The following is a 103,857-nucleotide window of genomic DNA, read 5'->3' as shown; positions in this document are numbered from 1 at the left end:
GCCGACGCGCCGAGCGCGGGCCCCGGCACCGGCGCTCCCTCCGCGAACGCCCGGGCCGCCACCCCCCTCGCGGCGAACGCCTCAGCGCCCGCCGGCACCGCCATGCCCGACGCGCAGCCGTCGGCGGGAACCGCACAGCCGGGCACCGCAGCGCCGGGCGCCGGGACGATGCCGAGCGCGAGCGGCTCGCCGGGAACGGCCATGCCGAATCCGAACGCGAGCGGTGCTCCGGGCAGCGCGGCTCCGGCCCACCGTAGGAAGGCGAGTCCGACCCCGAGCTCCTGCCCGACCCCGACGGGCGGCGCCGGCGGGGGCGGTGGGAAGGCGGCCGACCCCAACGCGAACTGCACGCTCATCGTCCCCGCCAACCCGCTCAGCGCGCGCGGCCTGGCCACGCCCTACCAGCTGACCGCCACGAACGCGGCGATGGGCGCCTGTAACGAGGCGAACGTCAACCAGTCGGCGTTCGTCCAGGCGACGATCGTCGACCCCGCGACCGGCAAGCTGTCGGTCTACAACCCGCTCGTGATCGACCAGGGAACGCAGCCGGCCGCCGCGCCGGTGACGCCGACCCTCCCGGCGGGCGCGGTCGTCGGCGTCTGGCTCGGGTACAACGGCGCCAACCTGACCCTGCGCGGCGCCGGTCTCCAACAGGGCAAGTGCGTGAACGGCCTGAACGGCTCGGTCTTCGGGCAGTTCGCGTACTGCAACGCCCCGGCGTTCTTCCAGGCCGCCAACGCCGCGATCAAGGGCGGGATGCTGACCGTGCCGGCGCTCGGAACGGCGAAGGACGGCATGCCGTGCATGTCGACGCGCGACTTCGCGCTCATCGACCAGGACCAGAGCGACAACGTCACGGCGACGTACCTGACGACCGGGAACGGGCGGATCGCGCAGAACACCGCGGCGAACAAGGGCCGCCTGGCCGGCGCCCAGACGCTCTCGAACCCCAGCGACAACGCCCTGCTCGACGTCTTCGTCGACCCGGCCCTCGGCTGCACGCCGTGGACGGCGCCCGACCTCGCCAATCCGGGGACGGTGACGACGTCCCTGGCCATGGACGAGCTTCAGGCGGCCGCCCACCAGGCGGCGCCGAGCGCGCTCGTCCCGATGAACGACCCGATGACCATGGTGAACAACCAGATGAGCGCGGCGAAGACCAATCTGTACCGGGCCGGGGCCGACCAGCCCGCCGTGCCCGCGGGACAGACGCCGGCGACGTACTGCCGGATGATGGACACCGTCCAGGCGGCCCGGCTGCAGAAGGACATGCAGATGCTGGCGGCCCAGGCCAGCCCGATGCCCGCGGCGGCGAACAGCCTCTTCACCTTCCTGGGGATGCGGCTGCAGCAGTCGTTCGGCAACCTCAACTGCCAGAACTTCGGCCTGACCAACCCGGTCGCGAAGCTCACCATGAACGGCAACGTCGTCACGGCCGTTACCTTCGCCGGAAACCAGCCCGGCAACGGCGGCAATAACGGAGGTACGCAGGGCGGTAACGGCGGCAAGCAAGGCGGTAACGGCGGAAAGGGCCGGCCGCAGCACCACGGGCCGCCACCGCAGAACTGACCACCCATCCGGGCGCCGAGGATCCGTCATCGACGGTGAACCTCCGCCCACCCGTCCCGGCCGGAATCCGTCCCCCCGGCCGGGACGGCCGCGTCTTCGCCGGGAAATAGGCTGGCCGGAGAGGCGAAAGGGGCACGCGATGGCAGCCGTTCCCAGCGATCCCGAGTCGGTGTTCACCTATGGCGCTCCGCACCTGAAGTTCGGCCCCGGCGCGTCCGGCGAGATCGGTTTCGACCTGGCCCAGTACGGCGTACGGCGGGCGCTGATCGTCACCGACCCGGGCGTCGCCGTGACCGGTGCCCCGGAGCGGATCGCCGACCGGATGAAGACGTACGGCATCGAGACCGAGGTGTTCGACGAGGTCCACGTCGAACCCACCGACGCGAGCCTCCGCCATGCCGTCGACCGGGCGCGCGAGTCCGGCCCCTGGGACGCGTACGTCGCGGTCGGCGGCGGGTCGAGCATCGACACGGCCAAGGCGATCAACCTCCTCACCACGAACGACGGCGAGCTGACCGACTACCTCAACCCGCCGATCGGCGCCGGGAGGGCGCCCGCGAGGCCGCTCCTGCCCCTGGTCGCCGTACCCACGACGACCGGCACCGGCGCCGAGAGCACGACCGTCTGCGTCCTCGACGTCCTCGACCTGAAGGTCAAGACCGGTATCAGCCATCCACGGCTCCGGCCCGCCCTCGCCGTCGTCGACCCCGACCTGACGGTCACCCAGCCGGCGGGGGTGACGGCGTCGGCGGGCATGGACATCGTCTGTCACGCGCTGGAGAGCTACACGGCCCGGCCGTACACCGCCTATGAGCGCAAGACGCCGGAGCAGCGGGTCCCGTACTGCGGCGCCAACCCGGTCGCCGACATGTGGTCGGAACGCGCGCTGGCCCTGATCGCCGGGTCGTTCCGCGCCGCCGTACGGGACGGAGGCGACGTCCGCGCCCGGGCCGACATGGCGCTCGCCGCCACCTTCGCGGGCCTCGGCTTCGGCAACGCCGGCGTGCACATTCCGCACGCCGGCGCGTACCCGATCGCGGGCCGGGTCAGGGAGTTCCGCCCGGACGGTTACCCGGGGGCGGAGCCGCTCGTCCCGCACGGCATGGCGGTGGCGCTGACCGCGCCGGAGGCGTTCCGGTTCACCTTCGAGGCCTGCCCGGAGCGGCACCTCCGGGCGGCCGCGTTGCTCGACCCAGGGCTGGAACGCCCCGACGACCCGGCCGAACATCTGCCGGCGGCGTTGCTGCGCCTGATGCGGGACATCGGCATGCCCGACGGGATCGGCGGTGTCGGCTACACCGACGGCGACGTGCCCGACCTCGTCGACGGGGCGATGAAACAGCGGCGGCTGCTGGAGACGGCGCCGCGGCCGGTGAGCGACGAGGACCTGGCCGGCGTCTTCCACCGTTCGATGACCCTGTGGTGAGGTTCGCGCGACCCCGCCGTCCGGTCTTGGTCTGGTGGTGACCGTCCCATGCGCTTTGCCCGGTAGGGCCGCTCGTGTTCCGCCACTAGGGTCGGGGTGAGGACGGTCGTACGTCCCTCCGCTCCCGCGCGGTCACGATTCGAAATTCGGGGGGATCCGTGAACGCGGTGGATCGCGCTCGGCCCTACGTGCTGTCGCTCTTCCGGATCGTCGTTGCCTTCCTGTTCGTCTGCCACGGCCTGGCGTCGCTGTTCGGCGTGCTGGGCGGGGTGTCCGGCCGCGGCGATGCGCTGCCGGCCGGGAACTGGCCCTACTGGTGGGCGGCCCTGATCGAGTTCGTCGCGGGTGTGCTGGTCCTCGTCGGCCTCGGCACCCGCGTGGCGGCGCTGGTCTGCTCGGGGGCGATGGCCTACGCCTACTTCTCGGTGCACCAGCCCCGCGCGCTCTTCCCGCTCCAGAGCGGAGGAGATCTCGCCGTACTGTTCTGCTGGGCCTTCCTCCTGGTGGCGATCTTCGGTCCCGGGCCCTGGTCGCTGGACCGGCTGGTCGCCCCGGCGATGCGCCGCCGCTTCTCCGGATCGCCCGCAGTCGTCAGCGGCCCCTCCAGCCGAGATAGACGATGACGGCGTCGTAGGCGAGGAGCTCCTCGCGCGCATGACGCGGTGGCTGAACGCCTGATCGCCGGGCGCGCTCCGCGACCCGGAGCGCGCCCGGCCTTCCTCACCAGGTGAGCGGCAGGTGGTACACCCCGTAGATGACCATGTCGTCGCGCAGCGGGACCTCTTCGGGCGGTACGGCCAGGCGCAGCCCCGGGAAGCGGCGGAAGAGGGCCGGGTAGGCGACCTTCATCTCCGCGCGGGCCAGCTGCTGGCCCAGGCACTGGTGGAAGCCGTGCCCGAAGGCGACGTGCTGCGACGGCGGCCGGGTGATGTCCAGCCGGTCGGGCTCGGGGTAGTGCCCGGGGTCGCGGTTCGCGGCGGAGAGCGAGGCCACGACCGTCTCGCCGGCGCGAACGCGCCGCCCGGCGATCTCGACGTCCTCCTTGGCGACGCGGACGAGCCCGAACTGCACGATGCTGAGGTACCGCAGCAGCTCCTCGACCGCGCCGTCGATCAGCTCCGGCCTCTCCCGCAGCGCCCGCAGCTGGTCCGGCCGCGTCAGCAGGGTGAAGGTGCCGAGGGCCAGCATGTTGGCGGTCGTCTCGTGCCCGGCGACGAGCAGCAGCAGCCCGACACCGGTCATTTCGTCGACGGTGAGCGAGCTCTCCGGGTCGTGGACGAGACTGCTGATCAGCGCGTCGTCCGGCTCCCGTCGTTTGCGCTCGACGAGGCCGCGGATGTAGGCCCACAGCTCGTCGCGGGCCGCGAAGACGTCCTCCTCGGGGCCGCCGATCCGCAGCAGCGTGCCGGTCCAGCCCTGGAAGGCGGCGCGGTCCCCGTACGGGACGCCGAGCAGTTCGCAGATGACGAGGGAGGGGATCGGCAGTGCGAACGCCGGGACCAGGTCGACCGGCGGCCCCGTCTGCTCCATCGCGTCGAGGTGCTCGGCGACGATCCGCTCGATCCGCGGGGTCAGTTCGCGCATCCGCCGGGTCGTGAACCAGCGGGTCAGGATCCGGCGGTAGCGCGTGTGCTCCGGGGCGTCCATGCCGATGAAGGAGCCGGCGCGGAAGACGGGCTCCCCGGGCCGGATGGGGAACGACCGGACCGGCGACGAGGCGCGCAGCCGGTTCGAGCTGAACCGCTGATCCGACAGGAGCGCCCGGACGTCCTCATGCCGGGTGAGCAGCCAGCCGACCTTCCCGTCCGGGAAGGTCAGTCTGCTGACTGGATCCTCCTCCCGCAGCAGCCGGTACCTTTCGGGCGGGTCGAACGGGAGTTCGCGGCGGGTCGGCAGTGACGGCGGCGTTGTCACGGACATGCGGTGCACCTCCTGCGCCTCAGGCCCGGCCCGCGGATGCGGCATCGGAGGTGCGCCGGTCGGTGCTGCCGGCCGGTGTCTCCGGCGCCGGCCGCCCGCGGCCTTGGGGCCCGGACGGCAGGCCGAGCAACCATCTCCCACCTTATGCGGATATGTGTGTTTTACATAGACCGTGTTCTGCCAGCGGATTTATGGTCATGCCAGGTATCCCGGATTCGGTCGGCGGCGTCGGCGGCCTGGCGCACGCCGGCCTCGTACGACGCCCGCGACGCCGCGCGGTCGTGCAGGTCGGGGCCGAAAGCGGCCACCGCCGCCGGGTCGGGGACGACCCGTACGACGCCGGGTGCGCCTTCCGCCGGGTTCGCGGGGAACAGGTGCGCCAGCGGCTCGACGAGGACCGTGACGCCGGCGCCGTCGGCGAGGTCGGCGTTGCTGCCCTCGGCCAGGGCTCCGTCCATGTACCGCCGGCCGTTCACGGTGATCGGGGGGTAGGCGCCCGGCATCGCGGTGCTGGCCGCCACGACGGTCGCCGGCGGGGCGCCGTCGGAGCGGTCCCAGACCCGGCGCTCACCGGTCTCGACGTCCACCGTGGTGATCAGCAGCTCGCGGTCCGGCCACGCCGACGCGCCGATCAGGGCCGCCATCCGCGACACGTGCGTCTCCTCGCCGACCGTCGTCGCGACGAGGGCGATCCGGCCGACCCGCCTCCGGGCCTCCGCCGGATCCAGACTCCGATCGCCGAGCACGGCGAAGACCTCGTTCATCCGCGCGGGATCCGTCGCCGGAGCGGACGCCGTGGAGCCGACCGGAAGCGCGCCGAGCCGTTCGAGGTCCTGGCCGGTCGCGAGCATCATGCCGACGATCGCCCCCGCCGACGTCCCGACGATCAGATCGGCGTCCGCCAGGTCCACGCCGGCGCGTCGCAGGCCGACCGCCAGGCCCGCCGTCCACGCCGTGCCGACGACGCCCCCAGGCCCCAGGACCAGGGCACGTTTCTCCGTCATGATCACGATCCTTTCACGTCGTTCGTTCGCCGGCGGGGCAGGAAGAGGGCGGGCACCAGAGCCAGCACCATCAGGACCACGGCCCAGACGTAGGTGTGCTGGAAGGCGTCGGCCAGTCGCGGCGCGATCGCCTGCCGCGCCGGCGCCGGGAGTCCGCGGACCGCCCCGATGCCGCCCGAGACCTCGGGCAGCCGGTCGGTCATCGCGGTGGCGAGCACGACGGAGATGAGGGCGGTGCCGAGCGAGGCGGAGACCTGCTGCGTGATGTTCAGCGCGGTGCTGGCACCGGGCACCTGTTCGCTCGCGAGGTTCCGGGTCGCCGCCGCCATCGCCGGCATGATCGTCGCCCCGACGCCGATGCCCGTCAGCATGAGCGGGACGATGAGGAGCCAGTACGGCGTGTCGGCGCGGACCTGCGTGGTGAAGACCAGGAACCCGGTGCTCGCCAGCCCGATCCCCACCGGCACCAGCCGCCCGGGCGGAACCCTGTCGATCAGGCGGCTGGCGACCTGCATGGAGATGCCGGTGGCGAGCGCCTGCGGGATGGCCAGCAGACCGGAGCCGGTCGCGCTCTGGCCGCGGACCACCTGGTAGTACAGCGGCAGCAACAGCATCGACCCGAAGTATGCGCCGGTGTAGAACACCAGCGTCACGGCTGCCGTCGAGAACGCACGCCGCCGGAACAACCGCAGATCGATCAGTGGGTGGCGGGCGGTCAGCCCGCGGATCACGAAGGCGACCACCAGTGCCGCGCCCAACGCCGTCGGGACGAACGCCCTGGCGGAGCCGAAGTCGCCGTGTTCGCCGCCGGTGGCCAGCCCATAGATCATCGCGGCCAGCCCGGGGGAGAGCATCAACAGGCCGGGGACGTCCAGCCGGTGCCCGGGCTGCGGGGTCTCCGTCCGGAAGATCCGGCCCGCCAGCAGGAGCACCAGCGCCCCGATCGGGACGTTGACGAAGAAGATCCAGCGCCAGGACACGCTGTCGACCAGCCAGCCGCCGAGGATCGGCCCGGCCAGCGGCCCGATGAGGACGGGGATGCCGAGCACGCTCATCATCCGGCCCATCCGTTCCGGGGAGGCGGCTCGGATGACGATTGTCATGGCCACCGGCGTGATCATCCCGCCGCCGAGCCCCTGCAGGGCCCGGAACCCGATCAGCGAACCGGTGTCCCAGGCGAGCCCCGCCAGCGCCGAGCCGAGGGTGAACACTCCGATCGACACCATGTACGTGCGTTTGGTGCCGAACCGGCCGACCGCCCAGCCCGTGGCGGGGATCACCGTGGCCAGGGCGAGGGTGTAGCCGGTGGCCACCCACTGGATCGTCGCCACCGGCGCGCGGAATTCCTGGGAGAGCCGGCCGAGCGCGACGTTGACGATGGTGATGTCGATGACCGTCATGATCGACCCGAGCACGATGACCATCGCGATCGCCATGGTCCCGGGGCCGTCGCCCGGCGGCCGGGTCTCAACGCGTTGGCCGGGAGGGGACGCTGTCGTCATGGTGGAGGAGTCCTGTCCGTCGCGAGGTGGGGAGGCGGTCATGGCGTCAGGCGGCGTACGGGCGGGCGGCCTTGGCGTCGCGCAGCGCGTGCGCCCACCACAGGAGTTGGTCGAGCAGCGCCTTCGCGGCCCCGTTGCACCCGGCCGGGTCGACCGGCGCGCCCTCGGCGTCGAACCGCTCCCACGCGCCGTGGAAGCTCACCGTCTCCCGGACGGTCACCGCGTGCAGCTCCGCGAAGACCACCCGGAGGTGCTCGACCGCCCGCAGGCCGCCGGACAGCCCGCCGTACGACACGAACCCGACGGGTTTGGCGTGCCACTCTGCGTTGTGCCAGTCGATGAGGTTCTTCAGCGCCGCCGGGAAGCTGTGGTTGTACTCCGGGGTCACGACGACGAAGGCGTCGGCTGCGGCGAGGCGGGACCCGACCGCGGCCAGCGCGCGGCCCGTCTCGGGCTCCGGGGTGGACCCGAACGCCGGGAACCTCAGCGGCAGTCCGGCCTCGGCCGGATCGATGACGTCGACCTCCACGTCGGCGCGCTCGGCCGCCCGACCTGCGAACCAGTCGGCCACGGTGGTGCCGAACCGGCCTTCGCGCACACTGCCGAGGATGACGGCGACCCTGAACGGCGCGGGGCCGTCGGTGTTCTCGGACATGAGGGAACCTCTGTTCGTTCGATCGTGATGTCACGGCCGGGGGCGGCCGTGAGAACAGCCTCGAACCTGAACAAAGGTTGAAGTCAAGCTAGGCTGATCACCATGCCCGAGCACGCCAAGATCACCAAAGAGCTCACCATCGGAGAGCTGTCCGAGCGCAGCGGCGTGTCCGCCTCCGCGCTGCGCTTCTACGAGCGGCAGGGCCTCATCGACAGCCGGCGCACCACCGGAAACCAGCGCCGCTACCACCGCACCACGCTGCGCCGGGTCGCCTTCATCCGCGCGGCACAGAGCGTCGGCATGCCGCTGGAGTGCGTCGGCTACGTCCTCGGCATGCTCCCGCCGGACGCCGAGCTCACCCGCGACTTCTGGGTCGGAGTCTCCGAGTACTGGAAACAGGAGGTCAACAACCGCATCGCCAAGATGGAGCGAATGCGCGATCGGTTCACCGAGTGCATCGGCTGCGGCTGCCTGTCCTTCGAGCAGTGCACACTCGTCAACCCGAACGACGTCCTCGCCGAACAGGGCCCCGGCCCGCGCCGCCTCCTCGCCCCCTGACCAACACGAAACCCACCTGCGTCGGGCGCGCCGCAACGCCTACGCTCGGCGCATGCGGGCACTCGATGACGAGGCTTTCCTCGACCACGTTACGGAGCGGCTCGTGGGCCTGCCCGGTGTACGGGCCGTCGCGCTGGGCGGCTCACGTGCCACTGGTACGAACGGGCCGGACAGCGACTGGGACTTCGCGATCTACTACCGAGGTGCGTTCTCGCCCGACGACCTGCGTGCCCTGGGCTGGCCCGGTGAGGTCTCCGAACTCGGCGCGTGGGGCGGCGGCGTGTTCAACGGCGGTGCCTGGCTGACCATCGACGACCGGCGCGTCGACGTCCACTACCGGGATCTCGACGACGTCGAGCGCCGCGTCGCCGAGGCACGCGAGGGCCGTTTCGATGTCGAGCGGCTGATGTTCCACCTGGCGGGCGTCCCGACCTACATCGTCGTCGCCGAGCTCGCCGTCAATCGGGTCCTGCACGGTACGCTGCCGCGCCCGGAATACCCCGAGGCGCTCAGGCGGGCGGCTCACAGCCGCTGGTGGGGCGACGCCCGACCCACCCTCGGCTACGCCCGCGCCGCCTACGCCGGGCGCGGACACGTCACCGGCTGCGCCGGGGCGATCGCCACCGCGGCCTGCCAGGCGGCGCACGCGGTGCTCGCCCGCCGAGGCGAGTGGGTGACCAACGAGAAGACCCTGCTCGACCGGGCCGGTCTACGCGGCGTCGACCGCATCCTCGCCGCCCTGACCTCGGACCCCGCCGCCCTGACCGCCGCGATCGACGAGACGACCGTCCTGCTGGAGACCGCGGTCACCACGGCCTGAGAAGAAGTCGGCGGCCGGTGTCGCCGGTCGTGAGCTGTGCCCTCAATCCGGCGACTTCCTGCCAGGCAACCGGCGTGACCTCGACACACGCCTCGTCGTGCTCCAGCGAAAGAAATATCGCGGGAATCGACACTAATAATGCGGAACGCGAGCGATTCGGTGGTACCCGTTTCCGGAGACTTCAGCGATGTAGAAGGTGATGCTGTTTCCGTAGAGACAAGGTGGTGGGTCGCGGTGCTCGGGTCGTCGAGTCTCAGTGAGGTCGTCTCAGCGGCCTCCGGTCTGCTGGCGCTCGGCGCGCTGGCCGTTCGCGTGTGGGGCCGCGTGGCGCTGGCCCGGCAGCAGCGCCGGGCGATGACGGCGGTCGCGAGCACGTTGGCGGCGACGGGCCGGGCGGCGCGGGCACGACGCCGGGCATGCGCGGAGGAATGGTCCATCGAGGTGGACGCCCGCCGGGATCCAGGCGGCGAAACGAAAGAGCCGGGCGGAAGGTGAACGGGGCAGGTGACGCAGCGGCGAGGCGACGAAGACGTCCCGGGGGAAGCCTCGGAAGCCGAACGCCAGAAGGCGACGCGGCGCTTCTACCTCGAACACCATCCCCGGCTGCGGAGGTTCGTGGCACGGCGGGTCGGCGGGCTGGAGGAAGCGGAGGACGTATGCCAGGAGATCTGGCAGAACGTCTTCGCCACGTACTTCGACCACTCTGGCGGTGCCGCCATGATGGAGGAACGGGCGGCCTTGGCGCTGATCCCCATTGCGCGTTGGCGCATCACGGATTTCTGGAGAAAGCGCGGACGAGTGCCGGAACACCCGGTCGAGGGAGAGGACCTAGTGCTGCTCGCCGACTCGTTGGCTTCAAAACTCCAATCGCATCAGGAAACAGACCGCCGGATCGACCTCCAGCGGGCGCTGGCGACCCTGCCGAACCGGCAGCGTGAGGCGCTCCATCTGCGCTATGTCGACGATCTGACGACCGCCCAGACCGCGACGGTGATGGGCGTGACGGACAATACGGTGAAGATGTTTCGGAAGAGGGCGCTGGAGACGCTCCGTAAGAGCGTTGGCCTGGACTCCTACCGGCCGGAGGGGGACTGCGAGTGAACCGCCATGGCGACCCGCACGAGCTCCCGGACCCCACCGAGCGGGATCTCCAGGACGGCTTCGAAGCGGTCATGGAGAGCATCGAGCGACTGACTCCGCAGGAGATCGACGGTCTGAAACGCCAGGCCGAATCCGCCGAGTTCGGTTATGCGACGTACGCGCTGGGCTTGAAGCTGCTGGAGCTGGGAGAACGAGACCAAGGCGAGCACTGGCTTGGCGTGGCGGCCCGGTACGGAGTGGAGGGTGCACAGCGGGCACTGGACGAACTGGCGACCCACGATGCGGTCACCCGCGAGGCCGACCAGGCCGAAGCGTCGCCGAGCACGACGTCCTCGGCCGGTGTCACGCGGTCCTACGCTGTTTCGGGCCAGGCCCGTGTCGGCGGCACCGACGTTCGTGACCGAGCCGCCGGCACCGCGACCGCGCCCAGGTCTGTGGGCGGTGTCGTGCTCCCCGCCTCACATGAGAGCCTCGCTCGCGGGGTGCGGCCATCGGCGCCGGGTACGATCTTCGCTCTCGCGTTGACCGGCGGGATCACGGTGGGTCCCGCGGACGGCCGCCAGATCCTCTTCGGGCGTAACCGGCCCGATGTTCATGTATGTCTCGGTGAGGACGATGTACGGGTCAGCCGTCACCAAGGCACATTGATCCACAGCGGCGGTCAGTGGCGGGTGAGCAACGCCGGCCGGACGCCGATCCGGATCGCCGACAGATACCTGTTCGAGGACGAGGAACCCGTGGTGCTCCAGACCGGCTACACGTCGATATTCGTCCGCGGCACACGCGAACATCTACTGGAGGTCTTCGTCTCCGGTCCCGGGTACGAGCAGCCTGTGGCCCGGCACGACGCTGCCACCGTCGATCCGACAACGTGGCGGCTCGAGCCTGACGAGAGACTCGTCCTCGTCGTGCTCGGCCAGCGGTACCTGCTGCATGAACCCCATCCGCAGCCCCTGTCCTGGCAGCAGACGGCCGACAGTCTCGCCGGCTTGCAGCCGGACGCAGGATGGACGAGGAAGCGAGTCGAGCACCTGGTCGGCGGCGTGCGCAACCGGCTGGTCCGTGCCGGAATTTCGGGGCTGACCCGCCAAGAAGTCGGCGAGCCGGTCGGCAACACGCTGAATCACAACCTGATCCAGGAAATGCTGATGTCGACCACGCTCGTGCCTCGAGATCTGGCGTTGATCGACGCGGCCTGAACTCGGCTCGACGGGTACGCCGTAGACCTGGCCGATGTTGTTCCAGACCCTGGGCCAGACCTCCGGTCCGGTCGAGGGTCTGTTCGAAGCGGATCTAGGCCTGTTGGTGGTGCGTGAGCAGTCGAGCGAGCAGGCGGGTCAAGGTCTGCCGGTCCTCGGCCGGAAGCGGTCCGAGTAGATCGTCCTGCACCTTGTCGAGCGCTCGGTCCATGCGCCGCAGTTGCCCATCACCCGCCGCGGTGAGGGTCACGATGTTGCGCCTTCGGTCATCCGGGTCCGGCGTCCGCTCGACGAAACCCTGCTCGGCCAGTTCGTTGATCGCCGCCACGACGTCGCTGCGGTCCATGTTGCACCGGCGACCGAGCTCGGCCTGACTGGCCACCCCGAACTCGTCCAGCGCGGCCAGGATCCGGTAGTGGTACCCGCGCGCACCCACCTCGCCGAAGCTGTCGGACGCCAACCGGTGGGCGTGCAATGCCAGCTGGGTGAGCAGCCAACTCGGCTTCACGGTCAGGCGTGCGGGTGTCTCGTCCACGACCGCCACCATACATCGTTGGCGCAGCCAACGAAAATCTGTATAGTTGGCGACGCCAATGTTAGTGGCGCCAACGAAAGAGGATGTCATGTCCACGGATACCCTGATCGCCGACCGTCTCGAGATCGCCGACCTGTTCGCCCGCCTCGCGCGCCTGCTCGACGAGAAGCGGTGGGAGGATGCGGACACCGTCTTCGCCGACGACATGGCGGTGTACTCGCCCCGCAACGGCGAACTCCACGGCATCGACAAGCTCGTCGCCTTTATGCGACAGGCTGAGGTCGCGGGGGAGCACACCCAGCACGTGACCACTGATCTGCTGGTGGACGTTGACGGCGACCAGGCAGCTGCCTCGGCGAACTCGCTCGTGTACTTCTACCGCGACGGCCAAGCACCCCACCGGACAAGCGGCCTGCGACTGGCCTGCACCGCGGTGCGGACGCCGGCGGGCTGGCGACTCCGCGAGTCGCGGACCACGCTCGCCTGGATGCACGAGAAGTGATCTCTCGCCGACAAACCCCCGCCGGCCCGCGTCGTTTGCGGTAATCATCCCTGACCAAGATCCACTTTCCAACAGACTCTAGACGTGGTCCGACGGAGTGGCGGCGACTCGGGCCCAGACCCATTTGCCAGGGGAGCGGCCGGTGCTCGGATCGATGGGGTCGGGACGGTAGCCCCACTCCAGTGCGAGCGCGTCGATTATGAGCAGGCCGCGATGGCCGTCCGTGTTGAGGCCGGCCTCGGCGAGATCCAGGTCGTCCAGGGTGAGGTCGACCGTGGCCGTTGGTGCGGGGCGGCCGAGGCTGGAATCCCATGCGGCGATGTAGACCACGCCGTCCTCCCAGCGGCACATGAAGCGGATGATCTCGCCGGGAGTCGCTCTCATCGCGTTCGTCACTATTTCGGTCGCTACAAGCATCGCGTCGTAAGAAATATCCGAATAGCCCCACTTTTTGAGGCTTCGCTCCATTAGCCTGCGGGTGAAGCCGGGAGCCGCCGCCGACGCAGGCATGCATATCCGGATATCTTCGGTCATGGTCGCCGCCGTTTCTCTGATCTTGACGTGATTCTAGATCCTTCTGCCGAGAAAATGCGTCTTTCTGGCTACAGTCGGGCTGGCTACAGTCGGGCGTGTCCGTAACGATCGGCGAGCTGCGGGCGGCGCGGCGAATGCGGGAAGGTCGCGCTCTGCCGCGAAGGTGGGGAACAAATGAGTGAACACGGCATGGTGACGGTTGCCAGCGACTGGCCCGTCGGTGAGACGATCGACCGCTTGCAAACCGCGGTCATCGGGGCCGGCCTGTTCGTATTCGCGAGAATCGACCATGCGGGCAATGCCGCTCAGATCGGAATGGACCTTCGCCCGACGGAGCTCCTGATCTTCGGCAATCCCCGTGGTGGCACTCCACTGATGCAGGATCGGCAGACCAGCGGCATCGACCTGCCGGTAAAAGCCATTGCCTGGCAGGACCAGGACGGCAAGGTGTGGCTGACCTACAACAGCGCTTCCTGGATCGCCGAACGACACGGGCTCGGCGCCGAGAGCGAGACCGCCGTCGAAGCCATCGAGACGGGTCTCGCGCGGCTCGTCCAGCAGGCGGCCGGCCCGGCGGCCATCGCATAGCCGAGACGAACAATGTCGTGCTCAGGGCCCACCGACGGTGGTCGGCGGGCCCTCAGAACGTGGCGAGGAGAGCGAGGAGACTAGGAAGCGGTTAAAGGCCGAGAAGGAAGTCCCCCCATGGCCTCGCTGATCAGCGACCGTAGCCACTCATCGGCCGGGAATCAACTCGTTAAGCCGGGTCCTACTTCGGCACGGCCATTTCCTCGGACCAGCCGTCTTGAGGCACCCTCATGTTCACGATTCGCTGTCTCAAGGATCAAAGCACGGGACGTCGACAGTTCGCGAAGATGGCTCGCCGGGCGCAAAGGTTACGTGAGGGCCCGCCGACTGCCGGCGGCGAGCCCTCAGGCCACCGGCGAGGAGAGCGAAGGGACTAGGGCAGTCCGAAGCTGAGAAGGAAGCCCCCTCATGGCCTCGCCGGTCAACGACCGTAACCGCTCCCCGGCCGGAGATCAATCGGACGGCGCTCGCGTGTATGTGACCAACGCCTGCTCGGGCAGTACATCGGTTATCAATGCCTCGACCCTCACAGTCACCAAGACCATCGCCACCAGCAGCGGCCGCGGCGTGGCGATCACGCTGAACGGCGCCCGCGCCTACGTGACGAACACGGCGTCGAGCAGCGTCTCAGTGATCGATACCGCCACCAACAAGGTCACCGCCACCATTCCGGTCGGAGGAGGCCCCGAGGGCGTGGCGATCACTCCGTACGGTGATCACGTGTACGTGACCGCGACGAAAGCCGGCGGCGTCGCGGTGATCGATACGTCGACCAACACGGTCACCAAGACCGTCGACAGGGTCGGTCTCGCTCCCGTCGGCGTCGCCATCGGCTGAGCCGTCTCCGGAGTAGCGGGCCGGTGCGGCGCGCTACTCCGGGATCAACTCGTTAAGCCGGTCTTGTGCGTACACATCGGAGCCGGCCGGCAGGCCATCCGGGCGTTCGAGCCCGATGAACGTCACCGGACCGTCGAGCTCCATGCCCGGCTCGTACGGCGTCACCGTCCCGGCCTTGGCGGTCAGTCGCTCGACCAGGTAGGACATGGGCAGGTAGCGGCGCTCCAGGACGCTGCGGGCCAGCGTCGTCGTCGACACGCGGTTGGTCTCGACGCGGTTCCCCCAGCTCGCGCCTCGCAGGTACAGGTGCATCCAGCGCGCCGACCAGCGGCGGTCGTCGCCCCGGGCGAACACCACCGGCAGCGCGACCCGCCCGGTGCCCCGCAGATCCGACTTCATCCGCACCGTGCGCGGCTCGAACGGCCGGCCCGCCTGGTCGGGGCTGCGGAGCATGAACCCGAAGAACGACTCGGCGACCTGCGTGAAGCCTTCCCCGGAGTAGACGTTCACCTGCGGCAGGACGTACCGGGCCGTGACGTGCTCCAGGTTGAGGTCGATGAACTCCGACGCGCCCGTCGGAGCGTCGACGATGTCACCGGAGTGCACCGCGCCGCCGCCTTCGAGCCGCGTCCACGAGACCTGCCCGGCCGGGGCGAACGCGTCGTCGAGGAGCAGCACCGACAGGTCGAAGTCGGTCGTCTGGTGAGCCTGCCGCCAGTACACGAAGAACCGCAGCGACTCCCCGTCGACCGGCATGACCGACCCGCGCGGCACCGCGCCGAAACCGTTCGGCGAGGTCTTGTTCGTCAGCGGCACGGTCAGGTCGAGCACCGCCGGGTCGACCACGATCCGGTCCCAGGCGGGCAGGCGCCGGGTCAGTTCCTCGTCCAGGATCGCGGTGAGTCGCCGTACGACGGGCTCCGGCAGCGGCGGCCGATCGTCCGAGCGTGCCCAGGCGCGGGCCTCGCGGTTGACGAAGATCCGCGCGGCGTCCGGTGCCGTCCGGTTGGCGACGTGCTCGCGTACGCCCAGGATCACGCGGCCCGACACGCGGCCGATCGTCTCGCGTACGGCGGTGAGCGCAGTCTCCAGCTCCGCGGGCGTCGCGGTGCGCAGCACCCGGTCCAGCGACCGGAACAGCATGCCCGGGGCGATGGTCAGCAGCGACACCGCCTCGCCGACCCGCTTGTCGGCGAACGCCAGCTCCACCCGGCCGGCGAGCGACCGTACGACCGTCTCGCCGCGGGCGACGGCGAACACCTTCAGCGCGTGCGGTAGGTCCTGGTATTCGTGAGGATGCAGGCGCTCGCCGAGCCGCTTCCACATCTCCCGGTGGCGGCCGACGTCGGCGACCTTGGCGGGGCCGTCCCGTACGACCCGGTCGAGGGCGGCGAGGAGCGCGCGGCGCCGCGCACGCGGGAACGACCGGAACCGGGTCGGCTCGGTCAGCGAGACGTCCCCGTCCGACATCGCGCACGCGAGCCGCAGCACGTCGGTGACCGTGTCCACGCGTACGGGCCTGCCCGCCGCCAGCCACACCCGGTTGACGACGGCGAGGCTCTCCCGGCTCGGGATCGTCTCCGGTTGCGCACCGTCGACGCAGGCTGCGGCGAGCGCGCCGAGCAGTTCGAGGTCCGCGTCGCCGAGCGGGATCGGGCTCCCGGCCAGGGCCAGGTAGAGCTCCTGCGCCTCCTCGGCGAGCGGCCGGCCCAGGTGCAGAACGGTGAGCCGGTCCTTCAGCGACGGGATCAGCTCGTCGTGCGCGGCGAGCATCTCCTCGTACGTGTGCTGGTACCGGCTGTACTTCGGGAGCCGCAGCAGGTCGACCCGGCCGGTGGCCACCATCGCCCGCAGTCCCTCGTCATCGGGCTGCTCGTCGGCTGGGCGGGTACGGACCACCGCGTCGCGCAGGCACTCCAGCCAGAACTCGACGGTGTCCGGCACGTTCGCCGGGAAGTCGCGGAAGTAGACGTTGTGCTGGACGTGGTCCCCGACGAGCGCGCGGACCGCCGCCAGGATCCGTACGCCCGTGTCCATGGCGACGCCGGGCTCCACGCGCGACAGGTGCTCCAGCAACTCTCCGGACGCCTTGAACCCGACGCTCAGCAACGCGGCGTCCAACTGGCGGGCGACCGTGCCGCCGTCGCCTTCGGGCCCCGCCGTCATCGGCACCCGCAGCGTCTTCTGGATGATCCCTGTCTCGAGCATGACTCTTCCGCGATCGGTGGTAAGGGGCGCCGCCCAGCATGGCACTCCGGACGGAGCACGGCCTAACCGTTATCGCGGTGAGCGTTCCCGGCCTACGAGACCGGTCGCGAGGGTCAGAGGGACATCATGCGGTCGCTCAGACGGCGGACGCAGGGGGCGACGTTGAGCAGCCGGGGGCGGGGTGTGGCCGTGGAGGCGACGAGGACGCGCCAGCCGGAGACGTCGATGAAGCGGAGCCCGGTGGTGTCGACCGACACCTGACCCCATCGCGCGGTGACCCGGGCCAGTGCGTCGGCGAGGGCCGCGCTGTTGGTGATGTCGATGTCGCCCGTGAGCAGCACGGTGTCCGGTGGGGTCACCTGGACGATGCTGAGCTGGTCGTCCTCGTAGAGCACGAGACTCGCCTCCGGCGGGACGGCTTCGGTTGCGCGGGCGTTACGTTCTGCCATGACGGCCACTGGCATCACGAGGGTGCACTCGCATGAGCGGCCTTGCCGACCACATGCTTCGAGGATGCATGTACGACAGAAGCACGTCAACTGATACCGGAAACCCGGTTCGTAGAATGCTCTAGAGAGCACCGCGATGACAGGCCCAGACGCAGATCGGATGAGCACCACGATGGCCACGTCCCAGGGCGGCGAACCAGCGAGACAGTGGACCTTCCTGACGAACCACCGTCATCCCGCGGAGGCGGACCACCGGATCGAGGGCCTGCTCTCCCTGTTCACTCACCGTGAGGAGAGCCGGGAGCAGGGGTAAGCCGATCCGCTCGTGGTCACACCACGCATTCGCCGCCCGGCGGACCCGCCGAGGTGTCCGCTTTACCGAAGCCGGGCCGACCTGGGCATTGACGGAACGGTTTTCTTCGCGCACCGTCGAAAGTGGAGTTTCGCCTTCACTCTCTGAGGTGATTCGACGCGATGCCTGGTCCGGTCCCGCCTTCCGGTGTGTCCGCGAGGCCGAGGGGGAGAGTGCACGGTGACGCCGTCACCGTGCTCGCCGGCCGTGTGTTCGCGCATACCCGTCCGTCCGACGCGTCCGACGTGGTCGCGTTGCTCGGCCCTGACGACGGCGGGCTCGTGCTGACGGGGGCCAACCCCGTCCGCGCGGCCCGGCGATGCCGGGAGGAGCGGGCGTTCGGCGGTCCCATCCTGTTCGACCTCGCGCCGGCCGAAGGGAAGATCGCCACCCGGGAGCGGCCCTTCGACGAGAGCGGCGACCGGCTGGTGGAGACCACGCTGGAGGAACACGTCCAAGGACAGATCGACGCGGGCGCCGACGCGGCGCTCACCCCGACTCTGTACCTGCGGGCGGGAGACTTCGGTGCCCTCGAGGCCGCCGCCGAAGGCGCGGCTGGGCTCGGCCGCGACGACGTCATCCTGTCGCTGCCGATGGACGCCAGATGGCTGGCACCCGGCCTGATCGACAAGGTCATCGGCCTCCTCGCGGAGGTGCCACTGGCCAAGGCGGTCATGCCGGGCGGCCAGTTCAACCCGCCGCAGCGGGTGATGGACGGCGTCCTGGGCCTGCGCCGCCTGGTCACCGAGGTGCCGAACGTCGCCCTCTTCCGCACGGACCTGGCCGGGCTGGACGCGGTGGCGCAGGGCGGCCTGGCCGCATCGATCGGGACCAGCAGCGCGCTACGGCACATCGTCCCGCCGGGGGAGGCCGCCGCGTACGGACAGCCGAACGGCGGGCCGGAGGACCGCTCGCCGGGCGTCCTTGTCCCGGACCTGATGGCGTACGTGCGCGGAAGTGTGCTCGCCGGGCGGTTCGGCGACCGGCCGGCGCCGCCGTGCCGCTGTGCCCGATGCGGCGGCCGGAGCATCGTCAGCTTCCTCCGCCAGGAAGACTGGAAGGACGCGCGCCTGCACGGCGTGGCAGTCTGGTCCGAATGGGCGCGCAACCTCCGCTACCCCGACTCACCCGCCGGCCGCCGCCGCTACTGGCGGCAGCTGTGCCGGGACGCGATCGCCGCGCACGCCCGCTACAACACGCTCGTACGCGCCCGCGAACCGGTGTTCGTGCCGCCGGAGTCCCTGTGGGTGTGGGCCGGCGAGGACACCACACCCGCACCCGCCACCGCCGCGCCAGTGCGATGAGAGGACGCCGCGCCTACGGCAGCCACGATTCTTCCGGTGCGGCGAGAGATTGCGCCCGCAACCATCGCAGTGTGGTGAGAGGGCGTCGCGCCCGCGGCTATCGCAGTGTGGTGAGAGGGCGTCCCGCCCGCGCCCGCCGCCGCTACTCCGACGCGGTGAGGACGCAGCACCCGCGGTAGCCGTAGCTATTCCGGTGCGGTGAGCGTCCGCAGGTGGAGCTCCTCGGTGAACGCCCATCCGGCCGGTGCGTGCGCCCGGTCGCGGAACGGCTCCGGCGGCACGACGACCCGGGCCCCGGCCACGAGACCGACACCCCAGTAGTCGGCCTCCGCCCGCGCCTCGTCCAGATCCGCCGGAAGGCCCGGCAGGACCACCATCCGCGCGCAGTAGGCGCCGAACCGGCCCGCGCGATCCAGGCCAGACCGCCACGACACCGCCTGAACGATGGCGAGTTCGGCGCGCAGCGGCCGCCGCAACAACCGGACGACGCCCGCCGGAGTGAGGTCGGCGCATCCGGCCGGCAGCTCGCGGATGGCGCGGATCTCCTTGGCCGACAATGCTTCCCAGGGGACCGTCCCCCCGGCCGGCAGCCCGAGCAGGACGTCGAGCAGGTCGACGCGGGTGACCCCGGTCAGACCGACGGCGGCCCGACGTCGCTGCTCGGCCTCGTCGGGGGCGTAGGCCATCGTGACGTCGACACCGCGCATCCGCACGCGCGCCAGCCGCGGGCGGACCGTCGATGGCACCACCCCGATCACGGGTGGCGCGTCCGCGGGGATGGTCGCTCGGGATCCGATCGCCGTCATAGCGGTCCAGCCTCCCACGAGTGGCCGGTGAGGTCGCGCGCGACCTCACCTTCGCCCGCCCACGTCCTCACCATCGCCGACCCCTAGCCTCACCGTCGCCCGACCGGGTCGCATCCGCACCGACCGTGCCCCGCACCCGCACCGTCGCCCGACCTCGGGCGCGCTTCGTCCGCCCGTGGCCTCATCGTCGCCGGATCCCGCATCGCGGACCCCGGATCCCGCATCGCGGACCCCGGATCCCGGACCGCGGGCCCAGGGCCGTGCCTTCGTCCACCCGTGGTCTCGCCACGCTGGACATCGGGTCCTGCCGTCGCCGGGTCTCGGACGGGCTCACCGTCGCCGGATCAGGAGCATCGCGGCGTCGTCGGCGATGGGGCCACCGACGTGGCGGAGCACGTCCGCGCGCAGGTCGGCGAGTGCTCGCTCCGGATTGGCGGCTGCGAGCAGGTGCGCGCGCTCGGCCAGCGGGTAGAAGCCGCCCGCACCGTCGCGGGCTTCGATGACCCCGTCGGTGTACAGCAGCATCTGGTCCGCGGGCGCGAACTTGATCGTGTACGGGCGCGGGCGCGCGTCGACGAGGTCGGACAGCCCGAACGGCGGTGCGACGTCGTCGGGTTCGGCGAAGGCGCCGTCGCCGCCGCCGCGCAGGATGAACGGCGACGGGTGGCCATAGTTGAGCAGCGTCACGGTCTCGCCCTCACCGAATTCGGCGAGGACGGCCGTCACGAACTTCTCTCCGGAGCTCTCATCGATCGGCCCTTCGGACTGCTGCGTGGACAGCCGCCGTCGCAGCGCCGCCTCGATGCGCGTGGCGACACCGGTGAGATCGGGCTCGTCGTAGGCGGCTTCCCGGAACGCCCCGAGGACGTCGGCCGCGGTCTCCACCGCCTCCAGCCCCTTGCCCTGGACGTCGCCGACGATGACGCGGACGCCGGAGGGGGTCAGGGTGACCTCGTAGAGGTCGCCGCCGATGCGGGCCTCGGCCGTCGCGGAGGTGTAACCGACCGCGATGCGCATGGGGCCGACACGTCGGGGGACCGGGCGGAGCAGCACCCGCTGCGCCACCTCGGCGATGGACCGGACGTCGGCGAGGAGACGCTCGCGTCTCTGCCGGTCGGCACTGGCGAACACACTCGCCGCGGCCACGCCGGCCATTGTCACGAGCGTGAGGGTGTTCTGTTTGCGGCCCAGCGTGTGGTGGTGGTAGCTGAGCGCCGCGCACAGGCCTAATGCGGTGAACCCGACGATCGCGGTGCGCCGGATGCCGCACCACAGGCTTGCGAACGCGGGACCCAGGACGAGCATGGGCCGGAATATAATCTCCGGGCTCGCCCAGAAGTCGATCAGGCCGACGATTGCGATCAGGCCGAACGGCAGGCACCGCAGCCGTGGCCCGGGCATCGAGCTTGGCTTCTCGCTTATGGCGCACCCCCAGCTCGTGACTTTGTTTGTGGGGAGAATAGCGTCGGCGCGCGGTCGGCTTCGTGCTTTCCGGCAGGCCGGTCGGCTCGGGCGATATGCCGTCCGTCGCTCGAGCCGTCGCATGCGGCGAGCGATGAGCGGGATATCGCCAAATAATACCGCAAAGAGGAGAGAAGAGGGAAAGTCATCGAGCGAATGGCGCCCGCCTTGCGGCGGTTCCGCCGATCGGTCCCGGTGACGAGAGTCACCAGGGGCGATGGCCCGTGGCGTGCGGGCGTGCGTCACGGACTGTCGTACGCTCGTATTATCCTATCCCCCGACAAAGCAAGCTGAGAAAGGAACACCTCGTGGCGACGAAAGTCGTAATGGTGGATGATTTTGATGGGCATGACGGCGAAGACGTCGCGAAGCGGGATTTCGAGGTTTCCGGCGTAACGTACACCATCGATCTCGGCGATGAGAACTTCAAGCGCCTCGAAGAGCTTCTCGACGAGCTGGCGCCGTATATCGAGAAGGCGACCAAGGTCAAGCAGGCGGGCCGGGCCCGCAAGAGCACGGCCGACGCGGCACCGCGTCTGCGCGGCTACTCCAACAGCGACGTTCGCGAGTGGGCCGCCGCCGAAGGCATCGAGGTGAGCGAGCGCGGAAAGATCGCCGACGAGGTCTACGAGAAGTTCATCGACGCCCACCCGGACGCCAAGCCGGAGGAGTGAGGCCGGCCCCTCCGACGGGCTGCCGAAACCCTGAGGGCCGCCGTCGGCCGAGAGCGGCGGGACGGCGTCCAGCCGGGAGTGGCGAGGTGACGACCGGCCGCGCGCCCTGGCCGGCAGGGATGGCGTTCGGCTGGGCACCCTGGTCGGCCCGGCACCGTGGTCGGCTCGGCGCCCTGCCGGCAGGACGATGTCCGGCCGGCAGGGTGACATCCGGCCACAGCAGCCTCGCCGAAAGCACTCGGAGCGCGTCCAACAGGCGGCGCACGTCCGGCCGGCGGGGCGCATCCAATAGGCGCGGCGCATCCAATAGGCGGGGCGCGTACAGCCGGCGGGGCGCATCCAACAGGCGGAGCGCGTCCGGCCGAGGAGGTGGCGTCCGACCGGCAGGGAGGCGTCCCGCCGGCCGGGTGACGTCCCGCGGCGGCTTTTGAGAGTCGCCTTCTCGACAGGGGCTCTCAGGGAGTCGCCGGCGGGCCGAGGTTGCCCGCGTCGTCGACGGCCTGGATCACGACCCGCCGCGCGCCTACCGGGATGGTGATGCTCTGCCGGCCGCCCGCGCCGACCGTCGCGGCGACGGTGGAGACCTTGCCGTCGGCGGTGACGCGGTAGCTTGCGGCACGGCCGGCGTACCGGTCGTCGCCGGGCGCGACGAAGGTCACGGTCGTGCCGTCGCGCCGCAGGTCGCGCAGGATGCCGGGCGGTCGGGTGTCGGTCCCGTACCGCCCGGTGCGCTGCTCGTCGTGATGGTAGGCCCACGACTCGGCGTCGGGCCGCCCGCCGGTCCGCCAGGCGAACAGATAACCCTCGCGGGTCGTGGTGACCAGGTCCGTACGCCCGTCGCCGTCCAGGTCGCCCGCGGTCGGGGAGAACAACGTCCAGCCGCCGGTGAACTTCGGGAAGCCCGGGGCCTGGCCGGACGACGTGAACGCCTGCACCGTCGAGGTGTCGCCGCCGTCGACGACGTCGGCCCGGCCGTCCCCGGTGACGTCGGCGATCAGCGGCGCGCCGAGGAAGTCCAGGCCCGCACGCGCCTGCGGGTACCCAGTGACGGGCAGGGTCGTGGCGGCGTCGTAGCCGCGTTCGTAGTTGCCGATCGCGGTGCCGCTGCCGGGGTAAAGCAGCGCGGCGATCAGCGACACGGCGCCCGACCCGGACTCGGCGTAGCCGAGCCGTCCGTCGGCGCCGAACCTCCCGAACGCGCCGCTGGTCGTGAATGACGCCGGCAGGTCGATCGCCGGTGAGGGCGACGACCCGGTCAGTAGCGCGCGTACGGCGGCCGCGTCGTGGTTCAGCAGCGCGGTCGCCGGGTTGTTCAACGGCCCGTACGCGCCCCGGATCGTGCCGTCGCCGCCGATGAGGAAGGTCGCGGAGAACGACGGGCCGGTGGCCACCTCGTCCTTGCCGTCGCCGTCCACGTCCGCGACCGCGGGGCTGTTGGCGGCCTCGGTGATGAACTCCTGTGCGCTCCCGTAGTAGGTGACGATCGACGGCAGGCGCACCGGCCATCCCTTCACCGGCGAGCCGTCGGCGTGGTATGCGTACACGTAGTTCGCGCCGAGCGCCTGGATGCCCGCGCCGTGGCTCTCGGAGTGCTGGGAGCGCACGACGATCTCCGGCCGGTGGTCGCCGTCGAGGTCGGCCACGGCCGGGGTGGCGTCGAGCTTCGCGTCGTCGATCGCGGTCAGCCCGGATGCCGGCTTCGGCGGGTCGGCCACGGTCACCGGCCAGCCGGGCACGTCGGAGCCGTCGGCGTGCCAGGCGTGTACCCGTCCGTCCCATCCGGCCTGCACGACCTCCAGCCCGGCCTTCCCATCCAGGTCGGTGAGGACGGGGGAGGCCGTCGCGCCCTGATGAGGGAGTCGGGTGTAGGCCAGGGCAGGCCGGGGGATCGCGGGTTTGGTCACGCCCGAGTCGAGGGTCTTCGGCCAGCCGGGCAGGAGTCGACCCTGGGCGTCGAACGCGTACGTCCGGCCGGTGGTGCTGGTGGCCACGACCTCCTGACGGCCGTCGTGGAACAGGTCGCCGACCGCGACCGGGGCGACGATCGGCTCATGGCCCGGGTCGAAGCCCGGGATCCGGGTGGGGCTCGCGTTGGTCGTGACGGGCCAGCCGGACAGCTCCTTCCCGCTCACCCCGTCGAGGGCGTGCACGCGGCCGTCGGCGTCGCCGAACACGATGTCCTGATGGCCGGTACCGCGCAGGTCGGTGAGGGCGGGCTGGCTCTCCCCGCCGATCCCGAAGCGCAGCGGGAAGCCGGTCCGCAGGGTGGCGTCGTGGTGGACGGCGATCGCGCGCCGTTCCTCGCCCATCCGGCCCGCGTCGTCCCAGACGCGCAGCCGCAGCGTCACGGTGTACTGCTCGGCCGCCGACAGTTCCTTGTCGTCGGGCATCGTGTACGCCTTGTCCCAGAAGGACGACGGCAGCCGGGTCAGGTCCAGCGTGCCGACCTTGCCGTCGTACGCGCCGGTGCCCTGACCGTCGCCGGCCTTGATGAACGCCGAGTCGGCCGGTTCGATCCCCGGCGCGAACCCCAGCTCGTAGCGGAAGCTCTTCGCCCGGCGCGCCTCGACGTGCCCGGTGACCGGCACGGACGAGGTCGTCTCCGGGTCGTACAGGGCGTACCAGTCCGGGCTGTCGATCCAGGCCGCGGGCGGGATGTCGCCCTTGGCGACCGCCGCGAGGGCCTTGGCGGCGTTCGGCCGGCCGTAGCCGTACTGCCGATCCCAACCCGGCCGGCCGGGCCAGCCGAGGCTCGCGTCGTCGACGTCGCTCGCGGTCGCGCGCAGCACCTGCACGGCCTCGGCGTTGGTCAGCGGCCGGTCGATCTTCTTCTCCTTCGCGGCCTGCGCCCCGTAGGACAACAGCAGGCCGAACAGCCCGCCGGTGGTCGGCGTCGACTCGGACGTGGAGCCGCCCTGCGTGGCCACCGAGAACATCGCCTTGGCGCCGTAGGAGGTGAGGTTGGAACGCTCGCGGTAGGTCGAGGTCAGCACGTTGGCGAGGGCGCCCGGCGCGCCTGCCGCGTTGGCGACCAGGCCGTTACCGGGGATGACATGCGGCCAGAACATCCCGCCCTGATGGTCGGTGGAGTCGAAGTCGTTGCTGGACTCCACCATGACCACGCCGTCGTTCCAGAGCTTGTCGACGGCGCGGCGCATCGCGGAGGAGTACCCGAGGTCGGCCGTGGTGCTGACGATGACCTTCGCCCCGGCCCGGCCCGCGTACAGCCACGCCGCCGCGAGGTCGTCCGTACGATCGAGGGCCTCCGCGCCGGCGCGGATCGGGAGCAGGCGGCACTTCGGGCAGATCCCGGCGCTCAGCTTGCCGTTGTCGGTCTGTGCGGCCGCGACCCGCTGCTGGTCGTTGGCGTGGTCGTACGTCGAGTCGGGTGTGGCCGGGTCGTTCTGGTCGTCGTAGAAGTCCCAGCCGGAGATGTCGTCGGTGAAGCCGTTGCCGTCGTCGTCCTTGCCGTTGGAGAACGCGACGATGAGGTCCTCGGGGTCGATGATCCCGTTGCCGTTCGTGTCGTGCACGCGGGGATCGCCCTCGTAGTCGGCGGCGGTGACCACGCCGTCGCCGTTCTTGTCGTACGTCGCGGATCCGGCCGGCTTGGGTAGTTCACCGGTGTTGAGGAACACCTTGTCGGCGAGGTCGGCGACGTCCCCGGCGTGCCAGTTGATCCCCGCCTCGACGTAGGCGATCACCGTGTCCGGCGATCCGGTCGTGTAGTCCCGCCAGGCCGTGTCCACCGACATCCCCGCGGCGCCCTCCGGATCCTTCGCGCCGGGGGTGCAGCGCGGCAGGAAGGAGTAGAGATTGTGCTGCTCCCCGCCGGGCGTGGCCGTGGTCAGGCAGCTCACCGGCGCGCCGTTCTCGACCGGGGCGTAGCCCGGATCGTTCGGCGGTCCCGCCGGGAAGCCGCTCGCCGCGGCGCCCGGCCGGGCCAGCAGGACGAGGAGGGCGGGGATGACGGCGAACGCGATGGCCGGGAGACGCCTCATGGGACCACCTCGAAGAGTTGAGCGCGTGGATCACTGTCCGCCAACCCTCCGGCGATGAGTAGTCCTCTGGCCGGATGAGGACATGAGTTTTTCTCGCGTTAGCTCGGTGCTGGACACGTGACGGCCGGGCCACCGCGAGACGGCCCGGCCGTATTCCGGGAGAGGGAGAGGCCAAGCGCGGCTTACGGCTCCGGGCGGGACGCGCCGCCAGGCCAGGTGTGACCAACGGCTCCGGTGCGCTCATCGGCGGCGCTCAGGTCGCCCCACCGTGTCAGCCGGTACGGGAGAAGCGGCGAGCGGCGACGCTCAGTGAGACGAGGGTGAAGGCGCCGACGACCGCCAGCTCGACGAGCGGCGGCGGGCGCCAGCCGCCCCAGGTGACCGGCACGAACAGCGTGGACGACGGATGGGTCCACCAGGTGATGGTCTGCCGCATGGCGTCGACCGCGTACGTCAGCGGGTCCGCCAGCGCGGCCCATGACATCCAGCCGGGCATCGCGCTGATCGGGAACATCAGCCCGGACAGGAAGATCATCGGAGCCATCAGAACGCTGAGCACCGTGGTGAACGTCCGGGGCCGTGTGATGGTGACCGCGACCAGGGCCCCCAGCACTGTCATCGCCAGCCCTGCCAGCGCCAGCTCCGCCGCCAGCAGCGTGAACAGCCCGAGCCGGTACGGCATGTGGATCAGACCCGCGCCGGCCAGCACGATCACGCCCTGGCACGTCGCCACCGTGGCGCCACCGAGGCACTTGCCGGTCAGGAGGGTGTCCCTCCGCACCGGGCTGACCAGCATCTCGCGCAGGAAGCCGCTCTGCCGATCCCACACGATGGATGCCCCGACGGAGATGGCGGGCGGCTGCGCGGCCATGACCAGGACGCCCGGGAAGAGGAACATCAGGTAGTCGGAGGAACGGCCGCCGCCGGTGCCGGCGAACATCCGTGACAGGCCGATGCCGAGCACGAACAGGAACAGCACCGGCTGCACCAGTGACACGAGACTCGCGGCTCCGCCCCGTACGAAGTGCAGCATCTCCCGATACCAGAGCATGCGCGCGGCGCGGAGTTCGGCGGCGACGTTGGCGGTCAACGGCGTTCTCCCGTGGGGTCGGCGCGGATGCGATGCCCGGTGTGGTGCAGGAAGACGTCGTCGAGGCTGGGCCGGGTGACCGTCACCTCGTACACCGGGACGTCGAGACCGGCGCACAGTCGAGGGACGAGAAGGGCGCCGTCCTCGGCCTGGACGCGTAGGCCGTGCGGACCGGCGACGGCTTCCATACCGAAACGTTCGAGCAGCGTCTCGGCCGCCTTCTCGTCGTCGCCGGTACGCAGGTCGACGCGGTCGGCGCCGATCACCGACTTCAGCTCCGCCGGGGAGCCCTGCGCGACGATCCGCCCGTCGTCGATGATGGCGATGCGGTCGCAGCGCTCGGCCTCCTCCAAGTAGTGCGTGGTCAGGAAGAGCGTGGTGCCCTCGCGTTCGCGTACCTCCCCGAGGTGCTCCCACAGTTGGGCACGCGATGGCGGATCCAGCCCGATCGTGGGTTCGTCGAGGAACAGCACGCGGGGTCGGTGCAGCAGGCCACGGGCTACTTCCAACCGGCGCCGCATGCCTCCGGAGAAGGTGCGCACGAGGCTGTCACGTGACGCGGTCAGCCCGCTGAGCTCGAGCATGGCGTCCACCCGGGCGGCGAGCGTCGCCCGCGGCATGGCGTACAGGTCGGCATGGAAGCGGAGGTTCTCGGCGGCCGTCAGGTCACCGTCGAGCGTGCCCTCCTGAAAGACGAGCCCCAGACTGCGGCGCACGAGCCCCGGTGCCGTGCGCGTGTCGTGACCGGCCACCTCGACGCGCCCCGCCGTCGGACGGACCAGGGTGCACAGCATCGCGATGGTGGTCGTCTTGCCCGCGCCGTTCGGGCCGAGAAAGCCGAACGTCTCGCCCTGTCCGACGTTGAGGTCGATACCGCGCACGGCCTCGACGCCGGGATACGACTTGCGCAGCCCGATCGCGCGGATCGCCGGGACCCCGGCGTCCGAGCGGTCCACGCTGACGGCGGCCGTGGCCGGCGCCCCGAAGTCCCGTCTTGATCGCAGCACCTGACCCCCTTCACGCTCGGGCGGAGAGCCGATCCATCCAGTCGTCGGGCACCACGAAGCCGAAACTCCACCGGTGTCGCGTCGTCGGATTGACGATGCAGTGCCAGAACAGCCGGGTCGGCTCCTGCTCGGCCTTGAAGAACCGCACGATCCGTGGGCGCTCGCGCAGCGTGACGATCTCCTCGGTGTGCGGGTTCATGTACCGGAAGAACGACGTGTCGGCCGGGTCCTCGAACGGCTCGTCGAAATCGACGATGTACATCCGCCAGCCCGGCTGCGTCTCGTTGGTGTGCCACAGGCGGTAGCTCTGGGGCGGGTACCAGAGGCTGCCGGAGAACCGCACCTCGGTGCCGAACACGGCTTCCAGCTCTGTGATCGTTCGCTGCTTCGCCGCGAGATATCGGTCGTATCCCGGATGGTCGACGTGTTCGTCGAGGTTGATCAGGTGAAAGTCACGCCGGGGCGCGTCCGGGCCGACGGCCGGGTCACGCCACCCGGTGCCGGCCTTCGCCGCGTGCCAGGCCTGGTACTCCGGGTTGGCCGGGGATCGGTCCGTCGATCGAAGGTCCTCATCCCGGAACGTCCGCTGGAAGCGACCGATGTCGACCGACGACGGCTTGATCTTCAGGTGCGGCAGCTGTTCGGCGACGCCCGCGAAACCCGGTAGGTCGGTCACGCGGTACTCATGGTGGAGGAACCTGGCCGACGCCGGGTCTGGCCGCGCGTCGGCCCGCGTGTCGCGGGCGGCGTCGGTGGCCGCCCCTCGGCGGCCCGTCGCGGAGACCGGTGAAGAGGCCGTGGGAGCGGACGACGCCTCCATCAGTTCTGAGACGGTGAAGTTGTATCCGTGACGGGTTCCGAGTCGTACGAGCTCCTCAACCCCCGTTAGCGCCCGCAGCTGCTGCGAGAGCTCGGGTGAGTGGTGCGCGCTCCGCAAGAACGCCTGGCCGGATTCGACGGACACGTCTCTTACCTCCTTGAGTCTTTCGAACTGGCGACGTCATGGTCTGCCGGGGAAGTCGATGGGGGATCGAGGAGCAGGACCGAGGGCACCCGGTCCGGCGCGGCGAGCCTGAGGAAATGCATCCCGAATCCCGACATTCCGACCATCAGTCCGGGGAAGAAGCCGGCGGTGTTCTCGACGGTCCCCGCGCCGACGTCGTCGACGTTGCGCCACTGGCTTCGTACCTGGACATTCGCCTCGAGCTGGAACGCGGGTTCGTCCCGCAGCAGCCCGAACCGCAGGAGCAGCTCGGCGTTGCCGGAGCGGCCGTGGCAGAGCGTGTCGTTCATCAGGCGGGGGAAGTTGCGCATCGTGGCGGCGAGTGCTTGGTGCGCTTCGCGGAGCATCGGCTCATCGTCGCCGCCGAGGGTCGCCCAGCTCGTGATGCGGCTCAAGCCGATGCCGGCGGCTCCGTTGCACCACGCGTTGGCGTAGTGCCGGCCGTGCCGGAGTGCTCCGCCGGCGTTCGTGCGCAGGTCGTACCAGTCCTGTTCGGCCTGGTCGTAGTGCCTGGCCTCGTAGGCGAAGGCACGACGCCCGGCGTCGACGTACGACGGCCGGTCGGCGAGCCGGCCGAGCTGGATCAGCGCCCACCCGATGCCGCCGGAGCCATGGGCGAACCCGGTGAGGTTGGCCGATGCCTCGCCGGGGTCCGTGGTCCGCCAGCTCAGGGTGTCGCCGTCCGCGTCGGCGTGACGGAGGAGCCGGGCGGCGCATCGATGCGCGATGTCCAGACCCTGACCGTCGGTCTCCTGGGCGAGGCCGAGCAGCACGGGGATGAGCCCGGCGGTGCCGCCGAGTACGTCGAACCGGGTGTCGGCGTCCACCCGGGCGGGCAGGTCGCCGCTCAGCCGCACGGCGAGTTCGAGGAGGCCGCGATCCTGCCAGAGGCGATGGAGGTGCGTGAGCACATAGATGAGGCCACCCAGGCCTTGGAACGCGCCGATCCGCTTTCGGTCGGTGCCGGTGACGGCGTGCCACAGGGCCTGCTCGGCCGCGCGGCGGAACTCCGGCCGCGGCACCAGGGCGTCGAGGTAAGCGAGGAACAGCGCGATTCCGGCCGACCCGTGGTACAGGTCACCTTCGACGTCGACCTCGGTGATCACGCCGCCGGCGAGCTCGTACGAGGTCCACGGTGCGGGTGCCGACGGCTCGCGCAGGCCGGCGCACAGGCGCTCGCCGATCCGCGCCGCGTAGTCGAGGCACGCGGTGACGAAGGTCGGGCTGCTGACCTCTCCCGTGGACAGCCCGGCGGCGATGTACTGGCGCTGCTGGATGCGGTTCCCCGCGGACAGGCGCCGGATCCGCTGCGCGGCGTGGTCGGTGGGGGAGACCTCGAGGAAGGACGGCAGGTCGGTCGCGTGGTCGTGGACGAGCCGGTCGCCGTGCGCGTCGGCGGTGAAGATGGGGACGTCGAGGCGCCACATGGAGATGAGCTCGCGCTCGGCCAGGATGCCTTCGTGATCCCACGTGCGCGGGAACGTGCGCACCGTGTTGGCGAGCAGGTCGACCTCCAAAGGGTCGACGAGGCAGCGCGGGTGCCGCGCGGACAGCAGCAGCTGAGAGTAGATCTGGGTGCCCCAGTTGATGAACCGCGCCGACGCGCCCTTGAAGGCGTCCGACACGAATCCGACCGCGTCGTCCGGCCGTTGCTCGAACCACGCGTAGACGCGATCGAAGCCGTCCATGATGGCGTCGGTGAAGTCGTGCGGCTGCATCAGCCGGTCGCCGAGGAAGACGCGGTTCGACGCGTCCGGCTCGACGCGCACGCCGGCCTCGTGCGTCACCGACGCTTCGAAGCCGAGACGCTGCTCGGTGATCCGCGGCACCGGAATGGGCATCTCGTACGCTTCGCCGCCGGAGTAGCCGCTGATCCGCAGTTCGGTCGCGGAGGCCGTGGCCCGTGGCCACTCGAGCAACCCGGTTTTGAAGACGGAGTCGAGCAGGGTGCCGGACGGGCGCTCCTGACCGCGCGGCAGCACCCCCAGGGCGGTCTCACAGTCGCAGACGTGGGCGTGGCCGTCGGCGACGAGGATGTTCTCGAAGTGCAGGTCGCCGCCGCCGAGCACGTAGAAGATCGCCAGGTGCCCGCCGAGCTCCCGGTAAACCTGCTCGACCTGCTCGCGGGACGCCAGGTGGTTACGGCCCGAGGGGATCAGCGCCTCGTAGCCGTACCCGTCCCGAGGCAGCACCGGCCGGGACGCGAAGTCGAGGACACCGTCGTCCCGCAGGCGCTCGAGCAGCCGCTGCATCGCCGCCTCGGATCTGATGCAGCGCGGTTTGTACACGAACTGCGCGGTACGCCCGGAGGCCAGCTCGACGTCGACGATGGCGACGGTGCGTGCCCCGGCATGGTGATCGGAGCGGCCCTGGCGTGCGGAACGGAACACCGCGATCTCTTCTCCGAAGACCGCCTCACCGAGGTCGGCGGCGTCGGCCGCAAGGCGGTGGACCAGACGCGCGCCGAAGTCGGAGAGCAGATCGGTGACGAGGGCGAGCCACCGCCCGAGGACGGGGAACGCGAGGTAGAAGCGGTGGTAGGCGGCCGCGTCGGCGAACGTCGCGTCGACGTAGGCGAGGTAGTCGTCGCGGGTCGCCCGCGTCTTGTCGATGCCGTGCCGGGCGCAGTGCACGTTGGCGTGCGCCTCCAGTGCCCAGGTCAGAGCCAGTTCGAAGCGGTCGAGGAGATGCCGCTGGAAGTCGTCGATCAGCTGCTGGTCGAACAGCCCGGGATGGCGCGCCGCCGCGCCTTCCAGCCGCCGTCCGAGCTCCATCAGGAAGGGCTCGCAGGCCTTCGCGCGCCGACCGTAGTACACGTCGAAGGACCGCCAGCCCGGGCCGGTGCCGTCGCCGGCGGTTTCGGACGGCACGGTGTCCGGTCGGGAGGCGGGACGGTCGAAGCGGCTCAGCGCAGCCTGATAGGTGGGCAGCCACGAGCTGTGGACGCCGGCGAACACGGATCTGGTCTGCGCGTCCGCCGTCGCCAGATCCAGCTCGTGACGGCGGTATGCGGTGAGGACGTCGACGAGGTGCGCCTTGTCGTGGCGCGTGGACGTCGAGCGACTCAGCGCCTCCTTGCCGAACTTGGCGGCGAGTCTGCCGGCCAGCCGGTCGATCCGCCAGGTGTCGAACGGTGTGAGGGGCGGAGCCTCGTCGGCAGGTCTGCCGCTCCGGCTCTCCAGCATGGCGACGATTCGCATCCGTTCCGCCAGGTTGCCGGCCCGTACGGCGAGATCGAGGTAAGGGTGGTCACCCATGGACTGGCTCCTGCGAGGGCATCGGGTGAGATCCGGAGGGCTGAGGACGGTCCGCGGCGATGGGCCGGGTGACCGCTTCGAGAATCGCCGACGACACACCGGCTCGGGACTCGGGGTGCGCCGACTGCGGTGCGCCGACTGCGACGCGGCGGCCACCGTGCGATGGCTGCGGCGCGTCGGCCGCGGTGTGGTGGCCGCGGTGTGGTGGCGCATCGGACGGTGGGCCGGCACGAGCCGACCCACCGCAGCGAACGGTGACCCGGACGCCTACTTCGTCTGGCCGTCGCAGACGATCGTGAACGGTCCCCAGCTGCAGCTGGTCCCGCAGGCGTAGATCTCCATGGCGGCGATGCCCTCGGTCCAGAAGTCCAGCGACTCCTGATCCGGCTGCTCGACCGGCGCGGGCAGCGCCGAGGAGGACATACCGAACGCGCTCGGGTCGGCGAGGATCTCGGTGCGGAACTCGTCGTCGACGACGGCCCGGAGAGCCATTTCTGTGGACATGGAATGTCTCCTTGAAAACGTGGTGTTCGGGTTGCCGGGTATGCCTATATCTTCTCGGCGGTCAGTCTCACGCCGATCTGTAGCTCGACGTTCGTGAGCTCCTGAATGGCGGCCGCCATATTGTCACTGTTGATCTGCCAGTCGACCAGCTCCTTCACCTCGGGGGTGACGCCTTCCGGTGACCAGATGGCCTCGAGCCACGCCTTGACGGCGTGCGGATGGAGATCCTCGATCGGCTTGATCTTGGAGAGGACAGGCTCTTCGTGCAGCGAGAGCGCGAGTTCGAGGACCTCGCGCAACTTTCCGTCCGGGGGCAGCAGCGAACACACGATCACCAGCTCTTGAATTCGCCGGATGATGTCCACGCCCGGGTATATGGTGGGGCCTTTTGCGCTCATCGTTGCCTTCCCTTGTTCGGCGAATGCCACGTTAGGGACGGCTGCTTTCAGTGCGCTTACACTTTTCTTTCGGGGTGGGCGGACATCGGGGGCGCGCCGCGCAGGATCGCCGTGTGCAGATCGCGCGTCTCGGGGCCCGGGCACACACCGAGCCGATCGCGGAGGCAGGCGCTCGCCATGCCGTACGCCTCCAGTGCCTCGGCGGACCGGCCGCACCCGTGCAGGGCGAGCATCAGGTGCCGCCAGAATCGCTCGTGGAGCGGATACCTCGCCGTCAACGCCCGCAGCTCGCCGACGAGCCGCGCATGACGTCCCAGCGCGAGATCGACCTCCTGCCGCCGGTCGAGGGCCCGCAGGTGCTCCTCGGTGAGACTGGGGACGACGTCGCGGTGCAGCGAGTCGGAGCGCACATCGTGCAGGACCGGTCCACGCCACAGCGCGAGCCCCTCGGTCAGCGCGTCCGACTCCGAGGCGAGGTCACCGCGTTCGCTCGCGGCCCTGGCCTCTGCGACGAGCCGGCGGAATCGCGTGAGGTCCAGGTCGGACACCTCGATGAGGTAGCCGGCGGCGGCGGTGCGGATCAGGTCGCCCGTCCCAGGTCCGTGACGGTCGAGCATCTGCCGGAGCCGCGTCACGTACGTGTGCAGCGCGCCACGCGGACGGCGCGGCGGCGCGTCGTCCCACAGCCGCTCGGTGAGCTCGTCGAGCGACACGACCTGGTTCGCGCCGAGCAGAAGCGTGGCGAGCAGGGTGCGCTGCTTTCCCGCCGGGACCGTGACCTGGCATCCGTTGACGGTGGCCTCGAGGGGCCCGAGGACTCGGAACACTGGACCGTGCACGGCTGAACTCCCGCTGGTGTCTCGCAGGCGATCCGGCTGGGTGGCGCGTCGAAGCGGAGGTGCGTCGGGCGATCCGCGGAGCGGACGGCGGGTTTCCAATAGCGATGACGTATCGTAGCAGAATATTTACGCTCAGTAGTTGACGTCTTCGGGAGCGCGTCCGGAAGACCCGAGGTGTCGTCCGACTGGGCTACGGTCGTGCCTCGGACCACAGGGGGGGTGACGATGACCGGCCAGATGCGCTTCGAGCACGATGACGTGATCGCCGTGCGCGAGGCGTTCCACCGGCGGCTGAAGGCGTTCGCCGCGCCGGTCGCCGGCGACCGCGGGGCGGTCACCGAGGACCTCGACCAGCTGGAGGTCGCACGCGCGATCCACGCCGCGTTCGGCGACCACGAGGCGTACGGGGGTCTCACGCGCGCCGAGCTGGCCCAGTCCTGCGCCCACGTCTGCGGCCGGCCGCAGTTCGACCGCTACTTCGAGCTGTTCCTGAAGATGGAGCTGATCGAGCCGTTCACCCAGCGCGACTACGAGTGGCGCTACGTCCTGAACCCGGCGTCCTCGGCGGCGCTGCTGGTGTTCGGTCGGCTGGAGGCCAGCGGCGGGCTGCAGGAGCTGGTCACGCTGCTCGACGCCACCTACCGCGAGCTGGAGCTGGGCAGCGCGACGAGCCGGGCGGTGGCCGAGGCGCTCGTGCAGGCGCGCCGGGAGTTCACGATCCGGTCCGGACACCTGCGGCGACTCGTGCGCCACCGTCCGCTGGAGGAGCTGATCGCCGAGCAGCGCCACCACGGCGACGCGAAGAGGCTGTTCACCCAGGCCGAGCGCATCGTCGAGCGGGTCAACCGTGACTTCGGCGAGCATCGCCGGCCCGCCGAGCGGATGGCCGAGGCCGCGCTGCAGTACGTCAACGCCGTGCAGGAGTACATGGCGCGCCTCCTCGACCAGGCCGCGCAGCGCCGCGACTTCACTCTCCTGGACGCCGAGGCCTACCTCACCGCCGCGATCACCGGCAGCCCCGAGGCGCTCGCCGCCGTCTTCGACGGCATCGTCTTCGACCCGCCGCGCCTCCACCTGTCGCCGCACGAGGTCCTGCGAACGATCGAGACCCACCAGCCGCGCCCGCGTCCCCGGCAGCGCCGGCCGCGGCGCGAGGACCCGCTGCCCGAAGGCGACCCCGTCGAGGAGGCCGCCGAGCGCCTTCGCGAATACCAGGCGGCCCGGCGCGCGGCGATCGAGGCGCACCTCGGGTCCGAGGACGGCGTCGACCTCACCGAACGGCTGCGCGGCACGCCGTGGCGGCAGGCGGCGCGCGTCATCGCCGACGTCCTCGTCTCCGCGACCGACCCCGACCTGCCGTTCGAGCCGGTGCTGGGCGACCGGCTGCATGTCACGGCCGACGCGCCGACGACGTACGTCAGCGAGCTCGGCGTACGCGCGGCCGAGCCCGAGCGGGCCACGACGACGCAGAGCGACCGCGATGGCTGAGCCGGGTCCCTCCGCCGTGGCGCTGGCCCGGCTTCGGGCTCTGGGCGCCGCCCCCGCGCAGACGTCGGCCGCCGTGTCGGCGGCCGCCCGCGCGGCCGGGCGCGAGATCGTTCTGGCGTCTGCCGCAGGCGGCCAGGTCGCGCTGCTGACCTGGCCGGCCGATATCGATCTGGCCGAGCAGGCGGACCACTCGCTGTGGACGACGCCGTCGACCGCCCTGCAGCTGACCTTCGCCGCCTGTGTGCGGCTCTGCTGGGAGGACCCGCACGTGCACCCCCACCCGGGACGCGTCGTCGCTCCGGAACGCGTGTTCGCGCTGCTCGCCCGCGTCAACGCCCGCCCGGACGAGGCGATCCCGATCTTCGACAACGCACCGAAGCGGTCCCTGGCGTGGCTGCGGCGCGCGGCGTGGATCGACCAGGACGAGGAGTGCGTCCGGTTCGGTGTACGGCTGGCGGCGCTGGCCGACGACGAGGTGGCCGCGCTCCGCCGTGTGTACGAGGCGATGCCAGGTCCTCAGGACGAGGAAGCGGCGGCTTCTGAGGACGCGGCGGTGCCGGGTCGCGGGGCCGAGGAGGCGGCGATGCCGGCCCCCCACGACGAGGGGACGGCGGCTTCCGGGGACGCGGCGGTGCCGGGTCGTGGGGACGAGGAGGCGGCGGTTCCTGAGGACGCGGCGATGCCGGCCCCTCAGGGCGAGGAGGCGGCGGCTTCCGGGGACGCGGCGGTGCCGGGTCGCGGGGGTGAGAAGGTGACGGCTACTGAGGGTGTGGCGGTGCCGGGTCGCGAGGGCGACGAGACGGTGGGGCCCCAGGGCGAGGAGACGGAGGATGAGTGACGGTGTCTCGGCCCTGGAGACGCTGCCGCACGAGCTGAGGCTCGCCGTGCGGCGGGCGGTCGCGGCGGTCGAGGAGGCGGACCAGCCGGTGCCCGTGGCGCTGTACCGCGGTCTGGCGCCGGACCTGCGGCCATACGTCGAGGCGATGCTGGCCGCGGCCGGGCGGGTCCTCATCGAGCTGCGCGAGGGCTTCATCTCCGGATACGACGACGCCGTCGCGCGCGAGCTGACCCGCGAGGGCATCGGCGCCCTGGAACCGATCGACGCGGCCGTCCTCGCGCTGGTCCTGCTGCACGGGTTCGTGATCCCGAAGGCTCAGGGGGAGCTGCCGCGCACCGCGCGGGCGTACCAGGCCCGACGGGTGAGCTTCGAGACGCTCGTCAACTCGCGCATCCGCTCCCGTGAGCAGATCAGGCTGTCACTGCAGCGGCTGCGCGACCGGGGCCTGCTCCAGCCCGGCGACAGCGCGCCGATCCGGCCGGGCCCGCAGTTCCAGCGACTGACGCCGCAGGCGTCGAACCTCATCGAGGAGAACCTCATCCTGCTGGCGGATCCGGACGGCGCGCTCGCCGACGCCATCCGCCGTCGGCGGGCGCAGGCGCGATCCCAGGCCATCGAGGGGGAGAAACGGTGACGAGCGAGATCGACATCGAGGCGGCGGGCCTCGGCGGAGTGGTCGGCCGGCGCGACCTCATCGCGCTGCAGACGGTCGAGATCGGCACGCTCACGTCGCACCCGATCCCGATCGTCCCCGGGCAGTTCATCACCATTGCCGGGCGCGGCCCGGTGGACAGCAACGGCTCGGGCAAGACGACGTTCCTGTCCGCCATCACGCTGATCCTCGCCGATCCGCAGTGGCGGCTGCACGAGAGCGGGAAGTACGCCGCGCGGCTGCTGTTCCGTCCCGAGCCGGTGGGCCTGTCCGCCAAGGAGCACGCGCCCGCGACGGTCGGCTACATCGTCGGGGTGTTCGGCGAGCGCGACGCCGACGAGCGGTCGGCCCTGTCGGTGTGGATCCGCCTGCAGTCCGGCGGCAGCCCGTACGCCGAGGTGCGCTGGAGCGACGGCCTGGTCCTCGCCCGCGGCAAGGACGACGCCGAGCGCCTGGACACCGCGCACCGCACCTGGGCCACGCTGCGCAACCGGGTGCCGGTGACGCGGATCGGCGACGTGTTGTACGGCTCGTCGCCGCGCTGCATGTCCTACCTTCACACCGACGGCACCCGACCGGAGGCGCCGTCGCTGGTGTCGGAGGAGTTGTCCCACCTCAAGCCGGAGGAGATCGGCGACTCCCTCATCGCCCTGGCCGGGCTGACCGACCTGGTCGACAAGGAGAGCGACGCGCGGGCCAAACGCGTCGAGATCGAGTCCCGCTACGCCGAGGAGCGCAGCCGTGACGAGCAGCGTCGCCTCGAGGAGGAGAGCGACCTGGCGGCCGTCGCGGACCGCGACCGCGCGCGGGATCACGTCGCCCGGGTCGCCGTGCTGCGGCGGCTGCATGCCGCCCGTCGTTTTCTCGACGTCCACGCCGACGACGCCGCGCTGGCCGAGCAGATCGAGGGGCTCGGCGTGCGGGTGGAGGAGCGCCGCGAGGCCGTACGGCAGGCCCAGGAGGAGCTCGACGAGCTCGCCGTCCCCGAAGAACTGCAGCAGCGCGTCGCCGAGCTCGAAGGCGTCCACCAGTCACTCCAGGAGGACCTGAGCGGCCTGATCGGCGAGGAGGGACGGTACGAAGGGGAGCTCGAGCGCCTGGGCGGGTCCCGGTCGGCGCTCGCCCGGCTCGCCGACCTGTGGGACGGCACTCCGGCGGAGACGCTGCGTGCCGACCTCGAAGCGTCGGCCCCCGAGCTGATGGAGGCGGAGTGGGCCGTGCGCCAGACCGCCGGGCAGGTCGGGGACGCGCGTACGGCACTGGAACGCATCCAGGCGGGCCACGACCCCGACACCGCCGCGAGCCTCGCGCGGCTCGACGCGGCCGGGCTGCCCGCCGCCGGTCTGCTGGACGCGGTGACGCTCGACGACCGGGTCCGTGGCGCATGGGAGCCGCGGCTGTGGCCCTACCGGCACGCCGTGGTCGTGGCCCCGGGCGACGGTTCCGCCGCCGTGGACGCACTGCGATCGCTGCCCGGCTCCGTTCTCGTGACCGCCGACGGCCCGCTCGGCGGCGCGGCCGACGCCCCGCTGCCCACCGGTGTGACCAGCCGGATCCCGATCCGGCGGTTCCTCACGTCCGTGGAACACCGCACCGCGGCGGTGGCCGACCCGGCGAGCGCCCACGACGGCGACTCCGGCGTCACTGTGATCGGCGGGTTCCCCGAGCCGATCGCGGGCCGCGACGCCCGCATCCGCCAGGCACAGGCCCGCTTGGAGGAGGCGGAGGCGCGCGCCGAGGCCGCCCAGGAGTCCCGCGCGGCCGTCGCGAGCCGCCGGGCCCATCTGGAGAACGCCCTGAAGCACGCCACGGCGGCCGAGCAGCTCGCCGAGCTGGACGAGAGACTCGCCGAGCTGAAGAATCGCCTCGCCGACGTACGCCACCGCCGTACGGCCCTCAGGGAGCGGGTCGACGAGGCGCGCACCGTCTGGATGCACGCCCGGACCAAGGTGGACACCTTGGAGCAGCAGCGGCGGTTCCTCGCCCAGAAGATGACCCAGACGCGACAGCAGCTCACCGACGTCGAACGCGAGCTCGCCAAGCTCACCTCCCGGCGCGCGGACCTGCCCCTGCGGTACTGGACGGACCAATGGGGCGGCGACGCCGCCGCGGCCGAAGAGCTACTCGGGGCTCAGGAGGCGAAGCTGCGGTCCGCGGGCCCGGACGCCCTGCTGAACCACGCCCGGGACGCGTTGAACGAGGCGGTGCACGCCCTGTACGCCCGGACGCCCGCGCCGTCGGACGTCCAGGACCTCGTCGACCGGTTCCGCGACTCGCTGTCCACGGAGTCGCTCGCCGAACGGCTCCGTCGGCTCCAGGCGCTCACCGAGGCCCTCGACGACGTGCTGACCGGCATGGCCGAGCACGACCGGCGCACCCGCGTGCAGATCGAGGAGGAGCGCCGCCGCCGGCAGCTCGCGCTCAGCGAGCTCGACACCGTGCGCGAGGAGCGCGAGGAGGAGCTGCAGACGGTGCAGAAGCTGGTGAGGGAGGTCGTCAAGGGCCGTCTCGAGGCCGTCAGCGCGACCTACGACCGGCTCGACCGCGCCCGTGGCGGGTTCGGCGCCCGGCTCATCATCCAGGCCCGCGAGCCCGCCAAACCCGAACAGCCCCGCCGGTGGGCCGTCACCCCGGCCTGGGTCCGCGACCTCGGCGGGGAGGCGATCCCGTACAAGGAGACCGGCAACAGCGCGCAGAAGAAGATCCAGGCGATCCAGCTGGTGCTCGCGGCCCTGCTCAGCGACGAGAACGCCGAGGGTCGCGTCCTCGTCCTCGACGAACTCGGCAACAGCCTCGGCGACCAGAACCGCTCCGACATCCTCGCCGCGCTGCAGCGCGCCGCCAACTCCCAGCGTGTCACGGTCCTCGGCACCTGCCAGGACGCCGTCTTCCCGCACGCGGCGAGCTACACCGGCGAGATCCTGTGGTTCAGCAGGCACGCCGTCACGTCACCGTTCAACGACCCCACTCGCGTCTGGGGCTTCGACGACAACGGCGAGCGCGTCGAGCTCACCCACGACTGGATCACCCGAGGCGCCGCCGGTTGACCGGTCACGTCTGATCGACACGGTCAGACGACGGCCGCGGTCCGCGGCGGCGTTCGGCGTGGGACCACGTGGCCGGCGTGCTCGCGCGTCCCGGTCGGCCCGTCGACGCGTCCTGGCCGCATGCCGGAACATCGCTAAGCAACTTCGGTTGACAGCTTCCATCTTGTCAACCTAAGTTGCTTACATGTCGGGTATCGAAATCCCCGCTTCGCAGGATTCCGCTGACGCGCTGGCGGCCGTGGTGGCGCTGCGGCGCCTGGCCGACCGGCTCGAGGACTCCGCGGTCGAGAAGGCCATGCGAGCGGGCTGGACCTGGTCGGACGTTGCCGAGGCCCTCGGAGTCACGCGTCAGGCCGTCCACAAGAAGCACGCCAAGCGGCTCATCGCCGCCGGCGTCAAGCTGCCGAGGAGACGCTGATGCTGCAGGAGTTCGGAACGTACGTCCATACGGTCATGGAACGCGCGGCGGATGAAGCCCAAGAGGACGGATCGGCGACGATCGAGGCGGAACATCTGCTCCTCGCGATCGCCGCCGAGCAGGAGAGCACCACACATCAGCACCTGAGCGCGGTCGGACTCGATCACCAGGCGATCCGCGACGCGCTGGACCAGGAGTTCACGCAGAGTCTGAGCGCCGCGGGAGTGTCCGTGAACGGCCGTGACCTCCCGCAACCGAGCAGGTCCCCCAAGCGCCCGTCCCGAATAGGGGCCTCGGGAAAGCTGGTGTTCGAACGCGGCATGGAGACGGCCGGCAGCAAGAAGGACCTCCGGCCTGCGCACCTGCTGCTGGGTGTGCTGGAGCTCCATGTCGGCACCGTGCCGCGCGCACTCGCACTGGCGGGTGTCGATCGGTCCGGCCTCGCGGCGCGCGTACGGCAGGCGCTGCCCGGTGGCGAGTGAGGGCGAGCCGATGCGGACCAGCGAGGAAGTCGTGATCGACGTCGACGGGCTGCGCATGCGTTACGGCGCCGCCGACGTCCTGCGTGACGTGACGTTCCAGGCGCGTCGCGGGGAGGTGCTGGCCCTGCTGGGTCCCAACGGGGCGGGCAAGACCACCACGATCGAGATCCTGGAAGGTTTCCGGATGCGATCGGCCGGCCGCGTCGAGGTGCTCGGCACCGATCCGGCGCACGGCGACGAGCACTGGCGCGCCCGGCTGGGCATCGTCCTGCAGTCCTGGCGCGACCACGGCAAGTGGCGGGTGCGTGAACTACTCGCGCATCAGGGTTCCTATTACGCCGGCCACTCCACCGAGCGGATCGCGCGGCCCTGGGACGGCGACGAGCTGATCGCGGCGGTCGGGCTGACCGAACACGCGGACAAGCAGGTCAGGATGCTCTCCGGTGGACAGCGGCGCCGGCTGGACGTGGCGATCGGCATGGTCGGCCGCCCCGAGATGCTCTTCCTCGACGAACCCACCGCCGGCTTCGATCCGCAGGCTCGGCGCGAGTTCCACGAGCTCATCCTCGGCCTCGCCGCGGCGGGCCAGACCACGATCCTGCTCACCACCCACGATCTGCCCGAGGCGGAGAAGCTCGCCGATCGCATCCTGATTCTTGACCAGGGGCGGATCGTCGCCGACGGAAGCGCCAAGGAACTCGCCGAGCAGATCGTGGGCGAGGGCGAGGTGCGCTGGACCCTCAACGGACGGCGTCACGTGCGGTCGACCCAGGACCCCACCAGATTCGTGTTCGACCTGTTCGAGACGCACGGCGAGGCCATCTCCAACCTCGAGGTCCGCCCCTCGTCGCTGGAGGACACCTACCTGTCCCTCGTGCACCGGGCCGAATCCGGCCTCGGTGACACGGCGGACGCGAGCGCCCGGAAAGAGGCGGTGTGATGGCCTCCACCACGATGACCTCCACCACGATGACCTCCACCACGACGGCGCTCCGCGCGGGCCTCGCCCGTGGCCTGATCGAACTCCGCCAGTCCTTCAGCGGCTCCGATCTGCTCGCCCAGCTCTTCTGGCCCGTGGTCACGCTGGTCGCCGTCTTCTTTCTGCGAAACATGCGATTCAGGCACAGCGGATTCAGGCTGGGGACCCTCATCCTGCCGAGCGTCCTGGGGATGTTCATCGCGTTCGGCATGCTCCTGGTGATCCAGTACCTCACGGCGGAGCGCGAAGACGGCACCCTTCTTCGCGCCAAGGCCACCCCGCACGGCATACGCGCCTATTTCATCGGCAAGCTCGTCACCACCTCAGGGACGATCCTGGCCTACCTGGCGATCCTCCTCATTCCGGGACTCTTCATCGTCGACGGCATCGAACTCGGCACCATCGGCTCCTGGCTGACGCTGGCCTGGGTGCTGGTCCTGGGGCTGATGGCGACGCAGTCCATCGGAGCCGTACTCGGCTCGGTGATCTCCAGCCCACGCGGCGCCGGTGTGGCTTCGCTGCCGGTCATGGCACTGATCTCGATCTCCGGCATCTTCTACCCGATCAGCGCCATGCCGGACTGGCTGCGGTGGATCGCCGAGGTCTTCCCGGTCTACTGGCTCGGCCTGGGCATGCGTTCGGCCCTGCTGCCGGACGGCATGGCCGACGTCGAACTCGGCCATTCCTGGCGGCACCTGGAGACCCTGGGCGTGCTGGGAGCGTGGTCCGTGATCGGCCTGGCCCTCGCGCCGATCGTGCTACGCCGGATGGCGCGGCGCGAATCGGGCTCCCGCCTGGCCGAGTACCGCGAGAAGGCCCTACAGCGGGTCGGCTGAGATCCACATACCTCGCGCGATCATGGAGTGCTTCCGGCCGCGGCGCAGGGCTTGGCGGGGAGGCGGGCGGCGCGGAGGGCGGACCGGCGGATCTTGCCGGCGTCGTCGCGTAGCGGCTCGGTGACGAACTCGAACGTCCGGGGGACCTTGTAGCCGGCGAGCCGGTCGCGCAGGTGGGCGAGCAGGGCCGCCTCGTCCACGTCGCCGTCGGCCTGGACGATGGCGTGCGGCACAGAGCCGAGGTCGTCGTCGGGCAGTCCGATGACGGCGGCGGAGCGCACGGCCGGATGCTCCTCCAGGACGCCCTCGATCTCGGCCGGGTACACGTTGGAGCCGCCGACCAGGATCATGTCGGTGTCGCGGTCGGTGAGGTAGAGGTAGCCGTCGGCGTCGATGTAGCCCAGGTCGCCCAGGCACTCCCAGCGGCCGTCGCTGCGCGCCGTCGCGCCGATGTAGGTGTAGGTCGGGCCGGCGTCCGGCCGCATCCACACCTGGCCGACCTGGCCCGGCCCGAGGGGCCGGCCGGACTCGTCGCGCACCTGGATGTCGCCGGTCAGCGGGCGGCCGACCGAGCCGCGGTGCGCGAGCCACTCGGTGCCGCTGATGCGGGTGACGGCCTGGGCCTCCGTCCCGGCGTACAGCTCCCAGATCCGCTCCGGGCCCAGCCAGTCGATCCACGCCTGCTTGAGCCACTGCGCGATCGGCGCGCCGAGGTGGAACACCACGCGCAGCGACGACAGATCCGCGGCCGCGCGCTCGGCCTCCGGCAGCCGCCAGATGCGGTGCATCATCGTCGGCACGGCGTACATCCAGTCCACGTGGTGCCGCTCGGCGAGCCGGAGCGCCTCCGCCGCGTCGAACCGCTCCATCAACACGACGTGCTTGCCGAACAGCAGCGCCGCGGTGAGGGACATGAAGGGACCGTTGTGCGTGAGCGGCGCGGTGACCAACGCGGCCCCGCTTTCCGGCATCTGCACCGCCAGGCCGAACAGGCCCACGCGTTCGGCGACGCCCGGCTCGACGGTGGCGATCAGCTTCGGCCGTCCGGTGCTGCCGCCCGAGCTGAGGATCTTCCAGGGCTGCGGGATGACGCCCGGCGGCGCGGACTCCGGCTGGCTCGAACCGGCCGAGGGCGGGACGGTGCCGGCCCCGCTCGCGGCGACCACGACCTTGGGCCGGGCCAGCTCGAGGACCGGCTCGCGTTCGGCGGCCGGCATCCGATCGGAGACCGGGACCGCGGTGCCGCCGGACTTCCAGACGCCCAGGAGGGCGACGACGAAGTCGACGCCGTTCGGCAGGACGATCGCGACGCGGTCGCCGACGCGGACGCCGTGGTCGCGCAGCTCCCACGCGAAGCGGTTCGCGCGCTCGTCCAGCTCCCGCCGGGACAGGGTGGTCGTGCCGCAGGTCAACGCCGGTGCCGCGGGATCCTCCACCGCGAGCAGCGTCAGGGCGACACCAAGCGGGGTTCCGGAGAGTGCGGACATGGTCTTCTCTTCCTCTGCGGCTCTGCGGCTCTGCGGCTCTGGGGACCATCACGCGGCGGCCGGTTCGTCGCGGGGCGTTCGACGGGTCAGGCTGGTGAAACCAGTAAGTTACGTCACGTAACATAGAGTTCCCTTGTACGGGCCTGTCAAGCGGTTCCCGAATGCTGCGCGGGAAAGATCATGTCATGCGTCCGTCGTCCAGTCGGCATCCCGGAAACCGTTCCACAACAGGTCCGTCAGCTGATCGACGAGCGCCTCCCGGCTGACGTGGCGTTGGTCGAGCCACAGGTCGGCGCTGCTGCGCACCAGCCCCACCATGGCATGGCCCCACGTCAGCAGCAGAACCTGGCGTTCGGGGCTCTTGTCGTTGTTCACCGACGACATGAAGTCGGCCAGGTCGTCCCCGATCAGGCGCATGAAGGCGTCCAGCGCGTCGCCGAGGGCCGGTGCGCCCTCGGCGCTGCCCCGGGTCAGGAAGCGGTACGTCTGCGGCGCCTCGTCGATGCGCCGCAGGATCACCTCGATGGCGGCGTGCGTGCGCTCGCGCGGGTCCGTGTGGGCGGCCAGGGCCGCGTGCAACTCGGTCAGCAACGCGACGGCGAAGCGCTCGCCGACCGCGTGGGCCAGGCCGTTCTTGTCGCCGAAGTGCCGGTAGACGATCGGCTTGGAAACACCGGCCTCGGCGGCGACGGCGTCCATCGAGGCCTGAGGCCCGTCGCGGGCGATCACCCGCTCGGCGGCGGCCAGCAACTGGTCACGCCGCTGGGCCCAGGGCAGGCGCTTGGGGGCCGGTGGGTCGTCGCCGACCGTCGCCGGTTCCATCGCGGCACCGCCTTCCGGTCAGGGGCCAAGAGCCGCTCAGGGGCCAAGAGTACGCAACGCCCGGAGCCCGCGCCGCTCGCCGTCCCGGGATGCCCCGTGTCGTGACCGCCGCCGGAGCGCGGCCGCGATCGCGCTCCGGCCGGGTCTGCCCGATCAGTTCCGGACGCTCGGCTCCCAGACCGCGGCCAGCTGCCACACCCCGTGGTCGCGGCGCAGCTCGTACGTCGCGGGCGCCTGGCTTCCGGTCGCCTGGGCCCGGACCTGCCACAGCTGGGTATCGACGTCGTCCCGGGGCCGCAGCAGCCCGAGCATCTTGACGAATGTGATCACTTCATAGCCGCGCCCGTCCCAGGTGAAGTGGGTCGGTCGATCGGCGAGGACCTCTACCTGGACCGGTTCGTCGTACACACGCCGTCTCATGCCCTCATTCTATTCGAACATGCGTTCGAATGGCGAGCTTTGTGGTGGCGCGACACGCCCGATATCCGATGATTCAGTCGGCGGGCCGACCCGGGGTCAGGCGCTGATCACCGCGCGGGCCTTGGCCGCACGTACGGCCGCGGTGAGCGTCTCGATGTCGTACGCACCGTGGTGCCGCCGACCGTTGATGAAGAAGGTCGGGGTGCCGGAGACGCTGCTGAGGTCGGCCGAGTCGAGGTCCTCGGCGACCCGGGGCGCGCCGGCGTGTGCGCGCAGGTCCCGTCGGAAGCGCTCCAGATCGAGTTCCAGCTGCTCGGCGTAGCGGATCAGGTCACGGACGGTCAGCTCGCCCTGGTGGTCGAGGAGGATGTCGTGCATCTCCCAGAAGGCGTCCTGCGCGGCCGCCGCCTCGCTCGCCTCGGCGGCGAGCTGGGCGTGCGGGTGGACGTCGTGCAGCGGAAGGTGCCGCCAGACGTACCGCACGTCGCCGTACCCGGCGAGCAGCTCCCGGACGACCGGCTCGGCCTGGCCGCAGAACGGGCACTCGAAGTCGCCGTACTCCACCATCGTCACCAGGGACTCCTCCGGGCCCCGGATGTGGTCGCGGTCCGGGTCGACCGGCACGGCGAGGTCGACGATGCCCTCGGCGGTGCCCATGAGCGCCCGCAGCCGGGTCCGTGTCGGGAGCATCTGGGTCGCGCGGAACAGGACCCAGGTCAGGATCGACGCCGCGAGCGCGGATGCGAGGATGCCGAGCTTCGCCTCCTCCAGTTCGGTACCCGTGAAGGCGAGCGTGGCGATCAACAGGGACACCGTGAAGCCGATGCCGGCGATCGTCCCGCCGCCCGTCACCGCGACCCAGCCGACCGGAGGGCGGATGCGGCCGCGGGTCAGCCGGGTGACCAGCCATGTGGAGCCGGTGATGCCGAGCGGCTTGCCGACGACGTAGGCGATGAGGATGCCCAGCGTGATCGGGGAGGTGAACGCCCGGGTCAGCAGGTCGCCGCTGACGGTGATGCCGGCGTTGGCGAGGGCGAACAACGGGACGATCAGGTAACTCGTCCAGGGGTGGTAGAGCAGCTGCAGTCGCTCGTTCGGGGAGATCGCCGAGGCCAGGCCGGTGGTGGCGGTCCGCGCCAGCTCGGCCGTCGGCTGCTCACGGAACAACCGGAACAGGTCGCTCGCCCGCTCCAGATCCGTGCGGGCGGCCGGCGACGCGTACGTGATCAGGCCCATCGCCAGGCCGATGACGACGGGCTCCACCCCGGACTTGAGCATCGCGACCCACGCCGCGACGCCCAGCAGCGCGTACACGAGGCCGTACCGCACCCCCAGGGCGCGGACGACCAGGATCAGCGCGAAGATGAGGATCGCGATCAGCAGCGGCGTGAAGCTGACCTCTTTGCTGTAGAACACGCCGATGACCGCCAAGGCGACGAAGTCGTCGACGACCGTGACCGTGAGCAGGTAGGCGTGCATGCGCGCGGGGAGCTTCGCGGCGGCCAGGCTGAGCATGCCGAGCGCGAACGCCGTGTCGGTCGACATCGCGGTGCCCCAGCCGTGCGCCGCCGGGCCGCCGCCGTTGGCCGCCAGGTAGATCGCGATCGGGACGACCATGCCGCCGACGCCCGCGATCAGCGGGAGGACCACCCGTCGGCGGTCGCGGAGCTCGCCCAGGTCGAACTCCCGCCGCGCCTCCAGGCCGACGACGAGGAAGAAGAACGTCATCAGGCCGCTGTTCACCCACGTCCGCAGGTCCAGCGACACCTTCGAGTCGCCGAGGCGGACGGACAGCACCGTGTGCCAGGCGTGTTCGTACGAGGACGGGTCGACGTTCGCCCACAGCAGCGCGAGGATCGTGGCGGACAGCAGCACGATCGCGCTGCCGGTCTCGGTCCGCAGGAACTCCCGCAGCGGCGTCTTGAGGTTCCACGCCCACACCGTCCGGCCCGAGAACGGGGCGGCCTCCCGTGATTCGGTCATACACGAATTCTCACGCAGGTGAGGAGGTGGCCGAGCACGGCGGTCGCCACCTGACCACGCGGACCCCTGCGGCGGCCCAGACCTCGCCCGGCTTCCGGCGGCGCCGGCGCATGTCAATGAATACGTGACATGCGGGCGATGTCAACTCATCCTTGACATCATGACTCGTCGTGCCTTTCGTGGCCCGTCCCACAGAGTCCTGGCCATCTCCGTCCTACTGCCGCTGACGGGCATCCTGCTCGTGGCGCAGGCCGCTTTCGACAGCCTGGTGCTGTGGGTCCTCTTCGTTGTCGTCGCGCTCGCGGTCTTCGTCGCGCTGGTGGTGACGGCCGCTTCCGCCTTGCGCGATGGGACCGTGTCCACCGCCGACGCCGCCCGCCTGGACGAGCTGGAGCCGCTCCCTCCCATCGCCGGTGACGCGGGGGAGCGGCGGTGAGCGCGATCGGGAGCCGGCTCACCGAAGATCAGGCCGGTGCGATCAGGGAAGCCGTGGCCGAAGCCGTGCTGACCGCGTGCGAGCAGGGACGCGAGGGGCTCGACGACGACCCGGACGCCCACCTGCTCATGGTCGCCGCGTCCAGCGTCGCCGCCGAGGAGACCAGCAGGCTGCTGCGCCAGTCGATCACCGGAGCCCGGACGGCCGGGCACAGCTGGGAGGCCCTCGGACGGCTGCTGGGCATCAGCCGCCAGGCCGCCCAGCAGCGCTTACAGCGTGGCCGTCGCCCGCAACGGCTCCGTCGCGGGCGACGGCCCCGCCCGGAGAGTGCTCAAGCCGCTGCACGCCTTCAACGAGATGGAGACGTTGGCGAGGGAGGGCCTCCGCGGATGGCACGCCGTCGACTACGGCTACCTCTTCCACCTCGTCGAGGCCTCGCCCGACAAGTGGGAGCACCGGCGGTTGTGGTGGCCGTCGCGCCGTCGACGTCGCCTCATGGAGGAGCAGGGGTGGGAGCTCATCGTCCCGTCCGACTTCGACTCGCCCTGGGCCTACTACAAGCGCCGCCTCGACGAACTGGCCGAGCGTGGCGAGTCGGCCGAGCCGCGCTCGTAGCGCCCTTTGCGCCGCCACGAGAAGGGCGGCGCAAGGGCGGATCCCGCGAACGCGGAGACCGGAACGGGCCTCGCCGAGGTGAGGGCCGTCGCTCACTTCTGCAGTGGCGGCTGCGACAGGTCCTGCCAGCAGGTGGGCTCGACGGGCCACAGGTCGCCGCCCGCAGGGGCGGGCACCTGGGCGAGCGCGGCCCGCGCTTGGCCGTCGTTCGCCTCCGTCGCGGCGGCGTGCAGCTTGTCCAGCGCCAGACTCCGATCGAACACGTCGAGATCCGGGTAGGGCCAGGCGTCCGCGCCCTTCTCCGCGGCCGGGATGAGGAAGTCGATCGCCTTCGCGATGCTCCCGCCGCTCGGCGTGGTGTAGGACCACAGGTCGATCCCGACGCGCCGGCCCGCGTCGGCCAGGCGGCAGAACGCCTGCGCGTTGAAGTTCGCGTAGTGCCAGGGCCGGGTGCGGCTCACCTCGCCCGGCTGGCCGCCGTCCGCGGCGATCTGCGGGTCGATCCGCTTCGTCTCCGCGCCGACGATCAGCTGCTTCGCGAGATCGGTGCGCCCGAGGTAGAGCGCGATCGTGGCGTCCTGCAGATCTTTGAAGGTGCCGTGGTTGTTCTTGGTGGCGCTCTCCGCCTGACCGAACGGGCTGGTCAGCATCCAGTCCAGGAAGCTGCCGAGCCAGTCGCGGATGCCCGCGCGGTCGCGGGCGGTCCAGCCAGGGGCTCCGGAGTCCAGGAGGGCGAGCGCATCGATCACCTGCGTGATCGCCTGCGCGGACTCGATGATGCCGTAGTTGCGGCCCTGCGGGTTCGCGCCGCACGGGACGGCCTGGGCGTAGTCCATGTTCGGGTTCATCCGGGTCGCGGGATCGAGGAACCACGTGCGGATGTCGAGCGCGGCGCGCCGGGCGTACGCCGGCCGCCGGGTGTAGAACCACGCGAGGGACAGGTCGGAGATCGCGGTCCACGACGCATGCAGCGTCGGCAGGTCACCGGTCGTGGCGACGTCCGGCGCCCAGCGGCCGTCCCGCTGCACGAACGGGCAGCCGTACGGATTGTCCGGCGTCTTCGGCTGACTGGGCCACCAGTAGGTGGCCAGGCTGTAGTAGTCGTGCTTGTCGGCGCTGACCGTGGTCGCCTTGTCCATCACCGACCAGGGACCGGTCCGCAGCTCGGCGTCGGCGGCGTGCGTGAGCTCGGCGAGGGCCGTCCGAAGCCGCCGGTCGGGCCGGGTGGCGAGCCGCTGCCGGATCCCCACGAGCCGTGCGCCGTCGAGCACGACGGTGCGGGGTACGCGACCGACACCTCCATGTCCCGTGCTCGCGCCGGTGCCCGGCGGGGACGCCGATGCGATGGGCGCTGCCGAGAGCGTCAATCCGACGGTGGCGCTGAGAGCGATCAGCCGGCGCGTCCAGAGACGTCGTCGCATGGAGTCTCCCGGGGGCGAGGGGAATGTCCGCACACGAGATTTACTCCCGGCCTGCGCTCCGGTCAAGGAGATTCATCCGATGTATTCTCCGAACCTCACCATGCTTCTCACCATTATCGGCCGCTCCATGGCCGATCCATCGGACGTCTCGCAATGCTTCACGGGCCGTCCTCGAGATCGTCGAGAATCCGGCGAGCGGTCTGCGGGTTGCGTCGGATCAGCTCGGTGAGCTGGTCGATCTCGGACCAGTGCGCCACGCCGACGACCGGGACGCTCGCGAGCGTTGCGCGGAAGTCGTCGAGTGCCGCCTGGATCCGGCGGGCCCGGTCAGTGTCCTGATGGCTCATGGAACCCCCCGTCGTCCCCCTTGGGGCGGCGGCGTGGCCGTAGCCTTCCCCGCTCGCCGCCGCCCCGCCCGCCAGGTGCTCGCTCACGCGGCCGGTGAATCCACCGAAGCGGCCGGCGAGGAGCACCTTCCTCACGGTGGGTAACCTATCAGCTACCTGACGCGGTGTATAGCGGCATGCCGCTACCTGTGTATTTGTGCAGCTGGGCGCTGCTCTAACGTGATCTATGTGAGCGACGAGAAGCCGGTTTTCGACGGATCTGACCCGGAATACCGCTACAGGCAGGTCGCGGACCATATCGCCGGCCGCATCGAGCGGGGTGAGCTGCGGCCCGCCACGCGACTGCCCGGGGAGCGCGACCTCGCCACGGAGTACGGCGTGGCGCTCGGCACCGCCCGGCGCGCCATCCGCGACCTTCGCGAGCGTCAGCTCGTCATCACGCTGCCGGCGAAGGGCACCTACATCCGCGCGCCGAAGAAGGACGACGGCGCGACCGGATGACGCCTGCCGGCGCACGCCCTCCGATCTGAATCACGGCTACCCGGCGCGGACGCCGATCTGGAAGACGAGGATCATCCGGCGCGGGTCGGTCGGACTACCCGGCGCGAACCGCGATCTGGATCTCGGCGGCGGACGCGTACCCGCCCCCGGCCTCCAGCGCGGTGAGCCGGACGAAGCGCGCCGTGACACCGGGCAGGTCGATCTCCTTGCGCGTCGTGTTCAGCGGCCATGAGCCGCTCGCCACCGGGGTGAAGGTCACGCCGTCGAGACTCGTGGCGAGCTCGTAGCGGGTGATCACCCCGTTGCCGTTGCCGTCTTCACGCGGCTGATAGGTCACCTTCGCGATCGGGCGCGCCCGGCCGGTGTCCACGGTGATCGACTGGGGCAGCGACGTGCGCGGCGACCACTCGTTGTGCCACATCGACTGGACGCTGCCGTCCACGGCCTTGCGCGGCTCGTACCCGTGGTGGAAGCTCGTGCCGGTCGCGGTGAGCGACTGTGCGGGCAGGTAGCGCACGCTCCCGGCGTCCTGGACGGGTGTCACCGCGAGGTCGTCGAACTCCGCGTGCCGCCACGGCGATACGCCGAGACCCACCTGTCCCGAGGCGTGCACCGCGCTGTCGACCTCGGCGATCCGCGCCCCGTCGAGGAGGGCGGTGATGTGGTCGCCCGCGAAACGGAGCCCGAGCCGGTGCCATCCGCCGGCCGCGCGGCTGACCCGGCCCGCCGCGAGGGTCTGGCGCTGCACTGGACGCGGCCGGGGCGCCGCGATTCCGGCGCACGACGGATCGCTGGGCACGCACAGGGCGGAGTCCTGCCCCTGGAGGCTCTCGTCGTACAGCTGCCACTGCCCGTCGCTCGACAGCCGCAGGTGGATCCCTGACACGGCGTCGGCCCACTGGCCGTCGACGCGTCCCAGGAGCTCGGTCCAGCCGTCCTCGTCGAGCCGTACGTCGACGCCGGCGGTGTAGTCCCGCCAGGACTTGAGATCACCGACGACCGTCACGGGCCGCTTGAGCCAGCCGTTCCACCACACCGGCTGCTCGCCGATCGCCTGCCGCAGGCAACGGCCGGGTCGACCCGAGCACGGCGCCACCTCGAACGCCCCGTCCAGGTCGGACAGGTAACGAGGTGTGGCTCCGACCGAGTACGAGCCGAAGCCGTCGCGGTAGGGGAGCCGCAGCGGCCTGGGCGGCGGCGAGGCCGCGCGGCCCTTGCCCTGTCCGGTCGTCGTCGTGAGCGTGTACACGTGGCCGGGCTCCAGGGTCAGCGTGTCGCCGGGCCGTACGGTCCCGGCGCGGGTGAACCAGCGCCCCGGGTCGGCCGACGACAGGTCCGACGTCCAGACGCGCAGCGGCCCGGCCGGCAGCCCGCCCGTGACGGTGACCTCGACGTTCTGTGGGGCGGTCGCGTCGATCGTCTCGATGACGGCGCTGTAGTCCCGGGAGTCGGGAGACCGCAGGGCGACGTGGCTCCCGCCGCCGTCGAGATAGCCCGAGGCGGAGTCGACGTACCGCCAGCCCGGCCGGGTGAACTCCGTCGTGTGCGCGACCGCCCAGACGCTAGCCCCGGCGACGTACGCTCCGGACCACGGTTCGTCCGCGCCCATGAGCCCGGCCGCCTGGAAGGGCATCGTGTCGTACCAGGAGGCGATCAGTGACCAGTTGATCGTCGAGGTCATCGCCCCGTCGATGTACGGCCGGTTGAGGGCGCGCGCGAGCGGCGCGGCGCCGGAGTCGTACGGCAGCGACCCCTGCTCGCTGGCGTGCAGCGGAATGCCGAGGTCCCGGGCCGCCTGCGGGCTGGGGCACCGCAGGTAGTCGCTGAGGTACCCGCAGACGTAGTGCTGGCCGACGACGTCGACGGCGGACCGGAATCCCGCGTCCTCGGTGAGCGGCTTGATCACGTCCCAGTTGAAGCTGTCGTCCGCGACCACCTTGACGTCGCCGTATCCGTGCTCGGCCAGGGCGGCGTGCAGCCGCTGGTACCAGGCCGTGTCGAACCACGCCTCGTTCCACCCGCCGAGGTAGTCGATGCGCAGGTGGTGGCGGGTGGCGCAGCCGAGCCAGGCCAGCAGGTAGTCGATGTCGCGGTCCGTCCAGACCGTGGGCCGGGCGTCCCCGCTGCCGGTCCAGCCCGGCGCGCCCCACTGCAGCGCGGACAGCTTGATCCCCGGGTTGCGCGCCTTGGCCTGTTCCATGAGCCACCACTCGTACCCGCGGTCGCAGTTCAGGTCGGAGGGGGTGCGCATATGGCTGGGCTCGGCCCCGTCGGTGGAGTTGGTGTCCCCGCCGATCTCGACCTTGAGGATCTGCAGGGCCGCTCCGTAGCCCGGCTTGAACAGGTAGTCGAGGATCTGGCGGCGCTGCGGCTCGGGATAGTCGACGAGCAGCCGTGAGGACGCCCCGGCGCTGAGCGCGCCGATCCCGTCGAACGTGCGCCCGCTGGACGCCGCGTCGATGACGATCCGCTGCGGCGCCGCCGTACGTCTCGCGCCGGCCGGCGGGCCCGTCCACACGGCCGCGACGACCATCCAGACTCCGAGAAGTGCGGGAATCCACCGGCGGTGTGCGCGCATGTCGTCTCCTCGAGGACGTCACTCCCGCACCACGCATTTTCACGGGCTGACCGTCGCGTCAACGAATCTGTCCAGTAGTGGCAATCTCCGGGTCGTCGGGTCCGCCCGGCGCCATTGCGCCAACACGGTCTCGAAAGCCGGTGCGCATCGCCGGGCCCTGGTGGTCTTCTCGGTATTCACGATTCACCGTTGACGGGTCTTTTGACGGGGAGTACGGTCCGTCCAACGATAGTAAGGAAGACTTCCTAACTAACCTCGTGTGCTGGGCTCGAGTGCGGCGGGAGCGCTGGGCGCACGGGTCAAACCTGTGACGACTCGCCGCTTACGGAGGCATCATGGTTCGGCGCGCGTTCGGCGCGGCTCTGATCGTCGCCTGTCTGGCGTTCCTCGGCTTGCAGGGTGTCTCGCAGGCATCCGCGGCCTCGAAGACCCAGCAGACGTTCCTGACGTTCTACGGCTGGTGGGACAACACACCGCCGGGCGGCGACATCTCGTACCCCAAGATTCACGACACGGCCGGCGGCAAGGGCACCTATTCGGATCCGATCACGTTCGCCACCTCAACGGCGGAGCTGCCCGCGGGCACGGTCGTGTGGGTCCCGCGCGTGCGCAAGTACTTCATCATGGAGGACAGCTGCGAGGAATGCGGTGAGGACTGGAGCGGCCACGGTCCCAACGGCGGGCCCAAACTGCGCCACATCGACCTGTGGCTGGGGGGCAAGGGCGGCAACGCGATGGACGCGATCGACTGCGAGGACGCGCTGACGCACTACAACACCGACAACACCCCGACCATGGAACCGGTCGTCGTCGACCCCCCGTCCAACGAGCCGTACGATTCGACACCGCTGTTCAACACCGGCACCGGAGAATGCTACGGCGGAGCCAAGCCCCATACGACGGTCGGCCAGTACAAGAACGGCTCATCGGGCCAGTGCATCGACGATCCGGGCAACAGCTCCAAGTCGGGAACCGTGCTCAAGACCGCGACCTGCGACGGTGCCGCCGACCAGCAGTTCACCTTCCACGGTGCGTTCCTGGTGATCAACGACCTGTGTGCGGCCAGCTCCAGCGGCAAGATCGCGCTCAAGACGTGCACCGGCGGACCGTCGCAACAATGGTCGATCAATCCGAACGGCACGATCTCGGATATCCAGACGGGAGAGAAGTGCTTCCGCGCGTCGGGCGGCAACGTGGTCGCGGGCGGCTGCTCGGGTTCGGCGAGCCAGTGGACGTTCACCCCATCGGCGACGACCGGAGAGCGGACAGTCCCGGCGGCGCGCCCGGCTACGAGACGATGACCTGATCGATCGACTCGGCGTCCCAGGGCGGAAGGTGGCAGCCGCGCCGGGACGCCGGGCACGCTCTGGTGGCCCGGCGCGCTCTCGCCGCACCGATACGGTGCCGCGGCCGCCGGGTCACCCGCCGGCGGAGTAGATGACCTTTTCGGGCTGGATGCGCACGGTGATGCGCTGCTCGCCGGGCTGACGGTACGGATACGTGTCGACGCCGAGGTACTTCTTGGCGAGGCCGTCGATGACCTCGTCGGCTCCGTTCTCCTCCAGCTGCGCCTCGCCGGAGACGCTGACGGCGTGGAAGGCGTCGTTCGGGTCGAGGACGCTGATCGAGACCCGGGGATTCCGGCGGAGGTGCCGCTCCTTCGCCCGGCCGATCGCGGTGTTGAAGATGACGTCGTCGCCGTCGACGTCGGCCCAGACGACGGTGCTGTGCGGAGAGCCGTCGGGGCGGATCGTCGTCGCCCAGGCGAAGTACGGCTTGCGGAGCAGTTCCTTGGCGTTGTCACTCAGTCTGGACATGTCCCGCCTCCTCTGTCGTCCCATGAGATGACGCAGGTTGCGATCCGGGGATTTCCGGTCGCCCGGATCACTCCCACCAAAAGGACCATATATTGCTGCCGCAGATCTGCTCCGCGTGGCCCTCCAGGGTGCCCGCGCCCTGCAGGATGACCTCCGGGCAGAACGTCCAGTGTTCGGCGGCGACGTGCAGCGCGTGCCGGAAGGTCGTCGGCGGGGCGGCGACGCTCAGCTCGAGCGTGTTGAACCCGACCCCGATGAGCCGTGCTCCGAACCGGTCCTCCCAGCTGCGCACCACCGCGGACAGGGGGGCGGTCCAGGGGTTGTGGTGCCGGGCGCCCTGCCAGCCCATGACGGTCAGCGTGTCGGCGCCGCGGGTGACGGGCACCAGGCCGAGGGAGCGCTCGCCGAGGACCTCCGCGCACCGGCCGGCGAGGGCGTCCGGATCCTCCTGCAGTTCGCCGGGCGGAGCCAGGCCGGGGGAGTAGCGGCCGAAGGGGGTGACGTCCGCGGCCGGCTCCTCCCATTCGGCCCAGATCTCGGCCATGAACGCGGCGGCGTCGTACGTGCCGATCTCCTCGACCGGCTCGGGCGCGATCTGACCCATCGACCATGGCTGAGTGGTGTCCTCCAGCATGATCGGCCACAGGCCCGACGCGTGGTGTTCGGCACGCAGCCGCGACCACAGCGCACACGGCACCGGGTCGTCGCTGATCCAGAACGCCGGTTGCTTGGCCGGCTGGTGCTGGGGGTACCCCGGGTCCGGCCACACTACGTATCCGGACGGAACCATCACGGACAGTGTCCGCCCGGCATCGCCGTCGGGGAAGAGTTCAGCCACTTCTGGCGGCAGCCGTTCGTGATAGTCCATCGCAGTCACTCCGGCGCCGAGCGGGTCCCGGCGCTGCGGAGATCGTAGTGCGATCGGGCCTGCGGCGCGCGGGCGGCCCGGCCTCTCGATGCCGACGGCTCCGTACGGCCTGACGGGGGGTCGGTCGTACGGAGCCGCCGGGGCGAGGTCGCCGCGGAGCCTTTACCGCTTGGGCGAGGTGCTCACCGGTCGGGACGGGCGGGCGTCAGCTCTTCTTGGCCGCCGTGAGGGCCGAGGCCGCGCCGGTGAACACCGGCAGGTATCCGCTCGCGTGGCCGGTCGCCGTGGGGTGGTAGGAGTTGCCGATCGGGATGGTGACCGAGTTGAGCCAGCCGTCGCCCGAGCACAGCTCGTGCCCGGCGAACGTGCTGCGCACGTCGGCGAAGGTGAACCCGGCGTTGGCCGCGCCCTTGCCGATCACGGTGTCGAGTTCGTCGGCGGCGCCGTTGAGGGCGGCGTGCTTGGTGTGGCTCATCCCGACGCAGAAGCTGTCGTTCGTGATGTACAGGTGCGGGTAGTCGAGCACGGCGACGTGCGCGCTCGGCGCCTTGGACTTGATCGCAGAGAACAGGGTGCTCAGCCGGCCCGGGAGCTGGTTGTCGGCGTAGCTCTTCGCGTTGTTGACCGCGGTCGTGCAGTCCGAGTCGGAGCCCAGCACGCACGTCTGCATGACGCTGCTGAAGCCGGCGTCGTTGCCGCCGATGGTGATGCTCACCAGCGAGGTGCTCGAGCTGAGCGACCCGAGCTGGTTGTTCAGCACGTCGGTGGTCTTGGCGCCGGAGCAGGCGACGAACTTGAACGAGGAGGTCGAGTGCGCGGCGGCCCACTTGGCGGGGTAGGCCCTGCTGCTGCGCTGGCAGGTGCTGTCCAGGTCGTACGAGCCGGTGCCGGTGCCCGACGAGTAGGAGTCGCCCAGGGCGACGTAGTTGACGGTGGCGGCCGAGGCGGAGGAGGCGGCGCCGACCATCGCGGCCGAGACCGTTGTCGCGCATGCCGCGGAGACGACGAGGCGGGGGAGTTTCATCGACTCTCCTGAAACGGGGGACGGAGGCTCGACTTACTCAAGCACCGAAATCCCCGTTTGAGGAGGAGCCGAAATCGGCCAATTTCATGACCGATTCAGTCGTTGACAGCTGACGAAACGACTGTCAGATTTGTTACTTATTACCTGATGTGGGTTACGTAATGGCGGGGGTTACCTGCGCGGCGCGGCCCAGCGCTATCAGCGCGAGGTTGCGCAGGGACACCGAGCCGGGCCGCAGGTAGTCGCTGTGCTCGGCCGCCCCGGCCGCGAAGACCCGCGCGCCGAAAGCGGACGACACCGGGTCGGTGCCGAACCCCAGGCCGAACATCCGCACGTGCGGGACCATCCCGATCCAGTCGTTCGTGCCGCGTGCCGCCCACACGCGCGCCCGCGTGCCGAGCCCGGCCGCGCTGGACGCCGACATCCCGGGGCTGCCGAAGGCCGCCACGTCGCTCACGGGCAGGCCCTTGACGGCCTCCCCGCACACCACGGACCCGTAGCTGTGGCACAGCAGGGTCGTACGGGCCGCGGGGTTCAGGCGGTGCAGCTCGGCGACGAAACGGCGCAGCCGCGACGCCCCGGTGTCCGCCCGGAAGTCGGTGATGACCCCCGCGCTCGTGACCTTGGGCGGGCTGTAGCCCAGCCAGGCGACGACGGCCAGGTTCGGATCCGGCTCGTCCTGCCGGGCCTGGTCGAACAGGGCCCGCGCCCCGCCGCCGGGCGTGGAGTATGGCCGGTGACCGCGCACGTCGAACGTCGTCAGCGTCGTGTCGGCACCCGGCACCAGGATCGCCACCCGGCGGGCATGGGCCAGGTCGCCGAGGACCTCGACGGCACGGCCGGTGCCGCGCGCGTCGAAGGAGAGGAACTGCCGGCCCGGCGTGAGCAGGCGGCTCAGCGACCGGGCCATCGCGAAGTCCTGGATCCGGCGGGCCGTCTTCAGCGCCCCGCCGATCGCGCGGCGGTTCGCCTTGTAGCGGGCTGCGAGGGTGGACACCGAAAGGGCCGGCAGCGCGTCCGGCTTGGCGTACACGTTGACGCGTCCCGCGCCCAGTGTCGTCACCCAGATCGCGATGACCACCGCGACGGCCGCCAGGCACCTGCTCAGACCGCGGGTACGAGGCAGTCGAGGTGTGATCATACGGGGGATCCTCCAGGGAGAAGCGCGTACGGCGGAGCGGGGACGGGATTCCGGCGAAGCCGGGTTTCCACCCCGCCGACCGGTCTCTGGGAGAGCCCCCACGCGGCACCGGGCCACAGCATAGGCCACGTTGACCGGGACGAATACCGTGGTGGTGCCGCCGGAAAGTGAGACGGGCGGCCGGGGACTTTTGTTCGCCCGGCCGCCCGACCGATCTTATTGGACGAGCGTCCAGGAGGTGGGGGACGTGTCCGGGGCGGCCGACGTGTTGGCGTGGGTCGCCCGGTAGATCTCACCCTGGCAATCCACCAGGGCGCCCGCCGGGTAGGCGGTGCCGGCCTTCCAGACCGGCAGGCCGACCGGCGAGATCCGGCTGCTCCGCCCGTCGGCGGAGCGGGTGCGCAGCAGCACGGTCGGTCCGGACTTCACCGGGCCGTCGTACCGCCTCCAGGAGACGCCGTCGGCGGAGTACTCGATCGCCAGGCCCGGGTTACGGACGTTGGCGGTCAGCGTCCCGCCCTGCACCCGCCCGCCCGGCAGCGGGATGCGGTAGTTCACCCCGACACCCGGCAGCCCGACGGGCTTGTAGAAGGACAGCAGCGGGAAGGTCGCCTGTCCGAGCGTGTTCTCGAACACGCTCCACGCCGCCGGCATCTGCGCGGTGTTCGGCGTGTTGCGGTTCCAGGCGCGCTCGGCCACGCCGAGGAGCTTCGGGAACGCCTGGTATTCCCGGATCCCCTGCGCCTTGCCGTTCTCGGCCCACAGCTGGGCCTCCATCCCGAGGATGTTCTTGCGTCCCTCGGGGGTGAGCTTCTCCCAGTTCGGGTCGGGCTTGATCGGATTGCCCCACCGGTCCTCGGTCGCGCTCGCGTACACGTCGTACGGCTGGTACGTGAAGGTGCCCTTCTCGTCGACGTAGTTGGCCCAGTAGTAGCCCGGCTCGTCCGGGTCCTTGTTGTACGGCATGTCCAGGTAGAGGTTGGTCGCGTGCGCCAGGATCACCGGCTGCCCGTTGTTGGCGAAGTGGTACGCCCAGGCCTCCCGGCCCCAACCCCAGACGTTCTGCCAGGGCAGCGCGATGAAGTGATCGAGCTTCAAGCTCCGCGGGTCGTCGCGGACGACGTCCTCCCATCCGGCGGTCGTCGGCGCGGCCGTCAGCGCGATCTGGTTCCACTTCGTGAAGAAGTAGTTCATCAGCGCGGCGTCGTCCTTGCCGGCGGTCTCCGGGTTGCTCTTGCACGCCGGCGAACCCTGCCAGCGGTTCGGGCCCGGCGGCTCGTCACCGCCCAGGTTGAAGGTGCCGAGCGTCGCCCCCGCCTTGGCGTACAGGCCCTTCACCTCGGTCACGACCTTGGAGAGGAACGCGTACGTGCTCGGCAGGCACGGGTTGACGAGGTTGTCGGTGTAGCCCTGAACGCTCTTGTGCTGAGACGTGTCGTTCGGGTCCAACAGCCGGTACGTCCCGTCCCCGGTCCGCTGGTAGCGGTGTTCCATCGACTGCACCGCGGCCCGCGCGTGCGCCGGGAAGTCGAACTCCGGGACGACCTGGATGTGCCGCTGCGTGGCGTACTTGAGGATCTCGGTGAAGTCCGCGGTGGTGTAGTAGCCGCTGCCCTTCCCGACGAAGTTCAGGGTGTCCTGCTCGAAGCCCTGGTACGCCGGCGTGCGGCCGAGGTTGGCCTCGGTCTCGCTACGGGCCTTGCCCGTGACGCCGTCGCCGCCTCCCAGGTCGTTGCCCGACCCCATGCCCTGGTGCAGCTGATTCTTCTGGGCGGGGTCCAGGCCGCGGTGCGCTCCGAAGCCGGTCAGGTCGGGAAGCCCGGGGATCTGCAGCCGCCAGCCCTCGTCGTCGCTGAGGTGGAAGTGCAGCCGGTTCAACTTCAGGTACGACATCAGATCGAGGAACTTCTCGATCGTCTGCTTGCTCTCGAAGTGCCGCGCCACGTCGATGCCGAGGCCGCGGTAGCCGAACAGCGGGGCGTCCGCGATCGTGGCCTGGGGCACGTCCACCGTCGACGGCTTGGCGCCGCGGGCCGCGGCCTCGTACGCCGAGGCGGGGATGAGCTGGCGCAGCGTCTGCACGCCGTACAGCACACCCGCCGGGTCCGCGCCGACGATGTCGACGCCGCCGGCGGTCGAGCGCAGCGTATAGCCCTCGGCGTCCGCCTTGCCGTCGTGGTCGACGTCCAGCTTCGGGTCGACCGACAGCCGTACGACGGCCCCGCCCTTGCCGCCGCCCTTGAGCACATCGCCGAGCGCCGAACGCAGGTAGCCCGCCTCACCGGACAGCGCGGCCGGGCTGCGGATCTCCGTTCCTCCGCCGAGCGTCACGGTGCCCTGGCCGGCGGTGGCCGACAGCGGCTGGGGGAGGAGCCGCTGCTGGAGGGTGAGGTTCGCCCGCTGCGCGGTGTTGTCGGCGAAGCGCGTCGCCGCCGTCTGTTCCGGGCGGTTGTCGCCGGAGAACGCCTTGGTCTGCTTCGGATCCGCCGGATCGAGCAGGACCTTGGCGGGCACCCACTGCGCGGGCCCGCCATCGAACGAGATGCTCCAGCCCGCGGGCGCGTCGGTCTTCTGGATCGCCCAGAGCTCGAAGTCGATGTCGATCGGGCGGCGCTCGCCCGGTCCGAGGGGCTTGAACCCGCTCGTGGGCTTCAGGACGTACAGGTCGCCGCTCTGCGCGGTGTCCGCCCGCGCCACGGACAGCCCCTGGCCGGCCAGCTGGGCGCGCGCGGTGTCGCCCGCCGCGCCCGGCAGGACGGCCTCCGGCTGGCGCACGGAGTTGAAGTACAGCGCCCAGTCCGTCCCGAGGGCACACCGGCCGCCCCGGTTGGCCAGTGTGATCCGGGCGAGGAAGTACTGCGCGTCCGTGACGGTGTGGTCGATCGGCTGGAAGGTGACGGACAGGTCGCGCCCGCGGGGGTGGCAGGCGCTGGTCACCGCGTGCGCGGGTGCCGTGGTGAAGACGAAGGATGAGGTCAGCGCCGTAGCCGCCAGCAGGCGGAGCGCTGCCGATCTGATCGGGGTGCTCATGGTGGGAAGTGCCGCTCTCCTGGGAGGTCGGTAAGGGCCATCGTCGGTGATGGTGGGAACGTGCGGAGGACGCAGCGGGGCGAGGACGTGGTCAGGGACCGTCGCGCGGCCAGGGCCGAGACATGAATAGGAAACTAACCTGTTCATTTCTTGGCGTGTAGGGAGTCCGCTGACCTCGTTCGGCCATGAAGATTCGCGTCAGGGCCTCTGACGAGGCGGGTCAGCCAGGGCCGACTAGTCTCGGAGATGTGATCAAGGGCGCACGAGACGAGGAGACCGCTCCGCGCGGGGACGACCACCCATCCACGGCCGCCGTGCGGACGAGCGCGCCCACCCCGGCCGCCGGTGCGTCGAGCACGCAGGCGAGCGCGCCCGCTCCGGCCGCCGGTGCGTCGAACACGCGGGCGGGCCGCGACCCGCGCCGCCGCCGGGCCCTGCTGGAGGCCGCCGACCGGATCATCCTCCGCGAGGGGCCGGAGGCCTCGATGGCCGCCATCGCCTCCGAAGCGGGCATCAGCAAGCCAATCCTCTACCGCCACTTCGGCGACAAGTCCGGCCTCTACCAGGCCCTCGCCGAGCGGCACACGCGCGTGCTGATGGACGCCATCCGCACCGCCTTCCTACGCCCCGGCGACATCCGCACCCGATCCCGCGCGGCCATCGACACCTACCTCGCCGCCATCGCCGCCAACCGGCACGTCTACCGCTTCCTCGTGCACCGGGCCAGCGCCGAGGACACCGCCACGCACAGCGCGATGGGCACGGTCATCCGCGGCCTCGGCGGCGAGATCGCCGAGATCATCCTCCGCGAGGGCCTCCTGCCCGACCCGGTCCGCGTCCACATCTGGAGCCACGCCACCGTCGGCATGGTCCAGGCCGCGGGAGAGTGGTGGCTCGACCACCCCGACGTCCCCCGCGCGACCGTCACCGACAGCATCGTCGCCCTCCTCCTCGACGGCCTCCCCGACATCACCCGCCCCTGAGGAGGCGCGCCCGGCTCAGGGTCTGTCGGCGAGTGAGGCCGGCGGCAGGCCCAATCCGGCGAACGCCCGCTTGGCGTACGCCGCCAGCTGCGGATCCGACCGGACCATCTCCCCGAAATGCGTGGCGACCTGCATCAGCCATTCGCGCGGCAGGCGCTCCGCGTCGAGGGCGAGCTGGCGGAAGACCATCCTGAACACGGACACGTCCTTCCAAGCGTCGGCGGCCTTTAGACAATCGGCGTAGCAGTCGATGAGGTCCGCGTCCGGCGTCTCCGGTGAAGCGGTCAGAGCCAGCAGCCGTGTGAGGAGATGCGCGACGGAAGGGCTTATGTCGGTCTTCCGGAAGACCGTGAACATGCCGACACGGGGGCCCAGCCCCTCGGCGGCATGAAGCAGGGTGGCACCGGGGACGCCGCACGTGAAGACGGTCTCGAGCTGAATCTCCTCAAACCTCATCAACCCCGTTGGTCCGCCGCTGAGCCATGTCGGGTCGGCGGGGTACAGCATCGGGGCACCGAAGGTGACGTGGAGGTCTCGCTCATCGTCCTGACGCCACACCCGCTCCAGACATAGCGTTTCGGCCAGGCTGAAGAACGCTTCGTCGGTCAGCTGGGAACGCCAGAGCAGGGCCAGGGCGTGCCAGTCCTTGACGGGGAACGTGGCGGAGGGGAACAGGGCGCTCGCCGCGATCGGGTCTCCGGCGACCGCCAGAAGGGTGACCAGGTTGGCCGCGTACGTGGCGTGCCGGGCCGGCACGCTCAGGCGGATCGGAGCGTACTCGGCGTGGCGGTCGTGCGCGCGGGAGTCGAGCGCCGTATGGAAATAGGTGAGAAGCAACTCCAGCACCGCGTCGTCGTCCAGTCGCCGCCCCCACATCGACTGCAGGAAGTCCACGGTCGGGCGGCGGATCGACAGCGGCGTGAAGGACAGCAGCGCGTACAGGAAGTCGTCCTCCGGCGCGGTCTGCCGGGCGCGCCGGGTGTCGCGTGCGGCGTCGTCCGCGAGCCGGGCCAGCTCATCGACGATCAGGCGTGCGATCAGGTATTCGCCGAATGTCGCGTGCAGGAACTCGCAGGTGGTCAGGCGTACCTGGTCGCGCAGCGCCTGGGCCTGGTGGACGAAGAAGAACCGGCCGACGACCGTCTGGGCCGAAGTCAAGGGCGCGTACCTGCCGGTCGCCCCGCCGTCGTCACCGAGAAGGGCCTTCAGATCGGCGTTGAGCTCATCCTCGATCACCCATTGGCGGCCCCGGTTGAACATGGCGAACGCCGTGACGGACAGCCGCAGCAGCTCCTCCTCGACGGCTCGGTGCTGCTGCCTCTCGTCGAGCGAGGCCCCCGACTTGGCGACCTCCCGCTCCGCGAAACGGATCAGCAGCCGCTCGTACAGCTCTGCCCGGTCGAGCCGTCCGGACTCACTCTGCAGCGCGTTACCGTCGGCGTCGTACAGGGCGAGCATCATCAGCAGAAGTGGCTGTTCGGCCAACTCCCGATGGGTGAGGGCGGCGGCCGCCAGCGGGCGCAGCCCACGCTCGGCGAAGTAGGCCGCGTTCGCGTCGTTCCATACCTCCAGCCAGCGGCCGACCTGCTCGCCGTCGAACGGCTCCAGGCGTACCGCGACCGCGCCCTCCGCCGGCACGCGCACGCGGTCGGCGACGGCCGTCCGGCTGGTGACCAGCACGGCCACCGGCCGTCCCTGATCGGCCTCACGCTCCTGGAACCGTACGAGTTTCTCGAGATAGTCGGATTGGCTCACCCCCGTCGCCTGGAGAAACTCGTCGAAGCCATCGAGCAGGACGAGCGGCAACGCGCCGTCGGCACTGCGAGCCAGGTCGGGCCATGTCAGCCGCTCTCCGGTGGCGGCCCGGACGGCGAGCTCGATCTGCGTCTGGACGTCCGTGTCCGCCGGGACCTCCCGGAGCACCACCCGCACGACCAGGAAGTCGGAGGCCGGCAGCCGGGCCGCAAGGATCTTGGTGAGTACCGACTTGCCGGACCCGGGCTGGCCGAGCAGCAGCAACGGCCGCTGCACGGCGTCCGGGGAGGTCAGGTGGCCCGCGAGATACTCGTATAGATCGACTCTCACCGGCCGGTCGTCCCACCAGCCCTCTTGGTCGGGCTGGGCGGTCTGGCCGAGCCCCGACACCCGGAACCGATGGTCGATGTACGCCTCACCGAGGGACGGAATGCGCAGGCCATCCGGGACGTCCCCGGATCGGAGCACGCTTCTCTTGAGTTCGGCCCGGTACTCGCGAGCCAGCGCGGCCCGTCGCTCGTCCGGCAGGCGTCCGGTACGGATGTCGGTGATCAGGCGTTCCAGCCCGGCGAGGCCCGACCGTAGCTCGTTCCGGGTCGCCTGATGATCGGTGAGGTTGATCCAGTAGGCGACCTCGGGGAATTCCCCTGCCAAGCGCCGGAGCGACTCCTCATAGCGCCGGACCGCCCGATCGGGAACGTCATCGCTCAGGATCCGTATGAACCGGTCGCGGCCGGTCTCATCGAGTGAGTCCCAGAGCGCCAGCCCGGTCAGGAAGTCGGCCAGGTACTCGGAGAGGCCGCCGTAGTAATCCCGGAGTCCTCGAATGGACTTCTCGTACGGCCGGTGAGGGGCGATTCCCGGCACATCGAGGTGCAGAATGCCTCGGGTCGCCGTCTTGAGGCTGTGGGAACCGGCCGCCTCCCCGGTAGCCAAGGCGACCTGCTCAGATCGGTCGAGTCCGGGATCGGGCAGGCCCGTATCGGCGACCGCTTCGAAGAAGGCCGTCAGGATGACGATCGTGTGCGCGGCCTGGAGCCGTTCGGTGCGGTCGAACCGGCCAAGGCCGTTGACCTTGTCGCGCAGGTTCTTGACCAGCTCACCGCTGACCCGCGCCAGCTCCCCCTTGGCGTCGAACAGGGACAGGATGAAGTTCGGGTTCACGGTCGTCGCCGCCAGGAGCGCGCCGCCGAGCACGGTGTCGAGAGTGGCAACGATCTTGCTGTCGCCGCCGAGCAGCTTGACGGCGTCGGAGTAGGACAGCGATCGGGCCATGCGCGCTCCAGCAGGTGTCGGGGGAGCCCCATCGTTTCAAAGATCGGCACGCCTCCGGGGCCGTCCGGAGAGCTGTTGACCCTGACCTTGACTCCCGCATCGCCGACCTCACCCAGGCCCGTACGGCTCTCGGCGACATCCTCGAAACCTCGACCCGGGCCCTCGCCACTACCTGAGCCGACGAACCGTCATCCCGCGGCTCTGCGCACGCCGTCGCCCAGGGTGTTCGCGACGGCTTCGCCCGTGGCTTCGGCGGCCGTGGTGGGCGGGCTGACCTGAGCCAGCAGTCCGTCGAGTGACAGTTCCAGAACCCCGGCGACGGCGACGACCGTGAAGAAGGCCGGTGTGGGGATGCGGCCCCTCTCGATCTTCCGCAGCGTCTCGGGGGAGATCCCGGCCCGGAGTGCCACGTCGGTGATGCTGCGTGAACCCCTGGCCTCGCGCAGCAGGTCGCCGAGCCGTTCCCCGCGCAGGCGGTCGGCGATCGACAGCGGTTCTCGTACCATGGGCCCAATACTAATACCGGTATAGTTATTGGAATGCAGAGGAGGCAGAAGTTGATCGAGCTCAAGACCGCCGGCGAGATCGAGGTGATGCGCGAGGCCGGCCGGGTGGTCGCGGCGGTGCACGCGCAGGTCCGGTCGCACGCGACCGCCGGGGTGTCCCTGCGCGAGCTCGACGAGCTGGCCCGCCAGATCATGCACGAGGCCGGGGCCGGATCGTCCTTCCTCGGCTACCATCCGTCGTTCGGCGCCATGCCCTACCCCGGCGTGATCTGCACCTCGGTGAACGAGGTCATGCTGCACGGCCTGCCCACCGGCTACCGCCTCCGCGACGGCGACCTGTTGAGCATCGACTGTGGCGCCCACATCGATGGCTGGCACGCCGACGCGGCTGTCAGCTTCTGCGTCGGCCAGGCCCGCCCGGGCGACGGCGACCTGATCGCGACGGCCGAGCGCATGCTGGCCGCCGGGATCAAGGAGGCCGTGCCGGGCGGGCGGCTGGGCGACATCGGCCAGGCCATGTCCCGCATCGGCCGCATGGCCGGCTACGGCATCCAGAACGACTTCGCCGGCCACGGCATCGGGCGGGCCATGCACGAGGGCCCGTTCGTGCCCAACGAGGGCCGCCCGGGGCACGGCATGCGGCTCCGCCCCGGCCTGGTCATCGCCATCGAGCCGAGCCTGATGGCCGGAGGTGGGGACGACTACGCGATGGCCGAGGACGGCTGGTCCCTGTGCAGCGGTGACGGCAGCCGCACGGTCCACGTTGAGCACTCGGTGGCCGTCACCGACGACGGGCCGCTCGTCCTGACCCTCCCCTGACGCCCGATGAGATGGGCGGGAGCTCGGTCGAGACCGGGTTCAGAGTGCGTCCCGCGGCCGGACGGCGCCGCCGGCGGCCGTCCCCGCACGGGAACGGCCGCCGCGGCCTCACTCCAGAACCGTCAGGTGAGCTCGGCTTCGATCTCGCGGCTGCCGGCGGCGACCTTGGGGTCGCCTTCGTCGGCGTAGTAGTCGTCCGCGCGGGTGGCGTCGACGCCGTCGGCGGTCCTGAGCGCCTTCAGCACGAGCGTCGCGACGATGGCGACGACCAGGTTGACGAGGAGGGCGAGCATGCCCACGTACACCGTCAGCTTGGTGTCGAACCCGAGGTCGCTCAGCGGGTACGCCGAGCCGCCGAAGTGCAACTTCTTCGTCGCCGGGTTCGGGATCCGGTACAGCATCCACAGGCCCGCGATCAGGCCCACGACCAGGCCGGCCACCAGCCCGCCGCGGTGGAACCACCGGGTGATCAGGCCGAGCCCGACCGCCGGGAGCGTCTGCAGGATGATGACGCCGCCGATCAGCTGCAGGTCGATGGAGAACTGCGGGTCGAGCAGCAGGATGCATGCGACCGCGCCGACCTTGACGACCAGCGAGACGAGCTTGCTGACCTTCGCCTCCTCGGCCTCACTCGCGTCCCGGCGGAAGTACTCCCGGTAGATGTTGCGGGTGAACAGGTTGGCGGCGGCGATCGACATGATCGCGGCGGGCACGAGCGCGCCGATGCCGACCGCGGCGTACGCGACGCCGGCGAACCAGCTCGGGAACATGTGGTCGAACAGCAGCGGGACGACCGTGTTGCCGTCCACCTTGCCGTTGGTCTTGATCGGCGTGATGCCGGCCGCGATGGCCATGAAGCCGAGCAGCGCGATGAGGCCGAGCACGAAGCTGTAGGCCGGCAGCGCGGCCATGTTCCGCTTGATGACGTTGCGGTTCTTGCTGGCCAGCACGCCGGTGACGCTGTGTGGGTACAGGAACAGCGCCAGCGCCGAGCCGAGCGCGAGCATCGCGTAGTTGAGCTGGTTGTTCGAGTTGAGCAGGGTGCCGTCGGCCGGGGCGGGCGTCTTGTCGAACTTCGCCTGCGCCGCGCCGAAGATGTGGCTCCAGCCGCCGAGCTTGTGCGGGATGTAGAGCACCGCGACGATGATCACGATGTAGATCAGCGCGTCCTTGATGAACGCGATCAGCGCCGGGGCGCGAAGGCCCGACTGGTAGGTGTAGGCCGCCAGGATCGCGAACGCGATGACGATCGGCCAGTGGCCGGTCACGCCCATCGCCTTCAGGGTCGCCTGGATGCCGACGAGCTGCAGCGCGATGTACGGCATGGTCGCGACGATGCCGGTGATGGCGATCAGGAGTGCGAGCAGCGGCGATCCGAACCGCGCGCGGACGAAGTCGGCGGGCGTGACGAAGCCGTGCACGTGCGACACCGACCACAGGCGGATCAGCACGAGGAAGACCAGCGGGTAGACGACGATCGTGTACGGGACCGCGTAGAAGCCCGCCGCGCCGGCGCCGAAGACGAGCGCGGGCACCGCGACGAAGGTGTACGCGGTGTAGAGGTCGCCGCCGATGAGGAACCAGGTGACCCACGAGCCGAAGCTGCGGCCGCCCAGACCCCACTCGTCGAGGGAGTGCATGGTGTTCGGGCGGCGCCAGCGCGCGGCCACGAAGCCCAGCACACTGACGAGGAGGAACAGGACCCCGAAAACGATGATCTCGGTGAGGTGCCGACCGGTCATCGGGTCAGCCCTCCTTCGAGCCGGAGCCGCCGCGCGTCATCAGGTACACCACGGTCGTGCAGCCGACGCCGAGGATGATGAACGCGAACTGGACCCAGTAGAAGAAGGGGAATCCGGCCAGCCGTGGCTCGTTCTTGTTGAACAGGAATGTCAGCAGCGGCACGACGACTGGAAGGACGAGCAGCCAGTTCCAGGGGCTGCGGTCGCGGCGGCGCGGCCCGGGGTTGGTCTCGGCCAACGGTCCTCCTCGTTGATGAAACACGCGGGAACGCTGCCCGGAGGACATTCCGGACAGCGTTAATGGGATTTCTTAACACAAATTTCACCAGCGCCAAGTCTCGGTTCGGTCTCAGCGCCGTACGGCTTCGGCCTCTGCCTGCCGTCCTGGTCACGACGGGTGCGGCGCCGAGCGGCACGCGGTGGCGCGGCCGGTCGCGACCGGGTAGCCTTCGACCTATGCGAACCCGGACAACCCAGTGGTGGTGGCGCCGCTAGGCGGCGCGGGTTACGCATTCTCTGACACCGCAGCGACCGCCTTCGTCCGGCGGTCGTGTCACCCTCTCCGCCGGGAGAAGGCCCGATATCAAGGGGCCGATCGTGGAGACGACGACCGAATATGTGACGGCCGGCGGCATACACGTCACACGTACCGATATGCCGGTGGACTCCGCGCGCAAGAGCAACGCGCTCGACGCGCTCGTCCAGGCCGTGGGGGAGCGCCGGGGCGGCGTGCTGAGCTCGGGCATGGAGTACCCCGGCCGGTACAGCCGGTGGCACATGGCGTACATCGACCCCTGCCTGGAGATCGTCGCACGGGGCCGCCGGCTCGCGGTCCGCGCGCTGAACGACCGCGGTCGCGTCCTCCTGCCCGCCATCTCCGAGGCCGTCGCCGCCACCGGCGAACCCGCGGACATCCCCGACGGCATCGAGGTCTTCGTCCCCTCCACCGACGAGGTCTTCACCGAGGAGGAACGCAGCCGCCGGCCCACCGTCTTCACCGCCCTGCGCGCCGTCACCGACCTGTTCCGCGGCGACGACCCGCACCTCGGCCTGTACGGCGCCTTCGGCTACGACCTGGCGTTCCAGTTCGAGCCGATCCGGCTGACCATCGACCGACCGGCCGACCAGCGCGACCTCGTCCTCCACCTCGCCGACCAGATGATCGTGGTCGACCGCAAGCGCGAGACCTCGGCCCGCATGTCGTACGACTTCGAGATCGGCGGTGTCAGCACGCGCGGCCTGCCGAGGGCCACCGAGCCGACCCCGGCGGCGCGGCCCCGGGAACTGCCGGCGCAGCCGAGGCCGGGCGCGTACGCCGACGTCGTCCGCGAGGCGAAGGAGAAGTTCATCCGCGGCGACCTGTTCGAGGTCGTGCCGGGCCACGTCATGTACGGGCCGTGCGACTCCCCGGCGGCCTTCTTCGAACGACTACGGGTCACGAACCCGGCCCCGTACGAGTTCTTCTTCAACCTCGGCGAGGGGGAGTACCTCGTCGGCGCGTCCCCGGAGATGTTCGTGCGCGTCACCGGCGACCGGGTCGAGACCTGCCCGATCTCCGGGACGATCCGGCGCGGCGGCGACCCGCTCGAGGACGCCGACAACATCCGCGAGCTGCTCAACTCGGCCAAGGACGAGTCCGAGCTCACCATGTGCACCGACGTCGACCGCAACGACAAGTCGCGGGTCTGCGTCCCCGGCAGCGTCAAGGTGATCGGCCGGCGGCAGATCGAGATGTACTCCCGGCTGATCCACACGGTCGACCACATCGAGGGCCGGCTGCGCCCGGGCTACGACGCGCTCGACGCGTTCCTCACCCACATGTGGGCGGTCACCGTGACCGGCGCGCCGAAGACCTGGGCGATGCAGTTCATCGAGGACCACGAGGACACCCCGCGGCGCTGGTACGGCGGCGCCGTCGGCTGCATCGGCTTCGACGGCTCGATGAACACCGGCCTGACCCTGCGCACCGCCCAGATCCGCGACGGTGTCGCCGCCGTACGCGCCGGGGCGACCCTGCTGTACGACTCCGACCCGGACGCCGAGGAGCGCGAGACCTACCTGAAGGCGAGGGCGCTGCTCGAGGCGCTGTCCCCGACGGGCGAGGACGAGGCCGCCGCCCGCGCCGCCGCGCACGAGCGCGCCGGCGAGGGGCTGACCGTCCTGCTCGTCGACCACCAGGACTCCTTCGTCAACACCCTCGCCGACTACTTCCGGCAGCAGGGCGCGGACGTGACGACGCTGCGGTTCGGATTCCCCGACAAGATGCTCGACGAGATCCGGCCCGACCTGGTCGTGCTGTCGCCGGGTCCCGGCCGGCCGTCCGACTTCGACACCGCCGCCCTGCTCGACGCCGTCTATGCCCGAGACATCCCGTCCTTCGGCGTCTGCCTCGGGCTGCAGGCCATGGTGGAGCACGCCGGCGGGGAGCTCGCCCTGCTGCCCGAACCGGCGCACGGCAAGCCGGGTCGCGTGGCGGTCACCGGCGGTGAGCTGTTCGCCGGACTGCCCACCGAGTTCACCGCGGCCCGCTACCACTCGCTGCACGCCAAGGCCGGCCAGGTCCGCGGCGATTTCGCGGCCACCGCGATGCTCGACGACGTCGTCATGGCCATCGAGGACCCGGCGCGCCGCCGGTGGGCGGTGCAGTTCCACCCGGAGTCCATCCTGACCGCGACCGGCGAGACCGGGCACCAGATCATCACCAACCTGCTGCACCTCTGCCGCAAGACCCCGCGCTGACGACGCCCTCGCATGCGAAGCGGCCGGGCGCGGTACCGCGCCCGGCCGCGAGGTCCGGCGGCGAGGTGCGCACCGGGTCGTGAAGCCGGCGGGTGAGATGCGGACCCGGCCGCGCAGCCCGACGGGTGAGGCGCGCATCGGGTCGTGAAGCCCGGCGGGCGGGCCGTGAACACTCCCCGGCATGGCGGAACCCGTGCCGGGGCATTGTTCAGTCGTGACGGCAGGCGACGCGCTCAACGAGGCCCTGGCGATGCCGCTCGTCGACCACCACTGCCACGGCGTACGCCGCGACGACCTCACCCGTGCCGCCTTCGAAGGGCTCATGACCGAAGGCGGCCCGTCGTCGGCCGGCACCACCCACTTCGACACCCCCGTCGGCCTGGCGATCCGGTGCTGGTGCGCGCCCGTCCTCGGCCTCGAACCGTACGCACCCCCCGGCGCCTACCTCGACCGGCGGGCGGAGTTGGGGGCCGAGGAGGCGAACCGGCGGCTGCTTCGCGCCGCCCGCATCGCCGACTTCTGCGTCGACACCGGCCTGGCCGACGAGGCGCTGCTGACGCCGGAGGAGATGGGCCTTCTCGGCGACGCCCGGTCACATGAGATCGTCCGGATCGAGTCGGTGGCGGAGGAGGTGGCCGGTCGCGGGCGGTCGGCGACGGCGTACGCCGCCGAGTTCGCCGAGGAGCTCGCATGGCGCGCGGACCGGGCCGTCGGGCTGAAGACGGTCGTCGCCTACCGGATCGGGCTGGACTTCGACCCGCGCCCGCCGAGCCCCGGAGAGGTGACGGCGGCGGCGACGCGCTGGCTCGCCGGGCCGGGACGCCTCACCGACCCGGTGCTGCTGCGGCACGCTCTGTGGACCGCGGCCGAGATCGCCGGCGACTACGGGCTGCCGCTGCAGGTCCACACCGGGTTCGGCGACCCGGACCTGTCGCTGCACCGGGCGAACCCCGCGCTGCTGACCGACTTCATCCGGGCGGTGCCCGCGCCGATCGTCCTCCTGCACTGCTATCCGTACATCCGGGAGGCCGCCTACCTGGCCGCGGTGTTCCCGCACGTGTACGCCGACGTCGGGCTGACGGTCACCCACACCGCTGCGTCGTCGGCGCGAGTGATCGCCGAGGTCCTGGAGCTGGCCCCGTTCCACAAGATCCTGTTCAGCACCGACTGCTATGGCCTCGCCGAGCTGTGCCACCTCGGCGCGCACTATCACCGGCAGGGCCTGACCGCTGTGCTCACCGAGCGCGCAGGGGAGTGGTCGGTGGCCGACGCCGCCCGCATCGCCCGCCTCATCGGCGCCGACAACGCCCGCCGCCTGTACTTTCTCGATTCGGCCTAGGGGCGCCCGGTGGACACCCCCTAGTCGGGGTCGCTTGGCCGTAGCCCGGTCAGGATGGTCTGAACGAGGCGGTCACGCGCTGCTAGTCGGAGAAGGCCGGGGTGCCGGGCTCGGGTGGCAGGCGCAAGACGCGCGCGACGAACGAGATCGCGTGGTACCACCCGCACACCAGCATGAGGTCTATGGCGGCCTCGGCGCCGACGGCGGCCATCAGCTCCTGCCACCGGTCGTCCCCAAGGTCGCCGGCGTCATACAGCCCGTCCACGGCGTGGAGCACCGCGCGATCGGCCGGTTCGGTCCAGCAGGCGTCGTCCGGAGTCCCCGTGGCGAGGGAACGGATCTGCTCGGCGTCGAGGCCGACCCTGTCCGCGAAGACCGCGATGTGGATGCCCCACTCGTACTCGGCTCCGCAGCGGGCGGTCGTCCGGCCGATCACCAGCTCGCGATGGCGCAACGACAGCGCTGATCGGCGTGACATGTAGTACCGCCCCCACTGATGGATGCCCGCGGCTCGCTCCGGCCGGCGGGCGAAGATCCGGAACAGGGCGAGCGGCGGGCCCAGCGCTTGGAGGGCTTCGGCGGTGTCGGGGTCGTAGGGAGGTTCGGCAGGCGTGAGACGCGGCGCCGGCGTCTGCTTCGAAAAACGAGGCACGCTGGGACGCTAACATGAGTGCTTCGAAAGTAGAAGCACGTAGCCGATCAAGCGCTCCTCGTTGACAAGGACAGGGATGGCCCGCGACTCAGACGACCGCTCGGCGACACCGCTGCCTGGCCGGCGGGTCCGTGGCTCGGCGACGGGGCGGCCGATCATGGCCTTGCTCGATCTGCTCGGCCACCGATGGACTCTGCGCATCATCTGGGAGCTCGCGCAGACCCCTGGGCCCACGTTCCGCGGGCTCCAGCAGCGATGCGACGGGGTCTCCTCCAGCGTGCTCGCCCAGCGCCTCGCCGAACTCGGTGAGGCGGGAATCGTCCACCGCACGGAACGCGGCTACGCCCTGACCGCCGATGGCCAGGACCTCGCCACCGACCTGACGCGACTCGACCACTGGGCCGACCGCTGGGCGACCCGCATGCGGCAGCGGGCCGTCCCGTGAGCGGCCGCCTTCGCCTGAGCGGTTCGCCGGTCACGATCGTGCGGGTGTGTCTGCGGGACGGGGGCGGCGGGAGCCCGACCGCGATCGTGGCCTACGACGTCACCTGAAGCGGACTGATCTCGACGCGGTTGTCGTGGAAGACGGCGCCGCCGCCCATGTCGGAGTCGCGCTCGTCGACGGTCGCGTTGACCGTCGCGCCGCCGTTGAACTTCGCCCAGTGCCCCTTCGTCGTCGCCGCCACCCCGGGCCGTACGCGGTCGGACACCTGGGCGACGGCCTCGAAGGACCCTCGGGCGTTCGACACCCGGATGCGTGCTCCGTCGGTGACGCCGCGCGCGGCGGCGTCGTCCGGGTGCACGGTGACCGTCGGGGCGCCCGTCCGCCGGCGAAGCTCCGGGTTGTTGCCGAACGTCGTGTTGAGGAAGTGGTGCGACGCCGCGGAGATGAGGACGAGCCCGTCACCGGGGTCGGCGGGCGGGGTGTAGCCGGGCAGCGGGTCGAGCCCGACGCGGGTCGCGGGCTTGGAGTAGAACTCCAGCCGGCCCGACGTCGTCGGGAACCCGTCGGCGAACGGCAGGAACGGCCGGGCGACGTTCAACCGGGCGAACCCCTGCTTGCGCAGCGCCTCCACGGTGATCCCGGCGAGGGACGGGTGCGGGAAGTCGATGAGCTGCCGCGCGAGGTCCTCGTCGGAGTCGTACAGGCTCGGCTCGGTCAGGCCCATCCGGTGGGCGAGGCGGCGGAACGTCTCCGACGTGGACAGGCACTCGCCCGGCGGCGCGACCGCGGGCTCGTTCCACACCAGGTAAAGGTGGCCGTACCCGGCGATGACGTCCAGGTGCTCGGTCTGCATCGTGGCGGGCAGCACGATGTCGGCGTAGTCGGTCGTGTCGGTCGGGAAGTGCTCCAGCACGACGGTGAACAGGTCCTCGCGGGCGAGGCCCCGGCGCACCTTGGTCTGGTGCGGGTTGCTGCCGACCGGGTTCGCGGCGATGACGAACAACGCCTTGACCGGCGGGTCGTCCACGTCGAGCAGGCCCTCGCCGAGCCGTGTCATCGACAGGGCCCGGACCGGGTGCGGCAGCAGGTCGATCCGCACCAGCCCCGGCAGGTTCAGCTTGAAGTGCCCGCTCGTCGAGTAGCACAGGCCGCCGCCGGGCAGCGCCCAGTCGCCGGTCACGCCTGGCAGGCAGGCGAGCGTGCGCAGCGCCATGCCGCCGCCCGCGTGCCGCTGCATGCCCTGCGTGGCGCGGATCGCGGTGGGACGGGTCCGGGCGATCCGCTCGGCGAGCGCGACGATCCGCTCCTCCGGCAGGCCGGTGATCCGCGCGACGCGGTCCGGCGGGAACTCCTCGATCCGCGCCCGGAACTCCTCCCACCCGAGCGTGTGCCGGTCGATGTACGCCTGGTCGTGCGCCCCCATCCGTACGATCACGTGCATCAGCCCGAGGGCCAGGGCCGCGTCCGTGCCGGGCAGCGGGGCCAGGTGCTCGTCGGCCTGCGCCGCCGAGCGGGTGCGCACCGGGTCGATCGCGACGACGTACGCGCCGTCACGCCGGGCGTCCTGGATGAACTTCCACACGTGGTGGCCGCTGGTCAGCGGGTTGGTGCCCCACAGCAGGATCAGCTTCGAGCGGGCGAAGTCCTCCGGGTCCATGCCGCCGGCCGTGCCCAGGGTGTACTTCAGGCCCCTGCTACCGGCGATGGAGCAGATGGTCGGGTCGTGGATCGACGCGCCGAGCACGTTGAAGAACCGGCGGCCGGCGAACCCTTCGAGGCCCTGGATGTAGCCGAGGGACCCGGTGCCGTGGAACGGCCAGATCGCCTGCCCGCCGTGCGTCTCCCGGATCTCACCGAGCCGCGAGGCGATCTCGTCGAGGGCCTCGTCCCAGCTGATCCGCTCGAACCGGCCCTCGCCCTTGCGCCCGACGCGGCGCAGCGGATGCAGGATGCGATCCTCGGCGCGGGTCTGTTCGAGGTAGCGGTTGACCTTCACGCAGAGCGCTCCGCGGGTCACCGGGTGGGCCGGGTTGCCGCGCATGCCCACGGCCTCGCCGTCCTCGACGCTCACCACCCAGGAGCACGCGTCCGGGCAGTCCAGTGGGCACGCGCCAAAGACCTTGTTCAAATCTCTCCCTCGAAGTGCTCGGCCAGGTAGGCCTCGACGTCGGGGCCGTCGGCGTTCGTGAGGACGTCCTGGAGCCAGGCACGCCGCTCGAAGTCGGTCACGGCCAGCTCCCATACGCACCCGATCGCGGGGGTGGGGTGCGGTCGCATGGCGCCGAGGCGGTTCGGCAGCGCGGAGAAGATGCGCTGGTGGATCTCGTTCTCCCCGGCCCACCAGTGGTAGAGGACGAACGCGTAGTCGGGGGCGTCATGCACGATGACGAAGCCGACGCCGTACCGGTCGATGTCGTACGGGTCGTCGCCGCCGCTGTGCGCCGCCGGGCTCGGCAGCGCCGTAGGGGCCAGCAACTCGGCGGTCTTCACCAGCTCGGGCCGGGGGCGCTCGCCCTCCGCGGTGATGCCGTAGAACTTCAGCCGCCAGCCGGCCGACTCGTCCACCTTGAGGAAGCTGATCGGCCGGGGCCGATAGGCGCCGGTCCTGGTGATCGTGGTCTCGGTCACGGCTCCTCCTGGGGCAGGTGCTCGACATCAGTTATACCTGTCAGGAGTGTTCGGATAAGACGTCCATTACCGCGTCAACCACTACGCTTAGGCCTCATGAAGAGCGTTGAACCCGAGGTCTACCTGGTCGCACGTCCCGAGCTCGACTACGACGAGGTGGCGCGCTACCTCGCCGACGTGGGGGGCGAGAGCTGGCTGGAGCGACTGGACCGCGGTGATCTCGACGCGGAGCTGAACGATCCGGAGAACCTCGCGGAGTTCGCCGGACGGCTGTGCTACCGCTCCTGGGAGCCCGGCCTGAACCCGAACGTCACGCGGGTCCGCACCGACCAGGCGGCGTACCTGGAGAACATCCTCCGGAGCCTGCACGGCTCGGTGCTGGAGCACGTCAGTTTCTCCTTCGTCCTGCACAACGTCAGCCGTGTGCTGACCCATGAGCTGGCCAGACATCGGCCCGGCGTGGCCATCTCACAGGAGTCGCTGCGCTTCGTACGGCTCCAGGAGATCCCGTTCTGGTTCCCCGAGTGGGCACGGGCCGACGCCGAGCTGATGAAGCGTGCCACGGCCGTCCTCGACCAGCTGGAGGAGTTCCAGGGCTGGATGGCCGGCCACTTCGGCCTCGACGATGAGGGCGTGCCGTTCAAGGAGAAGAAGCACAGGACCAGCTTCATGCGCCGCTTCGCCCCCGAGGGCGTCGGCACGGGCCTTGTCTGGACGGCGAACGTCCGTACGCTCCGGCACGTGATCGAGGCCCGCACGGCGGCGGGCGCCGAAGAGGAGATCCGCCTGGTGTTCGGCAAGGTGGCGGAGGTCATGCACAAGGAAGCGCCGTCCCTGTTCGGCGACTACACCGTCGAGGACGGCGCCTGGGTCCCCCAGTGGCGCAAGGTCTGAGCCGGCTGGGCCGCCGACCGCCAACCTCAACCCGTGGTGACCGCCGGGCCGGCACCGCGGCGGGCTAGAGTCGCTGAGCGCGAACGGGCGACTAGGAGGCGACCGGTGGGAGACCAGATCGAGTTCCGTAGCGACGTGACGGTTGAGCTGATCAAGCATGCCGCCTCGGACGCCGACGTGATCTGGGCCGCCCGGGTCTCCACCAAGGGTGAGAACTCCCTCGCCGACGTCCAGGCCGACCCGGAACGGTCGAAAGGGCTGATCAATTTCCTGATGCGCGACCGGCACGGCACGCCCTTCGAACACTCCTCCATGACCTTCTACGTGCAGGCGCCGATCTTCGTGTTCCGCGAGTTCATGCGGCACCGCACGTTCAGCTACAACGAGGAGAGCGGGCGTTACCGCGAGCTCCGGCCGGTCTTCTACGTTCCGGGACCGGAGCGGAGGCTCGTCCAGGTCGGAAAACCGGGAAAGTACGACTTCGTCGAGGGCACGCCCGAACAGCACAAGCTGACGGCCGAGGCCACCCGGGGGGCGTACCGCAAGGCGTACGCCGCCTATCGGGAGATGCTCGACGCGGGCGTCGCCCGGGAGGTGGCCCGTACCGTGCTTCCCGTCGGGCTCTACTCGTCGATGTATGCGACCTGTAATGCCCGGGCCCTGATGAACTTCCTGTCGCTGCGCACCCGGCACGACGACTCGGCCTTCCCATCGTTCCCGCAGCGGGAGATCGAGATGGTGGCCGAGAAGATGGAAGAGGAGTGGGCGAAGATCATGCCGCTGACCCACGCGGCGTTCGAGGCCAACCGCAGAGTCGCTCCCTGACCGAAGGGCGATCCGTTCGGTGTTCGGCCGACGCGCGAGGCGGCCCCCCGGTGCCGGTCGGCGCCATGTCGTCGAGGGCGGTGCCGGGATCCGGCCCGCCGTCACCCGGTGAGCACGGCCTGGGTCTGGGTGGTCTGGGCGACGCGGCGGTCCTCGGCGTCGTACAGGTCGGTCTGTACGACGATGGTCGTCCGGCCGGTGTGCAGCGGCCGGGCCACGGCTCGTACTTCGCCGTTCCGCACGCCCCGGAAGAACCGCGTGCTCGTCTCGACCGTGGTGGTGTTCGCGCCCGGTGGCAGGTTGAGGAAGGCGCAGGCGGCGCCGACGCTGTCGGCGAGCGTGATGAGGGCGCCACCATGCATCACGCCGCCGGCGGTGCAGCGCTCCGGCGCCCAGGAGAGCCGGCCGGTGACCTCCTCGGCGGACGCCGACTCGATCACCAGGCCGGTGGTCCCGGCGAACGGCATGGCGGCCAGGAGGTCGTCAGGAGAGATCATGACGACAGTGTGCCGATAGAGGGCACGATGTCCACTACCCGTCGGGTAATCGACCATCAGCCGCCGACGAGGTCGAGGGCGACCGCGGCGCTCCAGGACTGGGGCCTGCTGCCCAGCGGGTGTGCGGTGAACGGCTCGTAGTACTCCGCGAAGACGCCGTCGGTGAGCTGGTAGAGGGCGACCTCGCGGAGCCGCTCCGCCGCGTCGTGCTCCCCGGAGCGCTCCAGGCCCCAGATGATCAATAGGTTCATCGGTGGCCACTGCGGGCCGCGCCAGTAGCGGGCGGCGTCGAACTCGGGCGCCTCCGGGCTGGTGCTGGGGGGCAGCGGATAGGCGAGGTCTGGGTTTCCGCACCAGGCTGGGGAGAGCAGCAGGTCCACCAGGCGGCGCCGGCGCTCCGGGTCCAGTCCACCGGACAGGAGCGGCGCGAACCCGGCGATGGTCTTCGTGCGCAGGGCCGTGTCCGTGCGCAGGTCGACGTCGGCGGCGAACCCGTCCTCGTCGGCCGTGCCGAGCACGCCGCGCCGGAACCGCTCGGCGTATCCGCGCAGCTCGTCGACGGCGCCCAGGCCGAGCTCGTCGGCGACCCGCGCGAGATCCTCGTTCGCGGCCGCGAAGATCGCGCTGGCGAACACGTCGGCGACCCGGAAGCTGAGGGATTTGCGGGCCAGCTCGTCGTCGTAGCGCGCCTGCCGGAGCTCTTCGATCAGCCACTGGTACTTGACGTAGTCCGCGTCGGTCGGGCGCTGCGACTGCTCACCCAGGGCGGCCAGGTCGGACCGGCGGAACGGCCGGAACCCCGGCTCGGGGACGACGTCGGCGTAGGGGGTGTCCCAGCGGGGGGAGTTGTCCATCCCGCTCTCCCAGCCGTGGTAGATCATCAGCAGCCCCCGGCCGTCCGCGTCGCGGTGCTCCGCCAGGTAGCGGTGCCAGGTGAGCAGCTTCGGCCACAGGATGCGGATGCGGGCGATGACGTCGCGCCGCTCGGAGGCGTCGGCGTTCGGCACTGCGTCGAGGATCCGGCGCAGGGCGAGCGCGTGGACCGGCGGCTGGATCAGTCCGCTGGTCGCGGCGTGGTCCGGTGCGTGGGGCGAGGTCTCCTTCGACGCCCACCGATCGGGGCCCGGCTCGTACAGGGGGGCGTTGGCGGAGAAGACGATGTGCGGGACCATGCCGTTGCCCCACTGTGCGGCGAACAGCGTCTCGAGCTCGGTGAGCGCGCGGCTCGCCGACATCCGTGCCAGGCCGACGGCGATGAAGGCCGCGTCCCAGCTCCACATGTGCGGGTAGAGCCGGGGAGCCGCGACGGTGTGGAGTCCCCGGTCGTTGCCGCGCAGGACCTCCGCCGCCCGTTCGGCGACCTCGGCGCGGCTCAGTCGGTTCACCACCCAGAGCCGATGGCGTTCGTATCGCGGTCTCTCGCTGTCCGTCATCTCGATTTCTCCGCACGCGGGAACTTTGTCCGTCATTGTGGCTACTTCGTCCGTGATCATAGACATAGTTGCCCCTGTCGATCCTGCGCCGTCGCTCCGGGCGTGGCAAGTGGCGTGCCTGTAACCGCTGTGTAACTTTCGTAATCGACCGGAAACGTCTCGGTCGGTCAGGCGCGCAACGGCTCCGCGGCGGCGATCCGGGCATCGACGACCTCGGGGGAGAAGGCCCGGTCGATGACCATGGAAGCCGCGCCCACCACGCCGGCGCGCGAACCCAGATGTCCCTCGCCGATGTGCAGCCCGCGCGTCGAGCGGTACTGCACGCCCCGGAACACCGTCTCGCGGATCTCGCCCACCAGATGCTCCCCGGCGCCCGCCAGCGACCCGGAGATGATCAGGGAGCCGGGGTTCACCACGCTCACGACCACCGCCAGGACCTCGCCGAGCACACGCCCGGCCTCCCGCGTCAGCCGCACCGCCTCCGGGTGGCCGGCCAGCGCCAGCCGGGCGACGTCGGAGGAGTCGCGGACCGACGGGTCGGACGCGGCCAGCTCGCGCGCCAGCGCCGCCCCGCTCGCCACCGCGGCGAGACATCCCCGGCGACCGCAGGAGCACACCGCGTCGTCGCGGCCCGGCACCCGGACGTGGCCGATCTCGCCCGCCGCGCCGCCGACGCCGCGCAGCACGCGGCCGTCCTCCACGATCCCGGCGCCGATGCCGGTCGCCGCCTTGACGAGGAGGACCGGCGGCGCGTCGGGGCCCGCGGCGGTGTACTCGCCGAGCGCCATGACGTTGGCGTCGTTGTCCAGCATGACCGGACCGGGGAACTCGGCGGCGATCGCGGCCGGGATGTCGTATCGCTCCCACCCCGGAGCGATCGGGGTCTGGACCGTACGGCCCGTGCGCACGTCCACCGGGCACGGCAGGCCGACGCCCACGCCGCACACCTCGGCGACGGACCGCCCGCAGTCGGCGAGAAGATCCCGGAACCGGGCCGTCACCCAGGCGAGGGCCTTCTCCGGCCCTTCGGAGCTGAGAATGCGGCCGGTGGTCTCGCCGAGCGCCCGGCCGGCGAGGTCCGTCACCGCGACCCGGCCGTGGGTCGCCCCAAGATCCGCGGCGAGCACCACGGCGGACCCTTCGTCGATCTCCAGGAGGCTGGGACGGCGGCCTCCGGTCGAGGCGTCGACACCGCCCTCGCGCACGTAACCGGCGCTCACCAACTGGTCCACGCGCTGCGCGACCGTGGAGCGGGCCAGGCCGGTCAGGTCCATCAGATCGCGACGGGTGCGCGCCGCACCGGACCTGATGAACCGCAGAAGGTGCCCGGCCGAGAGCGCGCTGACGTTCGGCATGCCGTCGACCCTCCCCTCGGCGGCGCGCGCCGGGCCCGGGCGAGTGACATCACCACGGGCGAGATGCGCCGCACCTGGATTTTCCCACGACCCGCCGGCCCACCGCGCCGGCCGCGTCCCGCGTCATCGTGTCGACTACCTCACAGGTAATCGCCGTCGGGTGGCCGTGGCGGATAGCGTCTGATCATCATGGTCACCGCCACAACCACGCGACCCGTCGGCGATCTGCTGCGCGACTGGCGTCGCCGCCGCCGGCTCAGTCAGCTGGACCTCGCCCTCGAGGCCGACGTCTCCACCCGCCACCTCAGCTTCGTCGAGACGGGCCGCTCGCATCCCAGCCGCGAGATGGTCCTGCGTCTGGCCGAGCGGCTCGACGTGCCGTTGCGCGAGCGCAACGACCTGCTCATCGCGGCGGGGTACGCACCCGTGTACGCGCAGCGCTCGATCGACGCCCCGGAGATGGGCCCGGCACGGCAGGCCCTCGTCCGGGTCCTCGACGGGCACGAGCCGTACCCCGCGATCGTGGTCGACCGGTTCTGGAACCTGGTGATGGCCAACAACGCCGCCATGCTGTTCCTAGAGGACGTGCCCGACGAGCTGGTCCGGCCGCCCGTCAACATCCACCGGCTCGCCCTGCATCCGATGGGACTGTCGGCGCGCGTGGTCAACCTGCCGGAGGTGCGGGCGCACTTGATCGGCCGGATGGCCCGCCAGGTGTCGCTCACCGGCGACCCGCAGCTCGCCGCGCTGCACGAGGAGACGAAGGCCTACGGTCCCGACGTCGACGAGGAGGCCGTCCACGAGCCCGCGCACGACATCGCGCTGCCCACCATTCTCCGGTACGGCGACCGGGAGCTGAGCTTCTTCAGCACGGTGACGACGTTCGGCGCGGCGGCCGACGTCACTCTTGCCGAGCTCGCCATCGAGGCGTTCTTCCCGGCGGACGACGAAACGGCGGCGGTGCTGCGCGAACGCGCCGAGTCCGGCGCGTAGACCGTCGTCGTCGGCTCGCGGTCAGCGGTCCGGCGCGTCGTAGTGGATCCGCTCGGCCGGGACGCCGAGCTCGTGCAGGTTGGTCACGGCGCGCGAGACCATCCCGGCCGGTCCGGCGACGTACGCGTCGTGGCCCGACCAGTCCTGGAAACGGCCGAGGACGTCCGACACGAGCCCCCGTACGCCGTCGAACTCGGGGTCCTCCGAGACGACGGGCACCACCGCGAGCCGCGTGTGCCGCTTCGCGAGCGCTTGGAGAGCGGGCAGGTCGTACAGCTCGGCCGGGGTGCGGGCGCCGACGAACAGCCGGACCTCGCGCTCTCCGCCGGCCCGGAGCGCTTCCTCCGCGAGGGCCTTCAGCGGGCCGAGCCCGGTGCCGCCCGCCACGCACAGGATGTGGCGGTCGGACTCGGCGTCGAGCACCATCGAGCCCGCCGCCCGCCCGAGGAGGAGCGCGTCACCCACCGCGGTGTGGCGGACGAGTGCTCCGCTGACCCAGCCGGCCGGGAGCGCCCGCACGTGGAAGCGCAGCAGCCCGTCGTCGCTCGGGGCGTTGGCGATCGAGTACGACCGCCAGACCCGGGGCCAGCGGGCGGCCTGAACGGTGACGTACTGCCCCGCGCGATACGGCAGCGGCTGGCTCGGCCGTACGGTCAGCGCCGCGATGTCCGAGGCGCGCCGCTCGTGCTCGACGACCTCCCCGATCCACCAGGGCGGTGCGTGCTCGGCGTCCTCCTCGGCCGCCTGGATCATGATCGCGGCCGCCGTCGTGAACATCGTCGTCCAGGCCGCCTCCATCTCCGCCGTCCACGCCTCGCCCGCGTACGCGCGGAACGTCGCCAGCATCGCCCGTCCCATCGCCTCGTAGTGCGCGGGGGCGATGCCGAACTTGCGGTGGTCTCGCCCGAGCCGGGACAGGAAGTCGGTGAAGGTGTCCGGGCTGTCGAGGCTTCCGGTGATCTGGGAGAGGGCGCGGAACATGCGTTCCCGTTGCGCGGCCATGCCCGGCGGAAAAAGCGTGCGAAGGCGTGGGTTCTCCGCGAAGAGCCGTCCGTAGAAATAGGAAATGCCCTTTTCTGCGTACGGCTCGATGAGGGCGTAGATTTCCTTGATCACCTCAGGTTTCAGCGACTCAACGGATTTCACGGCTGTTCCTGTCACTCGTCCCCACATGGTCCCCGTCCAGCGAGTTTCGCATCTCACCAGGGAGAACATCAACCTCTTGGAGCGGGCTAATTCCGAGATGTACGAACGGTAATCAAATGTGGATTACGCGTAATCGGAGAGTTATTGCGAGTGAACCGCGCATACCGATCGGTATGAAACCGACTAGGCCGTGCGCCTGGCTGCATACGGGGAACGATAGAAGAAATATCTACGGGTTTGAAGAAATCTCTACTTCTGATCTCCCCTGAATACGGAAGGATGTTCCCCGCGACTCGCCGTGTCCGGCCGTACGCCGGGCACGGGAGTCGGGCAGGCTGGGCGCGCCACGCGTCACGAGCGGCCGCCCACCGGCTCCGTCATGCGCCATGATGACCCAGAGCAACAACGACATCGCCGAAGGCGTTCGGGAGGAGGCCCCGGGATGGCAGGGGCGACGTACGGCACGGGGCCCGCGCTCATCGGAATCACCACTGACCTGGAGCCCGCGCGCTGGAGCGACTGGGTACGCGAGGCGGCGCTGCTGCCCGTGTCGTACCTCCGCGCGCTCGAACGCGCACGGGCCGTCCCCGTGCTCATTCCGCCGTCCATCCGCGCCGCCGTCTCGGTGCACGTCGAACGCCTCGACGGCCTCGTCATCGCCGGCGGCGCCGACCTCGACCCCGGCCTGTACGGCGAGGTGCGGCACGACCGGACCGGCGCGCCGCAGCCGCAACGCGACCGGTTCGAACTCGCGCTGCTGCGCGCCGCCGTCGAGAACGACGTGCCCTTCCTCGCGATCGGGCGCGGCATGCAGGTGCTCAACGTCCTCCAAGGCGGCAGCCTGGTCCAGCACCTGCCCGACGTCGTCGGCGGAGACGCTCACTCCCCGGCCTCCGGCCGAGTGGGCACCCACCGCGTCCAGATCAGTTCCTCCAGCACCCTGGGCCGGATCCTCGGCGAGCAGGCAGAGGCGCCGACACGGCACCACCAGGCCGTCAAGCGCCTCGGCAAGGGACTCGTCGCCGTTGCCTGGACCGAGGACCAGGTCGTCGAGGCGGTGGAGTTGCAGGGGCACCGGTTCGGCATCGGCGTGCAGTGGCATCCCGAGGAGAGCGATGACCTCCGCCTCTTCGAGGCGTTCGTGCGCGCGGCGACCGAAGGCCGCCCCTGAGCCCGCCGACCCACGCCCCCCGCCGACCCACGCACCTCGGTGAGCCCTCCGGCCGAGGTCGCTTCGGTGAACCCCCGGCCGATGTCGGCCCGTGAATTCCCGGCCGATGTCGTCCCGGTGAACGTCCGGCCGAGGTCTCCCCGCGCCGCAGCCGTCCGGAGCGGGTGCGGCGTCCGGTCCCGGCCGGACGCGGCGGTCTTCCGATCTTCCCGATAGGCTCGAGCAAGCCGGACGCGGAGGTCGGACCGATGAGCTATGAGTCGTACGAGCGGCTGCGGATCGACTGGGCGCGCGAGGGCGTGCTCCGGGTGACGATCAGCGCCCCCGAGCGGCTCAACGCCGTCGACGCGACCGGCCACCGCGAACTCGCCCAGATCTGGCGCGACGCCGACGCCGACGACGAGGTGCGCGCCATCGTCGTACGCGGAGCCGGCACCGCCTTCTCCGCAGGCGGGGACCTCGCCATGATCGAGGACATGATGGCGGACTTCGACGTCCGTTCCCGGGTCCTGCGCGAGGCCCGCGACATCGTCTACAACGTCCTCAACTGCGGCAAGCCGATCGTGAGCGCGATCCAGGGACCCGCCGTCGGCGCGGGCCTGGCCGTCGCCCTGCTCGCCGACATCTCGGTCGCGGGCCGCACCGCGCGGATCATCGACGGCCACACGCGCCTCGGCGTGGCCGCCGGCGACCACGCCGCCGTCGTCTGGCCGCTGCTGTGCGGCATGGCCAAGGCCAAGTACCACCTCCTGCTCTGCGAGCCGCTCACCGGCGAGGAGGCCGAGCGCATCGGCCTCGTCAGCCTCTGCGTCGACGACGACGCCGTCCACGAGAAGTCCCTGGAGATCGCCGGACGGCTCGCCGACGGGGCCGCCCAGGCGATCGGGTTCACGAAGTACGCCCTGAACAACTGGCTGCGCATGGCCGGTCCCGCATTCGACGCATCGCTGGCCCTGGAGTTCTACGGTTTCGCCGGTCCCGACCTGCGCGAGGGCGTCCGAGCCCTGCGCGAGAAACGCCCGCCGCGCTTCTGAGTCAGTCGCTCGGCGCGGGCAGGCCCAGGAAGCGGGCGACGAGCCGCGCCAGTCGCTGGGCGACGACCTCGGCCGGATCCGTCGGCAGCATGACGTGGCTCATCGTCAGGCGGATGACCGCGTCGGCGAGCTCGGTCACCTCGGTCGCGTCGAGCTGCGGCCACTGGCGTACGGCATGGCTGACGATGCGCTCTCGCGCGGCGAACAGCACCGGCTCGGCGCGCGTGGTCATCAGGGGGAGCAGGTCCTCGCTGCCCTCACCAGTCAGCGTCGTCTTCTTCAACGGGTCGTCGGCGGCGGTCCGCAGCGTGTACGACACCGCGGCCGCGACCGCCGAGTAGAGGTCGGCGTGGTCGGACAGCGCCGCGTCGACGCCGTCGAGATACCGTTCGTTCTCCCGCAGGGTCAGCGCCTGAGCCAGCCCCCACTTGTCGCCGAACTCGTTGTACACCGTCTGCCGGCTGACCCCCACCGCGTCCGCGACGTCCTGCATCCGGACCCGCCGGAACCCGCGCTCGATGATCAACCTCGCTGCGGCGTCGAGCAGGTCGTCGCGGAGCCGACGGTGTTGCTGCATACCCCCAGAATCTCAGAGACGACAGCGCCGGAACATCCTTGTCATCCGGGCGGCGGTCTGATGCGTCCTTCTAAACGTCGGCAGGAACGAGGAGAGAGACGTCATGAAGGTATGGCCCCCGGGCAAGCACGACCGCCCGGCGTCCCGCGCGCTCGGCCGGGATGAGCCGCGGCGCCACGGATCCGACCTCGCCGGCTGGGTCATCCGCGACGAGAAGCTGCTGGTGGAGACCAAGTTCGGCGGCGACATGGAGCTCTATCGCGCCTGGCGGGACCGCCTGTGGAGTGAGATGCACGATGCCGTGCACCATTCCGGGCCGGTACGGAAGGCCAGCGATGACGAGGAATATGTCGTAATGAAAGCCTTCGGCGGAGACTGGGCGCAGTACCGTGTCTGTCGTGACCGGCTCCGCGAGGAGCTATGGCAGATCATGAAGGTTACCGACCGGCGCTGAGCGCCCCACAGACCGCCGCGTGGCCGGGGTCATCCCCCCGATCCCCGGCCGCGCGGCCCTTAACCTGGTCAAACCATATCACTGCAGGTCAGAGCCGTGGCGTAGGTAAGGATAGTTCGGGCTCAAGGTCCTGAGTTCGGCCTGGTTCGGGGCCTAAGGCGTAAATTTACGCCCTCCATGGCGGGATGTCGTGAGTGCCGATGCTGACCCTGCTGGCGGGATCGCGGGGAGGCGGCGAGGCGGTAGAGAACGCGCCGCTCCATCGAGCGGCGCCGAGTCTTCAGATCGTGTGACCGACCTGACCCGGTGCCCGGCCTCGCAGTCGAAAGACGGGGGCGGCCCGCTTTGATTGCGTACAGGTGTCGTCCAGAGCTGCTGGATTGGCCGGGCGCGGCGCGAGCCCGAGTGGGTCCGTCTGATCGCCGGTGGCTTTGCCCCCATCGGCGGCTTCCGCTCCGCGATCGGAGCGACGCTCCGCCGTCTCGGCATGCCCGCTGACCGACCCCAAGAGCCATACCGGCAACTCCGCATCCTCGCCCGGGACGGCGCCCGGATGGCGGGCGACCGTGATGAAGGCGTCGCGCAGCGCGTGGTGCGCCTCCGCGCCGACCACGACGCAGCAATAGGCGTAGAGCGGTTCGGCGTACTCGTCGTAGAGCGCGCCGAACGCCTGCGGAGCTCTCGCCCGTAGGGCCTCGGTCAGGGACATCAATACCTCCGTCCCACCACGTCACCCTCATATCGGTGCAATGTGCATATAGCGACAGGAAGCGGATACTATCCGCCGACTCGGTATGGGGATATCGCGGGCTCCCGGATCGCGGAGGCCGCCGACAGGAGGCAGGGTGGTGTCGGGGCTGGCTGTGCGAGGCAGAAGCCGCACGGCCTGTCACAGATGCGGCATCCGGCGGTTGCTTCTCACGAGTACTCAGCGGTTGGTGACCTCGAAGGAGGCCGACCGGTCGGCGGTGGAGCTGTCACCCGCGTAGACGTCGATGGTTCCGGGCTCGACCACGAACCGGCCGCTGTTGTCGTAGAACCCGACGTCCTGCCTCCCGAGCCGGAACGTCACGGTCCTGGCCTCACCCGGCGCGAGCGTGACGCGTTGGAAGCCGCGTAGGCGCCGGACCGGCTGGGAGATGCTCGCGACAGGGTCGTGGATGTAGAGCTGGACGACCTCGTCGCCGCGGACCTTGCCGGTGTTCCTCACCTCGACCGAGGCGCTGATGCTTCCACCGGCCGGCATGGTCGTGGCGCTGAGGCGCGGGGCGGAGACGTCGAAGGTGGTGTAGCTGAGGCCGTACCCGAAGGGGTAGAGCGGGTCGCAGTACGGCAGGTCACGGTAGCGGGAGTTGAACATCGACTTTGGATCGCAGGGGCGCCCGGTCGGCTCGTGGTCGTAGTAGATCGGGACCTGGCCGAGGGAACGCGGGAACGACACCGGTAGCTTGCCACCCGGGTCGACCTTGCCGAACAGGACATCGGCGACCGCGTTGCCGGCCTGCACGCCGGGGAACCACGCCTCGAGGATCGCCGGTGCGGCGGCAGCGACCTTCGACAACGTGAGCGGGCGGCCGTTGAACAGCACGACGACGAAGGGTTTGCCGGTCGCCTTGATCGCGTCAATGAGCTGCTGTTGCCTGCCGGGCAGGTCGATGTCGCTGCGGGACCCGGCCTCTCCGCTCTGCCCGCGGGCCTCACCGACGGCCACGACGACCTGGTCGGCGGCCTTGGCCGCCTTGACGGCCTTGTCGAAGTCGGCGTCGGATCCGCACACGTCGTCGGGCGTGTTGTCCGGTGGGTAGCGGTCGAAGATCTGGCAGGCCTGGGTGAAGGTCGTCTTGGGGTTCTGGGCCTTGATGCCCGCGTAGACCGATACGGCGTCCTCGTCGCGGCCCGCTCCGGCCCAGGGGCCGAGCACGTCGTGCTGGTCGTCGCCGAGCGGGCCGATCACGGCGGTGCTCTTGGCCGGGTCGAGCGGCAGAGTGCCACCGTCGTTCTTCAGCAGCACCATCGACCGGGCCGCCGCGTTGCGCGCCGCCGCGACGGCGTCGGGCCGCAACTGCGCCGCCTCCGCCTTGGACGGGTCGACGTACGGGTGGTCGAACAGCCCCGCGCGGAACTTCACCCGCAGGATCCGGCGTACGGCGTCGTTGATCCGGCTGATGGAGATCCGGCCCTGCGAGAGGAGCCGCTTGCCGTAGTCGCGGATGTTGGTGCTGACCATCTCCGAGTCGGTGCCCGCGTTCAGGGCGAGCGCGGCGGCGTCGGGACCGTCGGCGGCCACGCCGTGGCCGCACGGGCCCTCGTCCGGAGTCTTGGGCGGGCAGGCGCGCAGTTCGGAGATCGCGGTGTAGTCGCTCTCGATGAAGCCGTCGAAGCCCCACTCGCGCTTGAGGATGTCGGTCTCGGTGTGGGAGTTGGCGCACCCGGGAGAGCCGCCCAGGTCGTTGAACGAGCACATCACCGTGCCCGCGCCGGCCTCGACGGCCGCCTTGAACGGCGGCAGGTAGACGTTGCGCAGCCGCTGCTCGGACATGTCGGTGGTGTTGTAGTCACGGCCGCCCTCCGGCTGGCCGTACGCGACGAAGTGCTTCGGGCTGGTGACGACTTTGTCCGGTGCGCTGTAGTCACCGCCTTGGGCGGCCTTGACCCGGGCGGCGGCGAACACCGAGCCGAGGTAGGGGTCCTCGCCGGCGCCTTCGGCGATCCGTCCCCATCGCGGCTCGCGGGAGACGTCGACCATCGGGCCGTAGATCTGCTTGATTCCGACCGCCGCGCTCTCCCGCGCGCCGAAGCGGTCGTCGTCGGCGGCGACGTTCGGGTCGAAGCTGCTCGCCGCGCCCAGCGGGATGGGGAAGACCGTGCGGAACCCGTGGATGGTGTCGAAGGAGAACAGCAGTGGGATGTGCAGCCGTAACTGCTCGACCGCCACGTGCTGCAGGTGGTCGATCTGCTTGGGGTCGGTCACGCTGTAGACGGTGCCGACGCCCTTGCGGACCTCGTCGTCGGTCGCCTGTGAGCCGCCCAGCAGTTCGATCTGCTGCAGCTTCTCATCGAGCGTCATCCGTGACAGCAGGGCGTTCACGCGCGCCTCGACGTTCGCCGCCTGATGTGCGGGGGCCATCGCCGCGGCGTCGTCGGTGCGCGTCCCGGCGAGTGACCCGCCGGAGGTGAGGGGGATGAGCGCCGCGATCGCCGTGGCGATCGCGGCCATCCGCCGTACTCGGTGCAATTTCATCGCTCCCAGGGGCTCATAGAGGGCGATCGGATAGAACGTGGCCGCGACCCTTCTTCGGGGACCATTTGCGGGGCTAGCAAGATCGCGGGCACCTCGCGAATCGAATCACGGCAATTTTTGAGTCGTCAAGAGCTTGATATCGGAACCGCTGGATGCCTGCTTCACTCACCGTAACGGGGATTATCGAACGGGAAGCATATTCATCGGCGACCGACTGTACTGATCGATGAACAGTCGAATCGACGGGCAGGTTCGACCAGGTCGGTGGCGGGGACGGGTGGTCGATTTGTCGATACAGATCGATCCCTCCGGTACGGAGCGTGTTCTATGGACCTCCAGTGGCTCGATCGGGCACAATGCCAGTCGGATCGATGCCGGAAGGCGGGTAGGATAAGACCCACCCGCTCGCGCCCGCTGCCGAAGAGACAGCCGCTGAAGGGCTACATCTTCACCTACTTCGCCGGAGAGAAATACGCCGACGGCGAGCAGATCTACTTCGCCGCCAGCCGCGGTAACGACCCGCTGCACTGGGACGACCTGAACGGCGACAAGCCGACCCTGACCTCCACCATGGGCGAGAAGGGCGTACGCGACCCGTCTATCATCCGCTCCCCTGAGGGAGACAAGTTCTACATCATCGCCACCGACCTGAAGATCTACGGCGGCCAGGGGTGGGACTACGAGACGAGACACGGCAGTAAATACCTCGAGGTCTGGGAGTCGAACGACCTCGTCCACTGGTCCGAGCAGCGCCACGTGCGGGTTTCCGACAACAACGCCGGCATGACCTGGGCACCCGAGGCGACCTACGACAAGAGGCTCGGCGCCTACGTCGTCTACTGGGCGTCGAACCTGTACAGTGCCGACGACCCGGACCACAAGGGCACCGTTAACACCCGCCTGATGTACGCAACGACCCGCGACTTCCGTACGTTCTCCGAGCCCCGCGTGTGGAAGGACACCGGCGCAAACAGCATCGACGCCACCGTCGTCCGCGACGGGGACTACTACTACCGCTTCAGCACGGACGACGGCGTCGTCGGCTCCTGCACCGCCGACATCGTCCTCGAGCGGTCCAAGTCCCTGACCGCGGTCGATCTCCCTCAGGCGAAGCCCCGGAACTGGCAACTGGTGGACGACTGCATCAGGACCCATTTCGGTCTGGGCTGGCTGGAGGGCCCAACGGCCTTCAAGTCCAACACCGAAGACCGTTGGTATGCCTTCATGGACGAGTCCTCCGGCCGCGGATACATACCATTCACCACCCGCGACCTGGACAGTCCAAAATGGAGCATCCCGGACGGCTACGACATGCCTACCCGGCCCCGGCACGGCACGGTCCTGCCGGTCACCAAGGCCGAACTCGGCCGCTTCCGAGCCGCGTTCCCGCCGGCCACCTAGACCTTCCGCCGACGGGGGGACGCTGCGCACCGCGCCCCCCGTCGGCCAGGCGAGAGACTGCCGCTGATGAGGCGCTGGTGGCAAAAGCTCGGCTCCGTCGTCCGCTGTCAGCCTTTGACCGCGCCGAGGCCCAGGGCGCCCTGCCAGTATCGCTGGAGCAGGAGGAAAGCGGCGATCAGCGGGATGATCGACAGGAGGGCTCCGGTGATGACGAGTGAGAAAAGGGCCTGTGCGCCGCTTCCGCCGCTGGCCTGTCCTTGCCATTGGGCCAGTCCGACGGTCACCGGGTACCACCTGGGGTTGTTCAGCATGATCAGTGGCAGGAAGTAGTTGTTCCAGGTGGAGACCAGGGTGAAGAGCAGGACGGTGACGATGCCGGGCGCCAGCAGCCGGAAGGCCACCTGCCGGAAGATGCGGAACGGCCCTGCTCCGTCGATGCGTGCGGCCTCGATGAGGCTGTCGGGTACCGCTCCTTCCGCGTAGACCCGCATCAGGTAGAGGCCGAATGGGCTCACCAGCGACGGCAGAATGACGGCAAGGGGTGTGTTGACCAGACCAATTTTGCTGAAGAGGAGATACGTGGGAATGGCGAGCACGGTCTGGGGGACCATGATTGATCCGAGCACGATGGCGAACATCGCGTTTCGGCCGGGAAAGCGATACTTGGCGAATGCATAGCCGCCCATCGCCGCGATGAGGGAGGCGCCGACGGCGCTGACGGTGGCGTACATCAAGGTGTTGAGCAGCCAGCGGACATAGACGCCGTCGTTGTACGTGAGCACGTCGTGGAGGTTGGTGAAGAGGTCGAAGTCATGGCCGAACCACAGTCCGAAGCTGTTGAACAGTCCGCTGTTGCTTTTCGTGGCCGCCATTACCAGCCAGAACAGCGGCAGCAGAAAGTAGACGAGGCACGCCAGCATGAACAGTGTGAGGATGTTGCCGGGCCTACGGTGCCCGGCCGGCGGCAGCGTACGGACGGTGGCGGGCGCGGCTGCCGGTTTCGCCGCGCGTGACCCCAAGGTGGTCATGGCTGATGATTCCTCCGGTTGGCGGCGAACAGAACCGCGTAGGAGACGACGACGATGACGGCGGCCAGCAGGAACGACACGGCCGCGGAGTAGTTCAGTTGCTGGTTGACGAAGACGAGGTTGTAGACGTACAGGTTCGGTGAGTAGGCGCTGCCCACGGCATTCGGCGCGAGCACCGCGAACAGCTTCGGCTCGTTGAACAGCTGGAACGTGCCGATCACCGAGAAGATCAGCGTGAGCAGCAGCGCCGGGCGGATCGCGGGGATCTTGACGTGCCAGGCGATCCGGACCGGGCCGGCTCCGTCGACGGCCGCCGCTTCGTACAGTTCCTTCGGGACGCTCTGCAGGGCGGCGAACATGACGATCATGTTGTACCCGATGAATTCCCAGCTCACGACGTTCGCCATGGATGCCAGGATCCAGTGGGAGGTGAGGAAGCCCGGCGTTCCGAGGCCGGTGTGCCGGGCCAACTGGGCGAAGGGCCCGAAGTCCGGCCCGTACAGGTAGCCCCACATGAGGGCGGCGATCACGCCCGGCACGGCGTAGGGCACGAAGATGCCCAGGCGGATGAAGCGGGCGAGCCTGAGCCGGCCGCTGTCCAGGATGAGGGCGAACGCCAGGGAGACGGCGAGCATGACGGGGACCTGGATCAGCAGGAACCGTGCCATGCGCAGGACGCCCTCGCGGAACAACGGATCGCCGAGGGCATGGCGGTAGTTCCCGAGGCCGGCGAAGACGGTGCCGCCGATGAGCTGCTCTCGGAACAGGCTGAGGTAGCCGGTGTACAGCAGCGGGATCGCGAGCATGGCCGCGAAGAGCAGCATGAACGGCGCGATGAACGCGTACGCGACCGCGGTCTGGCGTAGGGGACGGCGGATGCGTGCGGGACGGTGGCGATCGCGCGGGGCGGACGCGGCCGACCCGACAGGGGGTGCTTGGTGGCTCATGTCGTCTTCCTGGTCCGGTCCGGGCGGTGGCGATGTGCACCGCCCGGACCGATGTGACCGATTCAGTTTCCGCCGGTGACGGTGAAGCCTTGTTTCTGCGCGTAACCGGTGACGGTCTGCTGCCACTGCGCGAGCGCGGCGGTCATGTCCGTCTTTCCGGTGACGGCCTTGCCCACGGTGTCTTGGTAGGCCTGGTAGACGTAGTCCTGGAAGGGGCTCCAGGTGAAGTCCGTCGGCACGGTCTTGGAGATGTCGGCGAAGACCTGGTTGACCGTCTGCCCGCCGTAGAACGGCACCTTCTCACCGGTGAAGGAGGCGTCGGCCAGCAGGGCCGTCGTCGCGGGGAAGAGGGACTGCTCAGTGGCCAGCGTCTTGGTCGACGCCGCGTCGGTGTTCAGGAACTCCGCAAGGGCGGCCGCCGCGGCCGGGTACTTGGTTCCCCGGACCACCGTGCTGGCCGAGCCGCCCCAGTTCGCCGAGACGTTCTGCCCGGCGCTCCACTGCGGGAGCGGCGCGGCACGCCACTTACCCGCGGTCTGCTTCGCGGTGCCCTTGAGGAACATCGGCCCCCAGGCGGCAGTGAGCCACGTGGCGTACTTGCCGTTCGCCAGTCCGTGGAACCACTGGTCAGTGAAGTCCGGATCGGAGGAAACCAGGCCCTGCTTCACCAGGGGACTCCAATAGCCGGCGATCTTTTGGCTGTTGGTGTCGTTGAGACGCACGGAGATGTCGGCGCCCCCGCTGTAGGTGAACGGTCGTGCCCCGGCCTGCCACATCATGCCGTTGAAGGGGACGCCATTGTTGGGCGGCAGGTTGGTCAGGTAGGTGTTGGGGGCGGCGACGTGCAGCTTCTTGGCCGCCGACGCGAAGTCCGCCCACGTCTTGGGCACGGCGATGCCGTACTTGTCGAAGATGTCCTTGCGATACAGCATGCCCATTGGCCCGGTGTCCTGGGGAATCCCGTAGACCTTGCCGCCTTGGGAGACCTGGTTCCAGGCCCAGGGCACGAAGCGGTCCTTGACGCCGTTCGCGCCGTAGGGGGTCAGGTCGAGGAGGCTCTTGGTGATCGTGAAGGACGGGATCTCCTGGTACTCCAGCTGTGCCACGTCCGGCGCTCCGCTGCCGGCCTTGATCGCGGTCCGCAGTTTGGGGTACATATCGCCGGGCTGACCGGCGTTGACGACCTTGACCTTGATCTTGGGGTATTTCTGCTCGAAGAGCTTGACCTCGTCGTCGATGTTGCTGACCCACGACCAGAAGGTGAGGGTGGCGGGCTTGTTCAGTTCGCTCGCCATGTCGACCGGCGATGCCGCGTCGGCGGGCTTGCCGGCCGAGCCTGAACACGCGGCCGCGGCGAGCAGAACCGAGCCGACGAACGCCGCGGCCACGGCCCGGGGCCACTGCGGCCACCCGGATGCTGTCTGTCGATGCTTCACTGGCCGACCTCCTCGTTGGGGGGAATTTCGCGCTCGATGAGCACCCGGACATCCCAGGGGCCCAGGGCCAACCCCGCTCCGGCGCCGAGCGCCGCGCCGGAGAGAAGGTCGTGTACCGGTGCGGGGGTCGGCACGGTGACCGGCTCCCACGACCAGTTGCTGACGAACCGCAGCCGCCGCCCGTCCCGTCCCGTGGCTCCGGTGACGGTCACCGATTCCGGCCGGTCGCGCCACGGATTCGGGGGGAGCGAGGTGGAGGTGATCCACGAGGCCAGCGACCTGGCCAGCGTCGGATCGGGGAGTGTGCCGACGTAGGTGACGCGTCCGGCCCCGTACTCGCGGGTGCTGACCGCCGGCCATCGCCGCAGGTGCGGATGTTCGTACCAGGCCAGCGGGACGGCCTCATCCAGCACGAGGCCGTCCGCCCAGCCGGTCGCGTGCCCGCCCGCCGCGTCCAGGCCGGTTCCGTCTCCGGCCCGGACCGGGACCGGTTCGATCAGGTTGGTGTACTCCAGATAGTGCGCGCCGACGGCGGGCCGCAGCAGCCCCGGCATGATGTCGGGTCGCAGCCCGGCCATCCGGTCGGCGCAGCCGCTGCGGAACGTCAACACCAGGTGGCCGCCCTCGTGGGCGTAGCGGTCCAGGTAGGCGAGCAGGTCATCGTCGGCGACGTACAGCGCCGGCGCGATCAGCACGGGTCGGCGGGCGGCGAGCGCCGCCGGGTCGTCGTCGAGTTGCCCGGCGGTCAGGATGGCGACCTGTGATCCGGCCTCGAAGGCGCCCTGGTAGAAGGCCGCGACGACGCGGGTGTAGGCGAGGCGGTCGGGCCGGCTGGTGCCCTCGATCGCCAGCGGCGGCTGGAACTCCATCGCCCACTTGCTCTCCGGCGAGACGACGATCGCCACGTCGGCGTCGGGTTCGAGACCGGCGACCGTCTCACCGGCACGGCGCAGCTCCTCGCCCGTACGGCTCAGCTCCTGGTAGCAGCGTCCGGGATGAAGGCTGTGCCCGAGGACGCCTCCCCAGTACGCCTCATAACCCTGGTGCAGGGTGTGCCAGTGCCAGTACTCCACCATCGCGGCGCCCCGCGCGACCATGGCCCACACCGCCTGGCGCCACTGGCCGTCATAGGCGGGGAAGTTCAGGTGCGGTCCGCCGATCGATTCGGCTTGCGTCTCAGTGACCAGGAAGGGGCCGGTACGGATACCGAAGGAGGTATCGGCCTTCAGGTAGAGCACCCAGGTGCCCGCCCAGGGCAGCCAGTCCGGGCGCCCGGCCGTACCCTCGGCCGTCGGTGCGGCGGGCGTCGCAAGCCCGTCCTGCATCGGGAAGTACAGGTTCGTCGCGGCGACGTCCAGGTCGGTGGCCAGCACGACCTCATCAAGCGCCTTCCGGCCGAGATCGAGGCATGTCGTTACGAACTGGTCGTCGCGGGCGAGTTCACGGACGATCCCGGCCTGCCATGCAATGAACTCGCTGGTCAGATCCGCTTGATAGCGTCGCCAGGCCAGGTCGTAGGCGGGCGTGGTGTTCCCGTCCGGAGGCCACAGCTCTGACCAGCGCCCGATCCGGTGCGACCAGTACGCCAGGTTCCATCTCTCGTTGAGCGTCTCCGGATCACCGTATTCGGCCTGTAGCCGCTCGACGAAGCCCGTCAGGACGGCCGGATTGTGCAGCAGTTCGTTGCCCGGCTCATTGTCGACCTGCCACCCGATGACCGCCGGGTGATCGGCGTAGCGGGAGACGATCTCCCGGATGACACGCTCGGCAAGGTGGCGGAAGGCCGGGTGGGTGAAGTCGACGTCCTGCCGATGGCCGTACGGAATCGGTTCGCCGGTATGACGGTGCGCGGTCGTCTCCGGGTACTTGTGACGCAGCCAGGGAGGGACGGCGTACGTGGGCGTGCCGATGATGACCGATATGTCGCGCGCCTTGGCCGCATCGAGCACCGGCTGCAGCCAGTCCAGCTCGAACCGGCCGTCCTCCGGCTCCCACGTCGACCACGTCGACTCACCGACGCGGATCACCGAGAAACCGGCCCCGGCCATCAGGTCCATGTCTTCGGCGAGCCGTTCGTACGGCTGGTACTCCGGGTAGTACGCGGCGCCGAAGAGCACGCGTTCGGGCGTGAAACGGACGGCCGGCCGTCGCCGATCCGCAGGTGCGTTAGCGCTAACGCTTTTGGGGTCACTCAACCGAGAAACGCCTTTCTTGCTGGTCAGGAGGTTTTCTTACGTGGAGACGCCGACGCCGGACCACTGCTGTCGCGAACGACCAGTTCCGGCTCCACCACGACATGCCGCGACGACCGGGACGCTCCCTCGATCTGCTCGACAAGAAGTGCCAGACCGCGCTGCCCGAGCGCACCGAAGTCCTGCCGTATCGTCGTCAACGCCGGCCCGAAGAACGTCGCCTCGGGGACGTCGTCGAAGCCGACCACGCTCACATCGCCGGGTACCCCGGCGCCCGTCTCCTGCAGCGCCCGCAGCACGCCCAGCGCCATGTGGTCATTGGCGGCGAAGATCGCCGATGCGTTCCCGCTCGCCGCGAGGCGACGTCCCTCTTCGTAGCCCGAACCGGCGCTCCAGTCACCTCTCAGGGCCGGTGGCACGACTTTCCCGGCCCGCTCCAAGGCATCCCGCCAGCCCTGCTCGCGCGCCCGCGCGGACGACCAGCCGGACGGGCCGGCCACGTGGTGAACCGTCTCATGCCCCAGCGTGAGCAGATGCTCGGTGGCCTTGACCGCGCCCACGTACTGGTCGACCGCCGCGCTGGGCACGGGACCCGGCTCGCCGTCGATGGCCACGACGGGCAGATCAGCGGGGAGATGGCGCAGGACCTTCACCGTCCACGCATGGGGGGCGCTGATGATGACCCCGTCAATGGCCTGGGCCTTCAGATGGTCGATCACCTCGGCCACCCGCCCTCGCCCGTGCGGCTGCATGAACGCGATGCTGACGAAGTAACCGGCTTCCCTCGCCGCTTGCTCGATCCCCGACAGTGTCGAGGCCGGCCCGTACAAAGTTGCATTGAAGCTGACGACACCGAGCGTGCGTGATCTGCCGGTGACCAACGCTCGGGCAGCGGTGTTCGGGCGGTAGCCGAGTTCGCTCATCGCCGCGATCACGCGGGCCCGGGTCTCGGCGCTCACCCGAGGGCGACCGTTGAGGACCCGGGAGACGGTCATCTCTGAAACGCCCACAAGCCGGGCGACGTCCGCCATCAAGGGGGTGCGTCGGCGTCCGTCGTCATCAGGGGACTCTGCCGGCGGGCCCGACCGATCAGTGGCCTGATCCGGCTCCCGGCTCACCGGGTGACCTCTGTGCGAACACCGGGCACGACGTTCAGCATGAGGCCCTTTCGTAACAGATCGTTAATCAGATTTCGGTGATGTTAGCGTTAACGCAGAGCCGCGACAAGAGTCCTGTGAACGAGTGGTCGGGCCCACGACCGTGTCCCTCCACCGCCGACGCGGGCACTTCGAGGATCAGGCCACAGCCTGGCGACTCGCCGTGACCTGCGCCCGGCGACTGCACGATCAGGCCGTCCGCACCAGATGCTCGGCGACGCCTGCGCCGAATTCGGCAGGACCACCGACGCCCTGCGCCACCTGCACCAGGCCCTGGCTCTCGCCGAGGGCACCGGCGACATCGCCGGCCGCGATCTCATTGAAAGGTGATGAAAACCCACTCGTTCCCTGCCGGGCTCCTCCGACTGCGACGTGCGTCGTTGCAGGGCCCGCACGGCCGAGTCATCGAATCGATTGACACGGCCGCCGCTTCCCCCATAATCCGGCCTAAGTCCACATCCGGGATCTCAGTTGACGTTCGAAATATCGAACCCCTGTCGAGAGTGGGCAGGATCCGATGAGAAGGCATCGACACGGCAAGGCGCCGGCACAGCGCGTCCAATCCCACCCCCACCGACTTCGCCTTGAACGGCGCCCCCTGCACCGGCTCCACCACCCCCACACCCACACCGCCTGAGGGCGGGCGGCGGCCGACCGCCGCCCGGCAGGAGTAACCATGGGACGACTCAAACCCGTATGCCCGACTCGGCTTCTGCTTCGTGTGCTCGCCGCGGCCCTGGTGTTGGCCGCGGCGGCGTTGACCCCGATCGCTGCGACGCCCGCATCAGCCGCCGTGGCCGCCACCGTATCGGTGGACGCCGGGCGGTCCCTGGCCTCGATACCGTCCGCCGCGTTCGGCATGAACGTGGCCGTGTACGACGGGCGGATGAACGACTCACCGATTCCGGGACTGCTGAAAGGTGCCGGTATCGGCGCGGTGCGCTATCCAGGCGGCTCCTTCGCCGACATCTACCACTGGAAGACCAACACCGCCGACGGCGGATACGTCGCGCCGGGCACCGACTTCGACACGTTCATGGGCACGGTCCGTTCGGCAGGTGCACAGCCCATCATCATCGCCGACTACGGATCCGGCACTCCGCAGGAGGCCGCGGACTGGGTGCGGTACGCCAACGTGACCAAGGGATACGGCGCCAAGTACTGGGAGATCGGCAACGAGGTCTATGGCAACGGTGAGTACGGCTCCGGTTGGGAGCACGACAACCACTCCAGCAAGAGCGCGACCACCTACGCCACGAACCTGCTGCAGTACGCGTCGGCGATGAAGGCCGTGGACCCCGGCATCAAGGTCGGCGCGGTACTGACAACGCCCGGGAGCTGGCCGGACGGTATCACCGGACCCGGTGATAGCGCAGACTGGAATCACACCGTCATGTCGATCGTCGGCTCGAAGATCGACTTCGTGATCGTGCACTGGTACCCGGGCGGCAACAGCCCCGCCGACCTGCTGACCAAGCCTCAGGCTCAGATCGCCGGCATTACCGGCACGCTGCGCTCGCTCATCAATCAGTACGCAGGCGCCAACGCCCCCAACGTGGGCATCGCCGTCACCGAGACCAACTCCACCATCGACAAGGACACCCATCCTGCGGCGCTGTTCGCACCGGACGACTACCTGACCTGGCTGGAGAACGGCGCGTTCAACATCGACTGGTGGAACCTCCACAACGGATCCAACGGCACCAGCACCGTCGACGGCGCCACCGACTACAACGACGAAGGGGTTCTCTCCAGTGCCTCGGGCAGCGAGCCGCCTGCGGAGACACCATTCGCTCCGTACTACGGCATCCAGATGATGACCAAGCTCGGCGCACCCGGCGACACCCTCGTGCACGCCGACAGCGCCCAGTCCCTCCTGACCGTGCACGCGGTTAAACGGGCCAACGGGGACGTGGACCTGCTCTTCATCAACAAGGACCCGTCGAACGCCTACACGGCGAACATCTCCTACAGCGGATTCACCCCCTCATCGGCCGCACCCACCGTCTACACCTACGCCAAGAACGCCGCATCCATCACCTCCACCACCGCCGGTACCGCCACCAGCCAGACCATCCCCGCGTACTCGCTGGTCGTCGTCCAGCTGCACCCGGGCAGCGGCGGCGGAGGCGGCACGGGCGGCGGCACCGGCGGTAGCGGCTCCTGCCGGGTGGGCTACACCAAGAACGAATGGTCAAGCGGCCTTACCGGGAACGTCACCATCACCAACACCGGCAACAGCGCCATCAACGGCTGGACGCTGACGTTCACCTTCCCGGGAGACACCAAGGTGACCGATGCCTGGAACGCCACGGTGACCCAGAGCGGGGCGACGGTGACCGCGAAGAACGTCTCCTACAACGGCACCATCGCCGCCGGGGCCGATGCCTCCTTTGGATTCCAGGGAACCTGGACGAGTAATGACGCCGTCCCGACCGGCTTCACCCTCAACGGCACCACCTGCACAACCGGCTGAGATCACGGGCCCGATGTCTCCGATCGGCCGGCCTTTCGGGCGTGGCCGGAATCAGCCAGACGAGCCCGGGCCTTACCGAGAAAGGTGCACGTCAGAGTCGAATCCAGGATTTGGGACGCACCATGAGCGCACACGGTGACGAATCTCCACGAAAACGCCGCTTCTCTCACTCAACGCTCGGGGTTATGTTGCAGCTCGCAACATATCCGCCGATACGCACCCTGTGCGGAGCCCCTCGCGGATGGAGAGCACCATGACGATGCATCGACTGGCCGCCGCCGTCGCCGCGACATGCGCCCTGGTCCTGGTCGGCGGCACCGCGGCGAACGCCGATCCGCGCCCTCGCCCATCTTCACCGATCACCGTGACCGAGTCCGCGCTGGAGGGCGCGCACGGCACCTCGCCCGACGCTACGGTACGCAACGTCCTGACCGTCACCGCGCCCGGTGCGCGGCTGCGCGTGCGGCTGAGCAACCCGTTCGGGCGAGGTGCCGTCGCCGTCCGGTCGGTGTGGGTCGGGCTCCAGCCGTCTCCGAGCTCACCGGCGCTCACGCCGGGCTCGGACCACCGTGTCACGGTCCACGGCTCGCCGAGCGTCGGCATTGCCCCAGGAACCAGTGTCTGGACGGACCCGCTGCCGATCCACGTTCGGCCCGGGGACCACGTCTCGGTGAGCGTGTACGCACCGGGCGCCCCGGTCGACGACCACACCTTCCCGCCGCCGCAGTCCGACACTCCCGGCTCGTTCCTGTCGACGGCCGCCGGTGACGCCGGATCGGACGAGACCGGGTCCGCCTTCGGTGCCTTCAAGCCCGGAACGCTGTGGTGGGTCGACGCGGTGAGCGCCGTGTCCCCGGCGCGGGGCACCATCGTCACGCTCGGCGACTCCATCACCGACGGCTACCACGCGGACGGCGGCGGCCCGCGGTGGACGGACGTGCTCGCCGAGCGCATCAACGCCCTGCCGCCAGGACGGCGGCTCTCCATCGCGAACGCCGGCATCAGCGGCAACACCGTCAGCGTCCAGCCCAACCCCTACGACCCGACGAACCAGTGCTGCGGCCCGCCCGCTCCCGAACGCCTGAACCGCGACGTGCTGTCCCTGCCCGGCGTCCGCTACGTCCTGCTGCTCGAGGGCACCAACGACATCGGCGGCGGAGACTACGCACCGCCCGCCCCCGCCCAGCAGGTCATCCACGCGATGGACGGCATCGCGGCCCGGGTGCACGCGTCCGGGCACAAGATCGTCGGTGCCACCATCCTGCCGATGTGCAACGCCGCCGGCAGTGCCCGGGAAGCGGCCCGGCTCGCGGTCAACCAGTGGATCCGGACCTCCGGAGCGTTCGACGCCGTCCTCGACTTCGACGCCGTGCTGCGCGACCCGAACGACCCCACCGTGATCTACGAGCCCTGGCGCCACGATTGCTACCACCCCAACGCGACCGGCGACAAGCGGCTCGGCGAATCGATCGACCTGTCCGCCTTCGGGCTGTCCACCCCCCACTGAACGGCGCAGCCACCAACCCGTCGTCCTGCTCTTCCGCTCAACGCCAGGGGGCCACCTCGGCGGGGCGGAGCGCGTCGCGACGTTCACCATCAACCCCCGGCGGCGTGAAAGTTTCGCGATGCCGCGCCGTCAGCGAGGGCGTTCGGGCGAGTGGGGGCTCACCGAGCAGCGGCTTTCCCGGACGTGACGTCACCCCGGCCGGAAGCGCGAAATCTGGCATTGACCCTTCCTCAACCTCGGTCATAACCTCCGAGCGAACCGATTCGCGAATCGGTTCGACAAGTCACGGCACCATACGAGCAGCGCGGCCGCGAACTCGCTCGATCGCGTCAGGCCCGGGTCGCCCCAGACCGGAGGAGGGTTCGATGAGGACGAGAGGAAGGCTCGGCCGCCTGCTGACGGCGGCCGGAACGGCGCTGGCGCTGGCGCTGGCTCTGTCGGCGCCTGCCCAGGCCGCCACCGAGTCGATGAACGTGAACCTGGCCGCTACGACCGGGCCGTCGACCGGTGTCGGCGAAGGCTTCCTGTACGGCATCAACCAGGACGGTACGCAGCCGCCGGACCAGTACCTGCAGCCGCTCCACCCCAACGCCTACCGCGCCGGCGGGCACGTGAACCGGGCCTGGATCGGGGACGGTTACAAGTACGGCTCCCAGACGCAGACGGACGTCAACACGGTGGTCGCGCAGGCCAAGCGCCTCGCCCCGTACAACACCGAGTTCCAGGTACTCGTCACCGATCTGTACGGTCTTGACGGAGGGCAGCCGTCCAACACGGTGTACCCGTGCGACAACGGTGACTGTTCCAACTGGGTCGGCTTCATCGACGCGACGGTGGGCGCGCTCCAGGCGTCGGGGCTGAAGTTCGCCTATGACATCGACAACGAGCCGGATATCTCCGTCTTCTGGAAGCGGGGCGTGAACAGCGCCCAGTACTTCCAGATGTGGGACACCGCCTACCGGGAGATCCGGCGCATCGCCCCGAACGCGAAGATCGTGGGCCCGTCGTTCGCCTTCACCCCGCTGGGAAACCGGAGCGAGTGGCAGACGTGGCTGGCGCATGTCAAGTCCGCCGGGACGGTGCCGGATGAGATCACCAACCACGACGAGGGCGACGTCGACGACCCGGTGGCCGTGTCGCAGGCCCTGGGCAGCGCGCTGGATTCCGCCGGAATCGCACGCCGCCCGCTGTCGGCGAACGAGTATCAGCCCGCGGACCGGCAGACCGCCGGAGTGACGGCCTGGTATCTCGCCCGCTTCGCCCAGTCCGGCTACACCAACGCGATGCGCGGCAACTGGGTCTGCTGCCTGGTCCCCAACCTCACCGGGATCGTCGCCGTGAACGGCGGCAACTTCGCCGCCACCGGCAACTGGTGGGCGTTCCGCACCTACGCCGACCTCACCGGAAACCTGGTCTCGACCTCCGGACAGGTCGGCAGCACGGCGATCTCCGCCGCCGCCGACAGCGCGAACAAACGGGCCGTCGCCATCATCGGGGACTCGAACGGATACACCGGCAGCGCCTCCGTGTCCTTCAGCGGACTGTCGTCGGTGCCCTGGCTGGCGAACAACGGCAGCGTCCACGTCACCGTGTACCGGATCCCGGACCAGTCCCCGCTGAACTCCCGGCAGGTGGTCCTCGAACAGGACATGAGCGCCGCTGGCGGCTCCATGACAGTCCCCGTCACGTTCCAGGCCTCGCACGACGCATTCGGTATCTACCTGACGCCGGGCTCGGGCGGCGGCAGCGGCGGTGGGAGTTTCCCAGGCGGTTATCAGCAGTTGGTGGTCGGCAATAACGGTCTGTGTCTGGATGTCTACGGCAATACGAGTGCTTCTGGTGCGGCGGTCGATCAGTGGTCGTGTAACGGGCAGTCC

Annotated in this window: 93 protein-coding genes; 42 read left to right on the top strand and 51 right to left on the bottom strand. The window is 70.2% G+C overall.

The features are described from left to right. Nucleotides 1-203 (bottom strand): hypothetical protein (locus AB0I04_RS37585; RefSeq protein ID WP_360895928.1); only part of this gene is annotated, 203 nt, incomplete at its 3' end. Between AB0I04_RS37585 and AB0I04_RS37580 the strand changes: the two genes are divergently transcribed. From AB0I04_RS37580 to AB0I04_RS37570, 3 genes are all read left to right on the top strand, one after another. Next, nucleotides 202-1,569, top strand: a complete 1,368-nt coding sequence (locus AB0I04_RS37580; RefSeq protein ID WP_360895925.1) for a hypothetical protein — start codon at nt 202-204, stop codon at nt 1,567-1,569. The genes AB0I04_RS37585 and AB0I04_RS37580 overlap by 2 nt on opposite strands. Before the next feature lie 139 nt (nt 1,570-1,708). Next, on the top strand, nt 1,709-2,995 hold the full coding sequence (locus AB0I04_RS37575; RefSeq protein WP_360895922.1) for a hydroxyacid-oxoacid transhydrogenase: 1,287 nt from the start codon (nt 1,709-1,711) through the stop codon (nt 2,993-2,995). Nucleotides 2,996-3,153: 158 nt separating this feature from the next. Next, nucleotides 3,154-3,618 carry a DoxX family protein gene (locus AB0I04_RS37570; RefSeq protein ID WP_360895919.1) on the top strand — a complete coding sequence of 155 codons (465 nt, stop codon included), beginning with the start codon at nt 3,154-3,156 and terminating at the stop codon, nt 3,616-3,618. Between the two features lie 97 nt (nt 3,619-3,715). Here AB0I04_RS37570 and AB0I04_RS37565 read toward each other — a convergent pair whose 3' ends face one another. The 4 genes from AB0I04_RS37565 to AB0I04_RS37550 all read right to left on the bottom strand — a co-directional run bounded on the left by AB0I04_RS37565 (nt 3,716) and on the right by AB0I04_RS37550 (nt 8,076). Beyond that, nucleotides 3,716-4,915 carry a cytochrome P450 gene (locus tag AB0I04_RS37565; protein ID WP_360895916.1) on the bottom strand — a complete coding sequence of 400 codons (1,200 nt, stop codon included), beginning with the start codon at nt 4,913-4,915 and terminating at the stop codon, nt 3,716-3,718. Nucleotides 4,916-5,076: 161 nt separating this feature from the next. Continuing rightward, entirely contained in the window at nt 5,077-5,919 is an 843-nt protein-coding gene (locus AB0I04_RS37560; RefSeq protein WP_360895913.1) for a patatin-like phospholipase family protein, read from the bottom strand. A 2-nt stretch (nt 5,920-5,921) separates the two neighbouring features. Next, nucleotides 5,922-7,421, bottom strand: a complete 1,500-nt coding sequence (locus AB0I04_RS37555; RefSeq protein ID WP_360895911.1) for a DHA2 family efflux MFS transporter permease subunit — start codon at nt 7,419-7,421, stop codon at nt 5,922-5,924. Nucleotides 7,422-7,467: 46 nt separating this feature from the next. Continuing rightward, complete coding sequence (locus AB0I04_RS37550) at nt 7,468-8,076, bottom strand: NAD(P)H-dependent oxidoreductase (protein ID WP_360895909.1); 609 nt, start codon at nt 8,074-8,076, stop codon at nt 7,468-7,470. Between the two features lie 102 nt (nt 8,077-8,178). Between AB0I04_RS37550 and soxR the strand changes: the two genes are divergently transcribed. From soxR to AB0I04_RS37525, 5 genes are all read left to right on the top strand, one after another. Further along, entirely contained in the window at nt 8,179-8,634 is a 456-nt protein-coding gene (soxR, locus tag AB0I04_RS37545; protein WP_360895906.1) for a redox-sensitive transcriptional activator SoxR, read from the top strand. 52 nt (nt 8,635-8,686) lie between these two features. Beyond that, complete coding sequence (locus AB0I04_RS37540) at nt 8,687-9,454, top strand: nucleotidyltransferase domain-containing protein (RefSeq protein WP_360895903.1); 768 nt, start codon at nt 8,687-8,689, stop codon at nt 9,452-9,454. 234 nt (nt 9,455-9,688) lie between these two features. Next, nucleotides 9,689-9,949 (top strand): hypothetical protein, encoded by a 261-nt coding sequence (locus AB0I04_RS37535; RefSeq protein WP_360895900.1) that lies wholly within the window; start codon nt 9,689-9,691, stop codon nt 9,947-9,949. Between the two features lie 9 nt (nt 9,950-9,958). Next, entirely contained in the window at nt 9,959-10,555 is a 597-nt protein-coding gene (locus AB0I04_RS37530) for an RNA polymerase sigma factor (RefSeq protein WP_360895897.1), read from the top strand. After that, nucleotides 10,552-11,754 (top strand): hypothetical protein, encoded by a 1,203-nt coding sequence (locus AB0I04_RS37525; protein ID WP_360895894.1) that lies wholly within the window; start codon nt 10,552-10,554, stop codon nt 11,752-11,754. Before AB0I04_RS37530 ends, AB0I04_RS37525 begins: the two co-directional genes overlap by 4 nt. 94 nt (nt 11,755-11,848) lie before the next feature. Here AB0I04_RS37525 and AB0I04_RS37520 read toward each other — a convergent pair whose 3' ends face one another. Then, nucleotides 11,849-12,289, bottom strand: coding sequence for a MarR family transcriptional regulator (locus tag AB0I04_RS37520; RefSeq protein ID WP_360895891.1), 441 nt, complete (start codon nt 12,287-12,289; stop codon nt 11,849-11,851). Between the two features lie 88 nt (nt 12,290-12,377). On the opposite strand from AB0I04_RS37520, the gene AB0I04_RS37515 reads away from it, so the two are divergent. Then, nucleotides 12,378-12,791 (top strand): nuclear transport factor 2 family protein, encoded by a 414-nt coding sequence (locus AB0I04_RS37515; protein WP_360895888.1) that lies wholly within the window; start codon nt 12,378-12,380, stop codon nt 12,789-12,791. A gap of 78 nt (nt 12,792-12,869) precedes the next feature. On the opposite strand, the gene AB0I04_RS37510 is transcribed toward AB0I04_RS37515, so the two are convergent. Next, complete coding sequence (locus AB0I04_RS37510) at nt 12,870-13,325, bottom strand: ATP-binding protein (RefSeq protein WP_360895885.1); 456 nt, start codon at nt 13,323-13,325, stop codon at nt 12,870-12,872. A 174-nt stretch (nt 13,326-13,499) separates the two neighbouring features. Between AB0I04_RS37510 and AB0I04_RS37505 the strand changes: the two genes are divergently transcribed. Together AB0I04_RS37505 and AB0I04_RS37500 are read left to right on the top strand one after the other, a co-directional pair. After that, nucleotides 13,500-13,913, top strand: a complete 414-nt coding sequence (locus tag AB0I04_RS37505) for a DUF302 domain-containing protein (RefSeq protein WP_360895882.1) — start codon at nt 13,500-13,502, stop codon at nt 13,911-13,913. A 408-nt stretch (nt 13,914-14,321) separates the two neighbouring features. Further along, nucleotides 14,322-14,750: a DUF5074 domain-containing protein gene (locus tag AB0I04_RS37500; protein WP_360895879.1), complete on the top strand. Its 429-nt coding sequence runs from the start codon at nt 14,322-14,324 to the stop codon at nt 14,748-14,750. 33 nt (nt 14,751-14,783) lie between these two features. Here AB0I04_RS37500 and AB0I04_RS37495 read toward each other — a convergent pair whose 3' ends face one another. Both AB0I04_RS37495 and AB0I04_RS37490 read right to left on the bottom strand, forming a co-directional pair. After that, nucleotides 14,784-16,958, bottom strand: a complete 2,175-nt coding sequence (locus AB0I04_RS37495) for a TerD family protein (RefSeq protein WP_360895876.1) — start codon at nt 16,956-16,958, stop codon at nt 14,784-14,786. 113 nt (nt 16,959-17,071) lie between these two features. Further along, nucleotides 17,072-17,407 carry an STAS domain-containing protein gene (locus AB0I04_RS37490; protein ID WP_360895873.1) on the bottom strand — a complete coding sequence of 112 codons (336 nt, stop codon included), beginning with the start codon at nt 17,405-17,407 and terminating at the stop codon, nt 17,072-17,074. Nucleotides 17,408-17,567: 160 nt separating this feature from the next. On the opposite strand from AB0I04_RS37490, the gene AB0I04_RS37485 reads away from it, so the two are divergent. After that, on the top strand, nt 17,568-17,720 hold the full coding sequence (locus AB0I04_RS37485) for a hypothetical protein (RefSeq protein WP_360895870.1): 153 nt from the start codon (nt 17,568-17,570) through the stop codon (nt 17,718-17,720). Nucleotides 17,721-17,932: 212 nt separating this feature from the next. Further along, complete coding sequence (locus tag AB0I04_RS37480) at nt 17,933-19,063, top strand: hypothetical protein (protein WP_360895867.1); 1,131 nt, start codon at nt 17,933-17,935, stop codon at nt 19,061-19,063. A gap of 185 nt (nt 19,064-19,248) precedes the next feature. Here the strand turns inward: AB0I04_RS37480 and AB0I04_RS37475 are convergent, their stop codons facing one another. Further along, nucleotides 19,249-19,869: a hypothetical protein gene (locus AB0I04_RS37475; protein WP_360895864.1), complete on the bottom strand. Its 621-nt coding sequence runs from the start codon at nt 19,867-19,869 to the stop codon at nt 19,249-19,251. 330 nt (nt 19,870-20,199) lie between these two features. Continuing rightward, entirely contained in the window at nt 20,200-21,270 is a 1,071-nt protein-coding gene (locus tag AB0I04_RS37470) for a PP2C family protein-serine/threonine phosphatase (protein ID WP_360895861.1), read from the bottom strand. 368 nt (nt 21,271-21,638) lie between these two features. Here AB0I04_RS37470 and AB0I04_RS37465 point away from each other — a divergent pair, with 368 nt between their 5' ends. Continuing rightward, nucleotides 21,639-22,004 carry an Lsr2 family protein gene (locus AB0I04_RS37465; RefSeq protein ID WP_360895858.1) on the top strand — a complete coding sequence of 122 codons (366 nt, stop codon included), beginning with the start codon at nt 21,639-21,641 and terminating at the stop codon, nt 22,002-22,004. A 455-nt stretch (nt 22,005-22,459) separates the two neighbouring features. Here the strand turns inward: AB0I04_RS37465 and AB0I04_RS37460 are convergent, their stop codons facing one another. From AB0I04_RS37460 to AB0I04_RS37425, 8 genes are all read right to left on the bottom strand, one after another. After that, nucleotides 22,460-26,005, bottom strand: coding sequence for an FG-GAP-like repeat-containing protein (locus tag AB0I04_RS37460; RefSeq protein WP_360895855.1), 3,546 nt, complete (start codon nt 26,003-26,005; stop codon nt 22,460-22,462). A gap of 271 nt (nt 26,006-26,276) precedes the next feature. Further along, entirely contained in the window at nt 26,277-27,095 is an 819-nt protein-coding gene (locus AB0I04_RS37455; protein ID WP_360895852.1) for an ABC transporter permease, read from the bottom strand. Further along, the gene (locus AB0I04_RS37450) at nt 27,092-28,102 is read right to left on the bottom strand and encodes an ATP-binding cassette domain-containing protein (RefSeq protein ID WP_360895849.1); all 1,011 of its coding nucleotides are present in this window, start codon (nt 28,100-28,102) and stop codon (nt 27,092-27,094) included. Before AB0I04_RS37450 ends, AB0I04_RS37455 begins: the two co-directional genes overlap by 4 nt. A gap of 10 nt (nt 28,103-28,112) precedes the next feature. Next, nucleotides 28,113-29,066, bottom strand: coding sequence for a Nif11-like leader peptide family natural product precursor (locus AB0I04_RS37445; RefSeq protein ID WP_360895846.1), 954 nt, complete (start codon nt 29,064-29,066; stop codon nt 28,113-28,115). 5 nt (nt 29,067-29,071) lie between these two features. Continuing rightward, nucleotides 29,072-32,362: a type 2 lanthipeptide synthetase LanM family protein gene (locus tag AB0I04_RS37440; RefSeq protein WP_360895843.1), complete on the bottom strand. Its 3,291-nt coding sequence runs from the start codon at nt 32,360-32,362 to the stop codon at nt 29,072-29,074. Nucleotides 32,363-32,629: 267 nt separating this feature from the next. Next, complete coding sequence (locus tag AB0I04_RS37435) at nt 32,630-32,866, bottom strand: cinnamycin family lantibiotic (protein ID WP_360895840.1); 237 nt, start codon at nt 32,864-32,866, stop codon at nt 32,630-32,632. A 44-nt stretch (nt 32,867-32,910) separates the two neighbouring features. After that, the gene (locus AB0I04_RS37430) at nt 32,911-33,294 is read right to left on the bottom strand and encodes a DurN family substrate-assisted peptide maturase (protein WP_360895837.1); all 384 of its coding nucleotides are present in this window, start codon (nt 33,292-33,294) and stop codon (nt 32,911-32,913) included. Between the two features lie 26 nt (nt 33,295-33,320). Further along, nucleotides 33,321-34,103, bottom strand: a complete 783-nt coding sequence (locus tag AB0I04_RS37425) for an AfsR/SARP family transcriptional regulator (RefSeq protein WP_360895834.1) — start codon at nt 34,101-34,103, stop codon at nt 33,321-33,323. A gap of 225 nt (nt 34,104-34,328) precedes the next feature. On the opposite strand from AB0I04_RS37425, the gene AB0I04_RS37420 reads away from it, so the two are divergent. The 8 genes from AB0I04_RS37420 (at nt 34,329) to AB0I04_RS37385 (ending at nt 42,843) form a co-directional block, all read left to right on the top strand. After that, on the top strand, nt 34,329-35,591 hold the full coding sequence (locus AB0I04_RS37420; protein WP_360895831.1) for a hypothetical protein: 1,263 nt from the start codon (nt 34,329-34,331) through the stop codon (nt 35,589-35,591). Then, entirely contained in the window at nt 35,584-36,429 is an 846-nt protein-coding gene (locus AB0I04_RS37415) for a hypothetical protein (protein WP_360895828.1), read from the top strand. The genes AB0I04_RS37420 and AB0I04_RS37415 overlap by 8 nt, the downstream gene beginning before the upstream one ends. Beyond that, nucleotides 36,422-37,063, top strand: coding sequence for a hypothetical protein (locus AB0I04_RS37410; protein ID WP_360895825.1), 642 nt, complete (start codon nt 36,422-36,424; stop codon nt 37,061-37,063). Before AB0I04_RS37415 ends, AB0I04_RS37410 begins: the two co-directional genes overlap by 8 nt. Then, on the top strand, nt 37,060-40,128 hold the full coding sequence (locus tag AB0I04_RS37405; protein WP_360895822.1) for a hypothetical protein: 3,069 nt from the start codon (nt 37,060-37,062) through the stop codon (nt 40,126-40,128). The genes AB0I04_RS37410 and AB0I04_RS37405 overlap by 4 nt, the downstream gene beginning before the upstream one ends. A 184-nt stretch (nt 40,129-40,312) precedes the next feature. After that, complete coding sequence (locus tag AB0I04_RS37400) at nt 40,313-40,546, top strand: RNA polymerase subunit sigma-70 (protein ID WP_360895818.1); 234 nt, start codon at nt 40,313-40,315, stop codon at nt 40,544-40,546. After that, a complete protein-coding gene (locus AB0I04_RS37395) occupies nt 40,546-41,028 on the top strand; it encodes a Clp protease N-terminal domain-containing protein (protein ID WP_360895815.1) in 483 nt (160 codons plus the stop codon). Before AB0I04_RS37400 ends, AB0I04_RS37395 begins: the two co-directional genes overlap by 1 nt. Before the next feature lie 10 nt (nt 41,029-41,038). Continuing rightward, on the top strand, nt 41,039-41,968 hold the full coding sequence (locus AB0I04_RS37390; RefSeq protein ID WP_360895813.1) for an ABC transporter ATP-binding protein: 930 nt from the start codon (nt 41,039-41,041) through the stop codon (nt 41,966-41,968). After that, nucleotides 41,968-42,843 (top strand): ABC transporter permease, encoded by an 876-nt coding sequence (locus AB0I04_RS37385; RefSeq protein ID WP_360895811.1) that lies wholly within the window; start codon nt 41,968-41,970, stop codon nt 42,841-42,843. Before AB0I04_RS37390 ends, AB0I04_RS37385 begins: the two co-directional genes overlap by 1 nt. Before the next feature lie 20 nt (nt 42,844-42,863). Here AB0I04_RS37385 and AB0I04_RS37380 read toward each other — a convergent pair whose 3' ends face one another. The 4 genes from AB0I04_RS37380 to nhaA all read right to left on the bottom strand — a co-directional run bounded on the left by AB0I04_RS37380 (nt 42,864) and on the right by nhaA (nt 47,555). Then, a complete protein-coding gene (locus tag AB0I04_RS37380; protein ID WP_360895808.1) occupies nt 42,864-44,330 on the bottom strand; it encodes an AMP-binding protein in 1,467 nt (488 codons plus the stop codon). A gap of 183 nt (nt 44,331-44,513) precedes the next feature. Continuing rightward, a complete protein-coding gene (locus AB0I04_RS37375) occupies nt 44,514-45,152 on the bottom strand; it encodes a TetR/AcrR family transcriptional regulator (RefSeq protein WP_360895805.1) in 639 nt (212 codons plus the stop codon). A 153-nt stretch (nt 45,153-45,305) separates the two neighbouring features. Continuing rightward, nucleotides 45,306-45,572, bottom strand: a complete 267-nt coding sequence (locus AB0I04_RS37370) for a hypothetical protein (RefSeq protein ID WP_360895802.1) — start codon at nt 45,570-45,572, stop codon at nt 45,306-45,308. A 96-nt stretch (nt 45,573-45,668) separates the two neighbouring features. After that, nucleotides 45,669-47,555, bottom strand: coding sequence for a Na+/H+ antiporter NhaA (nhaA, locus tag AB0I04_RS37365; RefSeq protein ID WP_360895799.1), 1,887 nt, complete (start codon nt 47,553-47,555; stop codon nt 45,669-45,671). 160 nt (nt 47,556-47,715) lie between these two features. On the opposite strand from nhaA, the gene AB0I04_RS37360 reads away from it, so the two are divergent. Next, complete coding sequence (locus AB0I04_RS37360; protein ID WP_360895796.1) at nt 47,716-47,991, top strand: hypothetical protein; 276 nt, start codon at nt 47,716-47,718, stop codon at nt 47,989-47,991. A 28-nt stretch (nt 47,992-48,019) separates the two neighbouring features. Here AB0I04_RS37360 and AB0I04_RS37355 read toward each other — a convergent pair whose 3' ends face one another. After that, complete coding sequence (locus tag AB0I04_RS37355) at nt 48,020-48,235, bottom strand: hypothetical protein (protein ID WP_360895793.1); 216 nt, start codon at nt 48,233-48,235, stop codon at nt 48,020-48,022. A gap of 32 nt (nt 48,236-48,267) precedes the next feature. Here AB0I04_RS37355 and AB0I04_RS37350 point away from each other — a divergent pair, with 32 nt between their 5' ends. After that, nucleotides 48,268-48,606, top strand: coding sequence for a hypothetical protein (locus AB0I04_RS37350; RefSeq protein ID WP_360895790.1), 339 nt, complete (start codon nt 48,268-48,270; stop codon nt 48,604-48,606). Nucleotides 48,607-48,698: 92 nt separating this feature from the next. Here AB0I04_RS37350 and AB0I04_RS37345 read toward each other — a convergent pair whose 3' ends face one another. Beyond that, nucleotides 48,699-50,027, bottom strand: coding sequence for an alginate lyase family protein (locus tag AB0I04_RS37345; protein ID WP_360895787.1), 1,329 nt, complete (start codon nt 50,025-50,027; stop codon nt 48,699-48,701). 158 nt (nt 50,028-50,185) lie between these two features. Beyond that, nucleotides 50,186-50,509, bottom strand: coding sequence for a hypothetical protein (locus AB0I04_RS37340; RefSeq protein WP_360895784.1), 324 nt, complete (start codon nt 50,507-50,509; stop codon nt 50,186-50,188). A 93-nt stretch (nt 50,510-50,602) separates the two neighbouring features. Here AB0I04_RS37340 and AB0I04_RS37335 point away from each other — a divergent pair, with 93 nt between their 5' ends. Beyond that, nucleotides 50,603-50,875 (top strand): winged helix-turn-helix domain-containing protein, encoded by a 273-nt coding sequence (locus AB0I04_RS37335; RefSeq protein WP_360895781.1) that lies wholly within the window; start codon nt 50,603-50,605, stop codon nt 50,873-50,875. Between the two features lie 94 nt (nt 50,876-50,969). Here AB0I04_RS37335 and AB0I04_RS37330 read toward each other — a convergent pair whose 3' ends face one another. After that, nucleotides 50,970-53,453 (bottom strand): discoidin domain-containing protein, encoded by a 2,484-nt coding sequence (locus tag AB0I04_RS37330; protein WP_360895778.1) that lies wholly within the window; start codon nt 53,451-53,453, stop codon nt 50,970-50,972. A 335-nt stretch (nt 53,454-53,788) separates the two neighbouring features. Here AB0I04_RS37330 and AB0I04_RS37325 point away from each other — a divergent pair, with 335 nt between their 5' ends. Next, nucleotides 53,789-54,754 (top strand): RICIN domain-containing protein, encoded by a 966-nt coding sequence (locus AB0I04_RS37325; protein ID WP_360895775.1) that lies wholly within the window; start codon nt 53,789-53,791, stop codon nt 54,752-54,754. 117 nt (nt 54,755-54,871) lie between these two features. Here the strand turns inward: AB0I04_RS37325 and AB0I04_RS37320 are convergent, their stop codons facing one another. From AB0I04_RS37320 to AB0I04_RS37300, 5 genes are all read right to left on the bottom strand, one after another. Further along, complete coding sequence (locus tag AB0I04_RS37320) at nt 54,872-55,270, bottom strand: PPOX class F420-dependent oxidoreductase (protein ID WP_360895772.1); 399 nt, start codon at nt 55,268-55,270, stop codon at nt 54,872-54,874. 67 nt (nt 55,271-55,337) lie between these two features. After that, nucleotides 55,338-56,138, bottom strand: a complete 801-nt coding sequence (locus AB0I04_RS37315) for a DUF4253 domain-containing protein (RefSeq protein ID WP_360895769.1) — start codon at nt 56,136-56,138, stop codon at nt 55,338-55,340. Between the two features lie 205 nt (nt 56,139-56,343). Beyond that, nucleotides 56,344-57,162, bottom strand: coding sequence for an SGNH/GDSL hydrolase family protein (locus AB0I04_RS37310; RefSeq protein ID WP_360895766.1), 819 nt, complete (start codon nt 57,160-57,162; stop codon nt 56,344-56,346). Nucleotides 57,163-57,316: 154 nt separating this feature from the next. Further along, nucleotides 57,317-58,303, bottom strand: a complete 987-nt coding sequence (locus AB0I04_RS37305; RefSeq protein WP_360895763.1) for an alpha/beta hydrolase — start codon at nt 58,301-58,303, stop codon at nt 57,317-57,319. A gap of 216 nt (nt 58,304-58,519) precedes the next feature. Next, a complete protein-coding gene (locus AB0I04_RS37300; protein ID WP_360895760.1) occupies nt 58,520-61,333 on the bottom strand; it encodes a family 20 glycosylhydrolase in 2,814 nt (937 codons plus the stop codon). Nucleotides 61,334-61,581: 248 nt separating this feature from the next. Between AB0I04_RS37300 and AB0I04_RS37295 the strand changes: the two genes are divergently transcribed. Continuing rightward, on the top strand, nt 61,582-62,316 hold the full coding sequence (locus AB0I04_RS37295) for a TetR/AcrR family transcriptional regulator (RefSeq protein ID WP_360895757.1): 735 nt from the start codon (nt 61,582-61,584) through the stop codon (nt 62,314-62,316). 15 nt (nt 62,317-62,331) lie between these two features. On the opposite strand, the gene AB0I04_RS37290 is transcribed toward AB0I04_RS37295, so the two are convergent. Continuing rightward, nucleotides 62,332-65,346, bottom strand: a complete 3,015-nt coding sequence (locus tag AB0I04_RS37290) for a hypothetical protein (protein ID WP_360895754.1) — start codon at nt 65,344-65,346, stop codon at nt 62,332-62,334. Between the two features lie 188 nt (nt 65,347-65,534). After that, nucleotides 65,535-65,852 (bottom strand): helix-turn-helix transcriptional regulator, encoded by a 318-nt coding sequence (locus tag AB0I04_RS37285; protein WP_360895751.1) that lies wholly within the window; start codon nt 65,850-65,852, stop codon nt 65,535-65,537. Nucleotides 65,853-65,885: 33 nt separating this feature from the next. On the opposite strand from AB0I04_RS37285, the gene map reads away from it, so the two are divergent. After that, nucleotides 65,886-66,671, top strand: a complete 786-nt coding sequence (gene map, locus AB0I04_RS37280; RefSeq protein ID WP_360895748.1) for a type I methionyl aminopeptidase — start codon at nt 65,886-65,888, stop codon at nt 66,669-66,671. 122 nt (nt 66,672-66,793) lie between these two features. Here map and mctP read toward each other — a convergent pair whose 3' ends face one another. Continuing rightward, complete coding sequence (mctP, locus tag AB0I04_RS37275; protein WP_360895745.1) at nt 66,794-68,413, bottom strand: monocarboxylate uptake permease MctP; 1,620 nt, start codon at nt 68,411-68,413, stop codon at nt 66,794-66,796. 4 nt (nt 68,414-68,417) lie between these two features. Further along, complete coding sequence (locus AB0I04_RS37270) at nt 68,418-68,651, bottom strand: DUF3311 domain-containing protein (RefSeq protein ID WP_360895742.1); 234 nt, start codon at nt 68,649-68,651, stop codon at nt 68,418-68,420. A 359-nt stretch (nt 68,652-69,010) separates the two neighbouring features. Here AB0I04_RS37270 and AB0I04_RS37265 point away from each other — a divergent pair, with 359 nt between their 5' ends. Together AB0I04_RS37265 and AB0I04_RS37260 are read left to right on the top strand one after the other, a co-directional pair. Continuing rightward, on the top strand, nt 69,011-71,152 hold the full coding sequence (locus AB0I04_RS37265; protein ID WP_360895739.1) for an anthranilate synthase component I: 2,142 nt from the start codon (nt 69,011-69,013) through the stop codon (nt 71,150-71,152). 214 nt (nt 71,153-71,366) lie between these two features. Continuing rightward, entirely contained in the window at nt 71,367-72,491 is a 1,125-nt protein-coding gene (locus tag AB0I04_RS37260; protein WP_360895736.1) for an amidohydrolase family protein, read from the top strand. 82 nt (nt 72,492-72,573) lie between these two features. On the opposite strand, the gene AB0I04_RS37255 is transcribed toward AB0I04_RS37260, so the two are convergent. After that, nucleotides 72,574-73,143, bottom strand: coding sequence for a carboxymuconolactone decarboxylase family protein (locus AB0I04_RS37255; protein ID WP_360895733.1), 570 nt, complete (start codon nt 73,141-73,143; stop codon nt 72,574-72,576). Between the two features lie 157 nt (nt 73,144-73,300). Here AB0I04_RS37255 and AB0I04_RS37250 point away from each other — a divergent pair, with 157 nt between their 5' ends. Then, the gene (locus AB0I04_RS37250; protein WP_360895730.1) at nt 73,301-73,588 is read left to right on the top strand and encodes a helix-turn-helix domain-containing protein; all 288 of its coding nucleotides are present in this window, start codon (nt 73,301-73,303) and stop codon (nt 73,586-73,588) included. 91 nt (nt 73,589-73,679) lie between these two features. Here AB0I04_RS37250 and AB0I04_RS37245 read toward each other — a convergent pair whose 3' ends face one another. Both AB0I04_RS37245 and AB0I04_RS37240 read right to left on the bottom strand, forming a co-directional pair. Further along, on the bottom strand, nt 73,680-75,716 hold the full coding sequence (locus tag AB0I04_RS37245; protein WP_360895728.1) for a molybdopterin oxidoreductase family protein: 2,037 nt from the start codon (nt 75,714-75,716) through the stop codon (nt 73,680-73,682). Further along, nucleotides 75,713-76,216 carry a hypothetical protein gene (locus tag AB0I04_RS37240; RefSeq protein ID WP_360895725.1) on the bottom strand — a complete coding sequence of 168 codons (504 nt, stop codon included), beginning with the start codon at nt 76,214-76,216 and terminating at the stop codon, nt 75,713-75,715. Before AB0I04_RS37240 ends, AB0I04_RS37245 begins: the two co-directional genes overlap by 4 nt. A 96-nt stretch (nt 76,217-76,312) precedes the next feature. Between AB0I04_RS37240 and thyX (AB0I04_RS37235) the strand changes: the two genes are divergently transcribed. Together thyX (AB0I04_RS37235) and thyX (AB0I04_RS37230) are read left to right on the top strand one after the other, a co-directional pair. Continuing rightward, on the top strand, nt 76,313-77,110 hold the full coding sequence (thyX, locus tag AB0I04_RS37235; RefSeq protein ID WP_360895722.1) for an FAD-dependent thymidylate synthase: 798 nt from the start codon (nt 76,313-76,315) through the stop codon (nt 77,108-77,110). A 105-nt stretch (nt 77,111-77,215) separates the two neighbouring features. Further along, nucleotides 77,216-77,935 (top strand): FAD-dependent thymidylate synthase, encoded by a 720-nt coding sequence (gene thyX, locus AB0I04_RS37230; RefSeq protein ID WP_360895720.1) that lies wholly within the window; start codon nt 77,216-77,218, stop codon nt 77,933-77,935. A gap of 101 nt (nt 77,936-78,036) precedes the next feature. On the opposite strand, the gene AB0I04_RS37225 is transcribed toward thyX (AB0I04_RS37230), so the two are convergent. The 3 genes from AB0I04_RS37225 to AB0I04_RS37215 all read right to left on the bottom strand — a co-directional run bounded on the left by AB0I04_RS37225 (nt 78,037) and on the right by AB0I04_RS37215 (nt 81,220). Further along, nucleotides 78,037-78,432: a PaaI family thioesterase gene (locus AB0I04_RS37225; protein WP_360895717.1), complete on the bottom strand. Its 396-nt coding sequence runs from the start codon at nt 78,430-78,432 to the stop codon at nt 78,037-78,039. 56 nt (nt 78,433-78,488) lie between these two features. Further along, complete coding sequence (locus AB0I04_RS37220) at nt 78,489-79,817, bottom strand: glycogen debranching protein (protein ID WP_360895715.1); 1,329 nt, start codon at nt 79,815-79,817, stop codon at nt 78,489-78,491. Nucleotides 79,818-80,032: 215 nt separating this feature from the next. After that, a complete protein-coding gene (locus AB0I04_RS37215; RefSeq protein ID WP_360895712.1) occupies nt 80,033-81,220 on the bottom strand; it encodes an ROK family transcriptional regulator in 1,188 nt (395 codons plus the stop codon). 189 nt (nt 81,221-81,409) lie between these two features. On the opposite strand from AB0I04_RS37215, the gene AB0I04_RS37210 reads away from it, so the two are divergent. After that, entirely contained in the window at nt 81,410-82,213 is an 804-nt protein-coding gene (locus tag AB0I04_RS37210) for a helix-turn-helix domain-containing protein (protein ID WP_360895709.1), read from the top strand. 21 nt (nt 82,214-82,234) lie between these two features. Here the strand turns inward: AB0I04_RS37210 and AB0I04_RS37205 are convergent, their stop codons facing one another. After that, nucleotides 82,235-83,359 carry a globin domain-containing protein gene (locus AB0I04_RS37205; RefSeq protein WP_360895706.1) on the bottom strand — a complete coding sequence of 375 codons (1,125 nt, stop codon included), beginning with the start codon at nt 83,357-83,359 and terminating at the stop codon, nt 82,235-82,237. A gap of 442 nt (nt 83,360-83,801) precedes the next feature. Between AB0I04_RS37205 and AB0I04_RS37200 the strand changes: the two genes are divergently transcribed. Then, entirely contained in the window at nt 83,802-84,530 is a 729-nt protein-coding gene (locus tag AB0I04_RS37200; protein WP_360895703.1) for a gamma-glutamyl-gamma-aminobutyrate hydrolase family protein, read from the top strand. A gap of 248 nt (nt 84,531-84,778) precedes the next feature. Further along, complete coding sequence (locus tag AB0I04_RS37195) at nt 84,779-85,564, top strand: enoyl-CoA hydratase/isomerase family protein (protein WP_360895700.1); 786 nt, start codon at nt 84,779-84,781, stop codon at nt 85,562-85,564. A gap of 1 nt (nt 85,565) precedes the next feature. On the opposite strand, the gene AB0I04_RS37190 is transcribed toward AB0I04_RS37195, so the two are convergent. Next, the gene (locus AB0I04_RS37190; protein WP_360895697.1) at nt 85,566-86,141 is read right to left on the bottom strand and encodes a TetR family transcriptional regulator; all 576 of its coding nucleotides are present in this window, start codon (nt 86,139-86,141) and stop codon (nt 85,566-85,568) included. 103 nt (nt 86,142-86,244) lie between these two features. On the opposite strand from AB0I04_RS37190, the gene AB0I04_RS37185 reads away from it, so the two are divergent. Next, nucleotides 86,245-86,595, top strand: coding sequence for a hypothetical protein (locus AB0I04_RS37185; RefSeq protein ID WP_360895694.1), 351 nt, complete (start codon nt 86,245-86,247; stop codon nt 86,593-86,595). Nucleotides 86,596-86,875: 280 nt separating this feature from the next. Here AB0I04_RS37185 and AB0I04_RS37180 read toward each other — a convergent pair whose 3' ends face one another. Beyond that, entirely contained in the window at nt 86,876-87,304 is a 429-nt protein-coding gene (locus tag AB0I04_RS37180; RefSeq protein ID WP_360895691.1) for a hypothetical protein, read from the bottom strand. A 219-nt stretch (nt 87,305-87,523) separates the two neighbouring features. Beyond that, nucleotides 87,524-89,836, bottom strand: coding sequence for a beta-glucosidase BglX (gene bglX, locus AB0I04_RS37175; protein WP_360895688.1), 2,313 nt, complete (start codon nt 89,834-89,836; stop codon nt 87,524-87,526). Between the two features lie 327 nt (nt 89,837-90,163). On the opposite strand from bglX, the gene AB0I04_RS37170 reads away from it, so the two are divergent. Next, the gene (locus tag AB0I04_RS37170) at nt 90,164-91,237 is read left to right on the top strand and encodes a glycoside hydrolase family 43 protein (RefSeq protein ID WP_360895685.1); all 1,074 of its coding nucleotides are present in this window, start codon (nt 90,164-90,166) and stop codon (nt 91,235-91,237) included. Nucleotides 91,238-91,344: 107 nt separating this feature from the next. On the opposite strand, the gene AB0I04_RS37165 is transcribed toward AB0I04_RS37170, so the two are convergent. The 5 genes from AB0I04_RS37165 to AB0I04_RS37145 form a co-directional block, all read right to left on the bottom strand. Then, nucleotides 91,345-92,265, bottom strand: coding sequence for a carbohydrate ABC transporter permease (locus AB0I04_RS37165; protein ID WP_360895682.1), 921 nt, complete (start codon nt 92,263-92,265; stop codon nt 91,345-91,347). After that, entirely contained in the window at nt 92,262-93,212 is a 951-nt protein-coding gene (locus AB0I04_RS37160; RefSeq protein ID WP_360895679.1) for a sugar ABC transporter permease, read from the bottom strand. Before AB0I04_RS37160 ends, AB0I04_RS37165 begins: the two co-directional genes overlap by 4 nt. Nucleotides 93,213-93,274: 62 nt before the next feature. Further along, nucleotides 93,275-94,648: an extracellular solute-binding protein gene (locus AB0I04_RS37155; RefSeq protein WP_360895676.1), complete on the bottom strand. Its 1,374-nt coding sequence runs from the start codon at nt 94,646-94,648 to the stop codon at nt 93,275-93,277. Next, nucleotides 94,645-96,765 (bottom strand): beta-galactosidase, encoded by a 2,121-nt coding sequence (locus tag AB0I04_RS37150; protein ID WP_360895674.1) that lies wholly within the window; start codon nt 96,763-96,765, stop codon nt 94,645-94,647. Before AB0I04_RS37150 ends, AB0I04_RS37155 begins: the two co-directional genes overlap by 4 nt. A 101-nt stretch (nt 96,766-96,866) precedes the next feature. Beyond that, nucleotides 96,867-97,871: a LacI family DNA-binding transcriptional regulator gene (locus AB0I04_RS37145; protein WP_360895672.1), complete on the bottom strand. Its 1,005-nt coding sequence runs from the start codon at nt 97,869-97,871 to the stop codon at nt 96,867-96,869. 333 nt (nt 97,872-98,204) lie between these two features. Between AB0I04_RS37145 and AB0I04_RS37140 the strand changes: the two genes are divergently transcribed. The 4 genes from AB0I04_RS37140 to AB0I04_RS37125 form a co-directional block, all read left to right on the top strand. Then, on the top strand, nt 98,205-98,327 hold the full coding sequence (locus AB0I04_RS37140; RefSeq protein WP_360895669.1) for a hypothetical protein: 123 nt from the start codon (nt 98,205-98,207) through the stop codon (nt 98,325-98,327). A 346-nt stretch (nt 98,328-98,673) separates the two neighbouring features. Then, entirely contained in the window at nt 98,674-100,473 is a 1,800-nt protein-coding gene (locus AB0I04_RS37135; RefSeq protein WP_360895666.1) for a cellulose binding domain-containing protein, read from the top strand. Between the two features lie 253 nt (nt 100,474-100,726). After that, nucleotides 100,727-101,980 (top strand): GDSL-type esterase/lipase family protein, encoded by a 1,254-nt coding sequence (locus AB0I04_RS37130; protein ID WP_360895663.1) that lies wholly within the window; start codon nt 100,727-100,729, stop codon nt 101,978-101,980. 365 nt (nt 101,981-102,345) lie between these two features. After that, nucleotides 102,346-103,857, top strand: a 1,512-nt coding sequence (locus tag AB0I04_RS37125) for a hypothetical protein (protein ID WP_360895660.1), incomplete at its 3' end; no start/stop codon positions are given.

It is taken from the genome of Actinoallomurus sp. NPDC050550 (genome assembly GCF_040655075.1).
In the GTDB taxonomy this organism is placed as follows: Bacteria; Actinomycetota; Actinomycetes; order Streptosporangiales; family Streptosporangiaceae; genus Actinoallomurus.
Note: the sequence above shows the minus strand (reverse complement) of the source record. Positions and strands in the feature narration are given on the sequence as shown.

Excerpts from the sequence above, each read along its gene's own strand:
- AB0I04_RS37580 (WP_360895925.1), top strand. The coding sequence starts at position 202 with ATGCCGAATCCGAACGCGAGCGGTGCTCCGGGCAGCGCGGCTCCGGCC.
- AB0I04_RS37575 (WP_360895922.1), top strand. The coding sequence starts at position 1,709 with ATGGCAGCCGTTCCCAGCGATCCCGAGTCGGTGTTCACCTATGGCGCT.
- AB0I04_RS37565 (WP_360895916.1), bottom strand. The coding sequence starts at position 4,915 with ATGTCCGTGACAACGCCGCCGTCACTGCCGACCCGCCGCGAACTCCCG.
- AB0I04_RS37560 (WP_360895913.1), bottom strand. The coding sequence starts at position 5,919 with ATGACGGAGAAACGTGCCCTGGTCCTGGGGCCTGGGGGCGTCGTCGGC.
- AB0I04_RS37555 (WP_360895911.1), bottom strand. The coding sequence starts at position 7,421 with ATGACGACAGCGTCCCCTCCCGGCCAACGCGTTGAGACCCGGCCGCCG.
- AB0I04_RS37550 (WP_360895909.1), bottom strand. The coding sequence starts at position 8,076 with ATGTCCGAGAACACCGACGGCCCCGCGCCGTTCAGGGTCGCCGTCATC.
- soxR (WP_360895906.1), top strand. The coding sequence starts at position 8,179 with ATGCCCGAGCACGCCAAGATCACCAAAGAGCTCACCATCGGAGAGCTG.
- AB0I04_RS37540 (WP_360895903.1), top strand. The coding sequence starts at position 8,687 with ATGCGGGCACTCGATGACGAGGCTTTCCTCGACCACGTTACGGAGCGG.
- AB0I04_RS37515 (WP_360895888.1), top strand. The coding sequence starts at position 12,378 with ATGTCCACGGATACCCTGATCGCCGACCGTCTCGAGATCGCCGACCTG.
- AB0I04_RS37510 (WP_360895885.1), bottom strand. The coding sequence starts at position 13,325 with ATGACCGAAGATATCCGGATATGCATGCCTGCGTCGGCGGCGGCTCCC.
- AB0I04_RS37505 (WP_360895882.1), top strand. The coding sequence starts at position 13,500 with ATGAGTGAACACGGCATGGTGACGGTTGCCAGCGACTGGCCCGTCGGT.
- AB0I04_RS37500 (WP_360895879.1), top strand. The coding sequence starts at position 14,322 with ATGGCCTCGCCGGTCAACGACCGTAACCGCTCCCCGGCCGGAGATCAA.
- AB0I04_RS37495 (WP_360895876.1), bottom strand. The coding sequence starts at position 16,958 with ATGCTCGAGACAGGGATCATCCAGAAGACGCTGCGGGTGCCGATGACG.
- AB0I04_RS37490 (WP_360895873.1), bottom strand. The coding sequence starts at position 17,407 with ATGGCAGAACGTAACGCCCGCGCAACCGAAGCCGTCCCGCCGGAGGCG.
- AB0I04_RS37485 (WP_360895870.1), top strand. The coding sequence starts at position 17,568 with ATGAGCACCACGATGGCCACGTCCCAGGGCGGCGAACCAGCGAGACAG.
- AB0I04_RS37475 (WP_360895864.1), bottom strand. The coding sequence starts at position 19,869 with ATGACGGCGATCGGATCCCGAGCGACCATCCCCGCGGACGCGCCACCC.
- AB0I04_RS37470 (WP_360895861.1), bottom strand. The coding sequence starts at position 21,270 with ATGCCCGGGCCACGGCTGCGGTGCCTGCCGTTCGGCCTGATCGCAATC.
- AB0I04_RS37460 (WP_360895855.1), bottom strand. The coding sequence starts at position 26,005 with ATGAGGCGTCTCCCGGCCATCGCGTTCGCCGTCATCCCCGCCCTCCTC.
- AB0I04_RS37440 (WP_360895843.1), bottom strand. The coding sequence starts at position 32,362 with ATGGGTGACCACCCTTACCTCGATCTCGCCGTACGGGCCGGCAACCTG.
- AB0I04_RS37435 (WP_360895840.1), bottom strand. The coding sequence starts at position 32,866 with ATGTCCACAGAAATGGCTCTCCGGGCCGTCGTCGACGACGAGTTCCGC.
- AB0I04_RS37420 (WP_360895831.1), top strand. The coding sequence starts at position 34,329 with ATGACCGGCCAGATGCGCTTCGAGCACGATGACGTGATCGCCGTGCGC.
- AB0I04_RS37415 (WP_360895828.1), top strand. The coding sequence starts at position 35,584 with ATGGCTGAGCCGGGTCCCTCCGCCGTGGCGCTGGCCCGGCTTCGGGCT.
- AB0I04_RS37410 (WP_360895825.1), top strand. The coding sequence starts at position 36,422 with ATGAGTGACGGTGTCTCGGCCCTGGAGACGCTGCCGCACGAGCTGAGG.
- AB0I04_RS37400 (WP_360895818.1), top strand. The coding sequence starts at position 40,313 with ATGTCGGGTATCGAAATCCCCGCTTCGCAGGATTCCGCTGACGCGCTG.
- AB0I04_RS37395 (WP_360895815.1), top strand. The coding sequence starts at position 40,546 with ATGCTGCAGGAGTTCGGAACGTACGTCCATACGGTCATGGAACGCGCG.
- AB0I04_RS37390 (WP_360895813.1), top strand. The coding sequence starts at position 41,039 with ATGCGGACCAGCGAGGAAGTCGTGATCGACGTCGACGGGCTGCGCATG.
- AB0I04_RS37385 (WP_360895811.1), top strand. The coding sequence starts at position 41,968 with ATGGCCTCCACCACGATGACCTCCACCACGATGACCTCCACCACGACG.
- AB0I04_RS37380 (WP_360895808.1), bottom strand. The coding sequence starts at position 44,330 with ATGTCCGCACTCTCCGGAACCCCGCTTGGTGTCGCCCTGACGCTGCTC.
- AB0I04_RS37375 (WP_360895805.1), bottom strand. The coding sequence starts at position 45,152 with ATGGAACCGGCGACGGTCGGCGACGACCCACCGGCCCCCAAGCGCCTG.
- AB0I04_RS37370 (WP_360895802.1), bottom strand. The coding sequence starts at position 45,572 with ATGAGACGGCGTGTGTACGACGAACCGGTCCAGGTAGAGGTCCTCGCC.
- nhaA (WP_360895799.1), bottom strand. The coding sequence starts at position 47,555 with ATGACCGAATCACGGGAGGCCGCCCCGTTCTCGGGCCGGACGGTGTGG.
- AB0I04_RS37360 (WP_360895796.1), top strand. The coding sequence starts at position 47,716 with ATGACTCGTCGTGCCTTTCGTGGCCCGTCCCACAGAGTCCTGGCCATC.
- AB0I04_RS37355 (WP_360895793.1), bottom strand. The coding sequence starts at position 48,235 with ATGCCCAGCAGCCGTCCGAGGGCCTCCCAGCTGTGCCCGGCCGTCCGG.
- AB0I04_RS37345 (WP_360895787.1), bottom strand. The coding sequence starts at position 50,027 with ATGCGACGACGTCTCTGGACGCGCCGGCTGATCGCTCTCAGCGCCACC.
- AB0I04_RS37330 (WP_360895778.1), bottom strand. The coding sequence starts at position 53,453 with ATGCGCGCACACCGCCGGTGGATTCCCGCACTTCTCGGAGTCTGGATG.
- AB0I04_RS37325 (WP_360895775.1), top strand. The coding sequence starts at position 53,789 with ATGGTTCGGCGCGCGTTCGGCGCGGCTCTGATCGTCGCCTGTCTGGCG.
- AB0I04_RS37320 (WP_360895772.1), bottom strand. The coding sequence starts at position 55,270 with ATGTCCAGACTGAGTGACAACGCCAAGGAACTGCTCCGCAAGCCGTAC.
- AB0I04_RS37315 (WP_360895769.1), bottom strand. The coding sequence starts at position 56,138 with ATGGACTATCACGAACGGCTGCCGCCAGAAGTGGCTGAACTCTTCCCC.
- AB0I04_RS37310 (WP_360895766.1), bottom strand. The coding sequence starts at position 57,162 with ATGAAACTCCCCCGCCTCGTCGTCTCCGCGGCATGCGCGACAACGGTC.
- AB0I04_RS37305 (WP_360895763.1), bottom strand. The coding sequence starts at position 58,303 with ATGATCACACCTCGACTGCCTCGTACCCGCGGTCTGAGCAGGTGCCTG.
- AB0I04_RS37300 (WP_360895760.1), bottom strand. The coding sequence starts at position 61,333 with ATGAGCACCCCGATCAGATCGGCAGCGCTCCGCCTGCTGGCGGCTACG.
- AB0I04_RS37290 (WP_360895754.1), bottom strand. The coding sequence starts at position 65,346 with ATGGCCCGATCGCTGTCCTACTCCGACGCCGTCAAGCTGCTCGGCGGC.
- AB0I04_RS37285 (WP_360895751.1), bottom strand. The coding sequence starts at position 65,852 with ATGGTACGAGAACCGCTGTCGATCGCCGACCGCCTGCGCGGGGAACGG.
- map (WP_360895748.1), top strand. The coding sequence starts at position 65,886 with ATGCAGAGGAGGCAGAAGTTGATCGAGCTCAAGACCGCCGGCGAGATC.
- mctP (WP_360895745.1), bottom strand. The coding sequence starts at position 68,413 with ATGACCGGTCGGCACCTCACCGAGATCATCGTTTTCGGGGTCCTGTTC.
- AB0I04_RS37250 (WP_360895730.1), top strand. The coding sequence starts at position 73,301 with ATGGCCTTGCTCGATCTGCTCGGCCACCGATGGACTCTGCGCATCATC.
- thyX (WP_360895722.1), top strand. The coding sequence starts at position 76,313 with ATGAAGAGCGTTGAACCCGAGGTCTACCTGGTCGCACGTCCCGAGCTC.
- AB0I04_RS37225 (WP_360895717.1), bottom strand. The coding sequence starts at position 78,432 with ATGATCTCTCCTGACGACCTCCTGGCCGCCATGCCGTTCGCCGGGACC.
- AB0I04_RS37215 (WP_360895712.1), bottom strand. The coding sequence starts at position 81,220 with ATGCCGAACGTCAGCGCGCTCTCGGCCGGGCACCTTCTGCGGTTCATC.
- AB0I04_RS37210 (WP_360895709.1), top strand. The coding sequence starts at position 81,410 with ATGGTCACCGCCACAACCACGCGACCCGTCGGCGATCTGCTGCGCGAC.
- AB0I04_RS37200 (WP_360895703.1), top strand. The coding sequence starts at position 83,802 with ATGGCAGGGGCGACGTACGGCACGGGGCCCGCGCTCATCGGAATCACC.
- AB0I04_RS37195 (WP_360895700.1), top strand. The coding sequence starts at position 84,779 with ATGAGCTATGAGTCGTACGAGCGGCTGCGGATCGACTGGGCGCGCGAG.
- AB0I04_RS37190 (WP_360895697.1), bottom strand. The coding sequence starts at position 86,141 with ATGCAGCAACACCGTCGGCTCCGCGACGACCTGCTCGACGCCGCAGCG.
- AB0I04_RS37185 (WP_360895694.1), top strand. The coding sequence starts at position 86,245 with ATGAAGGTATGGCCCCCGGGCAAGCACGACCGCCCGGCGTCCCGCGCG.
- AB0I04_RS37180 (WP_360895691.1), bottom strand. The coding sequence starts at position 87,304 with ATGTCCCTGACCGAGGCCCTACGGGCGAGAGCTCCGCAGGCGTTCGGC.
- bglX (WP_360895688.1), bottom strand. The coding sequence starts at position 89,836 with ATGAAATTGCACCGAGTACGGCGGATGGCCGCGATCGCCACGGCGATC.
- AB0I04_RS37170 (WP_360895685.1), top strand. The coding sequence starts at position 90,164 with ATGGACCTCCAGTGGCTCGATCGGGCACAATGCCAGTCGGATCGATGC.
- AB0I04_RS37165 (WP_360895682.1), bottom strand. The coding sequence starts at position 92,265 with ATGACCACCTTGGGGTCACGCGCGGCGAAACCGGCAGCCGCGCCCGCC.
- AB0I04_RS37160 (WP_360895679.1), bottom strand. The coding sequence starts at position 93,212 with ATGAGCCACCAAGCACCCCCTGTCGGGTCGGCCGCGTCCGCCCCGCGC.
- AB0I04_RS37145 (WP_360895672.1), bottom strand. The coding sequence starts at position 97,871 with ATGGCGGACGTCGCCCGGCTTGTGGGCGTTTCAGAGATGACCGTCTCC.
- AB0I04_RS37140 (WP_360895669.1), top strand. The coding sequence starts at position 98,205 with ATGCTCGGCGACGCCTGCGCCGAATTCGGCAGGACCACCGACGCCCTG.
- AB0I04_RS37135 (WP_360895666.1), top strand. The coding sequence starts at position 98,674 with ATGGGACGACTCAAACCCGTATGCCCGACTCGGCTTCTGCTTCGTGTG.
- AB0I04_RS37130 (WP_360895663.1), top strand. The coding sequence starts at position 100,727 with ATGACGATGCATCGACTGGCCGCCGCCGTCGCCGCGACATGCGCCCTG.